Annotated in this window: 107 protein-coding genes, 4 tRNA genes, 2 other RNA genes and 1 pseudogene (2 of these 114 only partly in view); 43 read left to right on the forward strand and 71 right to left on the reverse strand. The window is 56.6% G+C overall.

Going from position 1 to position 112768, the window contains the following annotated elements; translation table 11 throughout:
- Positions 1-727, reverse strand: partial view of an LTA synthase family protein gene (locus FEZ62_RS15985; RefSeq protein WP_172928864.1) — the start only. Its footprint begins 1355 nt before the window's first position; only the first 727 of its 2082 coding nucleotides appear in the window; the start codon lies at positions 725-727; its stop codon lies beyond the left edge, outside the window.
- Between the two features lie 228 nt (positions 728-955).
- Entirely contained in the window at positions 956-1816 is an 861-nt protein-coding gene (speE, locus tag FEZ62_RS15990; RefSeq protein ID WP_069898640.1) for a polyamine aminopropyltransferase, read from the reverse strand.
- Between the two features lie 280 nt (positions 1817-2096).
- Between speE and FEZ62_RS15995 the strand changes: the two genes are divergently transcribed.
- Together FEZ62_RS15995 and FEZ62_RS16000 are read left to right on the forward strand one after the other, a co-directional pair.
- Positions 2097-2984 carry a DNA-3-methyladenine glycosylase gene (locus FEZ62_RS15995; RefSeq protein ID WP_172928866.1) on the forward strand — a complete coding sequence of 296 codons (888 nt, stop codon included), beginning with the start codon at positions 2097-2099 and terminating at the stop codon, positions 2982-2984.
- A gap of 3 nt (positions 2985-2987) precedes the next feature.
- Positions 2988-3485, forward strand: a complete 498-nt coding sequence (locus FEZ62_RS16000; RefSeq protein WP_150549424.1) for a methylated-DNA--[protein]-cysteine S-methyltransferase — start codon at positions 2988-2990, stop codon at positions 3483-3485.
- On the opposite strand, the gene FEZ62_RS16005 is transcribed toward FEZ62_RS16000, so the two are convergent.
- The 6 genes from FEZ62_RS16005 to aroC all read right to left on the reverse strand — a co-directional run bounded on the left by FEZ62_RS16005 (position 3482) and on the right by aroC (position 8731).
- Positions 3482-4411: an MBL fold metallo-hydrolase gene (locus FEZ62_RS16005; RefSeq protein ID WP_172928871.1), complete on the reverse strand. Its 930-nt coding sequence runs from the start codon at positions 4409-4411 to the stop codon at positions 3482-3484. The genes FEZ62_RS16000 and FEZ62_RS16005 overlap by 4 nt on opposite strands.
- Before the next feature lie 82 nt (positions 4412-4493).
- The gene (gene mtnC / locus FEZ62_RS16010) at positions 4494-5168 is read right to left on the reverse strand and encodes an acireductone synthase (protein ID WP_172928873.1); all 675 of its coding nucleotides are present in this window, start codon (positions 5166-5168) and stop codon (positions 4494-4496) included.
- 35 nt (positions 5169-5203) lie between these two features.
- The gene (locus tag FEZ62_RS16015; protein ID WP_172928875.1) at positions 5204-5749 is read right to left on the reverse strand and encodes an acireductone dioxygenase; all 546 of its coding nucleotides are present in this window, start codon (positions 5747-5749) and stop codon (positions 5204-5206) included.
- A 40-nt stretch (positions 5750-5789) separates the two neighbouring features.
- The gene (locus FEZ62_RS16020; protein ID WP_172928877.1) at positions 5790-6410 is read right to left on the reverse strand and encodes a methylthioribulose 1-phosphate dehydratase; all 621 of its coding nucleotides are present in this window, start codon (positions 6408-6410) and stop codon (positions 5790-5792) included.
- On the reverse strand, positions 6407-7558 hold the full coding sequence (locus FEZ62_RS16025; protein WP_172928879.1) for an MFS transporter: 1152 nt from the start codon (positions 7556-7558) through the stop codon (positions 6407-6409). The genes FEZ62_RS16020 and FEZ62_RS16025 overlap by 4 nt, the downstream gene beginning before the upstream one ends.
- Before the next feature lie 81 nt (positions 7559-7639).
- Complete coding sequence (gene aroC / locus FEZ62_RS16030; protein WP_069898658.1) at positions 7640-8731, reverse strand: chorismate synthase; 1092 nt, start codon at positions 8729-8731, stop codon at positions 7640-7642.
- 264 nt (positions 8732-8995) lie between these two features.
- Between aroC and FEZ62_RS16035 the strand changes: the two genes are divergently transcribed.
- Together FEZ62_RS16035 and FEZ62_RS16040 are read left to right on the forward strand one after the other, a co-directional pair.
- Positions 8996-9949 carry an alpha/beta fold hydrolase gene (locus FEZ62_RS16035; RefSeq protein WP_172928881.1) on the forward strand — a complete coding sequence of 318 codons (954 nt, stop codon included), beginning with the start codon at positions 8996-8998 and terminating at the stop codon, positions 9947-9949.
- A 72-nt stretch (positions 9950-10021) separates the two neighbouring features.
- Entirely contained in the window at positions 10022-10807 is a 786-nt protein-coding gene (locus tag FEZ62_RS16040) for a hypothetical protein (protein WP_172928883.1), read from the forward strand.
- Positions 10808-10817: 10 nt separating this feature from the next.
- Here FEZ62_RS16040 and prmB read toward each other — a convergent pair whose 3' ends face one another.
- Positions 10818-11738: a 50S ribosomal protein L3 N(5)-glutamine methyltransferase gene (gene prmB / locus FEZ62_RS16045; protein WP_172928885.1), complete on the reverse strand. Its 921-nt coding sequence runs from the start codon at positions 11736-11738 to the stop codon at positions 10818-10820.
- A gap of 232 nt (positions 11739-11970) precedes the next feature.
- Here prmB and nhaD point away from each other — a divergent pair, with 232 nt between their 5' ends.
- The 5 genes from nhaD to folE all read left to right on the forward strand — a co-directional run bounded on the left by nhaD (position 11971) and on the right by folE (position 15828).
- Positions 11971-13260 (forward strand): sodium:proton antiporter NhaD, encoded by a 1290-nt coding sequence (gene nhaD / locus FEZ62_RS16050; RefSeq protein WP_172928892.1) that lies wholly within the window; start codon positions 11971-11973, stop codon positions 13258-13260.
- A 267-nt stretch (positions 13261-13527) separates the two neighbouring features.
- Positions 13528-14124 (forward strand): cysteine hydrolase family protein, encoded by a 597-nt coding sequence (locus tag FEZ62_RS16055; protein ID WP_090509146.1) that lies wholly within the window; start codon positions 13528-13530, stop codon positions 14122-14124.
- Between the two features lie 87 nt (positions 14125-14211).
- Positions 14212-14532 (forward strand): hypothetical protein, encoded by a 321-nt coding sequence (locus tag FEZ62_RS16060; RefSeq protein WP_069898667.1) that lies wholly within the window; start codon positions 14212-14214, stop codon positions 14530-14532.
- A gap of 62 nt (positions 14533-14594) precedes the next feature.
- Complete coding sequence (locus FEZ62_RS16065; RefSeq protein ID WP_069898669.1) at positions 14595-15152, forward strand: Smr/MutS family protein; 558 nt, start codon at positions 14595-14597, stop codon at positions 15150-15152.
- 127 nt (positions 15153-15279) lie between these two features.
- The gene (folE, locus tag FEZ62_RS16070) at positions 15280-15828 is read left to right on the forward strand and encodes a GTP cyclohydrolase I FolE (RefSeq protein ID WP_069898673.1); all 549 of its coding nucleotides are present in this window, start codon (positions 15280-15282) and stop codon (positions 15826-15828) included.
- A 105-nt stretch (positions 15829-15933) separates the two neighbouring features.
- Here the strand turns inward: folE and FEZ62_RS16075 are convergent, their stop codons facing one another.
- The 3 genes from FEZ62_RS16075 to FEZ62_RS16085 all read right to left on the reverse strand — a co-directional run bounded on the left by FEZ62_RS16075 (position 15934) and on the right by FEZ62_RS16085 (position 22315).
- Positions 15934-16635 (reverse strand): VacJ family lipoprotein, encoded by a 702-nt coding sequence (locus tag FEZ62_RS16075; protein ID WP_172928894.1) that lies wholly within the window; start codon positions 16633-16635, stop codon positions 15934-15936.
- Between the two features lie 248 nt (positions 16636-16883).
- Entirely contained in the window at positions 16884-19607 is a 2724-nt protein-coding gene (locus FEZ62_RS16080; protein WP_172928896.1) for a LuxR C-terminal-related transcriptional regulator, read from the reverse strand.
- Entirely contained in the window at positions 19607-22315 is a 2709-nt protein-coding gene (locus tag FEZ62_RS16085) for a LuxR C-terminal-related transcriptional regulator (RefSeq protein WP_242454977.1), read from the reverse strand. The genes FEZ62_RS16080 and FEZ62_RS16085 overlap by 1 nt, the downstream gene beginning before the upstream one ends.
- Positions 22316-22472: 157 nt before the next feature.
- Here FEZ62_RS16085 and pabB point away from each other — a divergent pair, with 157 nt between their 5' ends.
- Complete coding sequence (gene pabB / locus FEZ62_RS16090; protein ID WP_172928898.1) at positions 22473-23822, forward strand: aminodeoxychorismate synthase component I; 1350 nt, start codon at positions 22473-22475, stop codon at positions 23820-23822.
- A gap of 34 nt (positions 23823-23856) precedes the next feature.
- Here the strand turns inward: pabB and FEZ62_RS16095 are convergent, their stop codons facing one another.
- Genes FEZ62_RS16095 through FEZ62_RS16105 form a run of 3 tightly spaced genes read right to left on the reverse strand, consistent with a single transcriptional unit; the run spans position 23857 to position 26915 of the window.
- Positions 23857-24843, reverse strand: coding sequence for an alpha-L-glutamate ligase-like protein (locus tag FEZ62_RS16095; RefSeq protein WP_172928900.1), 987 nt, complete (start codon positions 24841-24843; stop codon positions 23857-23859).
- Positions 24844-24846: 3 nt separating this feature from the next.
- Positions 24847-26373 (reverse strand): inactive transglutaminase family protein, encoded by a 1527-nt coding sequence (locus FEZ62_RS16100; RefSeq protein WP_069899680.1) that lies wholly within the window; start codon positions 26371-26373, stop codon positions 24847-24849.
- Between the two features lie 5 nt (positions 26374-26378).
- Positions 26379-26915, reverse strand: a complete 537-nt coding sequence (locus tag FEZ62_RS16105) for an ATP-dependent zinc protease (RefSeq protein ID WP_172928903.1) — start codon at positions 26913-26915, stop codon at positions 26379-26381.
- Between the two features lie 295 nt (positions 26916-27210).
- On the opposite strand from FEZ62_RS16105, the gene FEZ62_RS16110 reads away from it, so the two are divergent.
- The 5 genes from FEZ62_RS16110 to prpF all read left to right on the forward strand — a co-directional run bounded on the left by FEZ62_RS16110 (position 27211) and on the right by prpF (position 33987).
- The gene (locus FEZ62_RS16110; protein WP_069898678.1) at positions 27211-27933 is read left to right on the forward strand and encodes a GntR family transcriptional regulator; all 723 of its coding nucleotides are present in this window, start codon (positions 27211-27213) and stop codon (positions 27931-27933) included.
- Positions 27930-28817: a methylisocitrate lyase gene (prpB, locus tag FEZ62_RS16115; RefSeq protein WP_069898679.1), complete on the forward strand. Its 888-nt coding sequence runs from the start codon at positions 27930-27932 to the stop codon at positions 28815-28817. Before FEZ62_RS16110 ends, prpB begins: the two co-directional genes overlap by 4 nt.
- A 56-nt stretch (positions 28818-28873) precedes the next feature.
- Positions 28874-30001 carry a 2-methylcitrate synthase gene (gene prpC / locus FEZ62_RS16120; protein ID WP_069898680.1) on the forward strand — a complete coding sequence of 376 codons (1128 nt, stop codon included), beginning with the start codon at positions 28874-28876 and terminating at the stop codon, positions 29999-30001.
- A gap of 74 nt (positions 30002-30075) precedes the next feature.
- A complete protein-coding gene (gene acnD, locus FEZ62_RS16125) occupies positions 30076-32670 on the forward strand; it encodes a Fe/S-dependent 2-methylisocitrate dehydratase AcnD (RefSeq protein ID WP_172928905.1) in 2595 nt (864 codons plus the stop codon).
- A 123-nt stretch (positions 32671-32793) separates the two neighbouring features.
- Positions 32794-33987 (forward strand): 2-methylaconitate cis-trans isomerase PrpF, encoded by a 1194-nt coding sequence (gene prpF, locus FEZ62_RS16130; RefSeq protein ID WP_172928908.1) that lies wholly within the window; start codon positions 32794-32796, stop codon positions 33985-33987.
- Positions 33988-34131: 144 nt separating this feature from the next.
- Here prpF and cysB read toward each other — a convergent pair whose 3' ends face one another.
- The 5 genes from cysB to FEZ62_RS16155 all read right to left on the reverse strand — a co-directional run bounded on the left by cysB (position 34132) and on the right by FEZ62_RS16155 (position 38063).
- Entirely contained in the window at positions 34132-35106 is a 975-nt protein-coding gene (cysB, locus tag FEZ62_RS16135; protein WP_069898685.1) for an HTH-type transcriptional regulator CysB, read from the reverse strand.
- 114 nt (positions 35107-35220) lie between these two features.
- Complete coding sequence (locus FEZ62_RS16140; protein WP_090508497.1) at positions 35221-35721, reverse strand: universal stress protein; 501 nt, start codon at positions 35719-35721, stop codon at positions 35221-35223.
- Positions 35722-35858: 137 nt separating this feature from the next.
- Complete coding sequence (locus tag FEZ62_RS16145; RefSeq protein WP_069898689.1) at positions 35859-36764, reverse strand: 5'-nucleotidase; 906 nt, start codon at positions 36762-36764, stop codon at positions 35859-35861.
- A 10-nt stretch (positions 36765-36774) separates the two neighbouring features.
- Positions 36775-37728: a putative 2-dehydropantoate 2-reductase gene (locus tag FEZ62_RS16150; RefSeq protein WP_172928910.1), complete on the reverse strand. Its 954-nt coding sequence runs from the start codon at positions 37726-37728 to the stop codon at positions 36775-36777.
- Entirely contained in the window at positions 37728-38063 is a 336-nt protein-coding gene (locus FEZ62_RS16155; protein ID WP_170860521.1) for a thioredoxin family protein, read from the reverse strand. Before FEZ62_RS16155 ends, FEZ62_RS16150 begins: the two co-directional genes overlap by 1 nt.
- 49 nt (positions 38064-38112) lie before the next feature.
- Between FEZ62_RS16155 and FEZ62_RS16160 the strand changes: the two genes are divergently transcribed.
- Together FEZ62_RS16160 and FEZ62_RS16165 are read left to right on the forward strand one after the other, a co-directional pair.
- A complete protein-coding gene (locus FEZ62_RS16160; protein ID WP_069898695.1) occupies positions 38113-38538 on the forward strand; it encodes a PilZ domain-containing protein in 426 nt (141 codons plus the stop codon).
- A 289-nt stretch (positions 38539-38827) separates the two neighbouring features.
- Positions 38828-39904: a 3-deoxy-7-phosphoheptulonate synthase gene (locus FEZ62_RS16165; RefSeq protein WP_069898697.1), complete on the forward strand. Its 1077-nt coding sequence runs from the start codon at positions 38828-38830 to the stop codon at positions 39902-39904.
- A gap of 57 nt (positions 39905-39961) precedes the next feature.
- On the opposite strand, the gene FEZ62_RS16170 is transcribed toward FEZ62_RS16165, so the two are convergent.
- Together FEZ62_RS16170 and FEZ62_RS16175 are read right to left on the reverse strand one after the other, a co-directional pair.
- Positions 39962-40243 carry a GNAT family N-acetyltransferase gene (locus tag FEZ62_RS16170; RefSeq protein ID WP_069898699.1) on the reverse strand — a complete coding sequence of 94 codons (282 nt, stop codon included), beginning with the start codon at positions 40241-40243 and terminating at the stop codon, positions 39962-39964.
- A 320-nt stretch (positions 40244-40563) separates the two neighbouring features.
- Positions 40564-41940, reverse strand: coding sequence for a GntP family permease (locus FEZ62_RS16175; protein ID WP_172928912.1), 1377 nt, complete (start codon positions 41938-41940; stop codon positions 40564-40566).
- A gap of 295 nt (positions 41941-42235) precedes the next feature.
- On the opposite strand from FEZ62_RS16175, the gene oprI reads away from it, so the two are divergent.
- Entirely contained in the window at positions 42236-42487 is a 252-nt protein-coding gene (gene oprI, locus FEZ62_RS16180) for an outer membrane lipoprotei OprI (protein WP_069898703.1), read from the forward strand.
- Positions 42488-42642: 155 nt separating this feature from the next.
- Here oprI and FEZ62_RS16185 read toward each other — a convergent pair whose 3' ends face one another.
- From FEZ62_RS16185 to FEZ62_RS16195, 3 genes are all read right to left on the reverse strand, one after another.
- The gene (locus FEZ62_RS16185; RefSeq protein WP_069898705.1) at positions 42643-43602 is read right to left on the reverse strand and encodes a L,D-transpeptidase family protein; all 960 of its coding nucleotides are present in this window, start codon (positions 43600-43602) and stop codon (positions 42643-42645) included.
- Between the two features lie 75 nt (positions 43603-43677).
- On the reverse strand, positions 43678-43959 hold the full coding sequence (locus tag FEZ62_RS16190) for a hypothetical protein (protein ID WP_172928914.1): 282 nt from the start codon (positions 43957-43959) through the stop codon (positions 43678-43680).
- Between the two features lie 166 nt (positions 43960-44125).
- Positions 44126-44731: an arylesterase gene (locus tag FEZ62_RS16195; protein WP_172928916.1), complete on the reverse strand. Its 606-nt coding sequence runs from the start codon at positions 44729-44731 to the stop codon at positions 44126-44128.
- Positions 44732-44741: 10 nt separating this feature from the next.
- Here FEZ62_RS16195 and FEZ62_RS16200 point away from each other — a divergent pair, with 10 nt between their 5' ends.
- From FEZ62_RS16200 to greB, 3 genes are read left to right on the forward strand one after another with little or no spacing between them, the layout of a single operon-like run.
- Positions 44742-45425 carry an ABC transporter ATP-binding protein gene (locus tag FEZ62_RS16200; RefSeq protein ID WP_069898711.1) on the forward strand — a complete coding sequence of 228 codons (684 nt, stop codon included), beginning with the start codon at positions 44742-44744 and terminating at the stop codon, positions 45423-45425.
- Positions 45425-47926, forward strand: coding sequence for an ABC transporter permease (locus tag FEZ62_RS16205; RefSeq protein WP_172928917.1), 2502 nt, complete (start codon positions 45425-45427; stop codon positions 47924-47926). Before FEZ62_RS16200 ends, FEZ62_RS16205 begins: the two co-directional genes overlap by 1 nt.
- Positions 47927-47965: 39 nt before the next feature.
- Complete coding sequence (greB, locus tag FEZ62_RS16210) at positions 47966-48463, forward strand: transcription elongation factor GreB (protein ID WP_090508505.1); 498 nt, start codon at positions 47966-47968, stop codon at positions 48461-48463.
- A gap of 9 nt (positions 48464-48472) precedes the next feature.
- Here greB and FEZ62_RS16215 read toward each other — a convergent pair whose 3' ends face one another.
- The 3 genes from FEZ62_RS16215 to FEZ62_RS16225 all read right to left on the reverse strand — a co-directional run bounded on the left by FEZ62_RS16215 (position 48473) and on the right by FEZ62_RS16225 (position 51025).
- Complete coding sequence (locus tag FEZ62_RS16215; RefSeq protein ID WP_172928920.1) at positions 48473-48781, reverse strand: class I SAM-dependent methyltransferase; 309 nt, start codon at positions 48779-48781, stop codon at positions 48473-48475.
- Between the two features lie 299 nt (positions 48782-49080).
- Positions 49081-49515: a DoxX family protein gene (locus FEZ62_RS16220; RefSeq protein WP_172928921.1), complete on the reverse strand. Its 435-nt coding sequence runs from the start codon at positions 49513-49515 to the stop codon at positions 49081-49083.
- Between the two features lie 97 nt (positions 49516-49612).
- Complete coding sequence (locus tag FEZ62_RS16225; RefSeq protein WP_172928923.1) at positions 49613-51025, reverse strand: transglycosylase SLT domain-containing protein; 1413 nt, start codon at positions 51023-51025, stop codon at positions 49613-49615.
- A 216-nt stretch (positions 51026-51241) separates the two neighbouring features.
- On the opposite strand from FEZ62_RS16225, the gene FEZ62_RS16230 reads away from it, so the two are divergent.
- From FEZ62_RS16230 to FEZ62_RS16245, 4 genes are all read left to right on the forward strand, one after another.
- Positions 51242-52069, forward strand: a complete 828-nt coding sequence (locus tag FEZ62_RS16230; RefSeq protein WP_172928925.1) for a TatD family hydrolase — start codon at positions 51242-51244, stop codon at positions 52067-52069.
- A gap of 99 nt (positions 52070-52168) precedes the next feature.
- Entirely contained in the window at positions 52169-52402 is a 234-nt protein-coding gene (locus FEZ62_RS16235) for a hypothetical protein (protein WP_172928927.1), read from the forward strand.
- Between the two features lie 165 nt (positions 52403-52567).
- Positions 52568-53068, forward strand: a complete 501-nt coding sequence (locus FEZ62_RS16240; protein ID WP_172928929.1) for an oxidoreductase — start codon at positions 52568-52570, stop codon at positions 53066-53068.
- 18 nt (positions 53069-53086) lie between these two features.
- Entirely contained in the window at positions 53087-54676 is a 1590-nt protein-coding gene (locus tag FEZ62_RS16245) for a GGDEF domain-containing protein (protein ID WP_242454978.1), read from the forward strand.
- Here the strand turns inward: FEZ62_RS16245 and FEZ62_RS16250 are convergent.
- The 9 genes from FEZ62_RS16250 to selD all read right to left on the reverse strand — a co-directional run bounded on the left by FEZ62_RS16250 (position 54645) and on the right by selD (position 63532).
- Positions 54645-55442, reverse strand: coding sequence for a thioesterase family protein (locus tag FEZ62_RS16250; protein ID WP_150549450.1), 798 nt, complete (start codon positions 55440-55442; stop codon positions 54645-54647). The genes FEZ62_RS16245 and FEZ62_RS16250 overlap by 32 nt on opposite strands.
- Before the next feature lie 194 nt (positions 55443-55636).
- On the reverse strand, positions 55637-56398 hold the full coding sequence (locus tag FEZ62_RS16255) for a CHAD domain-containing protein (RefSeq protein ID WP_172928933.1): 762 nt from the start codon (positions 56396-56398) through the stop codon (positions 55637-55639).
- A gap of 57 nt (positions 56399-56455) precedes the next feature.
- Positions 56456-58456, reverse strand: a complete 2001-nt coding sequence (locus tag FEZ62_RS16260; protein WP_172928935.1) for a DUF3488 and transglutaminase-like domain-containing protein — start codon at positions 58454-58456, stop codon at positions 56456-56458.
- Positions 58453-59409: a DUF58 domain-containing protein gene (locus tag FEZ62_RS16265; RefSeq protein WP_172928937.1), complete on the reverse strand. Its 957-nt coding sequence runs from the start codon at positions 59407-59409 to the stop codon at positions 58453-58455. Before FEZ62_RS16265 ends, FEZ62_RS16260 begins: the two co-directional genes overlap by 4 nt.
- Positions 59406-60323, reverse strand: coding sequence for a MoxR family ATPase (locus tag FEZ62_RS16270; RefSeq protein ID WP_069898736.1), 918 nt, complete (start codon positions 60321-60323; stop codon positions 59406-59408). Before FEZ62_RS16270 ends, FEZ62_RS16265 begins: the two co-directional genes overlap by 4 nt.
- A 90-nt stretch (positions 60324-60413) precedes the next feature.
- A complete protein-coding gene (locus FEZ62_RS16275) occupies positions 60414-61022 on the reverse strand; it encodes a flavin reductase family protein (protein WP_172928939.1) in 609 nt (202 codons plus the stop codon).
- Positions 61023-61059: 37 nt separating this feature from the next.
- Positions 61060-61338 carry a hypothetical protein gene (locus FEZ62_RS16280; RefSeq protein ID WP_069898739.1) on the reverse strand — a complete coding sequence of 93 codons (279 nt, stop codon included), beginning with the start codon at positions 61336-61338 and terminating at the stop codon, positions 61060-61062.
- 59 nt (positions 61339-61397) lie between these two features.
- Positions 61398-62498: a tRNA 2-selenouridine(34) synthase MnmH gene (mnmH, locus tag FEZ62_RS16285; protein ID WP_172928942.1), complete on the reverse strand. Its 1101-nt coding sequence runs from the start codon at positions 62496-62498 to the stop codon at positions 61398-61400.
- The gene (gene selD, locus FEZ62_RS16290; RefSeq protein WP_172928944.1) at positions 62498-63532 is read right to left on the reverse strand and encodes a selenide, water dikinase SelD; all 1035 of its coding nucleotides are present in this window, start codon (positions 63530-63532) and stop codon (positions 62498-62500) included. The genes mnmH and selD overlap by 1 nt, the downstream gene beginning before the upstream one ends.
- Positions 63533-63844: 312 nt before the next feature.
- Here selD and FEZ62_RS16295 point away from each other — a divergent pair, with 312 nt between their 5' ends.
- Positions 63845-64870 carry a patatin-like phospholipase family protein gene (locus FEZ62_RS16295; RefSeq protein WP_069898742.1) on the forward strand — a complete coding sequence of 342 codons (1026 nt, stop codon included), beginning with the start codon at positions 63845-63847 and terminating at the stop codon, positions 64868-64870.
- Positions 64871-64922: 52 nt separating this feature from the next.
- Here FEZ62_RS16295 and FEZ62_RS16300 read toward each other — a convergent pair whose 3' ends face one another.
- From FEZ62_RS16300 to FEZ62_RS16345, 10 genes are all read right to left on the reverse strand, one after another.
- On the reverse strand, positions 64923-66065 hold the full coding sequence (locus FEZ62_RS16300) for an AI-2E family transporter (protein WP_172928946.1): 1143 nt from the start codon (positions 66063-66065) through the stop codon (positions 64923-64925).
- 141 nt (positions 66066-66206) lie between these two features.
- Positions 66207-67034, reverse strand: coding sequence for a DUF4892 domain-containing protein (locus FEZ62_RS16305; RefSeq protein WP_172928948.1), 828 nt, complete (start codon positions 67032-67034; stop codon positions 66207-66209).
- Positions 67034-67684, reverse strand: coding sequence for a glutathione S-transferase N-terminal domain-containing protein (locus FEZ62_RS16310; RefSeq protein WP_172928950.1), 651 nt, complete (start codon positions 67682-67684; stop codon positions 67034-67036). The genes FEZ62_RS16305 and FEZ62_RS16310 overlap by 1 nt, the downstream gene beginning before the upstream one ends.
- A 51-nt stretch (positions 67685-67735) precedes the next feature.
- On the reverse strand, positions 67736-68599 hold the full coding sequence (locus FEZ62_RS16315) for an alpha/beta fold hydrolase (RefSeq protein WP_172928952.1): 864 nt from the start codon (positions 68597-68599) through the stop codon (positions 67736-67738).
- A complete protein-coding gene (locus FEZ62_RS16320; protein ID WP_172928954.1) occupies positions 68596-69417 on the reverse strand; it encodes an alpha/beta hydrolase in 822 nt (273 codons plus the stop codon). The genes FEZ62_RS16315 and FEZ62_RS16320 overlap by 4 nt, the downstream gene beginning before the upstream one ends.
- 130 nt (positions 69418-69547) lie before the next feature.
- On the reverse strand, positions 69548-69991 hold the full coding sequence (locus FEZ62_RS16325) for a hotdog fold thioesterase (RefSeq protein WP_172928956.1): 444 nt from the start codon (positions 69989-69991) through the stop codon (positions 69548-69550).
- 39 nt (positions 69992-70030) lie between these two features.
- Positions 70031-71695, reverse strand: a complete 1665-nt coding sequence (locus tag FEZ62_RS16330) for an AMP-binding protein (protein WP_172928959.1) — start codon at positions 71693-71695, stop codon at positions 70031-70033.
- Positions 71696-71812: 117 nt separating this feature from the next.
- Complete coding sequence (sixA, locus tag FEZ62_RS16335) at positions 71813-72274, reverse strand: phosphohistidine phosphatase SixA (RefSeq protein ID WP_172928960.1); 462 nt, start codon at positions 72272-72274, stop codon at positions 71813-71815.
- Positions 72275-72284: 10 nt separating this feature from the next.
- Positions 72285-72632, reverse strand: coding sequence for a DUF4389 domain-containing protein (locus FEZ62_RS16340; protein ID WP_172928962.1), 348 nt, complete (start codon positions 72630-72632; stop codon positions 72285-72287).
- A gap of 12 nt (positions 72633-72644) precedes the next feature.
- A complete protein-coding gene (locus tag FEZ62_RS16345; protein WP_069898752.1) occupies positions 72645-73667 on the reverse strand; it encodes an NAD(P)H-dependent glycerol-3-phosphate dehydrogenase in 1023 nt (340 codons plus the stop codon).
- 319 nt (positions 73668-73986) lie between these two features.
- Here FEZ62_RS16345 and FEZ62_RS16350 point away from each other — a divergent pair, with 319 nt between their 5' ends.
- The 3 genes from FEZ62_RS16350 to fabB all read left to right on the forward strand — a co-directional run bounded on the left by FEZ62_RS16350 (position 73987) and on the right by fabB (position 77849).
- Positions 73987-75900: a response regulator gene (locus FEZ62_RS16350; RefSeq protein ID WP_172928965.1), complete on the forward strand. Its 1914-nt coding sequence runs from the start codon at positions 73987-73989 to the stop codon at positions 75898-75900.
- Positions 75901-76101: 201 nt separating this feature from the next.
- Complete coding sequence (fabA, locus tag FEZ62_RS16355) at positions 76102-76617, forward strand: 3-hydroxyacyl-[acyl-carrier-protein] dehydratase FabA (RefSeq protein ID WP_069898754.1); 516 nt, start codon at positions 76102-76104, stop codon at positions 76615-76617.
- 11 nt (positions 76618-76628) lie between these two features.
- Positions 76629-77849, forward strand: coding sequence for a beta-ketoacyl-ACP synthase I (gene fabB / locus FEZ62_RS16360; RefSeq protein WP_172928967.1), 1221 nt, complete (start codon positions 76629-76631; stop codon positions 77847-77849).
- Between the two features lie 82 nt (positions 77850-77931).
- On the opposite strand, the gene FEZ62_RS16365 is transcribed toward fabB, so the two are convergent.
- Both FEZ62_RS16365 and FEZ62_RS16370 read right to left on the reverse strand, forming a co-directional pair.
- Positions 77932-78402: a DUF3859 domain-containing protein gene (locus tag FEZ62_RS16365; RefSeq protein WP_150549465.1), complete on the reverse strand. Its 471-nt coding sequence runs from the start codon at positions 78400-78402 to the stop codon at positions 77932-77934.
- 67 nt (positions 78403-78469) lie between these two features.
- On the reverse strand, positions 78470-79486 hold the full coding sequence (locus FEZ62_RS16370; RefSeq protein WP_172929077.1) for an amidohydrolase family protein: 1017 nt from the start codon (positions 79484-79486) through the stop codon (positions 78470-78472).
- Positions 79487-79651: 165 nt separating this feature from the next.
- On the opposite strand from FEZ62_RS16370, the gene FEZ62_RS16375 reads away from it, so the two are divergent.
- Entirely contained in the window at positions 79652-80512 is an 861-nt protein-coding gene (locus FEZ62_RS16375; protein ID WP_172928969.1) for a pirin family protein, read from the forward strand.
- 2 nt (positions 80513-80514) lie between these two features.
- Here the strand turns inward: FEZ62_RS16375 and FEZ62_RS16380 are convergent, their stop codons facing one another.
- The 5 genes from FEZ62_RS16380 to FEZ62_RS16400 form a co-directional block, all read right to left on the reverse strand.
- Positions 80515-81300: a dienelactone hydrolase family protein gene (locus FEZ62_RS16380; RefSeq protein ID WP_172928971.1), complete on the reverse strand. Its 786-nt coding sequence runs from the start codon at positions 81298-81300 to the stop codon at positions 80515-80517.
- Between the two features lie 162 nt (positions 81301-81462).
- A tRNA-Gly gene (locus FEZ62_RS16385) sits at positions 81463-81538 on the reverse strand.
- Positions 81539-81576: 38 nt separating this feature from the next.
- Positions 81577-81652, reverse strand: a tRNA-Glu gene (locus FEZ62_RS16390).
- A 74-nt stretch (positions 81653-81726) separates the two neighbouring features.
- A tRNA-Gly gene (locus FEZ62_RS16395) sits at positions 81727-81802 on the reverse strand.
- 28 nt (positions 81803-81830) lie between these two features.
- A tRNA-Glu gene (locus FEZ62_RS16400) sits at positions 81831-81906 on the reverse strand.
- Between the two features lie 226 nt (positions 81907-82132).
- On the opposite strand from FEZ62_RS16400, the gene FEZ62_RS16405 reads away from it, so the two are divergent.
- Positions 82133-82903, forward strand: a complete 771-nt coding sequence (locus tag FEZ62_RS16405) for a hypothetical protein (RefSeq protein ID WP_172928974.1) — start codon at positions 82133-82135, stop codon at positions 82901-82903.
- 104 nt (positions 82904-83007) lie between these two features.
- Here the strand turns inward: FEZ62_RS16405 and FEZ62_RS16410 are convergent, their stop codons facing one another.
- Both FEZ62_RS16410 and FEZ62_RS16415 read right to left on the reverse strand, forming a co-directional pair.
- Entirely contained in the window at positions 83008-83490 is a 483-nt protein-coding gene (locus tag FEZ62_RS16410) for a GAF domain-containing protein (protein WP_069898766.1), read from the reverse strand.
- Positions 83487-84377, reverse strand: a complete 891-nt coding sequence (locus FEZ62_RS16415) for a DUF815 domain-containing protein (RefSeq protein WP_172928976.1) — start codon at positions 84375-84377, stop codon at positions 83487-83489. Before FEZ62_RS16415 ends, FEZ62_RS16410 begins: the two co-directional genes overlap by 4 nt.
- A 117-nt stretch (positions 84378-84494) precedes the next feature.
- Between FEZ62_RS16415 and FEZ62_RS16420 the strand changes: the two genes are divergently transcribed.
- Positions 84495-86822 (forward strand): response regulator, encoded by a 2328-nt coding sequence (locus FEZ62_RS16420; RefSeq protein WP_172928978.1) that lies wholly within the window; start codon positions 84495-84497, stop codon positions 86820-86822.
- On the opposite strand, the gene FEZ62_RS16425 is transcribed toward FEZ62_RS16420, so the two are convergent.
- Positions 86796-87263 (reverse strand): MarR family transcriptional regulator, encoded by a 468-nt coding sequence (locus FEZ62_RS16425; RefSeq protein WP_172928980.1) that lies wholly within the window; start codon positions 87261-87263, stop codon positions 86796-86798. The genes FEZ62_RS16420 and FEZ62_RS16425 overlap by 27 nt on opposite strands.
- Positions 87260-87745, reverse strand: a complete 486-nt coding sequence (locus tag FEZ62_RS16430; protein WP_172928982.1) for a glutathione peroxidase — start codon at positions 87743-87745, stop codon at positions 87260-87262. Before FEZ62_RS16430 ends, FEZ62_RS16425 begins: the two co-directional genes overlap by 4 nt.
- A gap of 247 nt (positions 87746-87992) precedes the next feature.
- Here FEZ62_RS16430 and FEZ62_RS16435 point away from each other — a divergent pair, with 247 nt between their 5' ends.
- From FEZ62_RS16435 to FEZ62_RS16450, 4 genes are all read left to right on the forward strand, one after another.
- The gene (locus FEZ62_RS16435) at positions 87993-89204 is read left to right on the forward strand and encodes a pyridoxal phosphate-dependent aminotransferase (RefSeq protein ID WP_069898774.1); all 1212 of its coding nucleotides are present in this window, start codon (positions 87993-87995) and stop codon (positions 89202-89204) included.
- Positions 89205-89272: 68 nt separating this feature from the next.
- Positions 89273-89725, forward strand: a complete 453-nt coding sequence (locus FEZ62_RS16440) for a hypothetical protein (RefSeq protein ID WP_172928984.1) — start codon at positions 89273-89275, stop codon at positions 89723-89725.
- A gap of 88 nt (positions 89726-89813) precedes the next feature.
- Entirely contained in the window at positions 89814-90686 is an 873-nt protein-coding gene (gene htpX, locus FEZ62_RS16445; protein WP_069898778.1) for a protease HtpX, read from the forward strand.
- 191 nt (positions 90687-90877) lie between these two features.
- Positions 90878-91264, forward strand: a complete 387-nt coding sequence (locus tag FEZ62_RS16450; RefSeq protein ID WP_172928986.1) for a transcriptional regulator — start codon at positions 90878-90880, stop codon at positions 91262-91264.
- A 188-nt stretch (positions 91265-91452) separates the two neighbouring features.
- Here FEZ62_RS16450 and FEZ62_RS16455 read toward each other — a convergent pair whose 3' ends face one another.
- Positions 91453-92121 carry a thiopurine S-methyltransferase gene (locus FEZ62_RS16455; RefSeq protein ID WP_172928988.1) on the reverse strand — a complete coding sequence of 223 codons (669 nt, stop codon included), beginning with the start codon at positions 92119-92121 and terminating at the stop codon, positions 91453-91455.
- A gap of 169 nt (positions 92122-92290) precedes the next feature.
- Between FEZ62_RS16455 and FEZ62_RS16460 the strand changes: the two genes are divergently transcribed.
- A complete protein-coding gene (locus FEZ62_RS16460; protein ID WP_172928990.1) occupies positions 92291-93058 on the forward strand; it encodes a class III extradiol ring-cleavage dioxygenase in 768 nt (255 codons plus the stop codon).
- A 136-nt stretch (positions 93059-93194) separates the two neighbouring features.
- On the opposite strand, the gene ffs (FEZ62_RS16465) is transcribed toward FEZ62_RS16460, so the two are convergent.
- An RNA gene (ffs, locus tag FEZ62_RS16465) (signal recognition particle sRNA small type) lies at positions 93195-93291 on the reverse strand.
- A 141-nt stretch (positions 93292-93432) separates the two neighbouring features.
- Here ffs (FEZ62_RS16465) and FEZ62_RS20940 point away from each other — a divergent pair.
- From FEZ62_RS20940 to FEZ62_RS16480, 4 genes are all read left to right on the forward strand, one after another.
- On the forward strand, positions 93433-94080 hold the full coding sequence (locus tag FEZ62_RS20940) for a hypothetical protein (protein WP_345940452.1): 648 nt from the start codon (positions 93433-93435) through the stop codon (positions 94078-94080).
- Positions 94081-94104: 24 nt separating this feature from the next.
- A complete protein-coding gene (locus FEZ62_RS20945; RefSeq protein ID WP_345940453.1) occupies positions 94105-94746 on the forward strand; it encodes a site-specific integrase in 642 nt (213 codons plus the stop codon).
- A 440-nt stretch (positions 94747-95186) separates the two neighbouring features.
- The gene (locus FEZ62_RS16475; RefSeq protein WP_172928993.1) at positions 95187-96752 is read left to right on the forward strand and encodes a hypothetical protein; all 1566 of its coding nucleotides are present in this window, start codon (positions 95187-95189) and stop codon (positions 96750-96752) included.
- Between the two features lie 740 nt (positions 96753-97492).
- Positions 97493-97645: a helix-turn-helix transcriptional regulator gene (locus tag FEZ62_RS16480; RefSeq protein ID WP_172929078.1), complete on the forward strand. Its 153-nt coding sequence runs from the start codon at positions 97493-97495 to the stop codon at positions 97643-97645.
- A 57-nt stretch (positions 97646-97702) separates the two neighbouring features.
- Here the strand turns inward: FEZ62_RS16480 and FEZ62_RS16485 are convergent, their stop codons facing one another.
- From FEZ62_RS16485 to FEZ62_RS16495, 3 genes are all read right to left on the reverse strand, one after another.
- Positions 97703-98038, reverse strand: coding sequence for a hypothetical protein (locus tag FEZ62_RS16485; protein ID WP_172928995.1), 336 nt, complete (start codon positions 98036-98038; stop codon positions 97703-97705).
- 245 nt (positions 98039-98283) lie between these two features.
- Positions 98284-98700, reverse strand: coding sequence for a hypothetical protein (locus tag FEZ62_RS16490; RefSeq protein ID WP_172928998.1), 417 nt, complete (start codon positions 98698-98700; stop codon positions 98284-98286).
- Between the two features lies 1 nt (position 98701).
- The gene (locus FEZ62_RS16495) at positions 98702-99262 is read right to left on the reverse strand and encodes a Panacea domain-containing protein (RefSeq protein ID WP_242454980.1); all 561 of its coding nucleotides are present in this window, start codon (positions 99260-99262) and stop codon (positions 98702-98704) included.
- Between the two features lie 263 nt (positions 99263-99525).
- Here FEZ62_RS16495 and FEZ62_RS16500 point away from each other — a divergent pair, with 263 nt between their 5' ends.
- A complete protein-coding gene (locus FEZ62_RS16500; protein ID WP_172929000.1) occupies positions 99526-100089 on the forward strand; it encodes a recombinase family protein in 564 nt (187 codons plus the stop codon).
- A gap of 240 nt (positions 100090-100329) precedes the next feature.
- Here the strand turns inward: FEZ62_RS16500 and drt4 are convergent, their stop codons facing one another.
- The 3 genes from drt4 to ffs (FEZ62_RS16515) form a co-directional block, all read right to left on the reverse strand.
- Positions 100330-102006, reverse strand: a complete 1677-nt coding sequence (gene drt4 / locus FEZ62_RS16505) for an antiviral reverse transcriptase Drt4 (protein WP_345940455.1) — start codon at positions 102004-102006, stop codon at positions 100330-100332.
- A gap of 1 nt (position 102007) precedes the next feature.
- Positions 102008-102841, reverse strand: a complete 834-nt coding sequence (locus FEZ62_RS16510) for a hypothetical protein (RefSeq protein WP_172929004.1) — start codon at positions 102839-102841, stop codon at positions 102008-102010.
- Positions 102842-103741: 900 nt separating this feature from the next.
- Positions 103742-103838: signal recognition particle sRNA small type (gene ffs / locus FEZ62_RS16515), an RNA gene on the reverse strand.
- A gap of 332 nt (positions 103839-104170) precedes the next feature.
- On the opposite strand from ffs (FEZ62_RS16515), the gene FEZ62_RS16520 reads away from it, so the two are divergent.
- Positions 104171-104449, forward strand: a complete 279-nt coding sequence (locus FEZ62_RS16520) for an HU family DNA-binding protein (RefSeq protein ID WP_069898783.1) — start codon at positions 104171-104173, stop codon at positions 104447-104449.
- A 108-nt stretch (positions 104450-104557) separates the two neighbouring features.
- Here the strand turns inward: FEZ62_RS16520 and ligA are convergent, their stop codons facing one another.
- The 5 genes and pseudogenes from ligA to murB all read right to left on the reverse strand — a co-directional run.
- Positions 104558-106921, reverse strand: coding sequence for an NAD-dependent DNA ligase LigA (gene ligA / locus FEZ62_RS16525; protein ID WP_172929006.1), 2364 nt, complete (start codon positions 106919-106921; stop codon positions 104558-104560).
- A 107-nt stretch (positions 106922-107028) separates the two neighbouring features.
- Positions 107029-107853, reverse strand: coding sequence for a cell division protein ZipA (zipA, locus tag FEZ62_RS16530; RefSeq protein WP_090508538.1), 825 nt, complete (start codon positions 107851-107853; stop codon positions 107029-107031).
- A gap of 327 nt (positions 107854-108180) precedes the next feature.
- On the reverse strand, positions 108181-111684 hold the full coding sequence (gene smc / locus FEZ62_RS16535) for a chromosome segregation protein SMC (RefSeq protein ID WP_172929008.1): 3504 nt from the start codon (positions 111682-111684) through the stop codon (positions 108181-108183).
- 53 nt (positions 111685-111737) lie between these two features.
- A pseudogene (locus FEZ62_RS16540) lies at positions 111738-111842 on the reverse strand (GntR family transcriptional regulator); the annotation flags it as partial.
- 275 nt (positions 111843-112117) lie between these two features.
- Positions 112118-112768 carry the 3' portion of a UDP-N-acetylmuramate dehydrogenase gene (gene murB / locus FEZ62_RS16545; RefSeq protein ID WP_172929010.1) on the reverse strand. 369 nt of this gene lie beyond the right edge of the window, so 651 of the gene's 1020 nt are visible here — the last part of the coding sequence; the start codon falls outside the window, past its right edge; the stop codon is at positions 112118-112120.

Below are 112768 nucleotides of genomic sequence, written 5' to 3' on the forward strand. Positions count from 1 at the left end.
GCGTGCCGTTAAGGCCCAGCTGATTGGCGAACATTGAATCAGTGGTATAAGCATCACCCCAGCGCAGCGGCGGGCCCTGGCGCAAATGGCCGCGTGCGGCAATCACCGCAATCAGCAAACAAACAATGAACACCGAGGTGCGCCAGTACCAAGCCGGGCCATTGTTCGGGCTCGATTGCAGCACGGCCTTGGGCCGGCTGAGCAGATCCAGGCCTTTGAACATTTTCGCCAGCAGCCAGGTCGCAATGGCCCAGCAGATCAGATAACGACCCACCGGATAGCCATTCCACAGCATGCTCAGAACGGTATGAACATCTTCCTCGAAGTACTGAAATACCAGGCTGTTGAGACGCTGGTGGAACTCGCGGTAGAAGTCCAGCTCGGTGATCCCGAGAAACAGGGTGATGCTCGCAAACGCAGTCAGCCAGGCCCGATGGAAGCCCCGTGCGGCCATGGCCCGAACACTCAGCAGCGACAGCAGCAAAGGCACCAGCGCATAAACCACCAGCCGCAGGTCGAAACGGAAACCGTTGTAAAACGCCTCGACAAAGGTCGAGACCGTGTCGTTGCCGATCAGCTCGCGGTTATAGACCAACAGTGCAACACGTAATAACGCATACATCACCAGCAGCGCGACAGCACTTAACAGGGTGAACGTAAGATGACTCTTGATCGTGGGTGTGAAGCGCTTCGAAGGCGTTTTCTTATGGTCTTGCACACTGGCCATTGACTGATAATCCGTTAGTAAGGGCAATAGGGTGTCGGTCACTCAACCTGAACGCGTCAACAACGCCCCTTTCAGGGATGCTGTGGCATCTGGGTGAGCGGCGAAGCAATCGGAAATCTTAAAGCAACAAAACTCAACAAAGTGTGAAATCTGACATCAGACAACGACTTTTGAGAAGCCCGAATACAACTCAAGGGCCGTGTGGCCCTTGAGTTGTATTACATCGAATCAGTCGTTGCTCGGCTTGTTGACAGCCTGCAGAACATACTGCGGCAGCGCAAAAGCGCCACTGTGAATCGCTGGATTGTAATAGCGCGTTACAATTCCACTCCCTGCAAAGCGCGCGCACAGGGTTTCCTGCGAAAGCTTGCGGTACTCGGCATCGGTACTGCCCCAGGCAAATGTCATGCTGCCACCGATGTAAGTCGGCACTGCTGCCATATAGAAATGCCAGTCGGCAAACAGGCCATGCATACGCGATGCAGTGGTTTGCACCTCGCTCAACTGCATGAACGGCGTACCGTTTTGGGTCACCAGAATACCGCCATCATTCAGGCAGCGACGGCAGGCCTGATAGAAGTTCTCGGAGAACAACACTTCGCCCGGGCCAATCGGATCGGTCGAATCGGAGATGATCACGTCGAACTTCTCGGTGGTATTGGCCACGAAACGCATGCCGTCATCAATCACCAGATTCAGGCGTGGGTCCTCATACGCGCCACTTGAATGGTTCGGCAGGAACTCCTTGCACATATCGACCACAGTGCCATCGATCTCGACCATGGTGATGTGCTCAACCGTTGCGTGCTTGCACACTTCGCGCAGCATGCCGCCGTCACCGCCACCGATGATCAACACGCGCTTGGCTGAGCCATGAGCCAGAATCGGCACGTGGGTGAGCATTTCGTGATAGATGAACTCATCCGCTTCGGTGGTCTGGATTACGCCATCAAGCGCCATTACCCGGCCCATGCGTGCGTTCTCGAAAATCACCAGATGCTGGTGCTCGGTACGCACTTCGTGCAGCAACTTATCCATACGAAAGCGTTGACCGTAACCTTCGTAAAGCGTCTCTTGGTAATCGCTCATGACAGTGCTCCTATTAGCAATGAGTTGAACGCGGAATTCCCGCCTGTCCTGTAACCTCGATGCGCCCGCTTGTGGCAGACGCCTTAAAAATTTTGATGGCCATGAGGCTAACAAATTCAACCACGGCCAATCGATAAGGCTGCGCATTCTACGTGGCAGCGGGTTACAGGTCGAACCTTCTCAACAGCACGCCAGCACTCAATGGCAGCTAAATGCACAATGAATGTTTGAAAGTCATTTCAGCCCTGACAATTGCGCCGCGTGCGGGTAATGTCAGCGCATGGAAAACGATCAATTCACCGAGCTGGTTCTGCCCTATCAGGCGCCGTGGCAATGGCAGCAATTCCACAGCCATTTTGCCTTGCGCGCGCTCAAAGGCGTCGAATCCCTGCAAGCCAACCGCTACAGCCGCAGCTTCCATATCGACGGTACTGACGGCTGGTTATCAGTGGCGCCATCCGCAGAAGCACCTGCACTGATTCTTCGGGTGAGTCCGGCGGCCGAGGCCTGTATACCGGCGCTGACACAGCGCGTTCGCAAGATGTTCGACCTTGATGCAAACCCTGCGCTGATCAACCAGCACTTGAGTGCCGACATCACGCTATCGCCGCTATTGGCGCGCAATCCCGGATTGCGCCTGCCCACCGCATTTGATCCGTTCGAGCAGGCCGTGCGCGCCATAGTCGGTCAGCAGGTTACGGTGAAAGCGGCGGTGACCGTTACCGGTCGTCTGGTCGAGCGTTTGGGCAGGCCGTTATCCGGGCCATCAATGCCAGGCGTCGAGCGCTTGTTTCCAACGGCCGCAGCAATTGCTGCAGCAGACTTGCAGGGCATCGGCATGCCGGGCAAGCGCGTTGAAACCTTGCAGAACTTTGCCCGCGAGATTGCCAGTGGCAACCTGCAATTGAGCATGCAACTGGGCTATCAGGCGCTGGTCGAACGCCTTTGCGCCCTCCCCGGTATTGGCCCGTGGACTGCGGAATACATAGCGTTGCGCGCGTTTGGCGAACCGGATGCATTTCCGGACAGTGATCTCGGCCTGCTCAAGGCGCCGGTGTGGGGTAATGATGGCATCAAGGCCAAACAGCTCAAATTGTTGGCAGAGGCCTGGCGGCCGTGGCGTGCTTATGCCGCAGCGCATCTTTGGGAAAATTACTCAGGAGCATAAGTGGTGTTCTATCGATATCACAGCAGCCCAATCGGCCAACTGCTTATCGCGGGCGACGCAAGCGGGCTGCAACAACTGCTGATGGAAATTGACAGCAAACCGTGGAAAATTGGCGAGAACTGGCAGCCTGCTGGCAAGCAACTCGACGCCGTGTGCCGGCAACTCGACGAGTACTTTGCCGGTCGCCGCAAACGGTTCGAGTTGACGCTGGCGCCGCGCGGCACCGAGTTCCAGCGCACGGTGTGGCAAGCCCTGCAAGGTATCGGTTACGGCCAGACCAGCAGTTACGCCGAGCTGGCCACCGCTATTGGCAGGCCAAAAGCAGTGCGTGCTGTGGGCACTGCCAATGGCGCCAATCCGATTGCGCTGATTATTCCCTGCCATCGGGTGATCGGCCGCGATGGCAGCCTGACCGGTTATGCCGGCGGCCTGCAACGCAAAGCCCTGCTACTGCGCCTCGAAGGTGCGCAATTCCCCGAGCAGTCGCGGCTCTCGCTTTAAAGCTCGACGCACTGCATGTCGCTGGCAAATTCGACCGGGCCTTTATAGAACGCATTAATCGCCGCCAGCGTTTGCGCCTGCTGATCTACCGTGCGGCTCATGAAATGCGAGAGCAGCACCTGTTTGACCTGCGCATCACGGCTTATTTCGCCAATCCGGCTCGGCAACATGTGCAGGCGCACCACGACGCCCTGTGCGCCCTCGGGAATGGCGTTGTGTGCAACCAGCAGATCGCTGCCTTGGGCGAGGCGGATCAGGTTGTCACTGTGGCCGCCGTTATCACCGGAAAACGTCAGCGACTTGCCATCGATCTCGACACGATAAGCCAGCGATGGCACCGGCCCGTGCTCGGCATCAATCGCGGTTATTTTCACCTTACTGGTGTCCAGCGTTTGTATTTGCGGGCTTGGCGTCAGGTTATGCGCCTTGATCTGGTAACTGGCATTGCCGTTCACAAATCCCTGCAAGTAAGGGTAAACGCCCTGCTCACCAACAAAGCGTTGCACGAAGGTTTCGGTATCCGGGAAGAATTTGCTCGCTGTAGGCCCGTAAACCTGCAAGTCGGTCTGCCGCTCAGTGAAGAACAGCGCCTTGATCAGCGGTGCAAAATCGGCGCTGTGATCACTGTGCAAGTGGGTCAGCAGCACAATAGGCACCTGGCTGATATCAACGCCGGCCAGGCCCATATTGTTTGCCGCCCCGTTACCGAGGTCGACCAGCACCTGCGCCACACCGTCTGCCCACACCACGTAAGCGCTGGAGGCGCGCTTGTCGTTCAACTCCGGCCCACCGGAACCCAGAACCTGCAGATAAACCCCGGTTTTCGGGCAGGTGGCAGTGGCCGACTTGGCTTGGCCGAGTTCGGCCTGAGCGCTTGCCGAACTGGCAATGCAAAACCCCAGCAGCGCGATTGTCCGTTTCAACATGAGTTATCTCCTTATGACTCAGCCAGCGAACGCCGGCACGGTCTCAGAGATAACAGCTTGCTGGCGTGAGGCAAAGGACCAATCAGAGATTGATCAACGCAAAACTGGCCACGCACTCATGCCCTGCAAGCTCACCGCCTTCGCGTACCAGGCCGATAGTCTGCATACCGGCTTGCTGGGCTGCGTCGAGTTCTTCGACGACATCCGACAAAAACACGATCGCCTCCGCAGGCAATCCTATCGCTTCGGCAATGCGCTGATAGGAGCCCGCTTCTCGCTTGGGACCGGAGATGGTATCAAAGTAGCCACTGAACAGCGGGCTCAAATCGCCGGCTTCGGAGCAGCCAAAAATGAGTTTCTGCGCCTGAATCGAGCCGGACGAATAAACGTACAGAGCATAGCCCTGCTGCTTCCAGCGCTTCAGCGCCTCCACGGCATCAGGATAGACATGGCCCTTGAGTTGGCCATTGGCGTAGCCCTGCTGCCAGATCATGCCCTGCAATGCCTTGAGCGGCGTTGCCTTGCGGTCATCGGCGATCCACTGCAGGAGTATCTCGATAACCCGTATTGTGTCGGCCTCAGGCTCAGTGCTGTCTTCACGTACTGCATCGAGTAACTGCGCCACCTGGGGCTCGTGCGCATGCTCAAGCACAAACGCCGGCAAATGTTCGACCGCGTAGGGAAACAGCACATCGAAGACAAAACTGACGGCGCTGGTAGTGCCCTCGATATCGGTAAGAATGGCTTTAACAGGCATGATCAGAGCTCTCGAATAGGCAGCGGGCGCTTGAGTTAGTCATCAATACGCGGGAAACGGCTGGCAATGTCTTCGCCGGTAAACTCGGCAACCCAGCCCTCGGGATTATTGAACAGACGAATCGCCACAAAGTGCGGGCGCTCGCCCATATCGAACCAGTGGCGCGTACCGGCAGGCACTGAGATCAGGTCATTCTTCTCGCACAGTACGGCGTAGACGTGATCATCGATATGCAGGGTGAACAAGCCACGACCCGCCACAAAAAAACGCACTTCGTCTTCTGCATGACGGTGCTCATCCAAAAACTTGGCACGCAGCTCAGCCTTCTGCGGGTGATCTTCGCTCAGGCTCACCACATCAACGGTGACGTAGCCTCGCTCGCTCATCAGTTGGTCGATCTGGCTTTGGTAGGCGCTGATCACCTCTTCGGAGCTGGCGCCCGGCTTGATCGGCGCACTGGCCTGCCAGCGTTCGAAACGCACGCCCACTTCGGCCAGCGTGCTGCTGATGTCTTCGGCGTGGGTCAGAACCTTGTGTGGCAACTCGGGTGATGACTCATGAAATACGCTCAGGATGCTCATGGCGATTCCTCAGAAAATAACTAAAAAACGGCTAACGAAGTCAGATCTTGTGCAGCGCGCGCATTTTGAGTTCGCACTCGAAGAGGAACTCAAAGGCTTCAATCTGGCGCAAGGCATCGCTCATCTGCGCGCCCCAGGTATACAGCCCATGACCACGGATCAGATAACCGACGCAGTCCGGGTGCTCATCCAGCCAGACCTGCACCTTGCTGGCGAGGCGCGCGATGTCCTGATCATTGTCGAAGATTGGCACTTCAACCTGACATTCATGGGTAGTGATACCGCTAAAGGCTTTCTGCAACTCGTAATCGGCGAATACCAGCGAATCACTCAGGGTCAGACGCGAGAGTACCGTCGCATTCACCGAATGAGTATGCAACACGGCGCCAATCGCCTCACTCCAACTGTACAGCTGCGTGTGCAACAGCGTTTCGGCAGAGGGCTTTTTACCGGGCTCAAGGCTGTTGCCAAGCAGGTCGGTGGCCAGCACATCGTCAACGCCCAACTGGCCCTTGTGCTTGCCAGAAACGGTTAGCAACGCCGAGTCGGTGCTCAGGCGCGCCGAGTAATTACTGCTGGTGGCAGGGGACCAACCGCGTGCGTAAAGGAACTGCCCCGCTTCGATGATCTGCTGCGCAAGTGTTTCGCGAGTCTGGCTCATGGCCGCTCCTCTTTAAGGCAAGTAGCGATGACTGCCGCGCCGGCGAGAACCGCGACGCTGGCAAGCGTGAATGTCCAGGACGAGCCCAAAGTACTCCAACTGTAACCCGAATACAGGGCACCCAGTGCACCACCCACTCCGGCTAATGCAGCGTAAAGGGCCTGGCCCTGCCCTTGCTGGCGGTCACCGAAGCTACGTTGCACGAAATGAATCGAGGCGGCATGGAAGCTGCCAAAGGTGGCCGCGTGCATCAGCTGAGCAATGATCAAAACCACCACGTGATCGGCAAAATTGCCCAGCAAGATCCAACGCACGGCGGTTATCAGAAAACTGGCCAACAACACCCGGCGCAGTGAAAAACGGGCCAGCAACTTCGCCATGAACATGAACAGAACGATTTCGGCGAGCACGCCCAGCGCCCAGAAGCCACCGATTGCGCCACGCGCATAACCGAGCGCTTCGAGGTGCACGCTGAGAAAGGTGTAGTAAGGGCCATTGCTCAATTGCATCAGGCTCACACTGAAGTAGAAGCCCAATATTTGCGGACGTTTGAGTTGCTCGATGAACCGGCCCTGGCCCGCAAACTCGGGGCGATGACGAGGCTGCGCATCCGGCACCCCAAAGCTGCTGATGCAGATCGCCGCCATGATCAGCACGATTGCCAGCGGATAGGCCCCCAAACTCAGGTGCTCGAACAATTGCCCGAGGCCGACGACCGCGACGATAAAACCGATGCTGCCCCAGAGACGGATCTGGCTGTATTTGGCAGCCTGTTCGCGTAAATGCGCCAGGGTGATGACCTCGAACTGCGGCAACACTGCATGCCAGAAAAACGCATGCAGGGCCATCACCAGCGCCAGCCATGCATAACTTTTACTGATGAAGATTCCGGCAAAACTAATCAGTGTGCACACCGCGCCAAAGCGCACGATCGCCAGCCTGCGGCCGGTGTAATCGCCCAGCCAGCCCCACACGTTCGGGGCCACACAACGCATCAGCATGGCAATGGCGATCAGCTCGCCAATACGCGCAGGAGAGAATTCAAGGTAATCGAAGTACAGCGCCAGAAATGGCGCCGTGGCGCCCAGCAGGGCGAAATAGCAGAAGTAGAAACCTGAAAGCCGCCAATACGGCAATGCGCCGGGCATCGCTAACGGCTCAAAATTGGCTGATAACTTGGCGGGCCGCCAACAGGTCGGCCCGAACAAGTCCGGTTGAACCGCAGGTGATCACAACTGCCCGATTACCGGCGTGTTCACGCGCACATCCGCGTTCTGACCGCGATGGCGTAACAGATGATCCATCAGCACGATGGCCATCATCGCCTCGGCAATCGGGGTCGCGCGAATGCCGACGCAAGGGTCGTGTCGGCCCTTGGTGATCACATCTACCGGCTGGCCGTTGATATCAATCGACTGGCCCGGCGTGGTGATGCTCGAAGTAGGCTTGAGCGCCAGATGCGCAACAATCGGCTGGCCGGATGAAATACCGCCCAGAATGCCGCCGGCGTTGTTGCTGAGGAAACCTTGCGGCGTGAGCTCGTCGCGGTGCTCGGTGCCGCGCTGGGCAACACTGGCAAAACCGGCGCCAATCTCGACACCTTTAACCGCGTTGATGCTCATCAGCGCATGGGCCAATTCGGCATCGAGGCGATCGAAAATCGGCTCGCCCAAACCGGGCATAACTCCTTCGGCAACAACGGTGATCTTTGCGCCCACGGAATCCTGATCGCGGCGCAGTTGATCCATGTACGCCTCAAGCTCGGGCACTTTATCGGGATCGGCGCTGAAGAATGCGTTGTTATCGACGTGTTCCCAACTCTTGAATGGAATCTCGATGGGGCCAAGCTGGCTCATGTAGCCGCGAATGACGATGCCCTGAGTGGCCAGATACTTCTTGGCAATGGCACCGGCGGCCACGCGCATGGCGGTTTCCCGCGCCGAGCTGCGGCCACCGCCACGGTAATCGCGAATGCCGTATTTGTGGTGATAGGTGTAGTCGGCGTGGGCCGGACGGAAGGTGTCCTTGATCGCCGAGTAGTCCTTGGACTTCTGGTCAGTGTTGCGAATCAGCAAGCCGATCGAGCAACCCGTGGTACGGCCCTCGAACACGCCAGACAGAATCTCTACAACGTCATCTTCCTGACGCTGCGTCGTGTGACGGCTGGTGCCCGGCTTGCGCCGGTCCAAATCCCGCTGCATGTCTTCGAGTGAAAGCTCAAGCCCAGGCGGGCAACCGTCAACAATCGCCACCAACGCCGGGCCATGGCTTTCGCCCGCGGTGGTAACGGAGAACAACTTGCCGTAAGTATTGCCTGACATGTGCTAAACACTCCACGTGAATCAATTCAGGGGCCATTCCTGTAGTCTGCGCGGGCTATGAAGCCCCAGTTTGCACAGCCATGCGATAACAGCCAAAAATGCAGGCCGCGAGTATACCCGTGCAGCACGCGCAGTTCACCCTTGGCCACACAAGTGCCGCACAAGCTTCACGGGCGCATTCGCGCCCCGGAGTATTTGTTGCCTGCATAGAACCTTCCGCCACTGCGACTATCCAATCATCACCCGATGCCAATGTGCCTATATATGTTGCGAGTTCTCCTCTTGACCCTCACCCTGTTCGCCCCACTCGCCCAGGCGGCGCAAGCTGTATTGCAGCGCCCAGTGAACTTGCAGACCAGCCAGGGCACACTCTTTGGCACGCTCGAACTGCCCAAGACCGACGCGCAAATGCCCGTGGTGTTGCTTATTGCAGGTTCCGGCCCAACCGACCGTAACGGCAATAATCCGGGTGGCGGCCACAACGACACGCTGCGTCGGCTGGCCAAGCAATTGGCGCAGCGCGGTATCGCCACCTTGCGCTACGACAAGCGCGGCGTCGCTGCCAGCCGCCCCGCGACGCCCAATGAGCGTGATCTCAGCGTCGAGCAGTATGTGGCCGACGCGCAAGGTTGGCTGAAAATGCTGCGAGGCGACGCGCGCTTCAACAAGGTTTTTGTCGCAGGCCACAGTGAAGGCGCGTTGATCGCCAGCCTGAGCGCCGATAGGTTCAAGGTTGACGGTATTGTCTCAATTGCCGGCAGTTCAAGGCCGATTGATCAGGTCCTGCGCGAACAGCTCAGCTATCGCCTGCCACCTGCCCTGCTGGGCAAGAGCTCGACCATTCTCGACTCGCTGATTGCCGGTAAACCGACACTGGATGTGCCGCAAGAACTTGAGGTGTTGTTCAGGCCCACGGTACAGCCGTATCTGATCAGCCTGTTCCGTCAGGATCCGGCCGAGGCCTTCAGCCAGGCCAACGCACCGGCGCTGATTATTCAGGGTGATCATGACATTCAGGTCGATGTCGCCGACGCATTGCGCCTCAAGGAAGCACGCCCCGACGCGCAGTTGGTGGTCATCAAGGGCATGAACCATGTGCTGCGCATTGTCCCGCTGGACATGAAGGCGCAGCTGGCCTCTTACGACAATCCAAAACTGCCGCTGGCGCGTGAATTGATCGACGCGCTGAGCCAGTTCATTGAACACACTGAACAGTAGCCATTTAAGAATGTTTAACAGCGGCCGATAGCGTAAATGCCTCCACCGGTATAGCGCACAGGATCGCCTATCATGCTCGACAGCCCAGTTGAAGAACCGACCGCCCCAGAGGCGCCTGCCGTCGAGCAGCCACATCCCTGGGCCAACATTGCTCCCAGCCAGTTCCGCTTGCTGCGCCTGAGCGCGCTCAACGCGGACAGCCACACGGGCGCGCGACCGCTGAGATTTGTCCAATACGGCCGGGCCGAGCGCCATGGCAATGGCCAGAGCCTGCTGCGTTTGAGCGTACAGGTGCCGGAACTGGCGCAACGCAAAGCGCAGAACTGCCTGGAAGTGTGGATCGATCATCGCAACAAAGAAGTGCGCTTTGGCCCGGACAACGGTTTACGCATCGAGCCGCAAAACCGTGGTTTGGGCCGCTTTCTGCTGGCTCAGGGCATTGCCTGGGCGCAACAACATTGCGCTCATTACATGATTGAAGGTGGCGCACTCTCAGCCAAACAGTCGCCTACACCGGCGGCCCGGCAACTGCGCGCCCATATGCTGCAAATGCTCGGCTTCACCCTTGAGTACAGCGATGCGCAGCAACTCAAGGCTCAATACAGCGCCCCACGTGTGGGCAGCCTGAATAGCGACTGGAATGTCCAGAAAGTGCAAATCATCGAAGTCATCGAGGCCGCCCAGATGCTCGAACAAGCCGACCGCAGCCTGCTCGAGCAGGCTATAAAACTGCGCAAGGTTGAAGAGCGCATGGAGCAGTTCAAGCGTGAAGACTCAGGCCTGCGCTTCACTATCGCCTGCCTGGTGACTTTCAGTTTGTTTCAGGCAGGCTTATTGATCTGGATCGCCACCCATTGAAGCGCTGTCGTTAACCGCCAGCGCGCTCACGGAACAACGCCTGATGCTCGCGGCATTGCTCGGCCGCCAACAAGAACACGCCATGCCCGCCGTTGCTGAAGTCCAGCCAGGTAAAGTCCACCTCTGGGTATAGCGCCTGCACGTGGACCTGGCTATTGCCCACCTCAACCACCAGCGTGCCCTGCTCGGTCAGATGATCGGCCGCTTCGGCGAGCATTCTGCGCACCAAATCCAAGCCGTCATTGCCACAGGCAAGGCCAAGTTCCGGTTCGTGATGGTATTCGGCTGGCATATCGGCGAAATCTTCCGCATCCACATAAGGCGGGTTTGACACAATCAGGTCGAAACGCTGGCCCGGCAAGCCCTCGAAGCCATCGCCCTGAACGGTGAAAACGCGCTCCTCAATACCGTGGCGCTCGATGTTCTGATTGGCGACCTCCAAGGCGTCATAAGACAGGTCGGCAAGCACCACCTCGGCGTCCATGAACTCGTAGGCACAAGCGATACCAATACAGCCCGAGCCGGTGCACAGATCAAGAATGCGCATTGGCTCTTTGACCAGCCAAGGCCGGAAGCGTTTATCAATCAACTCGGCAATCGGTGAGCGCGGCACCAGCACCCGCTCATCCACCAGAAACGGCAGGCCGCAAAACCAGGCTTCGCCCAGCAGGTAGGCGGTAGGCACTCGTTCTTCGATGCGTTTTTTCAACAACGCCTGCAAATGCGCATGTTCGTCATCTTCAAGGCGGCAATCGAGGTAACTATCGGCAATTTCCCAAGGCAGATGCAATGCGCCGAGGACCAACTGGCGAGCCTCATCCCAGGCGTTGTCTGTGCCGTGACCAAAAAACAGTTCTTCACTCTGAAAGCGGCTGACAGCCCAGCGAATGTAGTCACGCAAAGTGCGCAAGCGGGTGGTTGCTGCAAACATATCGGCACTCTCAAGAACGGCGAAAAGAGCCACTAGTTTACAGAACATTAAATCTACCGGCAGGCCCCTGCACACCAAGGCGCAAACGGACTGCTCAGTCAGGGCGCTTATTTGCCCATTTAAGCCGCTAAAGCAGCGGTGCTGACCTGCCAATCCCCCAAGGGCACCGTTATAATTCGCAACGAATTTTTAACCCTTCCTACCCACTTAACGACTTGAGAAATCTCACAAAATGGTCATAGACCCTTTTTCGCTCACGGGCTTGCTCGTGCTGGCGATATTCCTTATTGGCATGACGCTAATCGTTTTTGAAGCACAGTTGGAGATGGATAAGTTCAAGCCCGCCATGTTCATGATGTCTGGCCTGATTGTCATCGGCGCTCATTACGCCCTCACCGACCCCAACGGCTTCCAGTATTTCCTCCACGCCCAAAGCGAAACCAAAGGCGAACTGTTCGGCCTGATCGCCTTCATGGCGTTCATGTGGATGGTGGTCGAACTGCTCAATGAACGTAACGTGTTCACCGCGCTTAACGGCTACCTGATGGGTAAAGGTTTGGGCGCCAGAGGCATGTTCTGGGCGACGGGGGCGCTGTCCGCCCTGCTTTCACCGTTCCTCAACAACATCACCACGGCGATGATTTTCGGTAAAACCGTAAAGAATATTTCGGTCAACCAGCGCTACACCCACATTGCCCTGTGCAACATCGTGATTGCCTCAAACTCAGGCGTCTGGTTCCTGGGAACCTCGACCAGCCTGATGGTGGTTCTTGCCGGAAAAATCAGCATTGCCGGGCTGCTCCTGCTGATCCCGTCTGCACTCATCGGCTGGCTGATCTTTGCCGCTGCCCTGCACTTTTTCTATCTGCGCAAACTCAGTGACGAGCAACTGATTCACATTGCCGACCAGTCGGAGACGGCGCTCAAGCCCGGCGGCGCGGGCTTGGCAGTGGTTGGCTTTTTCGCGGTTGTCGGCGCGGTTCTGTGCAACGTATTCCTGCGTGTAAGCATCGAATTCGCCATCGGTATTGGCCTGGGCATGGTCGCGATCTACGCGTGGTGGCTGATACGCCAGGGCATTGAAATGCCCTGGCAGGATCAACTGCAGAAGGTCGAGTGGAACGCCCTGCTGTTCTTCATCGGCATCATCACCGCTGTTTCATGCCTTAACCATGTTGGCTGGCTGTCGTATATCTCGCGCTTGTTCGAGATCATGCACCCCACCAGCGTCAACATGATTCTGGGCGTCGCCTCTGGCGTGATGGACAACGTACCGGTAGAAGCCGCTGCATTGATGTCCAACCCGCAACTGGGCCTCGACCAGTGGGCACTGAATGCACTGATGGTAGGCATTGGCGGCTCGCTTACCGTAGTGGGCTCTGCTGCCGGGGTTATGGCCATGTCGCTCGACAAGACTTACAGCTTCGGCGTGCACATGAAGTTTTTGCCGGTGATCCTGCTGAACTTCTTCGGCTCTCTGGGCATCTGGTATATACAGTTCCAGGTGTTCGGGCTGTACTGACCGCACTGCGCGGTTATGCGCTCAGGTTGAACACCTGTTCGCATAACCGCTGAAGGCATTTCGCTACTAACCCTACCCAGCGCGGCAATTATCCGTAAGAATACAGGGGATAGAGCGCGTCCCGGCTCAAAGACCCAACGAGCCCTGAATACCCGGCGCAATAAAAGTCGCTCGCTGAATTTAACCTGCCGAAACCTTTAAATGGTTCACAGTCGTTATATTCAAGCGGAGAATGATCACTGTCGTATGCGCAGCAAGGACCCTTCAATGTCATATCCACAAACGTTGCTTCAACTCACCGGGCGTAGTTTTGCTCCGGCCACGATGCGCAATGCCACATTGCTGATTATTGATGCCCAGGAAGAATACCGCAGCGGCGTTCTGCAACTGCCTAACGTAGAATCGGCCCTTAGCGAAATCGCCAATCTGCTGGCCGCGGCCCGCGCTGCCGGCATTCCTGTGGTCCACGTCAAACACCTGGGAATCCCAGGCGGCGTGCTCGATCCACGCGGCCCGCGTGGTGAACACATTCCTGAAGCAGCACCGATTGCCGGTGAAACCGTCGTCGAGAAGCGCCTGCCTAACGCGTTCTCGGGCACCGACCTGCACGAGCGTTTGCAAGCACTCGGCCGACTCGACCTGATTGTTTGCGGGTTCATGACCCATTCGAGCATCAGCACCACGGTGCGCGCCACCAAAGATTACGGCTACCGTTGCACCATCGTCGATGCAGCCTGCGCAACCCGCGACTTGCCGACACCAGACGGTAAAGTGATGAGCGCTGCTGACATCCACAATGCTGAAATTGTCACCCTTGCTGACAACTTTGCCGCGATCGTCCCCAACGCCAGCGCGCTGATCTGATCCGGCTTGCGGTTCACACTGAGCTATCAGTGTGAACCACTGTCGAGACTGCCGGTCTCACACTCGATAACCCAAGAGGAAATCGGGATGAAACTATCCAATGGTTTTGATGCACGCCGATTGCGTCCGCGTGAGCCGCGCAGTTGGCGCCTGCGCGCAGCCTTTGCCTTAGGCGCGTTACTGGCGGCATTCGGCATATTGCTGGCGATGGCCGGCGCAGCGACCCTACTCGGCCAGCCGGCCGCACTCGGCCCACTCAACGACTCAGTCGGCGCTTCGGTGACCATGCTGGTTATCGGCCTGATTCTGCTCTGGTCCGGTATCGGAGTATGGCGTATGTGTCGTCGGCGCCTGCGTCGTCCCAGCGACCTCAGCATGCCTTCGCACCTGATGAAAAAGCGCGATTAACGCGGCTCTGCAACAAACATCCGGCATCCTTCGGTACACTATCGGCCTTGGAGGAGGTCCCGATGCAAGACGACGATTTTTCCCTGTTCAAAGCCGAGCTGCGCGGCGTTAAACCCTTAACGCAAGATCGTGCCGATACCGGCAAATCGCGCCCGGATGTCAAACGCCTGGCCACTTTGCGCCAAGCGGCGGCAACGCGGGTTGAGTCGATCAAGGTCGACGGCCTTTCCGACCAGTTTGTTATTGATGTTGGCGCTGAAGATCCGCTGCACTGGGCGGCCAATGGTGTGCAGGAAGGCCAGATGCGCAAGCTCAAGCTGGGCCAGATTGCCTTCGACGGCAGCCTCGATCTGCACGGCATGAGTGTCGAGAAAGCCCGCGACACCCTGTGGGAGTTTCTGGCCGAGGCCAACAAGTTCGAAGTCCGCTGTGTGCGCGTCACCCACGGCAAGGCTGCACGCAAAGACGGTCGCAAACCCCTGATCAAGAGCCATGTAAACACCTGGCTGCGCCAGCATCCGCAGGTGCTTGGCTTCACCTCTTGCCTGCCCAAACACGGGGGCACTGGCGCAGTTTATGTGATGCTCAAACGCACCATGATGGACGGCCGCGACGAGTAATTGTGATCGCCATTGCCTGCGCGCATTCACCCCGAATGCGCGCACCGATTGATACAACACTTGCCAGTTTCGGGTCAGCGCCCTAACCTGCCCGTCTGTGCCTATCCGCTAATTCACAGGAAGCTCCATGTCCCTGGAACAAAACTACACCGAGATTCTTGGCCAATTGGGCGAAGATGCCTCTCGCGAAGGCTTGCTTGACACCCCCAAGCGCGCCGCAAAAGCCATGCAGTATCTCTGCCGTGGCTACCAGCAAACGCTCGAAGAAGTCACCAACGGCGCACTGTTCAGCTCAGACAACAGTGAAATGGTCCTAGTAAAGAACATTGAGCTGTACTCGCTCTGCGAGCATCACCTGCTGCCATTCATTGGCAAGGCTCACGTCGCCTATATTCCAAGCGGCAAGGTTCTGGGCCTGTCGAAAGTGGCGCGAATTGTCGATATGTTCGCACGCCGCCTGCAAATTCAGGAAAACCTCAGCCGCCAGATTGCCGATGCCGTTCAGCAAGTAACGGGCGCAATGGGCGTTGCAGTGGTGATTGAAGCGCAGCACATGTGCATGATGATGCGCGGCGTTGAGAAGCAGAACTCTTCGATGGTGACGTCGGTCATGCTTGGCGAGTTTCGCAGCAATGCTGCCACGCGCAGCGAGTTTCTCAGCTTGATCAACAACTGATCCGCTAAAGCCTGCCAAACAGGTTAGCGTCAGCCAATAAAAAACCCATGCATGCATGGGTTTTTTATTGGCTGTATTCAGCAAAACGGCAGATGGAGCAGACGCTTAAAAGTCGTCTTCGACATCGCCATCCTTCATCTTGAACTCACGGGTCTGCAGATACGCATTGCGCACGAACGTATAGCGATCACCACTGATCAGGCGTTCAGCAGAGAGCAGCTCGGCACGAACATCCACCAGGTTGACCGCAAAGGTCACGTTACGTGTTGGCACATGGTCGATAAACAGGCCGGTTGCCAGCAAGCCGTCTGGCAATTTGCCTAAGCTGTCGCGCACGGTGCTTGGCCCCAACAGCGGCAACACAACATACGGTCCGTTAGGCACGCCCCAGACACCCAGCGTCTGGCCGAAGTCTTCATCATTGGCCTGCAAGCCCATGGCGGTTGCCACGTCGAACACGCCGACAACACCCAGCGTGGTGTTTAGGATGAAGCGCGTCGTGTCTACGCCGGCGTCGCGCACCTTGCCCTGCAGCAAGTTGTTGGCGAAGTTGCGGGTATCACTGACGTTGTTGAAAAAGTTGTGCACGCCTGTGCGGATGAAACTCGGCGTGACAGCCTTATAGCCTTTGGCAATGGGCTTGAGGGTATATGCATCGATCGTGTCGTTGATGTCGAACATCACACGGTTATAGCCAATCCACGGATCATCCTCAGTGGCGTGAGCCAGAACAGGCAGCACCGAGATACTGCAGCAAGCAGCCCATTTCAAAAGGCGCTTGTATACCGGCGCTCCAGACTCGTGCATCACCATCACTCCTCAAATTACGGCTGGCCAGCAAAACCGCATAGCCCGTTGAGGGCTGCCTGTATTGCGCAGCCCTGCAAAAAATAGGCGCTCAGTATAATGCCTGGCGCCCCTAAAGTGGCAGCTTGACAGCATAGCGCAACAAACCCAAATAACGGCTGAGGGCGATTTTAGCTGTAGACCTCAAACACCCGCCGCCGTTACACAAGGTTGCAGCGTTTACTGCCAATTTGCGTGCAACGCTGGACTCACGCCTCGCTCAACAATCCCAGACTCTTGCCCTTCAACACGGCTTGAGTACGGCTGCGAACACTCAGCTTGGTAAACAGATTATGCAGGTGCCATTTGATTGTCGCCTCCGACAGGTGCACAGCCTGAGCAATATCCCGGTTCGAAAGCCCCGCCGCGACAAAACGCAGGATCTCCCGTTCACGGCGGCTGACGTCCTGATTATCTTCCGCGCTGTCAGGGTCGAGTTTTAGCACCTTGCATTGCTCGCGCCATTGCTCGGCAACTGTAAGCCAGCGTTCCTTGCGGGAAGGCTCTGCCGCCAACCAGGCACCCATCAACGGATAGAGCCAATTGGCGTCATCGAGGAACATCCGCCGATAGCCACACTGCCAGGCTTTTTCCAGGCTTTCGCCAAATAATTCAAAAGCTTTGTCAGTGTGGCCCTTACGCCAATGAGCTACCGCTAATAGCAAGGATATATGTAGCCGCCGCTCGCGCTGATGCTCAGCCAGATGCTTACCGAGACAGTTCTCCAACACGGCCTGAGCTTTATCCGCGCGGCGCTCGGCCAAGGCCAGACGGGCTTCGGTGAGCACACGAGCGGTTTGCGCCTCACTGAACCGACCGTCCGGTATCCCAGCCATGTGCCGTTGCAGTTGCAAGGACGTGCGCTCGGCCTCATTGGGGCGGCGTAGCCATAACAGGAACTGCACCCGACAACTCATGCCCAGGGCAAATACCCGCTCATAGCCTGGCGCATGCAGACCATCCAGCCAATCGTCCAGCACAGCCATGCCTTTATCCGTGTCACCGGCATAGAAATAGGCCCGCGCCATCACCAGCTTGCCCCGGCTTATCAGCTCAATCGGCGTTGCAACATCGCGCCAGGTGATCGCATCGGGCAGTTTGTCGATGATCTGCGCGTGCTCATTACGCTCATAAAGCAGATCGGCACTGACAAGCGTCAGCGGCTCCACCACGCGGCTGTCCATCCCGTAAACCTTCTTGACCCGGGCGCGGGTTTCGTCCGCAACCTGACTGCCATGCAGGAGATCGCCGGCCTCTTTACACACCAGCGCCTCGATCAGTGAGGTAACCACAAGCAAGTAGGTATTTGCGCTTTGGCTCAGATACTGGCGTGCGCGGGCAATCGACTTGACCCCTTCATCCACCTCGCCCAGCAAGGTGTAAGCTGCGGCCTGGATGCACAAGAGACTGGCACTGAATACCGGCTGATTCTCGGACACCAGTCGCAACCAATGACGCGCGACCTTCAGGCAGCTCTCCAGCTTGTCCTGATACAGCAGGATCAGGGCCTTGAGCACTTGTGCAGCAACCATCAATTCCGCCAGACCGTAATGCAAAGCACCACTCTGGCCATGTGGCAGACGCAGGCTTACATCTTCAATCAGCGCCTCTGCCTCGGCATACCGCTGCTCCAAGGCCAGCTGCCAGGCATAAAAAATCTGGAACACGGCGTGCTCAAGAATCACCTCACTGGGTAATTGCTTGAGCACTTTGAGCACGCTGTAAACCTCGTTGCTGGAGACCAGACTGCCACCGTGCAGCTCAAGCAGCTCGGCGCCACGGGCAAAGTCGCCAGCACGTAACAGGTACTTGATCGCCTTGGCGTAATGCCCCTTATCGAGACACCAACGTGCGGCGCTGCGCTGGAGTGTCGCCAGCTCGCCACTGCTGGGTATACCAGTGCGATTGAAGTCGGCGAACAGACCGTGGTAACGCAGCCACCCGCCCGCCCCTTCGAGCGGTTTGACGAACAATTGATTACGCCGGAGAAAGGCCAGCATCTGCGCTGAGTCATCGCGACCGGACAGCGCATCGCAAAGCTCAGCGTTGAACTCGTCGAGAACGGCGGTTTGTTGCAAGAAGCAGATCACCACATCTGGCAAGTCCGCCAGTACATCAGCTTGCAGATAATCTGCAATATTGCGTTCACTGCCGGTCAGTTGCTGCATGTACAGGGTGCGGTCAGCCACTGTACCGAGTGCCAGCGCCAGTAGTTGCAGTGCAGTAACCCAGCCTTCGCTACGCCCATGCAGCACCGCCAACTCTTCCCGACTCAGTTGCAGCTGCTTGATGTCCTGTAAATAATTGGCCGTCTGCGCCGCAGTGAATCGCAGATCCGCAGAACTCAACATGAAAGTCTGAGCCTGCAGCTCAGGTGCCAGCCCCTCAATTAGCGCACCACTGCGGGCGCTGCCAATAAGGTGTACATGCGCGGGCAACTGGCTGATCAGCCGCTGAGAAAGCACGTTCACGCCCGGCACGGCGATGCGGTGCATGTCGTCGATAAGCAGGTAAAGATCAGCCGGAAGCTTGCCAAGAGCGCGGGCAAACTCATCAATCGCCTGGTCTACCGCAGCCGCATCAACGCCCACCGGAATATGCAGGGAGTAATCAAACTGCGGGTAGCAGCTCTCGATAGCAGCACTCAGATAGTCGAGCACCCGCAGCGGATCAGTATCAGTTTCGTCACACGCCAGCCAGGCAACCTGTAAGTCGGCCGCCAGCAAGTGCGCACGGTACTGCTCAAGCAAAACGCTTTTGCCGTAGCCTGCCGGCGCGCACACTAAAGTTAATGGCCCCTGGCATGCAGCATCAAGGCGCTCGATCAGGGTTTCGCGTGGCACCAGCAGTTCGGGATTGATCGCAACGGGGGCAATTTTAGTGCGCAGCAGAGGCTGAGCCGGAGCAGTGGCATATTCAACAATTTTGTTCATTACAAGAGACTCAATTCGCGGGCACGTCGAATCGCCTGGGTGCGATTGCGAACCTTTAGTTTTTCGTAAATGTTGTGCAGGTGCCATTTGACAGTGCCTAACGCCAACTCAAGCTGTTCGCCGATCTCAGCGTTAGACATACCTTGTGCAGCCAGACACACCACCTCACGTTCACGCTCAGTCAGGCCTTCGTCCACCTCAAGCAGCGTTTGGCTTGCGCTGTAACCCGGCCAGATCGCCAACAATTGGCGGATAAAACCCTGCAGCGCCGGTTGGCGCTCAGCCGTTTCAAGCTGCTGCAGCATCAGCCGGACACTGTCGCCCTCCTCGATAAACAGCGTTCGGATGCCTTCGCGCTCGGCATCGATCAAGCACTGCACCAACAAGGTTTGTGAACGCTCCTGATACCCCAGACGTTGATAACTGAGCGCCGAAAGCAGGTCCAAACGCAGCCGGTGCAGTCCATGCCAGTCGGGAAGCAGCAATGCGCGCAGATGGGTGATTTCATGCAAGGCTTCGCTGGAATGCCCACGGGCTTGTTGCAAGCGCACGCGTGTCAGGCCTTGCATCCATTTCACCGGATTGAAGCGCATGTGCAGGTAAGGTGCCGCGAGGCTGTCCCAGTCGACGCTTTTGAGTCTCAACTCGGCCCGCTTGATGCGGTCGACTGCCGTCTCCTGGAGGATTTGCGCAACCTCATCGCCCACTGCCAGCGCATAGAAGCGCCAGGCTTTATGGCGGGCCGCCATGTTCTGCATCATCACCAGTGTGGCGTGTGCTTCCTTGGGATTTTCCTGCATGCGCTGCAAGCGCGACAAACACAACAGCCCTTGCGCGTAGACATCGATCGGGCTGATCAGATCGACAGTATCGAGCGCCCAGCGCAGACGACTTTCCAGCCCTTCGAACTCACCCTGAATGCACTTGATAACAGCCCCGGTAACGGTCGAAAGTACCAATGCCTGCGAGCGCTCGGCAAACCACGGCATGCTGTGCAGGCGCAGGTGGCTATACAGCAATGCCGCTTGCTTAATTTGCCCTTGCTCAAGACTCAACAGCAACTCGACATTGGCCAGCTGCATTTCGAGGTAGCGCCCGGACAAGAAATGATTACGCTGCTGCGCCAGCGCCAACAGCCGGTGCGCCGACTGCGGCGCGCCCATCATTACGTGTGCAATGGCGCCGACGATCAGCATTGTCACCTCGACAAATGCCGAGTGCTGACCCAGGTGCACCTCAACCCGCCGGGCCAGCAGCACACAGGTCACCAAATCATCTTTCTGCAGCGCAATCACCGCCTTGATCGCCAGTGCTGCCAAATGCCTGTCACTCAGGTCGGTGGTCACCTCCAGCTCACCCCAGCCTTGCAACAGGTCGTCGATATTGCGATTGGCCTCTTGCAGCCCCATTTGCGTGGCGCGTGTCCACACATCGACCAGCATCAGCACCGGATATTCGCTGGCAATCGAGTAAGGCACGTGCTGGCGCCAGTAGGTGATAAGACTGAGTTCGCCCTGGTTGATCATCTGCATGCCGGCCGCTTCGATGAGCTCAGCCAACAGCCGCGGATCATCGGCAAGGTGCGCATGGCGAATTGCCAAGGCCTGCATGTCATGAGCAGCAAACCAGTGACTGGCGCTGTAATTCAGTTGCTTGAAACGCGCAGGATCCTGCGCTTGCAGACGGTTACGCAGGAAGTCGGCAAACACATCGTGGAAACGGTACCAGTGCCGCTCATGGTCCAGCGGACGCAAAAACAGCTGGCGCGCTTCGAATGCTTGCAGCGTCGTCTGGCCGCCAGTGCCGCCGGTGAGATAATCGACCAACTCACCGCTCACTTGCTGCGCCACAGCCAAGGTCATCAGCAAGGTTTGTTCATCCGCCGGTAGTGTCGACAGAACCGAATGCAACAGGTATTCGGCGACAGTGTCAGGCTCTTCCGGGCGCTCGTAATTGCCGTCGTAGGCGTCTGCGCGATGCCCCAGCCACAAGCTGGCCAAGTGCACACCCAGCACCCAACCACCGGTATGCGTGTATAAGTTTTCCAGGACCTGGCCACTGAGTTCGTGACCGCGCTGCTTGAGATAATCCTGGGTCTCGAGTTTAGTGAGGCGCAATTCTTGCTCACCTATTTCGAGCAACAATCCCTTGGCCCGCAGGCGAGCCAGTTGCATCCGGGGTTGCGACCGGCAGCCAATCGCCAGGGTGAAATTTTGCGGCGAGAACTCAACCAGCCGGTTCAGCGCCTGTTGCAACTGCACATTGCTGATGCGATGCAAGTCATCCAGCACCAGCAACATGGGTAATACCGTTTCAGCCAACTCGACGAGCAGTGATTCCATGACAATGTCGACGGGAATATGCAGAGAGTTGCGCAGATAGTCCTGAGCATTGCTGCCAAAACCTGGAGAATGAGCGGATATAGTCGCGATCAGATGAGCAAAGAAACTTGCCGGGTCATTGTCTGCATCGACGATATTAAGCCAGGCAACAAGCGCTCCTTGCTCCATCCTGCTCGTCGCCAGCATTTGCATGGACACGGTTTTACCGAAGCCTGCAGGGGCCGAAAACTGAATGAGCTTGGCGTGGGGGTGGGCTTGAAGCGAATCGTCTACAGCCTGCCGACAGAAGTGGGCAGTAGCGGCTCTGGCAGATTCCTGCGCAGCCGCCGTCATACCCGGTACGGGTAATTCAATAACATCATCCATGATGTTTTCCTTATACACAGTGCTGGATTTGTAACAGTTACCTTCCTGGTTCTCAGCCATAGTAATCGGCTGTCCAACCCCGCGTAAACTTTGAACGAGACTAGGATCAATCGCTTGGGCGATCTACAATCGCCATCCACGCTCGTGAAAGTCCGAAATGAATATCTGCGAAATCCATCCGCTGCCGTATCAAGCCTCGCCGTGCGTTTACTTCGATGCCATCCATAAGGAATGCGGCGCGATATTGCTCGACTCGGGTCGACCGAATGCCGAGCGCGGGCGTTTCGACCTGCTCAGTGCGTGGCCGCTTGAAACCTTTGTACCTGCCCCCGACGAGTCGGCGGCAGATTACAACCAGAGACTGCGTGCGGGCCTTGCAAGGCTTCAAGCGTGCGACTATCCGACAGGCTTTGAGCTGCCATTCAGTGGCGGGCTGATGGGCTATTTCGGCTACGATTTCGGTCAGCGAATCGAACCTCAGCAGCCGAAAAGTTGTGACGATCTTGGGCTTCAGGATGCCCGCCTTGGCCTGTATGACTGGGCGCTGATTACCGACCATCAAGCACTTACCAGCCAACTGGTGTTTCATCCGAGCGTGGATGAACAGCAACGCAAAAAACTGATCGCACTATTTGAAAAAAAGCGCGAAAGCAGCCCGCAAAACTTCAAATTGGCCGGTGATTTTCGAGCCAATATCCGATCAACGGACTACAAACAGGCCTTCGAGCGGATCCAAAGTTACATTTCAGCGGGTGATTGCTACCAAGTAAATTATGCTCAGCGCTTTCAGGCCGAGTATGAGGGTGATCCGTGGGGCGCCTATCAGGCGTTGCGTGAGATATGCCCTACGCCGTTTTCCGGCTATCTGGGGCTGGGCGAAAACAACGCCATTCTCAGTTTATCGCCTGAGCGTTTCATGCACGTTAGCCGGGGCCATGTGGAAACCCGACCGATAAAGGGCACACGCCCGCGCGGGCACACGCCAGAACAAGACAAAGCGCAGGCAGATGAGCTACTCAATAGCCGTAAAGATCGCGCTGAAAACTTGATGATCGTTGATTTGCTGCGCAACGATCTGGGCCGCAGTTGCCGGATTGGCTCAGTGCGCGTGCCTGAACTGTTCGCGCTCGAAAGCTACCCCAATGTGCATCATCTGGTGAGCGCAGTAACCGGTGAATTAGCCGCAGACAAAGACGCGCTGGACCTGTTTGCCGGCAGCTTTCCCGGCGGATCGATCACCGGCGCACCCAAGATTCGCGCCATGCAGATCATCGACGAACTCGAACCTACCCGTCGCGCACTGTATTGCGGTTCATTGATGTATCTGGATATTCGCGGCGAAATGGACAGCTCGATTGCCATTCGCAGCCTGCTGGCTCGCGATAGCGTTATCAGTTGCTGGGGCGGTGGCGGGATTGTTGCTGACTCACAGTGGCAGGCGGAATATCAGGAGTCGATAACCAAGGTCAATGTGTTGCTGAGTACCCTACAGAATCTTGGCAAGTAGCTAAGCCGCTGGATTGCCCAGCGGCTTATTCAACTCAGACCTGCACAGGTGCCATGTACGCGAAGGCTTCCTGAGTGAAGCGTACCCGCTCCTCGACAGACTCCGTGATGCCGTCTTTTGCCAACTCAGCCAAACGCTCTTCGACCGCATGCGCGCGCAGGGTCAAACCACTGTTGTTGGCGATCTGGATATTCAAGCCGGGACGCGCATTGAGCTCCAGGATCAAGGGACCCTTCTCCTGATCGAGCACCATGTCGACACCGATATAACCCAGCCCACACAGCTCATAACAGCCTGCAGCCAAGGTCATGAAGCCTTTCCAGTTCGGCAACTGAACGCCGTCCACGGCATTGGTTGTATCGGGGTGTTTGGAGATCTTGTTGTTCAGCCAGGTCCCGCCCAGTGTCATGCCGGTCGCCAGATCAACGCCTACACCAATCGCACCTTGGTGCAGGTTGGCCTTGCCGCCTGACTGACGCGTCGGCAAGCGCAGCATTGCCATGACCGGATAGCCCATCAACACGATGATACGAATATCCGGCACGCCTTCGTAGCTGATGCTTTTGAAGATCTGATCGGGCACCACACGATACTCGATCAGCGCGCGGTCACGCAGGCCGCCCAACGAATAGAGACCGGTGAGAATGCTCGAAATCTGGTGCTGGATCTCTTCAAGACTGATGATCCGGCCCGAGACGGTACGGAAGCGGTCTTCAAAGCGATCAGCAACTACCAGAATCCCGTCACCGCCCGCACCTTGCGCGGGCTTGACTACGAAATCACTGCGCTCACCAATGATCTTTTCAAGGTTATCGATCTCTTTTTCAGTCGAGATGATCCCATACATTTCGGGCACGTTAATGCCCGACTCAATCGCCCGTTCCTTGGTGATGATCTTGTCATCCACCAAGGGGTACAGGTGACGCTTGTTGTATTTGAGCACGTAATCAGCATTACGTCGGTTGATGCCCATGATGCCCAGTTCTTCAAGAGCCTTCCAACGTTTCCAGAGGCCAAACATAGGTCACTCCTTGAGGAAGGCATTGAAGCGGAACAGCTCAGTCAGGCGATAGCCGCGATAGCGACCCATTGCCAACATGAAGCCCACCAGAATCAACAGGATTGCCGGGAAGGTGAACACGAAGTAAACCAGTTCAGGCACGGTCATCAACAGATGCGCAAGCGATGCGGCGATCAGTGTGCCCACACCCACTTTCAAGGCATGGCCAGCGCCACGCTCTTCCCATGTAATCGACAGACGCTCGATAGTCATGGTCAGAATCACCATCGGGAACAATGCTACCGAGAGGCCGCGATCCATACCCAGTTTGTGACTGAACAAGCTGATCACTGCGATCAGCACAACCACGAAGGTCAGCACCACCGACAGTCGAGGCAACATCTGTAGTTTCAAGTGCTCAAGGTAGGAACGCAGCGACAAGCCCAGCGCGGTAATGAAGGTAAACAGCACGATACCGAAACCCAACCCCGTCTCGCGGAACGCCAGTGCGATCAGAACCGGCGTAAAGGTGCCGAGGGTTTGCAGGCCGCCGAGGTTACGCAGGATCAGGATGAGCAGAACCCCGATCGGGATCATGACCATGATCTGGAAGTTGTGCTGAGTCTGCAAAGGCAGGCCGTACAGTGAATAGGACAGGAAGCCGGCATCGGTGCTTTCGTCGGTCAGTTTAGCCAGACGAATTGCATTCATTTCGCTGTTGTTCAGGCTAAATGTAACGTTGGCCTGCTTGCCGCCTTCAAGGTTCATCAGCGGGTCATTGCCCACCCACCAGACCAGTCGGTCCGACGGCAAACCTTGCTCACCACTCACCGGATTGAAATACAGCCACTTCTCGCCGTTAAAGCTGCGCAGCCAAAGCTCCGGGTCCTGCTGAATTTCAGCGGCCAGGCGAATGGTGTGTACCCGCTCCATCGGCACGTGCGCGATGGACAACAGCAACTCGACCGCCTTGGCCTTGTTTTCAGTCGAGGCATCGCCACCGAGCAACAACTTGGCGTTGTCGTCGGCTTCGTTGTTCACCCGCTTGATGGTTTCACTGATAAAGGTTTCAACATCAGCGGAATGCTGACGAATCGGTGCAAGCAATGCTTCTGCAGCGATTTTCTCGGCGCCTTCAACCGGCAGGCTGTCGCGGAAAATCGGGCCTTTGGCCTTGGCTTGCTCACCGCTGTAGCGCTTGGTCAGTACCAGGCGGTAATAAATGGTTTGCTTGCCACTTGCCCGACGTGCAGACCAGGTGGCTTTGCGATTGCCATCGGCGCGATTGATGCTCACGCCGTAGTTATTGGAAATGAAGCTCTCGTTGAGGCTTACATAATCCTGATTGAGAGGAGGCACAAACATCTGCAGTTTGACTGGCTCGCGAGGGCTGGCCTGAAACTCGACCTTGGCGTCAATGTTCCACAAGTCGTCAGTTTCATCCGAGGTAAGGGGAATACCCAAAATGAATATCTGATAGGCAGTAATCAAAATGCCCAAGCTCACAGTGAGCAAAATCAGAATTTTAAGGTGCAAGTTAAGAGAGCGCATGGGCATTACTCGCCGGGGGTTACGTCATTGGCACAGTCAGGCTTGCCTGCTGCATATTTAAGGCTTGGATCTACCATAGCACCGAAGCGTTTGAGTGCTTCCGAGCCGATAAGAAGCGGATATTGGAATGCACTTCGGTCGGTCAAGTTCACTTCAATTTTGCGAAGCGCTTCACCCATGCAGATATCCAGCTCGATTACAGGTCGGGCGGTGTAGGTTTTTTCTTCATTTGGATCATAGTCGCCGGAGCGGCGTTTGATCTTGCTGACACGGGCCAGAGGACGTTCGATAGGATTGCTGTGCGCATCATCTATGGCCAGATAAAAGCGCACCCATGTCTCGCCGTCACGCTTGAAGCGTTTGATATCACGTGCGCTGAGAGAGGCGGTCTTGGCCCCGGTATCGAGTTTGGCGGCAACCTCAATATTGAGATTCACCAAATGGGTGTATTCATTAAGGCCGTAGACAGACTTGTCCGCTGCAACTGCTACACAGGGAACAATAAATAGCCATAGAAACAGTAGGTTAGGCGTGAGTCTCATAAATCCCGTTAGTATTTTTCTCTATCAATGAGGCTAAAGACCCGCACGCATCTACCCGGCAGGCTGGTATATGCGCTGAAGTTTAGCAGGCATGCGTAAAAGCATGCTCAAACGGGGCGAAGTCTAACATGGCGCATTTGGCGGACAACAGATAGCGACCCAGTAAGTTTGTTGGGGTTGGGCTAGCAATCAGCGTCTACCAGTCAGAGGACTGTCGACAATCCTAATCACACGATTGACCATTACCGCTCAAAAAGGTATTTTTTGCCTAAATAAAACAGCCATTGTTGACAATATGCTCGATACCGTCGAAGTCCCTCTAAATCATGGCGAAGATTCTGAAACGCGCTCAGAGCAGGTTTTCCGGCGCATTCAGGCTGCAATCATCAAGGGCGAGATAGCCCCTGGCAGCAAAATTTCCGAACCTGAGCTGGCGCGCACCTATGGCATAAGCCGCGGTCCGCTGCGCGAAGCCATTCACCGGCTGGAAGGCCAACGCCTGCTGGTGCGCATCCCTCACGTCGGCGCGCGCGTGGTGTCTCTGAACCACAGCGAACTGATCGAGCTGTATGAAATACGCGAATCATTGGAAGGCATGGCCTGCCGGCTCGCTGCCGAACGCATGAGCCAGGCCGAAATTGATGAGCTTCGCCACGTACTCGACACCCATGAGCGTGATGAAGCGTTTCAGGCGGGCAATGGCTATTACCAGCAAGAAGGCGACTTCGATTTCCACTACCGGATCATTCAGGGCAGTGGCAACCGAACGCTGACGCAAATGCTCTGCTCCGACCTTTATCAACTGGTGCGCATGTACCGCATTCAGTTTTCCGCCACCCCCAATCGCCCGCGCCAGGCGTTTGCCGAACACCACCGAATTCTCGACGCCATTGCTGACCGTGACGGTGAGCTGGCGGAACTGCTGATGCGCCGTCACATCGGCGCATCGAAGCGCAACATTGAGCGTCATTATCTAGACGCAGAATCCAAGACAGCCAAAACCAGAGGTGAGTCATGAGTTTGAAAACCCCAGGCCAGCGTTTCCGCGATGCCGTAGCCGAAGAGCACCCGTTGCAGGTCATTGGCGCGATCAACGCCAACCACGCACTGCTGGCAAAACGTGCCGGTTTCAAAGCTATTTACCTTTCGGGCGGCGGCGTTGCTGCAGGCTCGCTGGGGCTTCCGGATCTGGGCATCACCGGGCTGGACGACGTGCTCACCGACGTGCGCCGCATTACCGATGTCTGCGACTTGCCGCTGCTGGTCGATGTCGACACTGGCTTTGGCTCGTCAGCGTTCAACGTTGCACGCACGGTCAAGTCGATGATCAAGTTTGGCGCGGCCGCCATTCACATCGAAGATCAGGTGGGCGCCAAGCGCTGCGGCCATCGTCCGAACAAGGAAATCGTCTCGCAGCAGGAAATGGTCGACCGGATCAAGGCCGCTGTAGACGCACGCACCGATGACAGTTTCGTGATCATGGCGCGCACCGACGCCCTGGCCGTTGAAGGCTTGGAGTCTGCGCTGGACCGCGCCGCCGCCTGTATTGAAGCCGGCGCCGATATGGTATTCCCGGAAGCCATTACAGAACTTGAGATGTACAAGCTGTTTGCGCAGAAGGTCAACGCCCCGATTCTGGCCAACATCACCGAGTTCGGCGCGACCCCGCTGTTCACCACCGACGAGCTGCGTTCTGCCGATGTATCCCTGGTGCTCTACCCGCTCTCAGCATTCCGCGCCATGAACAAGGCTGCCGAAAACGTCTACGAGGCCGTGCGTCGCGATGGCACCCAGAAGAATGTCATCGACACCATGCAAACGCGCATGGAGCTTTACGATCGCATCAACTACCACGCCTTCGAGCAAAGCCTGGATGCCCTGTTCGCTCAGAAAAAGAACTGAGCCGCGCATTCCAACATCGACCCGAACAACAATTTCAAGATGATGAGGATCTAACAATGGCTGAAGCAAAAGTACTCAGTGGCGCCGGCCTTCGTGGCCAGGTCGCCGGCCAGACCGAACTGTGCACCGTCGGCAAGACCGGCGCGGGCCTGACATACCGCGGCTATGATGTGCGCGACCTGGCAAGCAGCTGCATCTTTGAAGAAGTCGCCTACCTGCTGCTCTACGGCGAGCTGCCAAATCAGGCCGAGCTCAGCGCTTATCAGAGCAAGCTGAACAAACTGCGCGATCTGCCCCAGGCGCTCAAGGAAGTGCTTGAGCGCATTCCGGCGCAAGCTCACCCGATGGATGTCATGCGTACCGGCGCCTCGATGCTTGGCAATCTGGAGCCAGAGCACAGCTTCGACGAGCAACGCGACAAGGCTGATCGTCTGCTCGGCGCGTTCCCGGCGATCATGACGTACTGGTATCGCTTCAGCCATGATGGCGTGCGTATCGACTGCAACAGCGACCAGGCCACTATTGGCGGCCACTTCCTCCAGTTGCTGCACGGTAAAGCGCCGAGCGAATTGCACGTTAAGGTGATGAACGTTTCGCTGATTCTCTACGCTGAGCACGAATTTAACGCCTCGACCTTCACCGCACGCGTTTGCGCCTCAACCCTGTCGGACATTTTCTCCTGCGTTACGGCGGCCATCGGCTCCCTACGCGGCCCGCTACACGGCGGCGCCAACGAGGCGGCAATGGAGATGATCGAGAAGTTCGCATCGGCCGAGGCCGCCACTGCTGGCACGCTGGACATGCTCGCCCGCAAAGACAAGATCATGGGCTTTGGCCACGCGATCTACAAAGACTCAGACCCCCGTAACGAGGTCATCAAAGGCTGGTCCAAGCAGTTGGCCGATGAAGTGGGCGACACTGTGATGTTCCCGGTATCCGAAGCCATTGACGCGGTCATGTGGGAGCAAAAGAAACTGTTCCCCAACGCCGACTTCTATCACGCCTCGGCTTACCACTTCATGGGCATCCCGACCAAGCTGTTCACGCCGATCTTCGTTTGCTCGCGGGTGAGTGGCTGGACCGCACACGTATTCGAGCAGCGCGCCAACAACCGGATTATTCGCCCCAGCGCGGAATACACCGGTGTAGAGCAACGCGCAGTAACGCCGCTAGAGCAGCGCTAATTGCTAGCGGGGAGGTGGCGTTATAAGCCCCTCCCCGACCGGTCATTGTCGATTACCTGATTGAGCCCAACGCTATGAACACTGAATTTCGCAAGAATCTTCCCGGCAGCGTGCTGGATTACTTCGACGCCCGTGCGGCTGTTGATGCGATCCAGCCCGGTGCCTATGCAAAACTGCCGTACACCTCTCGCGTATTGGCTGAAAACCTGGTGCGTCGCTGTGACCCGAGCATGCTCAACGCGGCCCTGAGCCAGCTGATTGAGCGCAAGCGCGACCTCGACTTTCCCTGGTTCCCGGCGCGCGTGGTGTGCCACGACATTCTTGGCCAAACCGCATTGGTCGACCTGGCGGGCCTGCGCGATGCAATCGCAGAGAAAGGCGGTGATCCCGCGCAAGTTAACCCCGTTGTGCCTACTCAGCTGATTGTCGACCACTCACTGGCCGTCGAATTTGGCGGGTATGACAAAGACGCCTTCGCCAAAAACCGCAGCGTCGAAGACCGTCGCAACGAAGACCGCTTTCACTTTATCGAGTGGACCAAAAAGGCCTTCAAGAACGTCGACGTGATCCCGCCCGGCAACGGCATCATGCACCAGATCAACCTCGAGCGGATGTCGCCCGTGGTTCACGCACGTGAAGGTGTTGCCTTCCCGGACACGCTGGTCGGCACCGACAGCCACACCCCGCACGTCGATGCGCTGGGCGTGATTGCCATTGGTGTAGGCGGCCTGGAAGCCGAGAGCGTAATGCTCGGCCGCGCCTCCTACATGCGCCTGCCAGATATCATCGGCGTACGCCTGTCGGGCAAGCGCCAACCGGGCATCACCGCCACCGATATCGTGCTGGCGATTACCGAGTTCCTGCGCAGCCAGAAAGTTGTTTCCTCGTACCTTGAGTTCTTCGGTGAAGGCGCCGACGCTCTGACCCTCGGTGATCGGGCAACTATCTCGAACATGACCCCGGAATTCGGTGCGACAGCGGCGATGTTCTACATCGACCAACACACCATCGATTACCTGACGCTGACAGGCCGTGAGCCGGAGCAAGTCAAACTGGTCGAGAACTACGCCAAGGTCACAGGCCTGTGGGCGGACGACCTGAAAACCGCTAAGTACGAGCGCGTTCTCGACTTCGATCTGTCTTCGGTGGTGCGCAACATCGCCGGCCCAAGCAACCCGCACAAGCGCGTCGCCACCACAGACCTCGCCACAGCGGGCATCTCTGGCGTAGTTGAGAACGAAGCCGGGCTGATGCCGGATGGCGCGGTAATCATCGCGGCCATTACCAGCTGCACCAACACCAGCAACCCGCGCAACGTCATCGCCGCTGCCCTGCTCGCCCGCAACGCCAATGCGCGCGGTCTGACCCGCAAGCCATGGGTTAAAACCTCGCTGGCGCCCGGCTCGAAAGCAGTGCAGTTGTACCTTGAAGAAGCCAACCTGCTGACCGAACTGGAACAGCTCGGTTTCGGCATCGTCGGCTTTGCCTGCACCACCTGCAACGGCATGAGCGGCGCACTGGACCCGGTAATCCAAAAGGAAGTGATCGACCGCGACCTCTACGCCACCGCAGTGCTGTCGGGTAACCGCAACTTCGACGGGCGTATCCATCCGTACGCCAAACAGGCTTTCCTGGCTTCGCCGCCGCTGGTCGTTGCCTACGCGATTGCCGGCACCATTCGTTTCGACATCGAAAAAGACGTGCTCGGCATCGATCAGGCCGGTAACGCCGTTACCCTGAAAGACATCTGGCCATCGGATGAAGAGATTGATGAAGTGGTGAATGCCAGCGTCAAACCGGCCCAGTTCAACCAAGTCTACATCCCGATGTTCGCCATCGAAGCCGACAATGGCGAGAAGGTCGAGCCGCTGTACGACTGGCGCGCACAGAGCACTTACATCCGTCGTCCGCCTTACTGGGAAGGCGCTTTGGCTGGTGAGCGCACGCTTAAAGGCATGCGCCCACTCGCCGTGCTGCCAGACAACATCACCACCGATCACCTGTCGCCGTCGAATGCGATCCTGCTCAACAGCGCGGCCGGTGAATACCTGCACAAAATGGGTTTGCCGGAAGAAGACTTCAACTCCTACGCCACCCACCGCGGCGACCACCTGACCGCACAACGGGCGACCTTTGCCAACCCGAAACTGCTCAATGAAATGGTGGTTGAAAACGGTGTGGTCAAACAAGGTTCTCTGGCGCGCATTGAGCCGGAAGGCAAGGTCACGCGTATGTGGGAAGCGATTGAGACCTACATGGAGCGCAAGCAAACGCTGATCATCATCGCCGGTGCCGACTACGGCCAGGGCTCATCGCGTGACTGGGCGGCCAAAGGCGTGCGTCTGGCCGGTGTAGAAGCCATTGCCGCTGAGGGTTTTGAGCGTATCCACCGCACCAACCTGGTCGGCATGGGCGTGTTGCCGCTTGAATTCCTGCCGGGCACAACCCGCAAGACGCTGGAAATTGATGGCAGCGAAACCTACGACGTGATTGGACAGCGCACACCACGCGCCACTCTGACGCTAGTGATCAACCGCAAAAACGGTGACCGCGTTGAGGTGCCCGTGACTTGCCGCCTCGACACCGCTGAAGAGCTGTCGATTTATGAGGCCGGCGGTGTGCTGCAACGCTTCGCGCAGGACTTCCTAGAGTCCGCAAACGTCTCGTAAGCCTGTCGCGGTCACGGCGGAGCAATTCGCCGTGACCGCCCTCTTCTTTCAGTGACGGTTCGCGGCGCTATGTTCAGCGCGTAGCGGCCCTCACTTCACGCAGTTTCAGAGGACATAACCCACATGTCTCATGTAGCGCAAATCAAAGTCCCGGCCACTTACGTTCGGGGCGGTACCAGTAAAGGCGTGTTTTTCTGCCTGCAAGAGCTTCCGCCATCGGCCCAGGTCGCCGGTGCTGCGCGCGACGCTTTGCTGATGCGCGTTATCGGCAGCCCTGATCCGTACGGCAAACAAATTGACGGCATGGGCGGCGCCACTTCCAGCACCAGCAAAACCGTGATCATCAGCAAAAGCAGCCAGCCGGATCACGACATCGATTATCTGTTCGGCCAGGTATCCATCGACAAAGCCTTCGTCGACTGGAGCGGCAACTGCGGCAACCTCTCAGCCGCCGTTGGCCCGATCGCGATCAGCAAGGGCCTGGTCGATGCCAGCCGCATTCCACAGAACGGCATCCTCACGCTGCGCATCTGGCAGGCCAACATCGGCAAGTCGATCATCACTCACGTGCCGATTACCAACGGTGAAGTCCAGGAAACCGGCGACTTCGAACTCGACGGCGTGACCTTCCCTGCCGCCGAAGTGAAGCTTGAGTTCATCGACCCGGCTGCCGATGAGGATGACGGCGCAGGCAGTTCAATGTTTCCCACCGGCAATCTGGTAGATGACTTGGAAGTGCCGGGTATTGGCACGCTCAAGGCGACAATGATCAACGCCGGCATTCCGACCATCTTCGTCAACGCCGAAGCCATTGGTTACACCGGCACCGAGTTGCAGGAAGCGATTAACAGCGACCCGAAAGCGCTGGCCATGTTCGAATCGATCCGCGCTCACGGTGCGCTGCGCATGGGCCTGATCAGCCACATTGATGAAGCCGTCAAACGCCAGCACACGCCCAAGGTTGCATTCGTTGCACCGCCGGCCGCCTACACCACGTCCAGCGGCAAGTTGCTCAATGCGGGCGACTGCGAACTGCTGGTACGCGCCATGTCGATGGGCAAGTTGCATCACGCCATGATGGGCACGGCAGCGGTGGCTATCGGTACTGCAGCGGCTATTCCCGGCACGCTGGTGAATACCGCAGCCGGCGCCAAGGTGCGCAACGAGGTGCGCTTCGGGCATCCGTCCGGCACTTTGTGTGTAGGCGCAGAAGCCACGCAAGAGAACGGCGAATGGAAAGTCACCAAGGCCATCATGAGCCGCAGTGCACGGGTACTGATGGAAGGCTGGGTGCGGGTGCCCGGCGACTCGTTCTAGAAATGCGCCTGCGGGATGAGCGCGTTACCAGCACGCTGAGTTTTCTTGCACCGCGTTTTCTACGTGGGGCGCTCGCCGGGTTTTAACCCGCTGTAAACGACAAAGCCCTGATTTTACGATCAGGGCTTTGTTGCATCTCAGGTCTTAGTACGTCGGTAATTCGACGTCGGCAAACAGCTCTTCCAGCTCGGATTTATTGTGGCAAGCCACAGCCTTGGCGAGCATGTCACGGCTCAGATGCGGGGCGAATTTCTCGATAAAATCGCACATAAAGCCGCGCAGGAATGTGCCGCGACGGAAACCGATTTTGGTGACGCTCGACTCGAACAATTCGCTGGCATCGAGTACCACCAGATCCGGATCGTGCGCAGCATCCACCGCCATCTTGGCAAGAATGCCCACGCCCAAACCAAGGCGCACATAGGTTTTGATCACGTCGGCGTCGGCGGCGGTGAACACCACCTTGGGCGACAGGCCGCGATGGCTGAAAGCTTCGTCCAGTTTGGAACGGCCGGTAAAACCAAACACGTAGGTGACAATCGAGTACTCAGCCAGGGCTTCCAGAGTGAGTTTCGGCAGTTTGGTCAGCGGGTGGCCTTGCGGTACGACCACACAGCGGTTCCAGCGATAGCACGGCATCATCACCAGATCATTGAACAACTCAAGACCTTCGGTGGCGATGGCAAAGTCCACCGTGCCGTCGGCGGCCATTTCGGCAATTTGCATCGGCGTGCCCTGGTGCATGTGCAGGGCAACATCCGGGTATTGCTTGATAAAGCTGCTGATCACCGGCGGCAAGGCATAGCGCGCCTGTGTGTGGGTGGTGGCGATAGACAGCGAGCCTTTCTTCTCGTTGGAGAATTCCTGGGCGATCTGCTTGATGCTTTCAACCTTGCGCAGAATCTCACCAGCAGTGGTGATAATCCGCTCGCCTGCCGGCGTAACACGAGTCAGGTGTTTACCGCTGCGGGCAAACACCTCAACGCCTAGTTCGTCTTCGAGCAGGCGGATCTGTTTACTGATGCCGGGCTGAGAGGTGTACAGACTTTGCGCAGTGGCGGAAACGTTGAGATCATGGTGCGCAACCTCCCAGATATAGCGCAATTGCTGAAGCTTCATAACTATCCCTCAAAGCAGTTGAGCAGCCATTCAATTGGCGGCTGCCGCATATAACCATAAGAATGGTTCAATTGATCCAAACTGACCATAAATTTAATTTTTATCCGCTATCGCTCAAAGATCAGGGCGACCCCGGTGTTGCAGCATGGGCACCATATACACCGGAACTTCAGATAACTGCACCAACCTCAGGGCTGTGCGCCCCATCGGAATGTCCATATCCGTGCCGTGGCTGTGACTGCCTACGACCAGCAAGTCGACGTCGAGTTTCTGCGCCTCCTCAAGAATCATCAGCGGTGGGTCGCCCTGCACAACGCGCACGCCGGTAATCAAGTCGAGATCATCGGACATCTCGCCCAACTCGTCGCGAAAACCCTCTAACACGCGCGTCTCAATGCTCGCCATAACAGTGCTCAAGCCGCTTGTGCGCAACTCATGCATCCGCTCTTCATCAAGGTAGGTTTTCAACACCGACTCGGCAAACAAGCCGATTGGCTCGACCGCGTGCACAACATACAGCCTGGCGTTAAAACTGCGCGCCAACCCCAGTGCATGTTGCAACACATACGGGGCGTAGAGCCCTAGATCGGTGGCATATAAAATCGTTCGAACCATACGGCCTCCACTGCCAACGAACCCTTGCTCTTGAGCTTAGCAGCGCTACCAACAAGTCAACAAAAAGCCCAGCTTTTAGGACAAGTGGCTATAAGGCGATGGTAATAAAGGCCGCCAAACCTAGCCGTGGCGGCCGTTTAGAGGTGTGGCTCGTTGCTGATGCCATGCGGCACATGGCCAGTGGCGACTACTTTGCTGGCCTTCTCGCAATGCCCGGCCTGATCATCAAAAAACACATCGGCGGCAAAGGTTTCGAGAATTTTCGATTTCTCCAATCCGCCCAGGAAGAACGACTCGTCAAGACGGATATTCCAGTCGCGTAAGGTTCTGATAACGCGTTCGTGAGCCGGCGCAGAACGCGCGGTCACCAGCGCAGTGCGGATCGGGCAACTCTCCTCCGGGAATTCCTGCTGCAGCAGGTGCAGCGCCGCCAGAAACGGCTTGAACGGGCCGCCGGGTAGCAGTTCTCTGGCGGAGTTGCGTTCGTGGGTCTGGAATGCCTCCAGCCCGGCTTCCTGAAACACCCGCTCGGAGGCATCCGAGAACAGCACCGCATCGCCATCGAATGCAATCCGCAGCTCATTGCTGGCGGCCCGTCGCGGCCCACCGGACAAAATCGTCGCGGCGCCGAAACCGGCCCGCAAGGCACTGCGCACATCTTCAGCATGGGTGGACAAGAACAGGTGGCAACCAAACGCCGCCAAATACGGGTCCGGGCTGCGGCCGCCGACAAATGCAGCGCGGGAAATGCCCAGCCCATAATGCTGGATCGAGTTGAACGCCCGTAGGCCAGTGTCAGCGCTGTTGCGCGAGACCAGAATCACCTCGACCCGTGGCTGACCCAGCGCCTTGTTCAGCCCCAGCAGCTTTTCGACCAAAGGAAAGGCGTCGCCCGGCAGAAGAATTTCGTCTTCGTGGGCGATCTGGTATTGGCGGTACGCCTCAACGCCTTCGCTTTCGTAAACGCGATGGCTTTCATTGAGGTCAAATAATGCCCGCGAGGAAATTGCCAGCACCAGTTTGTCGCTCATTACCTTGGCCATTGCCACCTCGTTATCTATTGTTGCGCTGCTCGAGAAACCGCAAAGCCTGATACAGCGCTTCTACTTTGGGCATGCTCACGCCCGCCGCTTTGGCCGCCGCCAGAGGCACCTCATACAACGCTGGCAGCTCTGCCGGACGGCGATGGGCGAAGTCATGGTACATGCTAGGCAAATACTCGGGCATGCGCGCAGTCGCGCCCAACAATTTGCCGACAATGCCTTCTGGCAACTGATGGCCACAGGCAGCAGCGGTGTCGACCACTTCCTGCATCATGGCAGCGACCAGTGCGTGGCTGTCCGGGTTGGCCATCATGGCTTTGGTGTCGGCATTGAGCAGCACCGACAAGCCGTTGTAGGGCACGTTCCAGGCCAGCTTTTGCCAGCGCGCCTGCTCCAGATTGGCCATTGGCGCGCTGTCGATACCGGCAGTTTTGAACAACCCGACGCCCTGCTCAAGAATCGCCTGACGCTGCGCCGCGTCAGCAGGCCCGGAGTGGTAACCGAGATTGATTGCGCCTAACGCCTGATGCTCAACCACGCCCGGCGCCGATCGCGCCACGCAGATGTAGCAAAGCCCGCCCAACAGGTGCAGCGTATCCGGCAGCAGTGGACGCAGGGCCTCTTCGACGCCCAAGCCGTTTTGCAGCAATATCACCTTGCAATCCGGCCCGGCGAGCTGGCTGATAATTGGGGCCAGTTCCCCATTACTGGTGGTTTTAGCCCCCACCAACAGCCAGTCGCACGCCGGTATGTCCTCAACTGAGCGGTAAGCCTGCACAGGCGCCAGCGTCATCGGGCCATGTACCTGGCTATTGATTTGCAGGCCGTTCTGCTCGACGGCGGCATATTCACTGCGCAGTAAAAAGTGCACATCGAAGCCCGCTTTCGCCAGCATTACGCCATAAAAACCGCCAATTGCGCCGGTACCGACAATGCCAATACGCGGTTTTGTGTTGTTCGACATCAGGGAAGCTCCTCAGCCGGACGGCTTAATGCGCCGTCCACGGCGTTCGTTAATTCGTGAAGATTCAAACGCGCCTGCACGGCGCCGTAAAAGTCGCCATCGCGCACAACAAACAGCGCGGGCAAGTGAAATACCTCATAGCGCTGCACCAGCCCCGCGTTGTCAGCCGCATCGATCCACGCCAGCCGGTCAACAGGTAACGCCATGTGCGGTAAATGAGCGCGCGCATATCGGCAACTGGCACAACCTATGCTGGTAAATAGCACGAGGGAGATGCCTGGCAAAGCCAGCAATTGCTGATCGGCATCAAAATCTGTGAGTTCAAGCTCCGGCAAAATTGGACCCTTGATTTGCTTGCAGTCGATACATGTGGAGTGTTCCCGAATGCGGAGTTTTTTGCGCCATCCAAGCAGTATTCCTGTCGAGTTGCGCCTGTGCAGGCAACCCGCACCGCCTCGCCAGCGCCTGCACAATATAAGTCTTGGCGGGATCGCCTGTAACTCCCCGCGTGCATTTCGCCGTGGCGCGGCCGTTGAATTGCGCATTCGCCTGCTCGGTGACGATGTGTTCTGCGCGGGTGTTGTCGCGTGGTGCCAGCAACAAGGCGCTGAATATCTGGTCGGGGTCGCCTTTACAGATCAGGACACCCTGTTTCGCGCGCGCATGGTGGAGCAGGTCTGCCAGATTGAGCACTACCGCCTGCAGCGCGAACAGGAACTCGGCGTGCCGCTGTGCTGCGAAAGTATCGCCGCTGAGTGGGTTGCCGAACACGCAGCCCAGTTTGGGCAGCCCGGCCAGCAGCAATTGTGACGTTTTGCGGCACAGCATCCACCACCGAAACGCCTTATTCAACCGATGATAGCCGCGCAAAACGACTGCAGAATCAGGCCAAAGCGGCCAATTTTTTACGATCAAGCCTGTGCATCATCAAATTCCGCGCCATTAGCCGGATTAATCGCCCCTGAACCCATTGTCTCCCGCGCCTGTTACGCGCTAAGGTTCTGGTTCCCCGCTGTGCCCAAATTGCTGTGCTCCGCCACACGGGGAACGCTGGCGGCCGGCACCCGTGACCTGATGACTCTGACTGATGAGAAGCACGATGGCTGATTTACCAATTGATGACCTTAACGTTGCCTCCAACGAGACGCTCATCACCCCCGAACAACTCAAGCAGGAAATTCCCCTGACGGCAGCAGCGCTGAAAACCGTCTCTGAGGGCCGCGAAGTTGTTCGCAATATTCTGGATGGCAAAGATCACCGTCTGTTTGTGGTGGTGGGTCCCTGCTCTATTCACGATATCAAAGCGGCTCATGATTACGCCGAACGCCTCAAGGCGCTGGCAGCTGAAGTAAGCGATACGCTGTATCTGGTTATGCGCGTTTATTTTGAAAAGCCGCGCACCACCGTTGGCTGGAAAGGCCTGATCAACGACCCGTATCTGGATGACTCATTCAAGATTCAGGATGGCTTGCACATTGGCCGTACCCTGCTGCGCGATCTGGCAGAAATGGGCCTGCCAACCGCAACCGAAGCACTCGACCCGATCTCTCCGCAGTACTTGCAGGACCTGATCAGCTGGTCGGCAATCGGCGCACGCACCACCGAATCGCAAACTCACCGCGAGATGGCCTCGGGTCTGTCTTCGGCGGTCGGCTTCAAGAACGGCACCGACGGCGGCCTGACCGTGGCAATCAACGCCCTGCAGTCAGTCTCCAGCCCGCACCGCTTCCTCGGCATCAACCAACAAGGCGGCGTGTCTATCGTCACCACCAAAGGCAACGCCTATGGTCACGTGGTCCTGCGCGGTGGCAACGGCAAGCCTAACTACGACTCGGTCAGCGTTGCTGTTTGCGAGCAAGAGCTGACGAAAGCCGGCATTCGCCCGAATGTGATGGTTGACTGCAGCCACGCCAACTCCAACAAGGACCCGGCCCTGCAACCACTGGTCATGGACAACGTTGCCAACCAGATTGTTGAAGGCAATCAGTCGATTGTCGGCCTCATGGTGGAAAGCCACATTGGTTGGGGCAGCCAGTCGATCCCTAAAGATCTCGACCAGCTCAAGTACGGTGTTTCGATCACCGATGCCTGCATCGACTGGGACACAACGGCCAAGACGCTGCGTGACATGCGTACTAAGCTCAAAGACGTGCTGCCCAAGCGTGACCGCGCCTGAGTTTTCAGCACCTACAAAAACGCCGGGCATTGCCCGGCGTTTTTGTAGGTAAACCAATCAGCTTTCGGCATTGTCGCGCTGACGGCGCTCCATGTAGCGCTCTACATACGAGCACGACGGAATCACCGAGTAACCCATGCGATCAGCATACTGCAGCGCATGCTCAGTCAATGCAGCGGCAATACCGCGCCCGCGCAAAGAGTTGGGCACGAATGTGCGGTAGATATCCAGCGTTTGCTTACCCAAGTCCATATAGGCCAAATAAGCACGATCACCGTCCACTGTGGTCTCAAACTGGTGACCTGCCTGGTCATGGAGAATGGATAACGCCTCGCTCATTGTTACTCCTCTGGCGGACTGATACTGCATCCGCGTCGATCTAATTATTTGGGCGACGACTGCTCGGTAAGACGCAATGTTCTGCCAGGGTTTGCTCGGATCAACCGGCACGTGTGCGTCTGAACAGGCAATACAGATTGCCAAATACGCTAAGTCGGAAGCAGCGCATTTGCGCTGCCAACTCCGCTGATAAACACAGCGTTTGTGCATTTATCTGGCGGGGTAATTATTGGCAATATATTCGCGCTTTCTGGCGCTGCCGTCAAAAATCACCCCGAGCTTATCACCAGCCTCCCTAACAACCAAATAGAATCAATAACTTAGACAATGCTAAGAACGGCAATGCAACTCAGCACCGCCACCACCGGTATGCACACAGTCACCACAAACATATCCTTGTAAGCCTGTTTGTGGGTGAGCCCCATGATCATCAACATGGCGATCACGGCGCCGCAATGCGGCAGCGAGTCAAAGCCGCCCGAGGCAATATTGGCGATCCGGTGCAAAACCTCAGGCTCAATTCCCATGTCCAGGTATTTGGGCGCCAGCGTCTGCATGAAGATTTGCAACCCGCCCGACGATGAGCCGACGATGGCGGACACCACGCTCACCGACGTGAACACGGAGAGCAAGGCTGGCATGTCGACCTCAAGAATCCAGCTGGCGAACTGCGAAAAGCCAGCGGTATGGGTCACCACACCGCCAAAGCCGATAACCGCTGCGGTGTTTAGCAGCGGCATGATCGCATCGTCAGCGCCCTGCCCCAAAGTAGCCAGAGTATTGCGGCGCAGGCCTGGAAACAAACCGATAGCAACCAGCGTGGCGACAATCAAAGCAAGGCTCGGCCAGAGAATCGGTTGGCGTTGACTAAAGTTCAGTACCTGCGCGAAGGCACCGGACCCTGCCGGATCAATACCGGCCAGCAAGAACAGGCGCGGCAACACGATAATCCCCAATACCAGCGCAATCGGCACCAGCGCCAGCCCCCAATGTGGGCCACTGCCGGAGGTGTTGGCCAGCTGCTCCATGCGCTCATCCTGCGCATTGGCCTCAAAGCCTTCCCCGCGCGCTTTAGCCAGGCGCCACTCGCGCTGCACATAGGCCATGCCCAGAACAATCATCAGCGCACTGGCGAAAAGACCAATCCAGGCACCTGCAAACAGGTCGGTGCCCAATGCTGTCGCGGCAATGACGTTATGAATCGAAGGAGTGCCGGGCAAGGCCGTCATAGTGAACGTACCCGCCCCGAGCGCTGTAGCCGCACAAAACAGACGCTTCGGCAGGTCAGCTTCGCGCATCATGCTCACGCCCAGGGGATACATGGTGAAGATCACCACAAACACCACCACGCCACCGTAAGTCAGCAAGGCACACACCAGCATCGCCACCCAGAGCGTGCGCTCAACGCCAAGCTTACGCGTGATGATCATGGCAATGCTGTTAGCCGCCTGGCTTACGGCCATCACTTTGCCAAAGATGGCGCCACAAACGAATAGTAGAAAGAACTTACCGGCAAAGGTGAATGCACCCAGCGGCCCGAAGGGGAAAAACTCGAGCAGGGCCTGCGGCACGAGCAAGTTGTTGGTCAGCGCAACGACAATCGAGCAAAGTACAACCGCGATGAAAATATTGACCCCACGCAGGGCCATGAACATCAGTAAGACCAAGCCTGCAAGCAAGCCAAAATTCCCTAACATACTGCTCTCCAATTCAATCTTATTGTTATCTAGCGCGGACTCTTCCGAAGAAAAATCGAACAGCTGTTTTATATCAACAAAGCGCCCCTAACGCGACAGGCCAACGGCCTTTGATTACTTTTCACCCACTTTGTTCGGTAAAGATGAAATTTTCCCCGGAAGTGAAAAAAATAGTGCTCTGACTTGCGTCTTCTCCGTTTACTTACTACAAGTTATGGGTAGTATGTACGCGGCTATTTTCCCGCTACTGGGAATATGCTCTTATGGAAAAACTCGCTCTCTTAAGGGGAACACGATGAACAACGTTCTGAAATTCTCTGCTCTGGCTTTGGCCGCAGTATTGGCTACCGGTTGCAGCAGCATGTCCAAAGAAACTGAAGCACGTCTGACCGCAACTGAAGACGCCGCTGCTCGTGCACAAGCCCGTGCTGACGAAGCCTATCGCAAGGCTGACGAAGCTATGGCAGCTGCTCAGAAGGCTCAGCAAACTGCTGACGAAGCCAATGAGCGCGCTCTGCGTATGCTGGACAAAGCCAGCCGCAAGTAATAACCCCCGGGTTATTAAAGAAAGCCGACCCAGTTTATGGGTCGGCTTTTTTATTGCCTGGCGTTTAAGCGTAAAACAGCGGGCGGGGTTAATAGCCGTGTAATAAAAAACCCGCAGGCTGTTGAGCACTACGGGTTTTGTTTACGCCGCTTTACTTAATAAGCGCCGAGTTGCTCCGCTTGCGGGGCTACGCTCTGTTCAGCGATTTCGATGGGCAAGCCATCCTGCGCTGCAACCACTTCACGCACCACATCCCAATCCAGATGCAGGCCACTCAATTCATCGCTCTTCAGCAGGGCATTGATAACGGCCGTGTGCTTGTCAACGATCGAAGTATTACCGCTGTCATCCAGCGGCTCATGCGCCTCTAAGTAGATCTTGCCGTTACTGCGGCCGAACTTGTAGGGCTCATTAATGATGCGCACCGAAGTACCGACTTTGGTCATCGCCGCCAATTCCAGGACATTGTTATTGAACATGCGGAAACAGCCGTGGCTGACGCGCATACCAATACCAAACTTCTTATTGGAGCCATGAATCAGATAACCCGGTACAGACAAACGCATTTTGTACGGGCCCAATGGATTGTCCGGGCCTGGCGGCACGACCGTTGGCAGCGGATCGCCATCGGCAGCGTGTTCTTCGCGAATCGACTTGGGCGGATACCAGGCCGGATTGGCGATCTTGTCAGTAATACGCGCGTTGGCCACGGGTGAGCCCCAGCCTTCACGACCAATGCCCAGCGGGTAGGTATAAACCTTGTTCTGGCCCTTGGGGAAGTAGTACAGGCGGTACTCAGCCAGATTGATCACAATCCCTTCACGCGGGCCTGGCGGCAGAATGAAGCGCGTCGGCAGGATAACCTCTGAACCCTCACCCGGCAGCCAGGCATCGATGCCCGGGTTGGCCGCCAGCATTTCCGAATAACCGAGGTCGTTGGCGGTGCCGAGGTCAGCGAAGGTGTCTTCGTACTTTGCCTTGACCACCCGCACTTCGCCGATGATGTCGTCACCAGCTGGCGGCAGAGGAAACTCGAGGGCAAAGGCAGAACCAGCCGCCAGGCACAGCGAGGCAACTGAGAGGCAACGGGCGACGGCATGCATGCGCGACAACATCCGGAAATCCTTGATTAAAGAATGGTTGGGAGAAAGCATTTAAGTGTACACCTGCGCCGATACCGCTGGAGAATTTCAGACCTCTGGCCAGCCGAGTCGTTCACCCCTGCGCTGGGCCTCGAGCACCTCGCGACACGCGACACAGAGGCGTTTGTCACGCAGCGTCGGCTTGTCAACGGGCTTCCAAAGCGGTCGCGCCGGCAGAAAGCCGCCGCACAGAGTCCGGTCGGCCACGCTACCCAGCTCAATCTGGCGAGCTGCCAGGTGCACGCGCACTTCACGGCAGGCGAACAGGTCCAGCTGCTCGTCAGGCTCGATCAAATGGTAAGCGTGCAAAGACCAAGAATGGCGCGACATCAAGGGCTCCTGAATGGGCGCGCAACATTAGCCGAAAGACGGGTGACAGAAAAGCCCATTTTCAGTGTCTTTCACTGCCATCCAGCGTATTTTTTGCGCATTGATTGTGCAGCACCCGTATCAACGAGCCAGCGCCCACACAAATCCAGTGCACGCAAGCCTCGGCTCAGAGCAGTGGCTTAAGTTGCGGCCAGACATTTTCGAGCAGTATTGATTGCGCCTCGGCGGCCGGATGAATGCCATCCGCCTGCATCAGGCGCGGCACGCCGCCCACCCCTTCAAGCAAAAACGGCACCAGCGCCACCTGCTGTTCACGGGCCAAGTCGCTGAACACTTTGGCGAAAGCCGTGGTGTAGCGCTTGCCGTAATTAGGGGGCAACTGCATGCCCAGCAGCAGCACTTCGGCACCGGCCTGCTTCGACTGCTCAATCATCGAAGAAAGATTTTGTTGCATTTGCACAGGGGCTAAACCGCGCAGGCCGTCATTGCCGCCCAGCTCCACCACAACCACTTTAGGCTTATGCTCCTGAAGCAGCGTAGGCAGCCTCGAAGCCCCACCAGCCGTGGTGTCGCCACTGATTGAGGCGTTCACCACCTGCTCGGAAAACCCCTCGGCAGCCATCCGTTCCTGCAGCAAAGCAACCCAGCCCTGACGGGTATCCAGCCCGAAAGCGGCACTGATACTATCTCCAACCACCAGCACTGTACTGGCCGCGGCGGTTTGCCCCCAAAGCAACATGATCAGGGCGAAGCCGATTAACCTTTTCTGCATTGGATTCTCCATGAGCTCACACATTCTCAGCGCGCGAAACCTTAGCAAAGTGGTGCCCAGCGCTGAAGGCCAGTTAACCATACTTGACGATTTATCACTGCAACTTGCTGCGGGCGACAGCCTGGCAATTGTCGGCAGTTCCGGCTCGGGGAAATCCACCCTGCTCGGCCTGCTAGCCGGCCTTGATTTGCCCAGCAGTGGCTCGATTGATCTGGCCGGGCATGATCTCGCCAGCCTCGATGAAGACCAGCGCGCCCGCGTCCGGGCTGAACATGTAGGGTTTGTGTTTCAGTCATTCCAGTTGCTCGACAGCCTCAATGCGCTCGAAAACGTAATGCTGCCACTCGAACTTGAAGGCCGAGCCGATGCGCGCCAGCAAGCCGCCGAGCTGCTTGACCGGGTCGGCCTGGGCCAGCGCCTCAGTCATTACCCCCGCCAACTCTCCGGTGGTGAACAACAGCGCGTCGCAATTGCCCGTGCGTTTGCAGCGCAACCGGATGTGCTGTTCGCCGACGAACCCACAGGCAACCTCGACAGCCACACAGGCGCGCATATCAGCGACCTGTTGTTCGAGCTGAACAAGGAACGAGGCGCGACACTGGTGCTGGTCACCCACGACGAACATCTGGCGCAACGCTGCAACCGCCTGATTCGCCTCGAAGGGGGCCAGTTGGTTGGCCAACAGGCCTGCTGATGACTAACTTGCCGCTGCTGCGCCTGTTCAAACTTGCCTTACGCCAATTACTTCGCGAAGCGCGCGCCGGAGAAATCCGCGTGCTGTTCTTTGCCCTGCTGGTGGCAGTGGCCGCGAGTACCGCGATTGGCTACTTCAGTGCGCGCCTGAACAGCGGCATGCAATTGCGCGCCAGTGAATTCCTCGCCGCCGACTTACGCTTGAGTGCCAGCACGCAGGCCAGCCCTGAACAAATCGAGGCAGGTCTGGCGCTCGGTCTTAACCACGCCAGCAGCGTCGAATTTTCCAGCGTTATCGCCACCGATACCGGCATCCAGCTGGCCAGCGTCAAGGCAGTCAATGAAGCCTACCCATTAAGAGGCCGGCTAAAAAGTGCGGCGCAACCATACGCGCAAGAGCAAGTGTCTGCCGGGCCAAAGCCTGGCGAGGCATGGGCCGAGGCGCGCCTGTTTGCCGCGCTCAATCTCAAAGCAGGCGACAGCATCGATGTCGGCAACAAAACCCTGCGCCTGAGCCGTGTGCTGACCTACGAGCCAGATCGCGGCGGTGACTTTTACAGCCTGACGCCGCGCGTGCTGATCAATCTTGCCGACCTCGACGCTACCGGTGTGGTGCAGCCGGGCAGTCGGGTTAAATACTTTGAATTATGGAGCGGCGAGAGTGACGCTCTGGCGCAGTACAAGACGGCATTACAGCCGACACTGGCAGCCAACCAACGCATCCAGGGCGCCCGCGACAGTAATCGGCAGATCGGCGGTGCATTGGGGCGCGCTGAACGCTATTTGAACCTCAGCAGTCTGGCCGCAGTGCTGTTGTCCGGGGTTGCTGTCGCCCTATCCGCCACACGTTTTGCCGCGCGGCGCTTTGATGCCAGCGCCCTGCTGCGCTGTTTCGGCCTGTCGCGCCGGCAAGCGCTGACGCTCTACAGCATCCAACTGGGTTTGCTGGGACTCAGCGCCTGCCTGTGCGGCGCACTCGTCGGCTGGCTCGCCCAGTACGGTTTGTTCTTCCTGCTCGACGGCCTGCTGCCAGGTGAAATCCCCGCTGCGGGCGTTTGGCCTGCACTGGCGGGAATATCAACGGGTCTGGTCGCCCTTGCAGGCTTTGCCCTGCCGCCACTTGCCGCCTTGGGCCGCGTCCCTCCGCTGCGCGTATTACGGCGCGACATGCTGCCCGTGCCGGCAAGCTCCTGGCTGGTCTACGGCGCTGCGCTGTTGGCGCTTGGCCTGATCATGTGGCGCCTGAGCCTGGATTTACCCCTGACGCTGGCACTGCTTGGCGGTGGCCTGCTAACAGCATGTCTGCTGGGCGGATTGCTGCTTTTAGCCCTGCGCAGCTTGCGCCGGATCATGGCGCAGGCCTCCCTGCCGTGGCGCCTTGGCTTGGGCCAACTACTGCGCCACCCGCTCGCCGCTGCCGGGCAATCGCTGGCATTCGGCTTGATCATTCTGGCGATGGCACTGATTGCCTTGCTGCGTATTGAGTTGCTGAGCACCTGGCAAGACCAACTGCCAGCTGACGCGCCCAATCAGTTTGCACTGAATATCGTACCGGCCGAGAAAGAGGCGTTTGCCCAACAGTTGCAAGCCATATCACCGCACGCAGCCCCGCTCTATCCCGTTGTTCCAGGCCGTTTGACTGCGATCAATGGCCAAGCCGTACGCCAACTCGTGAGCAAGGACAGCCGTGGCGAGCAGGCGACCCAGCGTGATCTGAGCCTGACCTGGGCGGCGGATCTGCCGGGTGACAACCAGTTGGTTGCCGGCAGTTGGTGGGGCCAGGAGAAGCGCGAAATACCCGGCGTCTCGGTCGAAGAGAAGCTCGCCGAAAACCTTGAACTGAAGATTGGCGACACCCTAACGTTCAATGTCGGCGGGCTAAACCGTGAAGCGCGCGTAACCAGCTTGCGCAGCGTGGACTGGAACAACTTCCAGCCGAACTTCTACATGATTTTCGAGCCAGGCACGTTGCAGGACATGCCAGTGACCTACCTCACCAGCTTCTACCTGCCAGCGGGCAACGACAAGCAGCTGGTCGAATTGTCCCGTGCCTTCCCGGCGGTGACCTTGCTCGGGGTGGATGCATTGCTGAGCCAACTGCGCAGCATTCTGGCGCAAGTGACACTGGCCATCGAGTTTGTCCTCGCGTTTGTGTTGGCCGCGGGTTTTGCCGTGCTGTTCGCCGGTTTGCAAACCACCCTTGATGAACGCATTCGCCAAGGCGCGCTGCTGCGTGCTCTCGGCGCGGAACGAAAGATAGTGATCAATGCCCGCCGCGCGGAGTTCGCCATGCTGGGCGCCACCAGTGGTGTGCTGGCCGCACTTGGCTGTGAGTTGATCAGCTACCTGCTTTACCGCTACGCCTTCAACCTTGAGTGGTCGCCCCATCCCTGGCTGCTCATTCTGCCGGTGATCGGCGCATTGGCAGTCGGTGCGGCCGGCATTTGGGGCACCCGCAAAGCCCTCAACAGCAGCCCGCTCACAGTATTGCGTGAGGGCTGATACTATCGTCGCCATTTTCCACTGCGCAGTTTTTCCAGCATGAGCCGTTATCGCCCTCCCCGCACTGCAGGCACCGCCTTGATCACCCCGCAAGGCGAGGCCCGCCTGCGCGCCGAGCTGCACGAACTGTGGCATGTGCGTCGCCCGCAAATTACTCAGTCGGTCAGCGAAGCCGCAGCGCAGGGCGATCGCTCGGAGAATGCCGAGTACACCTACGGCAAGAAAATGCTGCGTGAAATCGACAGCCGCGTGCGCTTTCTGACCAAACGCCTCGAAAGCCTGAAAGTGGTCGACGCCAAGCCGAGCGATCCGGACAAAGTGTATTTTGGCGCCTGGGTGACACTTGAAGATGATGACGGCAACGAATCTCGCTACCGCATCGTCGGCCCTGATGAGCTGGACTTGAAACTCAACCTGATCAGCATCGACTCGCCTTTGGCCCGCGCCCTGATCGGCAAGTCACTCGACGCCGAGGTCTGCGTGCAGACCCCGACTGGCGAGAAGAACTGGTACATCATCGCCATTGAGTATCCCTGATCCGCGCAATCAGTTGCGGGTTATCAGGCCTTGCTTGGCGACTCGCACCAGTTGCTTCACCGCCTCTTGCAACTCGCTGGCGGCAGGCGCCTGCAGCACCGCCATATCGAAACTGTTGTTGGCGAATTTGGCCAGGCCCTGGGTATTTTCAGCGAAGTGAATCAGAAACGTCCGCGAACCGCCCCAGCGCGCTGGCCAGCCATCGAGATGGCGTAACAAGCCGGGCTGATTATTGCCTGCAAGGAGAATTTTCGGAGTGGGGAGTGACCGATCAGAGGTGACCGGGGTGCAACGTTCCAGCGTTTGGGGACAGTTCATGCTCGACTCTTCGCCTCAGAGATTCCGCTGGGCAGCGGTGGGAGGCGACACCGAACCAGCGCTTTAGCGGTATTTCGGAGTCTCGGCTGAGCGCTCCTCAGGGAGTCGATAAATCGATGGTCCCGGCGCCCCGCAAGTAGCTGTTTAAATCGGCGCTTGTGGCAATCCTAGTGAAAGCTGGCGCGAACTGTCAATCGTCAATCCAGCACAATCACCCAACAACCCGAAAAAGCAAGCATTAAAAAGCCCGCCCCGGCACGGACTCATGCTGGGGCGGGCTTTTGCCAGGCAGGTTGAGGTTAGTCAGCCAGTTGCTGATCGACAGACAACTTGCCGGCACCTTCGAGCAGAATCGCCAGGCTTGCGACCAGCAAGGTCAGGGCGAATTCGTAACCGTTGTTGCTCATGAACAAGCCATTGTCGATATGCACCGAGAAAATCGCCACCACCATTGTGAATGCCAGCGCTACAGCAGCCGGGCGCACCAGCAAGCCGATAACTAAAGCCAGGCCACCAAAGAACTCGGCGCTGCCGCTGAGCAAAGCCAGCAGGTAGCCAGGCGTCATGCCAAGGCTTTCCAGCCATCCCGCGACACCGGCCAGGCCTGGGCCATCAAACCAGCCAAAGAGTTTTTGAGCGCCGTGCGCGGCGAAGATCAAGCCCACAACAATACGCAAGATTGTCAGGCCATAACCGGCTTGGGTAGCGGTGATTTTGTGCAGTAGGTTGTTCATGTTTATTGCCCTGAGTGAGAGTTGATGGACGCTATACTAACCACAAAATTAGATAATCAAAGCGGATAAAATCGCTAATTAAAATCAAATTATTCGATTATTTACGCGAACTCACTTCACCCTTGTGCGGCTCTAGCAGGTACCGCTCACGGGAAAATGCCAAATAGTATTTGTTCACACTATTAACATAGCTCACCACGCCCATTCCCATCTGTTCCATCGCGATCCGCTCAACCTGAAAGAACCATTGATTGGGATTCAGACCGCGCCGCTTGGCCTCGGCACGCATGCTTTGTACACGTTGCGGGCCCAGGTTGTAGCCCGCCAGAACAAAGGCCATCCGCTCACGTTCGTTAAGTTGAGCGCTGCTGAAAAAGCCGCGGCGAATCTTCGCCAGATAGCGGGCACTGGCGCGCACATTGTTATCGAGCACCCCGATATTGCTCACGCCCACGCTGCGTGCCGCGATTGGCGTCACCTGCATCAACCCGGTCGCGCCGCCATAGCCTCGCGCAGCCGGATTTAGCGTTGATTCCTTGAACGCCAGCGCTGCCAGCGTCAGCCAGTCGAAGCCCTGCTCTTGCGCATGTTTTTGCAACACTGGGCGCACCGACTCCAAACGCTTGCGCTCGGTTCTGCCCAGCGGGTAATGCACTTTGTAGAGCCGCCGGTAGACGCGCTGGAATGCCGTATCCGGATCGACGGGGCTGCGGTAGGCACGAAAGAAACGGTCAATACTGGCACTCAGCAACGGCGCATCACGGCGCACAAACCAACGCATATCGCCATCTTTGGACAGCACCAGTTTGTACTCGATGCGCAGTTTGGGCATGACCTTGGCCCAGCGCTGGGCAATTGGCAATTCGACTGCCGTGACGTTGAAAATCCCGGCTTGGACCATCTCCAGCACATCTTCAACGGCCAGCGTCGGGTCCACCCATTCGATCACGATAGGCGCCATTTTTTTCATCAGAAGCGTGCTATTGAGCGCCTGAATCGCAGTGCCCGCTACGCTGCCTGCCGGCAAGGCAATGCTGCGCCCGGATAATTGCTCCAAGCGCGTATAACGGCGATCGCCAACCCGGCCGACCAGAACCACCAGGACGTTTTCGCGGATAGGCTTACTTGCCGTCACCTGCGCGCCCCCGCGCACATCCAGCAGTTCACCTGGCGCGACCAGATCACCCTCACCGCGCTGCAAAGCACCCAGTAACTGATCCTTGGCCTTGGGGATAATTTTCAGCTTCAGCTGCCTGCCGTTACGCGACTCACGATTGAGAAACTGCTCATAAGCCCGAAGGCGATGATACTCAACACCGATGCTCTCACCCTTGACCTCGCCAGAGCTGTTGCGGCTCTGGTTGATCAAAACGCGCAATTCACCGCTGGCGCGAATGTTTTCGAGATCGCGCGTCGCCACGGGCTTGCCAATTTCCAGAGGTCCAGCCACGCGCGCAGCCGCCACTAATGGCAGCAACAGCAGGCTCAAGACCAACAAAAATCGCGCCATCAAGGCTCCAGGACAGGGTTTGCTTGCATCATAAATGCGGGGATAAACCGCTTGCGCCCGCTTCAAGGGGCGCGGAGATTCTCACAGCCGGGCAAAGGACGCCAGACCAACCCGACAAACAACATCACCAAAACAATGCAACTTACTGTATTTATTCAATTTTTTTATTTTACAAAAGCTCTGCTATGCTGCGCATCCTGACCTACAGGTAGCACCATGCAACTCATCGACATCGGCGTCAATCTGACCCACCCAAGCCTTGCCGAGCAATTGGACAGCATAATCAGCCGCGCGTATGACAGTAATGTCATGCAAATGGTTCTGACCGGTACCGATCTCGCTGGAAGCGAACTGAGTCTAGAACTTTGTCGCGCACTCGACGCCAATGGCCAGCAACTTTTTTCCACGGCGGGAATTCATCCACACTCTGCCAGTGAATGGAACAGCGATTGCCGCCAGCAATTGCGCAATTTGCTCCGTGAACCCGAAGTGCGAGCCGTTGGCGAATGTGGACTGGATTTCAATCGCGACTTCTCGCCTCGCCCGCAACAAGAGAAAGTGCTCGAAGAGCATCTTGAACTGGCCGTCGAATTGAACATGCCGGTGTTCCTGCACGAACGCGATGCCGATCAGCGACTGCTCGAAATAGTGGCTAATTACCGCGATCATCTGCCAGCGGCCGTGGTGCATTGCTTTACCGGCGAAAAGCGGGCGCTGTTCAATTATCTCGACCTCGACTTGCACATTGGTATCACTGGCTGGATCTGCGATGAGCGCCGCGGTACGCACCTGCACTCGCTGGTGCCCAACATCCCCAAAGGACGCCTGATGCTGGAAACGGACTCGCCGTTCCTGCTGCCGCGCACCCTGCGCCCGAAACCCAAGAACGGTCGCAACCAACCGGCATTCCTCACTGAAGTGCTGCGTGAAGTCGCGCTGCACCGCAACGAGAGCCTCGAAGCACTGGCCGCGCACACCACTGCAACCGCAAGGCAATTCTTCTCGCTGCCGGCTATCCCAGCCGCGCAAAATATCGAGCACTGACCGGGCCGGCTGCGGCGGTCTATCTCGTCGATAGCCAGGTTCAATTCGCCCTGGCGCTGCCCTCACGCATAAGCTTTATCCAGCCACAGGAGAACGCTCATGCCCAGCACCGCCCAAGCCGTTATTGATACCCCAACCAGTTCGACCCAACAGCATGCGCAGCGTCTCTGCGCTGGCGCCTTGCTGCTCACGGCGAGCCTGATCCTGATTGATGGTTTGCTCAGCCTTCAGCCAACCAACGTCGCCTTGGCCCTGTTAGGTGGCGCCGCCGCGCTGGCTATCATACCGTGTAGCAACTTGAAACCGACTGGCCGCCAGCCCGCAAGCTGCTGATTTAGGGCGCTTTCACCCACGTTGTCACTTTTAGGCTATTTCGTTTCGTCTGATACGAATGGCAATCTGATCGTTAAATGCAATAGCATTCTTGTTTTTAGCGGCATCTGAACCTTAGTTAGTGGCTGATCGCCGCTTGTTCGCCGCAGTCAACGAGGACGACGTATGTCGCTACAGCGACATTTCTGGGCCATGATGGCCATTGTAATGCTGCCTGCGCTTGTACTCGCGGGCGGTGATGCCTATCCACTCGACAAGCCCGCGCTGGTTCTGCACCTGACCGATAACCAGACGGTCCAGCTCACCTTGCAGGATCTGGCCAAGCTACCCAAGCGCAGCCTGACGGTTCAAGACAGCCCCGACTCAGCGCCAGTTGTATGGACCGGGGTCGATGCCGACGCACTGTTCAACAGCCTCAATGTTCAGTTACCGCCCTTCAAGCGTCTGCGCCTGGAGGCACTCAACTTGTACTCGGCACTGCTGCCGCGCTCGGACATCGAGCAATTCCACCCCATCATTGCCTATTCCCGCGATGGCCAATCAGTGCCTGTCCACGAGTCCGGCCCGCTGTTCTGGATCTATCCCTTCGATGATTACCCCGAACTGCGCACGCAAATTTATTACAGCCGTGCGGTCTGGCAATTGAGTGACATATATTTTGAGTAGTTTCTGATGCCTGCATGGATGCTGAGCAGATCCCACAAGAACATTGCCTTGAGTGTGCTGGTACTAATAGTGGTAGCCATGCTCGGGCTGCTGACCGCCGCGTTGTTACTCGCAGGACAGCAAGCCAACCAACTCGCCGCGCCCAACCTGCACGGCGAGCTTTGGCGCTCGTATCAAACCACCCGCGAGATGGAGCGCACCCTTGAGGCGGCCCGGCAATTCCAACAGGGTGAAATCAGCGCCGATGATTTGGTGGTCCGTGTGCAGGTTCTGCGCAGCAGTACCCGCATGCTCCAGGACGGCAAAATGTTCAGTGCCCTGCCCTTGCCGCGTCCGCGCGCCGATGAGGCGCTGGCAAGAATTATCAGCCTCAGCTCCACCTGGAATAAACAGGCACACTTCGCGGATGAACAAGCCGCGCAGCGCCTGGCAATCCAGATAAACCGCGAGATGACCCCACTGATCAAACCCATGCACGAGGTGATGATCGCCAGCAATATATCCCTGGCCAACAAACTCGATCACGACCGCCAGCTGTTGTACAAAAGCTTCTGCTACATCGGCTGGACATTGATTAGTTTGCTGATTGGCTCGGCCTTGCTGGTGGCAAAACTGATTTACAACTATCGCGAAGCCCGACAACTGTCGAGCCGGCTGAGCGAGCTTAACCATACACTGGAAGACAGGGTCGCTATGCGCACCCTTGAGCTCAGCGAAGAACAACGTGTTCTGAACCAGATCCTTCAAGCCAGTCCAAGTGATGTGGCGTTTTTCAGTGCCACCGGCGACGAAATTTACTTCATGAGCGAAGGCTTGCGCCTGAACCCACAGGGCCCGCCAAACACCTTCGAGTATGCGCAGTTTTTTGCCGACCCCGCCGATGCTGAACGCTTTTACGCCAACTTGATTAATGCCAAGCACGTCGATGATCTGGAGGCGCTGCTCCGCGGCCCAAGCGCGCCATACTGCGCGGTAGTTTCAGGGCGGGTACTTGAGCATAAAGGCCGCCCTGCACACCTGATCTGGTGTTATGACATCAGCGTGCGCAAAAAAATGGAAGAGTCGTTATTGGCACTGGCCAATACCGATGCCCTGACAGGCCTCGACAATCGCCACTCTTTCTGGCGCAAAGCTGAAGAGTTGCTGCACTACTCAAAATTACTCGAGCAGCACTGCGTAGCGTTGATGCTCGACATCGACCATTTCAAGCAGATCAATGACAAATATGGGCATCAGGCCGGCGACCTCGCCCTGCAACTGGTTGCAACCACACTGCAGTTGGGTGTGCGTGAAGATGACATCCTCGGCCGTATTGGCGGCGAGGAGTTCGTGGTGCTGTTACCGCACACCTGCGCCGAACAGGCGCTGCCAATTGCCGAACGCTTACGCAGCAGTATCGAAGCTTTGCATTTGCAACTGGACAACGGTCAGCGCCACTCCATGACCCTGAGTATCGGGCTGGCAAGCATGACCCCAAATGAATCACTCGATCAGTTGCTCAACCGCGCAGACATGGCGCTTTATGAAGCCAAAGCCGCCGGGCGCAACCGCATTAGCATTTGCCCAGCGCCGACACTCAAGCAAACACAGCCACTGTCTGTCGACTGATAGCCATCAACTCGCCGCTGGGCGTCCACATCGCCGCAGCGACATGGCCATAACCGTCGCGGGCATATTCAATCTGCGCGCGGTACAAGCACCAGTCCAGCGTTGTTAACTCGGCAACCGGCTGCATGAATTCGATGGTCCAGGTCAGCGAGCTGCCGGGCGCAGGCGTGCTCAGGCGCGGCAGCAAGGCCGGCGGCCAGGCATCCACCAGCGCCAGAATGTGCGCCTCATCAATGCTGCAAACCTGATCCTCACCGCGCAACCGCACCCAGCCGCCCATTTCACGGTCTTCATTGCGCGTGTAAGGCATACCGCCAATCCCCCAGCGCATGGCCAGAAAACGGATAAATTCGGGGGTAACGCCTTCGATATAGGGCAACTCGGTGCAGGCCTCTGGCGCTGCGATTTGCGGAGCTGGCAACGCGCCGACGCTGATAATGGATTCGCGCGCGGCCCCAAAGCTGCCCTGAATCAGCGTCATCACTTGACCGTTCTGCACAGCACGGCCCATGACCTGAGAAACCGCTTTGCCTTCGCGCAGCACTTCAACTTCAAAACTCACCGGCACATCGGGCGCAACCGGACCGACAAAGGTAATCGCCAGCGAGCGAACCTGTCGCCCTTGCGCCACTTTATTGCGCATGGCCTGATACACGAGGGCAGCGACCAAACCACCAAAGCTGGCACGTCCCTGCGCCCAAAGCGAAGGAATAACAACCTCGTTAGTACCGCCGCGAACGGCTGTCAGCAATTGCGTGAAAGTCATAAAAGCCTCGTCCTGATCCATTGCGCGAGTCTATGAGACTTCAGGGCATTTGCGAAGGTATCTCGAAAAGGCTCAAATTCGCGGTATGCAGGACAAGCCACGTCGCTTAAGGCGTGCAGATTACCGGGCATGCCAAGGCTGACCGGATGCGCCGGACAAAAGGCTTAAAAGCCCTCTGTTTGTGCGCCAGTGATTCAGGCCATTTGCGCTTGTAACCGCACCACGACATCCGTGCATGCCTGCTCGCACCCTTGCAGGCTGGCAGACCAGACGCCGGCGCAAGCCTGCAGATCTGGCTCGGTTTCAGCGCGGTGCAACCACTGCAAGTGATCGTGCCAAGTGCCTAAGGAAGATTGCGCCCGCTTCAATGTTGCCTGCTGGCGGGCCGATAAACCGCAGAGTTGTGGATACGCCTGGGCGCCGTAACGAACACGTTTGACCAGCAAGCGCAGCTCATGCCAGTCCAGTGCTTCGCTGTGCAGCAGCGTACGCAGGCGCTGCTGGTCTTTGCGTAAACGCTTGTGAAGATGCGCGCGAAGCTGCTTGAGCTCGCCTTGCAGCTCGCTGGCCAACCAGTCTGCCGGCCAGGCCTCTAAAGCCTGCAATAACTCAAGCGTCTGCTGACTGCAAGCAACACCTGCGTAGCCCTGCACCACACGCTCAGCACGGGCACGAGCCGCCTGCTGGTCGCCCAAACGCCACAGCTCGGTCTCAAGCACTTCAAGATCTCGCAATGGGCCGGTAAGGGTGCCGAGCGCCGCCGCGCTTCTCTGCAGTGCCATGCAACTGGCGCGATTCCCCACCGGTTTGAGCAGGCTGCGCAGCTTACGCAGATAGATTCGCAGATCGTGCAAAGCCTCGGCATCGGTTCTTGCCCTGACACGTTCAACACAGGCGATAATTGCCACATGCAAACGAATCACCTGCTCCCGTAAATCCTTGGTCAACGCGCTCAAGTGTCACTCCCTCGCAACATTATGCTTGCATCAGACTAGCTCATTGCCAGCACGGGCTCATTGATGGCGATCAAGCCGGCTCAGGCGCAGTGGCAGCGCGCGGCGTAATTGACGTAACTGACTGCGCAACAGCTTGGGATCAATCGACTGACCCGCGTAATACTGCGCCTCGAATGAGCGATAGAACTGAATGATTTCTGGCGCCTGACGCGGCAAGGCAATTGCTGCACGCCGGGCAAAGTGCCCCGGCACTTCACCAGCTTTGCGATAAATCCCGTGGCGCCTCAGCAAGCGCTCGAACTGGCTGAACAAGCGCTGTTCAGGCGCGCCGTTGCGTATCCATGGTTTGAATAACCACAGAGCAATGAACGCTAAAAACAGTGCGCCACCGCCGACCAGACTGATGATCAGCTCACGCGCCTCTACACGCCCGAACCAGCGCTGTAACAGCTCAAGTTGCTGTGCGCCCTGATACCCAAGCACCCAACGCTGCCAGCTGTAATTGAGATTATCCCAGGCCAGACGGATTTGGTTGAGCCAGGCCAGCTTGCGAAAACGTAACGGCGAGAACGGCGAACCTTCCATGAAGCTCTCCTCCCCGGCCAGCGCTTGCTCAAGGCCGGACTCTATCCGTTCGGGCGCCACCTGAAACGTCGGATCGACACTCACCCAACCGCGATCTGGCTGCCAGTATTCAACCCAGGCGTGAGCGTCGAACTGGCGAACCTGCACGTAATTGCCATTGGGGTTGTACTCGCCGCCCTGATACCCCGCCACCACGCGGGACGGGATGCCGGCGGCGCGCAGGACAAAGGTCATGGCGCCCGCATAGTGGGCGCAGAACCCCCGGCGCGCGTCGAATAGAAAGTCATCGACACTGTCACGGCTCATCTGCGGCGGCCGCAAGGTGTAAACAAACGGTTGTTGATTGAAGTGCTTAAGCAGCGCATTGACCAACTGCTCATCCTGCGGATATTGCTGGCGCAACTCACGCGCCCACTGGCGGCTGCGCGGATCGACGTTGGCGGGCAATTGCAGGGCGCGGCGCAAGCCGGTGCTTGAGCCGTGCGGTTCGCGCAGGGCTTGCGGCCACGAGGTCACTTGATAGAGCAAACTGCGTTCGACCGGCTTGCTGCGCTGCAAGCGGAAATCACTCAATTGCCGGGTCTGCGGCAATGACGTCTCGCCCACATCCAATGCAAATAGCCAGGGCTGAGAGCTGGGCTGCATGACGATGCTGTAGCTCACTGGATCACCGACCTTCTGCCAGTCTGGCGAGGGCGAATAATTCAGTGTTGAGGATTGCGACCAGCGCCTGCCATCGAAACGGTCCAAGGTCAGCGCCCGCCAATACAACTCGGTTCGCGGCGGCACCTCGCCGTCAAAACTGGCCCTGAACGCCAACGCACCGGAGCGGCTCAAATCGGCAATATCGCCTGGCGTCATACTGTCGGACAGCCCGGTTACCGCATTCCCACCGGGCATGGGCAACGACCAGAGTGGACCGATGCGCGGAAAGAACACGAACAGCAACAGCATGATCGGCAGCGCCTGCAACATCAGTCCTGCGGCTAACTTTGCCGTGTCCCACGGACGGCTGGCGAGGCTGCTTTGCTGCAAACCGATCAGTCCGGCGAGTAGCGCGGTGACCGGCAGGACGCTGTACAGCGCTGCGGTGATGCTGTCATCAAACAGATAAGCAGTAACCACCACAAAGAAGCCCAGAAATATCAGCACCAGAGCATCACGGCGCGTGCGCATCTCGAGTAATTTGAGAATAAACGCACCCACCAACAGCACCACGCCGGCATCCAGGCCAATCAAGCTACCCCGACTGAGAAACACCCCGCAACCAGTGGCGATCATCAGTCCTAACTTGAGCAGCGTGCTCGGGTAATTGGCGCGCATGCGAAATATCTGCACGCGCCAAGCCGCACAAGCCAACCACAAGCCGATCACCCACAGCGGCAAGTGACTCAGGTGCGGTAGAATCACCAATACCTGCGCCACCAACAGCCACGTCAGGCTGATGCGCGGAATAACCTGAATCTGGCTCATTGGCTGAGCCCTGTCAGGGCCAATGCGCGCAAACAGGCCTGACAATGAACGTCACCGGTGTCTGCCGCAATTTGCTTATCATCAAGGCGCAGCGAAAACGGTTGCTGGCGCTCGGTATATTGCAGCACCCAATAACAAAGCACCGAAAGCCGATACTCTTGATCGCCCGACAGCGCGGCGATGTCCAGGCACGTTTGACTGCCGCCGAGGCTGGCGAAATCCTTTACCAGTAAACCCATGCCCCGCGAATAGGCCTTCCAGTGCAGGCGCTTGCGTGAATCGCCAGCCTGATAACTGCGCAATCCCTGAAAATCATCGGCGCCATCGGCCGACACGCGCAGCCCCTGCTCGTCTTCATCGCCAATGCTAGCCATCACGGGCGGTAAATCAGCGGCGATCGGTTGCGGGTAAACCAGCGCTTGTTGATCGAGATCGACCCAGCTCCAAGCTTTCAACAAGCCCAACGGAAAGCCACTTTCGACGCGCATTCTTGGCGCTTTCAACCAACCCCGTTGCGTGGTCAGCAGCGACAGTTCTGCCGGCGTACTCGCCTGTAGCGGCACATCCACAATCAATGGCGGCTCATCTGCGAACCCCAGACTAATCGCCTGATGCGCGTGGTTAAGACTTTCCAGCGTCACCTGATAACGCACATGCTCACCGACAAACACGGTGTTAACCCCCGCGGCGCGCAGCACCAGACCAGACAGATTACGGTAGGTGTGCAGGATTGCCACGATGAACACCGAGCCGAGCAGAAAGGTCAGCGCGTAGGCCAAGCTGTTTTGATAGTTGATGGCCGCCAGCAACATCAACGTCAGCGCCAGCAAGAACATCACACCAACTTTGCTCGGCACAATGAATATCCGCCGCTGAGTGAGCCGCACCCGGCTGGAAGCCGGCAAGCGCCGGGTCAGCCAGCGATTCCAGCGCGCCTGCACAGCGGCGATCAAAGAGGTGTGACCTCGCGCAGCAAGCCTTGCACCAGCGTGCTGCCGCCATGACCGGAAGGGTCTGCGCGCTCACGCAGCCGATGGCCCACTACCGAAGGCAGCACCGCTTGCACGTCTTCCGGGATCACATAATCGCGACCGGCCAGGTACGCCCATGCACGAGAGGCTGCGAGCAATGCCAGGCTGGCCCGTGGCGACAGTCCCCAGGCGAATTGCGGCTGCGTGCGCGTGGCCTCAACCAGGCGCAGTACGTATTCCACCAGCGCATCGCTGACCCGCACCTTGGGCACCTCGGCTTGAATCGCGGCCAATTCGCTGTGATCCAGAACGGCCGATATCTGCGGCAGCAACGCACGTCGTGAATCACCCAGCAACAACGCCTTTTCAGCGCCACGCGCCGGGTATCCGAGCGACAGACGCATCAGGAAGCGATCCAGCTGTGATTCGGGCAAGGCAAAAGTACCACCCTGACTGACCGGGTTCTGCGTCGCAATCACAAAGAAAGGATCGGGCAATGGCCGCGTGGCGCCCTCAATGGTGACCTGCCCCTCTTCCATGGCCTCAAGTAATGCACTCTGGCTCTTTGGTGTCGCCCGGTTGATTTCATCAGCCAACACCAACTCGGCAAAGATCGGCCCCGGATGAAAGGTGAACTGACCGGAGTCCTTGTCGAAAACCGAGGTGCCAAGGATATCGCCCGGCAATAGATCGGAGGTGAACTGCACGCGCTGAAAGCTCAGGCCAAGCACCTTGGCCAAAGCATGACTGAGGGTGGTTTTGCCCATGCCGGGCAAGTCTTCGATTAGCAGGTGGCCCCGCGCCAACAAGCAAGCCAGCGCCAGCCTTACCTGTGGTTCTTTACCCAGCAAGACCTGATTGACGGCCTCAAGGCAAGCTTCCAGTTTTCTGCGCATCGAACACTCCTTATGCAAGTGTCTCGATGCTACTGGCAGCCGCGTCCGGGGCAAAGGCCCGTGTAATGATTAATCACAAAACAGTGAACTTTAGCCGGGTCTGACCATTTCGAATGTTTCAAGGGTGCGGGTATAGGCAGCGCCGCCCAAACGGCCAACCAGGTCCATCTTGTGCGGGTCTACGCGGCCCTTGTCATTGAGTACGGCATCGCTGACATGCGCCAACAGTACCTGCGCGAAAATCATGTGGCAGTTCGGCTTGTCGCGCGGATACGGCTGGATTTCTGCAACCTTGCACTCGAATGCAATCACCGAGTCCGTCACCCGTGGCGGTGCGATCAGGCGGCTGGCAGTGCTGCCAATCTGGCACCGCTCGAACTCGCTGACGCCGTGCTCAAACCCGGCAGAGCTGGCATTCATTTGCTCGGCTTGAGCAAAGCTGACCAATTGAATGACCAGCTCACCCGTGGCCTGCACATTGCGCAAGGTGTCTTTGAGGCTGCCGTCACCGTGATGGTTGACGTTCACCATCAGCGTGGGTGGCTCATCACTGATCACCTGAAAGAAACTGAATGGAGCCAGATTGCTGACGCCTTCCCGGGAGATACTCGACACCCAGGCGATGGGCCTTGGGGTAACGGTCGAGGCCAGCCAGCGATAAGCATCGAGGGGCGCCAACTGGGTAAAATCCAACTCCATCCAGTTTTCCTCCGACGGATTAAACAATTGCCGGGGCTTAACGACCCGCGCGGGACTCATCAATGTAGAACTGGGCTTTTTTGGCCTTGCTGGTGCAGCCTTCATAGGCTTCAAATTGCTGCTGGGTTTTCGCGGCGGTCAGCAGCGAGAGTGCTTTGGAATAGCTGACGGTGCCAGCAAAACCTTCAGCCTTGGCCAAATCCAGATCATGCCATGCGGCATCCAGTTGGCTCCCGCACGAATTGCGATAATCAGTTTTACCTGCACAGCCAACCAGTGCGGCAGCCATCAGCGCTATGCAAAAAATCGATTTCATGTGTGCAACTCCGTTTAGCAATTGTGATGATTCATTGACCAGCAGTGTTTACCTGAGGTTCATTTAGCAGCGCGATGTTGCAGAAACTCGACAATTGCGGCTTGCTCGCCAACGAACTCGATACGCCCCGCTTTGTTCTCTCGCTGAAACACATACATCGGGTCGTAATACTCAACCAGCAAAGTTTCTATCCATTGCCGGTGAAGGCTTACATCGCCCTGCGTTTCCTGCTCCAGCAGCGCCTGCTGCATAATGGCGGCCAGACGTTGATAACGCTCACCGCCCAAACGCTTTTGAATGTTAGTCAAGCTTTGCATTAAACGCTCAGCAAAGGCTTTGAAGCCTTCTTCAGCGCCCTGCAGGTTAATGAACTCTGCACTCAAGTCGATGACATAATCTTGAAGAATGCGCGTTGTTCGACCTTCGACGCTGTCTTCGAGCCATACCAGCGGAAAGTGCTGCATGCCTTCGTACAATGGCAGCGGTAACGAGCACTTGCCGATGATGCGTCCTTCATCCTCAAGAACAAACTGCTCCATGCCAGCGTTGCGCTTTTTCAGAATGTCGATGGCCAGGGCATTCTCAAAATCAATCTGCATCGGCTGCCCGGTAGCGCGTTTGCCAAAACTTGAGCCCCGGTGATTAGCATGGCCTTCAAGGTCAAGGCTGTTGCCGAGCTGGGCGATCACTTCGGTCTTGCCGGTGCCGGTCATGCCGCCGACCAACACGAAATTACACTGCGTCACGGCCTGATCAGTCGTGTCGATGAGGAAATTGCGCATGGCCTTGTAGCCGCCCACAACGCGCGGATACTCGATACCGGCATCGCTTTTCAGCCATTCCTGAACCAGTTGCGAGCGCAGGCCACCGCGAAAACAGTAGAGGTAACCGTTAGGATTGGCAGTGGCAAACTCTGCCCAACGCTGCACCCGCTCCTCGCGCGTTTTACCTTGCACCAATTGATGGCCCAGCGTGATAGCGGCGTCCTGGCCGTGCTGTTTGTAGCAGGTGCCGACCTTCTGCCGCTCGATGTCGGTCATCAACGGCAAATTCACCACGTTGGGAAACGCGCCCTTGTTGAATTCCACGGGCGCGCGGGCGTCCATCATCGGGCTGTCGTTGAGGAATATCTGCCGGTAATCGCTGCAATTGTCGCGCATCAGATAACCTCGACAGCGTATGTCTGTCGCTCGCGCAGCTGGCCAATCGGCTGCAATTGCAGGTTCAGCCCTTGCGCACAGACGAGAAACTCAGCCTCACCTTCTGGCGTTACCGCAACCAGCAAACCGCCGCTGGTTTGCGGGTCGCACAGCAGCAGTTTGTGCAACTCAGGCAACGGCGCAATTTTTTCGCCGTAGCTGTCGAAGTTACGCAAGGTGCCGCCCGGAATGCAGCCCTGATCGAGGTAATACTCAACGCTTTCAATACGCGGTACACGGGCGTATTCGACCTCGGCCGTAAGACCGCTGCCCTCGGCGATTTCCAGCAGGTGACCGAGCAGGCCGAAGCCGGTGACGTCGGTCATGGCGGTGACGCCAGCCAATTTTCCGAAATGACTCCCGGCCTTGTTCAGGGTGCACATCCAGTCGCGTGCCAGGCCGATGTCGGCTTCGCGCAGCTTGGCCTTCTTCTCGGCCGTGGTCAGAATGCCGATGCCCAGAGGTTTGGTCAGGTACAGCTTGCAGCCCAATGTCGCGGTGTCGTTGCGCTTCATGTAGCGCTTCTCGACCAGGCCAGTTACCGCCAGGCCGAAGATCGGCTCGGGGGCGTCAATCGAATGGCCGCCTGCGAGGGTAATCCCGGCTTCGTCGCAGACCGCACGGCCGCCACGGATGACCTCACGGGCAACCTCAGGGGCCAGCACATTGACTGGCCAGCCGAGAATGGCAATCGCCATCAACGGATCACCGCCCATGGCGTAGATATCGCTGATCGCATTGGTGGCAGCAATACGCCCGAAGTCATAAGGATCATCGACAATCGGCATGAAAAAGTCGGTAGTCGAGACCACGCCACGCTCACCATCAATGCCGTAGACCGCCGCGTCATCGCGCGAGGCATTGCCCACCCACAAATTGGGGTCGAGGTTCTGCGCCCCGCTCCCGGCGAGGATGACATCGAGGACTTTGGGAGAAATCTTGCAACCACAACCGGCGCCGTGGCTGTATTGGGTCAAACGAATGGGCTCGCTCATAAATCCTCTGTTCTCGTCGACGGGCGGCGGCATTCTAGCAAATACGCGCACAACGCTCGCGATTCAAGCGCCTGTCTGGGCCAAATCTTTATGTTAACGGGGACGGCGTTTGCGTGCAGAACAAAGATCAGGTGATGCGTGGCGAGGCTAATCTGATAATGACGCGTATGATGACGCGTGGGCTTGGTTTTCTGGCCCATTATCTGCAGCAATATCGCGCATGCGTGCCGGTTTACCTCTGGCGCGGCGGGTTGCTGAACGACTATATTTTTGCGCCCGCGTCTCTGCGCGTTTGTTATTTAGGGGACGAAATTGACCAAGAAAAGAGTTGCACTGGTACTCGGCTCCGGCGGGGCTCGTGGCTATGCGCACATTGGCGTGATCGAGGAGTTGCAAGCACGCGGCTATGATATTTCCTGCGTAGCCGGCTGTTCGATGGGAGCTGTGGTAGGCGGCATTTTTGCGGCTGGCAAGCTCAAGGAATACAGCGAGTGGACCCAGAGCCTGGATTATCTCGATGTATTGCGCCTGATTGACGTGAGTTTCCGGCTGGGCGCCATCCGCGGAGAAAAGGTGTTCGGGCATATCCGCGAAATCGTCGGCGATATCAATATCGAAGACCTGGCCATTCCCTTCACGGCAGTGGCCACAGACCTGACCAACCAACAGGAAATCTGGTTTCAGGAAGGCTCACTGCATCAGGCCATGCGTGCATCGGCGGCAATCCCCAGCCTGTTCACGCCGGTGATTCAGGGCAAGCGCATGCTGGTCGATGGCGGCCTGCTGAATCCGCTGCCTATTGTGCCGGTGGTTTCCAGCCACTGCGATTTGATCATTGCGGTCAATCTCAACTCGACCAATCAGCAAAATTATCAGTTGCCAGTCATTGAGCGCCCAGACGCCTTCAAGGGCCGCTTTGATCAACTGATGCTGTCGCTGAGCACCAAACTGCCGCAGTTCCGGCGCAAAGGCGGTGCTGATGACGAACTGTTGCTGCTCGAAGATCAGAGTGAAGCCGATGCGGTTTACCGGTCACCCGGTAAAGTGCGTGCCGAGCCCGAGGAAGAAGGCGCGCCGGTTTCCGCCAGCGGCTCACGAGTCGCGGACATTTCCGGACCCGCCTCGTTGCTCGAATTGATCAACCAGAGCTTTGAAGTCATGCAGACCTCGCTTGCGCAGTACAAGATTGCGGGCTATCCGCCCGATATCCTGATCAACGTGCCCAAGCGTGCATGCCGGTTCTTCGAGTTCTACAAGGCACCGGAACTGATCATGCTCGGACGGCAGATTGCCAGCGACACGCTGGACCGTTACGAGAGCGGCAACTACCACGGCTAATGGTGGTTTGGCAGGCTGGGGTTCAGCCTGCCGGTTGGTCTGCTGGGTGGGTTTAGATTTGCTTTTCAGTGGGTGTCGGAGTGGTCAGGGCTGAATCGCCGGGCAGAATGACGCTTGGTACTGGGGGGCCGGCGACCGGACTACCGGGCACTGGTTTGCCGGCGACTGGTTTGCCAGCCACCCAGTCTGTAAGCAGGTTGTAGGCTACTGCTAGCAGGGTTGGGCCGAGGAACAGGCCCATGAAACCGAAGGCTAATATGCCGCCGAAAACCCCGAGCAGTACGACAACCAATGGCAGGTTGCCGCCGCGGCTGATCAGGTACGGTTTGAGAATGTTGTCGACGCCGCTGATGATCAGCACGCCCCATGCACCCAGAAAAATCGCCATGCCGACACTGCCCTGCCAGGCCAGCCATGCAACGGCTGGGCCCCAGATGAGTGGCGGAACCATGATCAGACTGAAGCCAAATGTCAGCACGCCGAGCAGCAACGCGCCCGGAATCCCGGCAATCAAGAAGCCGATATACGCCAGCACCGCTTGAGCTACGGCAGTACCGATGACGCCATTGACGACGCGTTGCACGGTGCCGGCAATCAAGTCCCGGTAATGTTCGGCGCGCTCGTCGATCAATCGCTCCAGCAGGCTTTCGGCAAATGCCGCGAGACGCGGGCCATCACGATAGAAGAAGAACAACAGAATCAAGCTCAGCCCGAGTTCGAGCACGTTACTGCCAATGCGCGCACTGCGGCCCAAAAGCCAGTTGCCGATCTGCCCCAGGTACGGTTGCAGCGTGGCAAACAACTGGGCGCCCTGCTCATCCACCGTATTCCAGGCGCGGATCATCCAGTCGCCAGCCAGTGGAATACTCGCCAGCCAGTCGGGCGCTGGTGGCAAGCCGGTAAGCTGCAGGCTTTTGACCAGCGTGACGGCTTCACGCACGTGATCTGCCAAATTGAATCCGAGAAAGCCCAGCGGCACGGCCACCAGCACAAACCAGCAAAATGTCAGGATGGCCGCTGCCAGCGCCTCGCGACCGCGCAACAGATGAGTCATGAAGCGCATGACCGGCCAGCTCGCAAACGCCAGAACTGCGGCCCAGAACAAAGCCCCCCAAAACGGCGCAAGCACCCACAAGCTGGCGCCCAGCAATCCAAGCAAAAGGATTTGCACCAGCAATCGATCATTATTGAGCATGCACCGCTCCAGCAGATTAACAACGCACAAGCCCCATGCGAATGCACAGGGCTTTTAGGGGTAAGTACGCAATAGTAGTGCTAACCGCCAGTGAAGCGACAGTCGCCTACTGGCAATTTGATGCAGATTGAGCCTGCGGGTTCAACGCAGTACGTTGAGCCGTAACCCTTGCACCTGATCATCATCCAGCTCAAGGCGCGCAGCACGAACCCGCGCCTCGACCAACGCCTCTCGCCATGATTCGGCCTGCGGGCCTGCCAAGGTCACGCGCATGGTGCTGTCGAGATTCAGCGCGCGGGCAACCACAGTCACCCAATCCTCGGTTGGCTGTTCATGTGCAGACAATTCCAGCGTGCCGGTCACACGCAGTTGGCGCATGAGTGTTGCCGGCGTTGGCAGCACTTCGGCCAGCGTCGCATTGGCCGTGAACAGTTCGGCGTGCAGATAGGCCCGGCGGTTGCCCCGGGTAATGCTGTACAGCGCAACCAGTTGGTTGTCGTGCGGCGCTGCCAGTTTCAGCAAGGCATACGCCTGCTGATCATCCGGACCGTATAAACCCGACTCGCCGAACACCGAGTTGGCCCACAGGCTGCTGGCGCCACAATCACGCCCCTGGCACCAATAGAGCAATTCGCTGCCTTGTTTCAGCACATCTTCGCGGGCCTTGTTGAACACCTCATCGGAGCTGTGTGTGGAGGGCAATTGGTAGGTCAGCGCAATTCGGGTGCCGGTGGCCTCAATCGAATTTTCATAACGCAGCCGCCCGCTGATGCGGCGAATGGAACCTTGCGGATAAATCCGCTCCTGCTCGGCCTCTTCGTCAAAATTAACAATCTTGCTGCCCGCAAAGCGCGGCAAAATCTCAAGATCACGACTGCCCGCGACATCATTCGCCGCGCCATTTGCGCTCACGCAGGCGGCTGCCAACAACGCGCCGCAGAGCAGTTTCAAACCAGTTGAGCGCACCATTAGCGGGCCATCGTCTGTTGAGTGGACTGCGCTTTATCCGCAGGTTTGGGCACCAGCAAACCGCGCTGCACCGCAGCACGCTGATCGACCGTTTTCAACCAGCGTTGCAGGTTATTCAGGCCCTCAACCGAGACGCCGGCCCAGTCGTACTGGCGCACCCAGGGAAATGTTGCAATGTCCGCAATGCTGTAGTCGCCGGCAATAAACTCGGATTCGCCCAGTTTGGTATTCAGCACTTCATACAGGCGGCGGGTTTCGTTTTGATAACGCTCGATGCCAACCTGAATTTTTTCCGGCAGATAGCGGTAAAACACATTGGCTTGACCTTGCATCGGACCGATCCCGCCCATCTGGAACATCAACCACTGAATCACCTGCGAGCGTCCCTTGGCGTCGGTCGGCATGAGTTGGCCGGTTTTCTCGGCGAGATAGAGCAACACCGCGCCAGACTCAAACACCACAAAATCATCATTCTCACGGTCGATGATCGCCGGGATTCGTCCGTTCGGATTGATCTTCAGAAACGCGGGCGACTTCTGCTCTTTTTGCTCGAAGCTAAGCGCATGGACTTCATAGGGCAGTTGCAGTTCTTCCAGTGCAATTGCCACTTTTTGACCGTTGGGTGTGGCGGCGGTGTAAAAATCGATCATGCGTTTCTCCATTGCATTCGCCCCCACCTTTCCCCAGTTGCCCTGACCAAGTCAAGATGGATGCAAGAATCCTTTGAAACAGTCTGCTACACGTTGCGCTCCGGCCTCGTCATCCACGTGCAGATGGTGCCCGCCCGACAACGTGGTGACAGTGAAATACGCAGCGTCCAACCACTCCAGCACAGTCTCATGACGGCTCAACGAGCCGCTTTCGGCAATGATCAGATGTGCCGGGCACTGCACCCGACTGATGAAGGCGCGCGCGTGCGCTTGTGTCAGCCGCATCACCGAGGGCAGCATCAAACGGCTGTCCGTACGCCAAGTATAGCCGCCAGGGACCGGCATCAGTCCGCGCTGGGCCAGCAACTCGGCAGCCTCACGACTGACGCCGATCATACCGGTCATGCGCGCCTCGACAGCCCGGTCAAACTCTCGGTAAACCGGCTTGCGCTTGTTGCCGACGGTCATAAGATCGCGCAATGCCTTGCCCATGCGCTCCGGCGCCTCATCGGCTTCACCGGTAAAAGGCACAAGACCATCAATCAAGGCGAGGCGCTCTATTCGCTCCGGCAATGCACCGGCCATTAACACCGATACGATTGCGCCCATCGAGTGACCCAGCAGGGAGAACCGCTGCCAGCCCATTTGGTCGGCAACGGCGAGCACGTCATAAACATAATCCCAGATGTCATAACTGGTTCCCGCAGGGCGATGATCAGAATGACCATGACCGGCGAAGTCGAGGGCGACGATACGCAAGCCGGTAAGCTTCGGCGCCAACCGGGCAAAGCTGGCGGCGTTATCCAACCAGCCATGCAGCGCAATCACCGGCAGGCCATCTTCAGGGCCGTAAATGTGCGCCGCGAGTTCGGTGTGCGGCAGGCTGATGCGTACCTCTTCTACAGTCGCGCTCATGCGCTCTCCTTATGCTGCGCAGTGTGCGCCCAACGGGTCAGCAGGTTCTTCAACAGAAGCGCGGTGGAATCCGGCTGCTCGAGCGGGAACATATGCCCGCCCGGGAGCGTGAAGGTTTCACCCACGGCCGCACGGCGAACCTTGCGGCTCATATGCGGCAATACCACCCGACTCTGCTCGCCCCGCACAATGGCCAGCGGCACCTGCAAATGTTGCGGTTGGCCTGGACTTGTATGCGGCACGTTGCGGTAAATGCTGATCTCGGTAGCCGGATCGAAACGCAGCCGCAAGCGCCCATCCACCTCGTGCAGGCCGTGCTCGATATAAGCATTCAGGCAGTCGGGATGAAACCCGCGAAACAAGCTTTTGCCGGCAAAGTAACGGTGCGCTTCCTGGCTGTCGCTGAACTCTTCACGCCTGCCCAGCGTGCGCCCGGCAGGGGTCAGATGATCAATAAAGCCAAAGCGTTTGGCTGCACGCAGCACCACCTGATCAAGGGTAGTCAGCACGGGCGAATCGAGCATCACCACGCCACGATAGAGCTGCGGCTGGAGCAAGGCGGCGTGGTAGTGCAGCAATCCGCCGAGGGAATGCCCCACGCCCCAGACAGGCTCGCCGCTTTGTTGAACTCGGTCTTGCAGGTGATGAATCAACTCCTCGACCAGGCTGTGCCAATTGGCGTTGACCGGAAAACGCGGATCATGGCCATGTTGCGCCAGGTAATTCACCTGATACTCAGGCGCCAGCGCGGCGAACAACGGGCTGTAAGTGGCCGACGGGAAACCATTGGCGTGGGCAAAGAAAATAGCCTGACTCATCAATCACTCAACCTTGTATTAACTGCGCAAATTGTCCGGCAGCTCCAAGGTGCTGACAACCACTGTAAACGCCAGTGATGATGCCAACTGCGCCATGGCAGAGCACCATGGCGCGCGCATCGTCAGCTAATCAAGATTTCGGCGGCTGGCTGCCCAATGGCACCACCGCAACGGTCAACCTTGAAATACAACTGGTCTTGCCATCGTCACCACTCAGGCGAATGTCCCATACATGCGTGGTACGGCCGATGTGCACGGGATGTGCAACTGCTGTAACGCGGCCACTGCGCAAGCCGCGCAGGTGGTTGGCATTCACCTCAAGGCCAACGCAGTAAAACTGCTTGGGGTCGATGCATTGGTAACTGGCGGTGGAGCCAAGTGTTTCCGCCAGCACCACCGACGCCCCGCCGTGCAGCAAGCCGTAGGGTTGATGAGTCCGTGAATCGACCGCCATGCTGGCCGTGAGGCTGTTCTCGGTGTAACCCTCGAAACGAATATCGAGCACCTCACCGATGGTATTTTTCAGGGTGTCATTCAGCTCTCTGATTTCCGGATTCCGTTGCCACACACTCATAATTGCTCCTTAGGGTTTCCATCCAATCCAGTCAGACTATCAAGCCCAGATGACCGGTTCCTGGCGTTCACTCCAGGCGGTGAAGTTGGCTTTGTAAGCATCCTCCACCACCGTGCGTTTTATTTTCAGGGTCGGCGTCAGGTAGCCATTTTCGATGCTCCAGACATCGCCCACCAGCACCAGGCTTTGCAAGCGCTCATGCTGGTCCAGCTTAGCGTTGACCTCCTCCAGCAGGCTTTTCAGGCTCTGCTCAAGTTCGACCCGTGCGCCATTGGCGGCCTCGTGCCGGCCCACGTCTGAAAGCACACATAAGGCCAAAGGCTTGGCCATGCTGTCACCGATGACGCAAACCTGCTCAATACGTGTATTAACCGCCAGGCGATTTTCAATCGGCGCGGGCGCGACATATTTACCCTTGCTGGTTTTGAATATCTCTTTGATCCGGCCGGTCAGGCGCAGATAGCCTTCGGCATCCTGCTCGCCTTTATCACCGGTGCGCAAAAAGCCATCAGCCGTCATCGCTTCGGCGGTCTTTGCCGGCTCTTTGTAATAGCCCTGCATATTGGCGCCACTGCGCACCAATACCTCGCCGTTGTCATCAATGCGCACTTCAACGCCAATGCTGTTCTGGCCAATCCAGCCTTGGCGGAACTTGCCGTTGCGACACACATGCGAATAACCGCAGTTCTCGGTCATGCCGTACACCTCAAGTACATCCAGGCCGAGGCGCTGATACCACTTGAGCAAGGCTTCTGGGACCGGCGCGGCGCCCGACAGGGCCAGGCGCACTGCATCGAGCCCCAGACCGCTGAGCACCTTGTTACCCACGCGTTTGCCGATTAGGGGCAGTTTGAGCATGAAGTCGAGCCGCTCAGCCGGCATTTTGCTGAATACGCCCATCTGGAACTTGGTCCAGATTCGCGGCACACCGAACAACAGCGTCGGTCTGGCGCGCTTGAGATCGTTGAGAAAGGTATCGAGGTTCTGGGCAAAGAAAACCGTCTGCCCGCCATAAAAAGAGGACATTTCGACGAACATCCGCTCGGCGATATGGCACAGCGGCAGATAGGACAGCACCCGGTCACTCTCATCGATAGTGAACATCTCAATTGAATGAACGGCGGCGAAAGCGAAATTACTGAAGTGGTGCATCACCCCTTTGGGCATGCCTGTGGTGCCGGAGGTGTAGATAATGCTCGCCAGCTGATCCGCGGCAGGCGTGGGCGAGTCGCTGATGGGGGCGCACTGCTGCAGGTCATGCCAGCTGTAGTTGAGGGGTTCGCTGGGGCACAACGGCAAGCCAATAGTCGGCACGTTTTCAGGTACACCTGGCGCCATGGCCGCCCAGTTGTCGAGCTTGCCGACAAACGCCAGCTCAACCTCGGCGTGTTGCAGAACCTGACGCACCGAGTCGGCCGTGAGGTTGGGATACAAGGGAACGGATACGTGTCCGGCCATCCAGATTGCCAGATCGGCGATAATCCAGTGCGCACAGTTTTTCGAGATAATCGCCACGCGGCTTCCGGCGGGGAGTTGCCTTTCGCGCAGCCAACCCGCGGCGCGTCTGGCCTGCTCACCGACGTTTTGCCAGGTCAGGTTTTCAACCGTGCCGTCGTCCTGCGGTTGAACCATGTAGAGTTTTTCCGGGTGAAGACGCTCACGCCGGTAGAACATCTCGAGCGGTAAACACGTTGCATCAGCCATCGAACCACCTCGCTTGTTATTGTTGTGAGGGCGAACCAAGCAATTGCTTGGTTGACTATTCCACGCACAAACACAACTCGCAAGGGCTAGTTACGATTGAATCTTCACCTATTTAGCTCAGTGATCCTGATGCACCAACGCCAGCCGATCAAAACCGCCCGCAGCAAGAAACTCACCTTCAAGCTCGGCAAGGCTGGCGGTCTGCATCGGCAGCGGCTGCTGGCGATGGCCATGGATCAACCAGCCCGCAAGCGTACCGACCAGTGGCTGATGCGTCACCAGCAATAAATCGCGGCTTTCAAAAGGCCCAAGCTGCGCCAGAACTTCACGGGGATCATCATCGGGCGTCAGCCACGGCACCGTCTGCAAATCGCCCGCGAAACCAATGGCCTCGCGGACGATCTCAGCCGTTTGCTGGGCGCGCACATAAGGGCTCACCAAAATATGCTGCAAGGGTCGGCCACGCAGTTGCTCCGCGGCCAACAAGACTTGCGCCCTGCCCCGAGCTGTTAGCGGACGCTGAGCATCGCTGGGCGCATAAGGCTGCGCCTCGCCGTGCCTTAATAGCCACAAACGCATAGCGGCGATCTCACAGTTTGGGTTCTTCGTCGCGTACTGGGTGTGGCGCCGGCGGTACGCTGTGCGCCGCTTCACCTTCAGCCGGCTGAGCCACTGGCCAATCGGCGAATGGCCACGGCTTCTCATTCGTATTGAAGGTGCCGAAACGGCCGATCTGCGCCAAATACTGGCTGGTGCTGTCCCCGATGCGCAGCAAGGTTGCATTCGGTGCGCCGTAGAACAGACGGTAAACCAGCTGCACCAGCACAACCGTGCCGAGCACAAACACGGCCAATTGCCAGATAATGGTGAAGATCACCATCCACAATATCCGCAACAAAATGGATTCGCGGTCGATCTCTTGGGCCTGATTGCTCATTGAGTGTCCCTCTTAAAAGCCGGTTGCTGGAATGAAGTCGACGTCGGTTTTCGGCTCGGCAAGCATCAAGGCGCCGATCACCTGCTTTAACGTTCGCCCTTCAAAAAGAATCGCATGCAAGCCAGTAACCAAAGGCATGTAGACCTCCAGTTCCTCGGCACGCTCCTTGAGCACCTTGATGGTGTTCACGCCCTCGGCCACTTCGCCAAGGCGATCCACGGCCTCTTCCAGGCTCAAGCCCTCGCCCAGCGCGAAACCAACTTGATAGTTACGACTTTTCGAAGACGAGCAGGTGACGATAAGGTCGCCAACCCCGGCAAGGCCGAGGAAGGTCATTGGATTGGCGCCCAGCTGCACGGCGAAACGCGTCATTTCCGCCAGTGCCCGGGTAATCAACATGCTTTTGGTGTTCTCGCCCATGCCCATCGCAGCGGCCATGCCGGCCATGATCGCGTAAACATTTTTCAGCGCGCCGCCGAGTTCGACCCCAAAACGATCACCGCTGGCATAAACGCGGAACGTAGGGCCGTGAAGGACGGCTTGCACTTGCAGGCACAGGGCCTCGTCTTCACTGGCGATCACCGAAGCGGTTAGCGCACCTTCTGCCACTTCACGGGCCAAATTAGGGCCGGATAGCACGCCAATGCGCGCATCTGGGGCAATATCTTCAAGGATCTGGCTCATCAGCTTGAAGCTCTTGGCTTCGATGCCCTTGGTGGTGCTCACCAGAATCTTACCCGCCAATTGCTCTGCAACGGGTTGCAGAGCCTGACGCAGCGCACTCGACGGCAGAGCCACGAAAATAACCTCGGCGCTTTGCACAGCGCGTTCAAGGTCGGTCAATGGCTCAATGCCGGGCAATATCTTGATGCCCTTGAGGTAACGCGGGTTTTCCCCATTTTGTTTTATAGCTTCAACCTGCTCAGGATCACGCATCCAGTGCAGTACAGGCTGACCGTTTTGGGCTAGCAGGTTGGCAATTGCGGTGCCGAAGCTGCCGCCGCCGAGTACGGCGATAGGTTGCTGCTCAGTCATAACAAGTCCGTAGTTAGCCATGTGCCATGGCGATCTAAACGCATTATACGGGCCATAAACCTCTCGGCCAGCACTTGCTCTAACCCAATGCCTTAGCCAACATAGAACGCCGGCTTGTCAGGGCTGCTGAAACAAGCGCCCCGCAGGCAGAAAACGCATAATAATCAGGATCACTTATGAGTACCGCTCGCACACTCAACTCAGGCAAACCGTGCCATGCGCGTTAACACGCCGGCAAGGTTGTCATGTATTGCCAGGGCGCAGCACCTGCGCGCAGTCGCCCGCAACGCCTCTAATCCCGCCGGTGTGCAGCTCAGCCATGACACTTAATCGTCACTGGAGCATACACACGCGCATCCAGCTGATCAGCATCGGCCCGGCGTTGCTGGTCACAATATTGCTGATCAGTTATTTCACTTATTCACGCCTTGGGGATTTGCGCGAAACATTGCGCAGCAACGGTCAGTTGATTGCCGATCACCTGGCCCCGGCCTCCGCACACGGCATGGAAGAAGACAACCTCGGCGCGCTCGACGCCTTGCTGGAAAGCGCCCTGAGTAATCCGTATGTGCGTTTTCTCGAGTTACGCGACGCCCGGAACAACGTGCTGCTTTATCGCGAAAAGGGCCAGGCGACTGAGCATGCGCCTGCCAACCTGATGGTATTTGAGGCGCCAGTCGAGCACAGCCCACTGGCATTGGGTAAGGCCACAGACACTCGCAACAGCCCCCACGTTCTGGGCAAGGTCACCGTCGGCGTGAGCGATGAGGTGCTGCGCCAACAACAGCACGATGCACTAATCAAAGCTGCACTGCTGGCGCTGATGGCATTGATTCTGGCCTTCATTGTGGCGCGTCATCTTGCCCGGCGCTTGTCCAGGCCAATCAGCTCGATGGTTAACGCCGTCACCGAAATATCCGCAGGCAATTACCAGGCGCATATCACCGAGCCAGACAACACCGAACTCGGCACTCTGGCGCGGCATATCAACAGCCTGGCCAAGAGCCTCGACCACACGGGCCGCGAACACCAGCAAGCCTTCGCCGAACTCCTGCAAACACGCGAAGAAGCCGAACAGGCCAACCGCGCCAAGTCGGATTTCCTGGCCATGATGAGCCACGAGTTGCGCACCCCAATGAATGGCGTGCTGGGCATGTTGCAGCTACTTGAAACCACCGACATGAACGACGAGCAGCAGGAATACAACGCGCTTGCCGTCGAGTCGACTGAGCACCTGCTTAAAGTCATCAACGATATTCTGGATTTCTCCCGCATCGAACGCCGTGCCATCGAGCTTGAGTATTTGTCGTTCAATCTTCAGCAACTGCTCAACAACTCGCTGCAGGCATTCCAGCACACCGCCAAACAGTTGGGGTTAGAGCTGATCATGGACGCACAACCGGGGCTGGAACTGATCGAGGTCAAGGCGGACCCAACGCGCATCCGCCAGATTGTCGTCAACCTGATCGGCAATGCCCTGAAGTTCACTCAACAGGGCAGCGTGACCTTGAAGACCCGGTGGCAACAGCTGGACGATCAGGTGCTGTGGTTCAGCTGTTCGGTCAGCGACACTGGCATTGGTATTGCACCCGAACAGCTTGAGCATATGTTCAGCCCTTTTCAGCAGGCGGACAGTTCGATATCAAGACGTTACGGGGGCACGGGATTGGGTTTGTCGATTGCTAAAACCCTCGCAGAATGCATGAGCGGCAGCCTGGTCGCCGTGAGCAAGCAGGGCCATGGTTCAACATTCACACTCGAATTACCGCTGCCATTCACACACCAGTCACAACAGCCGGTCAACTTATCGCAGAAACCATTGCCTAATAACCATCACCACGTGCTGCTGGTTGAAGACAACCCGGTCAATCAGACGGTGATCGAAGCCATGTTACGCAGCCTGGGCTATAAGGTTGATCTGGTCGAAGATGGCGCCCAAGCTGTAAGCATGCAAAAACATCAACGCTACGCAGCCATTTTGATGGATTGCCGCTTGCCAGTGATGGATGGCTACGAAGCGACGCGACGGATACGTCAGCTAAAACATTGCAAAAAGTTGCCCATAATCGCGCTCACCGCCAATGCGCTACAGGGCGACAGAGAGGCCTGTTTGAACGCGGGAATGAACGATTACCTTGCAAAACCGTTCAAAAGAGCAGACCTGCACAAAGTACTTGAACGCTGGCTGAATGCTCAAAATAGTGAGCACGGTCAGTCGGAGGAATCGACTTAAGACTTGTCTACTAGAGACAAACGGTCCGCATTTCAGGGAGAATAGGCACAGAACGGTGTACAACTGTACTCACAAGCGCTGTGACTTTCACTACAACGCAATAGTCTATGACTAAGCTACTGGCCCAAGCACATTATTCGCTGAATGCCAGTGAAGACCATACGCCCAACCTTGGCGCGTGGGGATTATTGAGGAGCTCGCATGACCAAACAAAACGCCTTCACCCGGGAAGACCTGTTGCGCTGCAGCCGCGGCGAACTGTTCGGCCCAGGTAATGCGCAACTACCTGCCCCAAACATGTTGATGATGGACCGTATCGTCCATATCAGTGAAACCGGTGGCAAGTACGGCAAGGGCGAGATCGTCGCTGAACTCGATATCACCCCTGATCTATGGTTCTTTGCGTGCCACTTCGAAGGTGATCCGGTTATGCCGGGCTGCCTCGGTCTTGACGCCATGTGGCAGCTGGTAGGTTTCTACCTGGGCTGGCAAGGCAATCCGGGCCGCGGGCGCGCTCTGGGTTCAGGTGAAGTTAAGTTCTTCGGCCAGGTATTGCCGACCGCGAAAAAACTCACCTACACCCTGCACATCAAACGCACTATCACCCGTTCGCTGATCCTGGCCATCGCCGATGGTACGGTCAGTGTTGATGGCCGTGAAATTTATAGTGCAGAAGGCCTGCGCGTCGGCCTGTTCACATCCACCGACAGCTTCTGAAGGATTTTTCCATGCGCCGTGTCGTGATTACCGGTCTGGGCATTGTTTCTTGCCTAGGCAATGACAAAGAAACCGTCTCAGCCAACCTCCGCGCTGGTAAGGCTGGTATCCGTTTTAACCCTGCCTATGCCGAAATGGGCCTGCGCAGTCATGTTTCCGGCTCCATCGACCTCAACCTTGAAGAAGTAATCGACCGCAAGATCTTACGCTTCATGGGCGATGCAGCTGCCTTTGCCTACCTCTCCATGGATGCGGCAATCAAAGATTCAGGCCTGAGCCCGGAAGACGTTTCAAACCCGCGTACCGGCTTGATCGCAGGCTCCGGTGGTGCTTCGACGCTGAATCAGATGGAAGCCATCGACACCCTGCGCGAGAAAGGCGTCAAGCGTGTCGGGCCTTACCGTGTAACCCGTACCATGGGCAGCACCGTATCGGCCTGCCTGGCCACGCCATTCAAGATCAAGGGCGTGAACTATTCGGTCTCTTCGGCTTGCGCAACCAGTGCTCACTGCATTGGTCAGGCCATGGAGCAGATCCAGCTCGGCAAACAAGATATTGTCTTTGCCGGCGGCGGTGAAGAAGAGCACTGGAGCCAGAGCTGCCTGTTTGATGCCATGGGCGCCCTCTCCACCCAATACAACGACACGCCAGAGAAAGCTTCGCGTGCCTACGACGCCAAGCGTGACGGCTTCGTTATCGCCGGTGGCGGCGGCATGGTTGTAGTCGAAGAGCTCGAACACGCACTGGCCCGTGGCGCCAAGATCTACGCCGAAGTGATTGGCTACGGCGCAACATCCGATGGCTACGACATGGTTGCGCCAAGCGGCGAAGGCGCCATTCGCTGCATGCAGCAAGCCCTCTCGACGGTTGACGCACCGATCGACTACCTCAACACCCACGGCACCTCCACGCCGGTTGGTGATGTGGCCGAAATGCGTGGCGTGCGTGAAGTCTTCAAGGACAAAGCGCCAGCCATCAGCTCGACCAAGAGCCTGTCGGGGCACTCTCTGGGCGCCGCAGGCGTGCAGGAAGCCATTTATTGCATGCTGATGATGGAAGGTAAGTTCATCGCCGGCTCAGCCAACATCGAAGAACTCGACCCGGAAGTGGCGGACCTGCCAATTGCCCTCGAGACGCGCGAAAACGTTGAGCTCAACACCGTGATGAGCAACAGCTTCGGCTTCGGTGGCACCAACGCTACGCTGGTTCTGCAACGCTGGACCGGCAAGTAAGTCGTGCAGCTGTAAGCACGGCTGATGTCGTACAAAAAGGGGCGCTTCAAGCGCCCCTTTTTAATGCCTGCGATTTATCCGATCAGCGCACGGTGAAGCGCTGTTCAAGCAACTTTCGATCGCCCTGAAACACCATGAACTGCCACTCGCCTGGCACGATTTCATAAGTTTCAGTGAACTCATACGCCATGACGTCATTCTTCACATCGGCCGCGACTTCCTGCTGCACCACGAACTTGTCATGGCGCTTGCCGTCCGGTGTGATCACGCCCGGCGTGAGATACAGCAGCGTCAACGGCTCTTCGCCCTTGCTCTTGCCACTCAACTGGTAGCGCACGCCAAACTTGCTGCCCAGCTTCGCCGGCACAACCTCTGTGCGTTCCATCGGCCGACCGGCCTGACCGAGAATTCGCTCTCCAGACTTGAACTCTTTGTAGTCGCTCGGAAAAACGCCGTACTCGACCGGGCCCTCGACCCGGACCTCAGCGTGCGTAGCAGTTGCAAAGGTCAGGCAGGCCACACTCAACAGTGCCGGCAATCGGGAGTAAAACATGATGCGCTCCTTGTTTTAGATCCCGCGAGCCTATGACAACCTCATGACAAGCCGATGACAACTGCTGTTAGCGGCCCTCCTGCCCCGCGACCTCCGCCTGTACCTTGCGCGGCAATACGGCGAGGAAATTATCGCGGGCAACCTGCTGGGCAACCACCTCGGGAAGCGCATCAAGAAACGGATCGAACTCCGACATGATTTTGCCCACATTGTCGAAACGCCCCACCACATCTGATCCCAGCATGAAGCGCGCCGGGTAACTGCTCACCAACTGCACCCACTCAGGGTCCGGATTGCCGTCAGCGTCGAGCAAATAAGGGTGCAAAACCGTCCACGAAAGGTCGATATAAAGATTCGGGTATTGTTCAAGCATCCGCGTAATCGTGGGCAGAAGGAAATCCAGCTTCTTCTGATGGCGATGAATTTCTTTACTGGTGCCCGCGTGTGCCCAAATGAATCGCACGTTCGGATGATTGCGCAGCGCGGTCTCGACCTCCTCCAGATACAGCGGATTATCTTCGCGCTTTGAGGTGATGTTCGAGTGCAGCATCACCGGCAAATCATATTCGGCAGCCAGATGATAAATACGCGCCAGCGCCTCGTTATCGGCGCGCGGCGTTTCCCCGTCGATCAATGAGGTCAGGTCATCGTGGCGGGTGAAAATCTCACCAATGCCCTGCCAGAGCCCCGGGTCCAGCTCCAGCATTTGCCGCACCAGCGCATCGGCATTCTTGTCGTTCGGATTGATCCCCGACAAGAACGGATGAAAACGCTCACGCTGCTCGGCCGGAAGACGCTTGTAGGCGCTGGCAATGAACGTATCCGTGGCGCTGAACCAATAAGCACCCGCGTCATCCCCGGCGTAATAGCGTGGACGCTTGGGCTCATCCTCGTGCCACTTCTTGGCCACCGGGATACCGGACAACATCACATGATCAATTCTGCCTTCAGCCATCTTGCTGAACAGCTCATCCATTCCAGCCGTTTCCTGAAAGAAATCGACGTAATGCAGATGCGCATCACTGTAGTGATATTCACGCGCCTGCGCGCCCGCAGAGAGCGCCGCAACCAACAACAAACCCATTCGAGATAACTGCAAATGCCTACACTCCATGTGATGTACGCAAAATAGACTCAATGATGCACGCCAAGTTCAGCAGCCTGCTTTCACGTGCCAAACGCACCGATCAACCAGGTATTTGCTACTGTGCGCTAACCGCCCAAACAACCGCAGCCGAGACCACAGAACATGAGCGCACCGCTGTCGATCCAGCCACGCAAAGACACCGTCGAAGGGCACCCGATTTTGCGCCCACTGCCCAGCGCCAAGTGCCGCAGCATCGGCCCTTTCGTATTCTTCGATCACATGCTTGAACATGACTATGCGCCCGGCAGCGGTATGAGTATCGACCAACATCCGCATATCGGCCTGTCGACCCTGACGTATCTGTTCGAGGGCAACTTGCAGCACAAAGACAGCCTGGGCTCCGATCAAATTGTCAGCCCCCGCGATGTAAGCTGGATGACCGCAGGCAAAGCGGTCGCCCACGTCGAGCGCACCCCTGAGTCGCTCAAGCAAAGCGGCGGGAAATTGCATGGTCTGCAGGTCTGGCTGGCCCTGCCCGCCAGTGAAGAACTGTGCGATCCCAGCTACACCCACTACCCGGCGGCCAGCCTGCCGGTAAGCGAAGGGCTTGGGGTTCGCATTTGCCTGATTGCCGGTACTGGCTTTTGCCTGGAGTCGCCCGTCAATGTGCGCTCAGCCACGCTTTACGCCGATATTCAAATGCAGGCTGGCTCTACACTGGCGATTCCTGACGAGCACCCAGAGCGGGCGATCTACTTATTGTCAGGCGAAGCATTGCTGGACGACACGCCCATCGCGGCGCAGCAACTTGTGGTGCTGCCCGCCGGGCAATTAATGACGGTCACGGCGTGCAGCGAATGCCACTGGGTGATCATTGGCGGAACACCTATTGGGCCGCGGCGGATCAATTGGAATTTTGTTGCCAGCGATGCGGCGCTTATCGATCAGGCGCGTGCACGCTGGGCAAACGAAGATTGGCCCAGCGTGCCAGGCGAGACCCGGCGTATTGCCCTGCCGCGCTGACCTCAGGGTGCGACAAACACCTCATCAAGCAGATTGTGCATGGCCTTGAATGAACGGGCCGCGACCAACGGATGATATTGGTTGCGCCCCGGCACATTGGCGTCCGGATTGGTAAATGAATGCACGGCGCCGCCGTAACTGACCAGTTGCCAGTCAGCCTTGGCCGACTTCATTTCGGCGACAAAGCCATCGACCTGAGCCTGCGGCACAGACGGATCATCGGCGCCATGCAACACCAACACCGGCGCCTTGATGTTCTTGGCATCATCTGGATTAGGCGTATCCAGATTACCGTGAAATGACACAAACGCTTTTAAATCAGCCCCGGAGCGGGCCAGTTCGAGCACTGTTCCGCCGCCAAAACAAAAACCGATCGCGCCCAGCCTGCTGGCATCCAAGGCCACGCCCGCACCCTCAGCCTTGAGTACTTCGACGGCCGACTGCGCGCGTTTGCGCATCATTGCCCGGTCGGCACGCACCGCACCTGCGGCCTTGCCCGCCTCTTCCGGGTTGGTTGGACGGATAGACTTGCCATACATGTCTGCGACGAACACCACATACTTGTCACCCGCAACCAGAACGGCCTTTTTCGCAGCATTCTCGGTTACGCCCAGCCAGTTAGGCACCATCAGCAAGCCGGGGCGCGGCGTTTTGATGCTCTGATCATAAACCAGCAAGCCTTCATACTCGGCGCCGTCAATTTCATAACCCACTGTTTTAGCCACCATTTCGGCATTGGCGAGGCTGCTGATCCCCAACAGTGCATAGGGAAGAATCGACTTGATCATGACAAAGGCTCCACTGGCAAATGATCATCCAACAGTAGACGCACTCAGGCGCAATACCAAGTGTTCGCGACGGGCACAGAATATTCAGGGGAAAGCCGCAATCGGCATGCCTAAATCGCAGGCACAAAAAAGCCGCTCTATTGAGCGGCTTTTTTGTTTATTTGGAGCGGGAAACGAGACTCGAACTCGCGACCCCGACCTTGGCAAGGTCGTGCTCTACCAACTGAGCTATTCCCGCAATTTACAGCACGCTAAACAACAGCGCTTACAACAAAATGGCGTCCCCTAGGGGACTCGAACCCCTGTTACCGCCGTGAAAGGGCGGTGTCCTAGGCCACTAGACGAAGGGGACCTTGAACTTTTATTCGTTCGATCAAGTTACCTTAATCAAACACGACGATGCTTTTCAAGCATCACCGCAAAATTTGGAGCGGGAAACGAGACTCGAACTCGCGACCCCGACCTTGGCAAGGTCGTGCTCTACCAACTGAGCTATTCCCGCAATACAACTTGGTATGCCACTTTTAAAATGGCGTCCCCTAGGGGACTCGAACCCCTGTTACCGCCGTGAAAGGGCGGTGTCCTAGGCCACTAGACGAAGGGGACATTGCCCGGATATCACTACATGCCATCCGACTTCACCAGGCTTCGTCTTTCAACATTGCGCTAAGAAGTGGCGCGCATTCTATGGAGCCAGAAGCAACTCGTCAACACTTCTGTAAAAATTTTTTAAAATCAAAGACTTCACCCGCTAATTCAGCCCCACACTACCCACTTATAAAGCCTAGGCACTACACTCGGGCAAAATCTAAGCACTGCACGGAGCTGATAGATGTCGCCCCTGGTCATTACCATTCTTGTTGTATCGGGCATTGGCCTGCTCATTGCCATTGCCTACTGTAACCACTGGGTGGAGCGCAAAAAGCTCGAAACCTCACGGCGCACCTCGGAGTTGAATGACCGCATCCAGCGCTGCAGCGGTCTGTCCGACGCCCTGCCCGGCCAGCTAATGTCGGCCGACCTCAAGCTGCTGCTCAGCCGCCTGCAATTGCACTTCGTCAATCAGCTTCTGCTGCTCGACAAAAAAAACCAGGGTGCAATCAGCCGCAAGCAAGCACTCACCCAGCAATTGTCTCTGGGCCAGGACATTGTTCTGAATAACCCGCTGCAGGCAATCAACTCTGAGCCGCGCGGCAATGAAGTGCGCCAGCAACTGGAAAACCTGCACACGTTGATCCTGCGCAGCGCCAAAGATGACGCCCTGAGCGTGCAGGAAGCCAAACACTGGCAAGGCGAAGTGCAACACCTGCTGGCGCAAATGCATATAGAGCTGTTCAGCAGCATCGGTCGCCTGGCCTTGCAGAACGGCCAGCCTGGCAGAGCGCGACGGGCATTTGAGCAAGGCGTGCAAATGCTGCATAAGCAACCTTCACCGGAGCGCTACCAGCGCGCGATTGAGAAGCTGCAAGCGCAACTCGATCAGGCCAACAGCCAACTGGTCGAAACCTCGCCAGCGCCGCTTGCCGAAGACAGCGAACTGAATGCCGGCCTCAAAGGGCTTGAAACCGAAGAGGACTGGAAGAAGAAGTCGATCTACGACTAGCCGCAATGAGCTTGGGAGCAAGCTAACGGGCTGCTGGATGAAACAGCAGGCTCAAATAATCTAAAAAGCCCGGTGATCCGGGCTTTTTGCTGCGTGTAAGCGCTTCAGATATCCGTGGCCTGCACAAACACCTCGACCATCTGCTCGATACCGCGCTGATCTGCCTCGGAAAAGCGCCCCACATTCGGGCTATCGAGATCAAGCACGCCGATCAGCCGGCCGTCCTTGATTACCGGCACCACCAACTCACTGTTGGACGCACTGTCGCAAGCGATGTGGCCAGCAAAGGCATGCACATCTTCCACCCGCTGCGTGAGCCGGGTAGCCGCCGCAGCGCCGCAGACGCCCCGGCCGAACGGGATGCGCACGCACGCCACCTTGCCCTGGAACGGGCCGAGCACCAGCTCCTCACCGCGCGCCAGATAAAAGCCAGCCCAGTTGAGGTCGGCTACTTCCTGAAACAGAAAGGCGGAGAACTGCGCCGCATTGGCAATAAAGTCACGCTCACCCGCGAGCAACGCCTGCAACTGCGCCACCTGCAAGGCATACCCGGCCAACTCATCACTCGCCTGTGGTAACTCGATCACTTATTGGCTCCCAAAAGCTGTAAACCCACCCACTGGCGGGCAAATTGATAGGCACAACGGCCATTGCGATTACCCCGCCCACCGGCCCAGCGTACCGCTGTCACCTCAAGCGCCTCGTCCCACTGCCATTGCAGGCCAGACTTCGCTGCCAGTACCTCGATCCAATGGCGAACCACTTGCAGGTAGTGCGGCTGGGTGAACGGATAAAACGACAACCAAAGGCCGAAACGATCGGACAACGCCACGGTATCCTCTACCGCTTCGGTTGGATGCACCTCACCATCAACCAACTGATAGTCGGCGTTGTCACTCATTTTCTCTGGAACCAGATGCCGGCGGTTGGAGGTCGCGTAGAGCAGCACGTTATCGGGTGCGCGCTCGAGTGAGCCATCCAGCACCGTTTTGAGTATCCGAAAATCACCTTCGCCGGCACTGAATGACAAATCATCACAGAACAGCACAAAACGCTGCGGCAACTTGCTGAGCAGTTCGACCACGCGCGGCAGATCAGCCAGATGATCACGTTCGATCTCTATCAGGCGTAAACCTTGCGCGGCGTGCTCGCTCAGCAGCGCACGCACCAGCGATGACTTGCCGGTGCCGCGGGAGCCCCAGAGCAACGCATGGTTGGCCGGCATCCCTTTTAAGAACTGGCGGGTATTGCCGGCCAGTTGATCGCGCTGCTTGTCTACCCCAATAAGATCAGCCAGGCCCAAATCGAGGCTGACTTCCAGAGGCTGCAAATAACCACTACGCCCTTCGCGATGCCAACGCGCTGCCACCGTTTGCTGCCAGTCAATTTCGATAGGCGGCGCCGGAAGCAAAGGCTCAAGGCGGGCCAATACCGACTCGGCACGGCGTAAAAAATCACTCAACTGAGAGTCCACAACTTGCTCCTCTGTTAGCCAACTGCAACCACCACCGCACCCTCAGGCCGGGCGAATACGCTATCCTAGCGCCATTAATTGATTGAACGAATGGATCGAAACGGGACCCACACTCGCATGGATATCGCGCTTACCCAACGCCTGTCATTCAAACAGGCTGGCCTTGCGGTTTTGGTTGCCTTCATCCTGGGAACGACATTAAGTCTGTTTCAGGTTGCCATTGATTATGCCAGCGAAGATGCTTCAATAAATCAGCAGATCAACTCGCTGATGGAAATCAGCCGAAATCCGGCTTCAAGAATCGCCTATAACATCGACTCCGAACTGGCTCAGGAACTGGTGCTCGGCCTATTGGCATCGCCCGCGGTGGTGCATGCGCAAATAGTTGATAACAACAATCAAGTACTGGGCGAGGCCAGGCGCGCGCCCAGTGAAAGCCCTTATCGGCCCATCAGCGACTTTCTGTTCGATGCGCAACGGACATTCGAGGTTCACCTCAGCGTTAGCCACGCACCGCACCAAAACCTCGGCGTGATGCGCCTCGACATCGACACTTACGCCTACGGCAGCCACTTTTTACGGCGCTCGCTGCTGACATTTCTCAGCGGGTTTGCGCGCAGTTTGTTGCTTTCGCTGTTCTTGCTGGTGTTGTTCTACTTCACGCTCACCAAGCCGCTGATCCGCGTTATTCGCGCGATCAACAACCGCCGCCCCAACAGCTCTCTGGCCTACCAACTGGAATACCCGGCCGGCCATGAGCGTGATGAAATCGGCTTGCTGGTGAATGCAACCAACCGGCAATTCGCCGCCATTGCCCGGGAAACCCAGCAGCGTCAGGACGCTGAAAGTCGCCTGACCAACTACCTCAATGAGCTGGAGAATATCGTCTCCGCGCGCACCCTCGAATTGAAAGCCAGCAACGACCGCCTGCTCGACACCAACCGCGAACTGGAACTCGCGCAGGAAGCCACGCTGCGCATGTCACAGGCGCGTTCGGCGTTTATGGCCAACATGAGTCACGAGATCCGCACGCCCCTCAACGGCCTGCTCGGCATGCTGGCTTTGTCGCTCGATGGCCCACTCACCAACCAGCAGCGCCAGCAACTGACCATTGCCAATCGCTCGGGCAAGGTGCTGGTCGACCTGCTCAACAGCGTGCTTGATTTGTCCAAGTTCGAAGCCGGACAAATGGAACTCGAAGCCATCCCGTTCGACATGGCGACGATGATCGAAGACACCGCCAGCCTGCTTTCGCAAAGCGCCGCGGTGAATGTCGAGTTGACGTGCCTGATTGATCCGAGTGTGCCGGCCCAGGTGATTGGCGACCCGACCCGCGTGCGCCAGATCATCAGCAATTTGCTCTCCAACGCACTCAAATTCACCCGGTTCGGCCGGGTTGATGTGCGCCTCAAGCGAATCGGCGGTGGCGTGCAATTAACTGTGCGCGACACCGGAATCGGTATCGCTGAAGACGCTCAGGCGCGAATCTTCCAGCCGTTCATGCAGGCCGGCGCGGACATTACCCGTCAGTTTGGTGGCACCGGCCTCGGTCTGGCGCTGACGCATCACCTGTGCAAAGCCATGAAAGGCCAGCTCAGTCTGGTTTCAAAACCGGGCTTCGGCTCGACCTTCTGCGCCGAACTGCCGCTGCTCGGCCATTTACCGCCCGAGCAGCCCGCGCCACTCAAGGGCAAGGTGCTTGCTTTGACGTCGAAGCACTCCGGCCTGAGCGATTTGCTCAGCAGTCAACTGCCAGCCTGGGGGCTTGAATACACGCGCCTGGACACCGACGCCAGCCTGCTTGGATTAAACCCGGACCTGATTATCAGCGACTGTCCCGAATGCCTGTATGGCATGCGCCCAAATACCCGGACGCCGATTTTGCTGGTGACAGCCTACGGCAACTTCTTGGGCAATGATCAGATTGCCGCCTTGTTACCGCTCGAACAATTGGCGCGGCCACTTTCACGCAAAGCGCTCTATGCGGGCGTGCAGCGCACGTGCAGCCAAACGCCAACCCGCGAAGAGTTGAGCACGCACAGGCCAAATGTCGCCTCAGGCCCAAATCCTCAGGTACTGTTGGTGGAAGATAATCTGGTCAATCAGTTAGTCGCCAAGGGCATGCTCAGCAAGTACGGCTGCGATGTGATTGTGGCAGCCGATGGCGCGCAGGCGTTGCAGCAACTGCAAAAGCATCCAGTTGATCTGGTGCTGATGGATTGCAACATGCCGGTGATGGACGGCTACGAAGCCACCCGTTTGATCAGGCGCAATGGCATGCATCCGGGTTTGCCAATTATCGCCCTCACGGCCAACGCCATGCCTGACGAGCGCGAGCGTTGTCAGGCCGCCGGCATGGACGACTATCTGGCCAAACCGATCCACCGTGAAGCGCTGGAGCAATTGCTCAATCGCTGGCTACGACGTGACGAAACGCTGGAGTAATTGCGCCAGATTCTGGCGCAGCGCAACCATCTCATCTTCCTCTGCACCGTGCAGGCACAACAACTCGTTGCGCAGCGGCAGCACTTGTTCACGCAGCTGGCTGCCCGCTTCGGTGAGCTGTATGTGCACTTCACGTTCATCACGAACCGAACGCTGACGCGATACAAAACCGAGCTGTTCGAGGCGCTTGAGCAACGGTGTTAACGTGCCGGAGTCGAGTAACAAGCGCTCGCCCAGCGCCTTCACCGTCGGCTGTTCAGGCGCCTGAACCTGCCACTCCCACAGCACCAGCATGGCCAGATACTGCGCATAGGTCAGATTCAGCTGGTCGAGCATCGGCTTGTAGGCACGAATGACAGCCCGCGAAGCCGCATAAAGCTTGAAGCACAACTGGTTATCCAGCAGCAGCGATGCGTCATCTAAATGGGCCTGGGTATTCATTTCAGCAGCGCTTCGATTTCACCTGTCAGGTCTTCAGGCTTGGTCGCAGGGGCAAAACGCTTAACCTGCTGGCCATCGGCGCTGATCAGGAACTTGGTGAAATTCCACTTGATGCCCTGGCTGCCGAGCAGACCCGGTGCGCGTTTTTTCAGCTCAGTGAACAGCGGATGGGCATCGCTGCCATTCACATCAATCTTCTTGAACAGCGGAAAACTCACACCATAGTTGAGCTCGCAAAACGACGAGATTGCGCCTTCATCGCCCGGTTCCTGCTTACCGAACTGGTTGCAGGGGAAGCCGAGAATCACCAAGCCTTGATCCTTGTACGCCTCCCAGAGCTTTTCCAGCCCTTTGTACTGAGGGGTGAAACCGCACTTGCTGGCAGTGTTAACAACCAGCAACGCCTTACCGGAAAAGTCGGCCAAGGTTTTTTGCTCGCCCTTGATGGTCGTACAAGGGATGCTCAGCAGATTGTTGCTCATGGTGGTTTCCGCGCAATGAATGAGTGAAGCCATAAAATAGCGCTCGATTAAATTGCGTGCAATTTATATTACCTATCATCACCAGCGGATTTACCCCGATATAGCCCGCGATGAGAAAATTCGACGCAGTCCCTTTGCCACAAACCAGACGCGACGTATTATTCGCAGCACTTTATTAGCGCAGTCCTCGCTCAGCTCAAGTCTGCAGCATCCACTGCCCCGCCTCTTCACTTCAGGATCGGTTCACATGCAGTTCAGCAAATCGAACAAGCTTGCCAACGTCTGTTATGACATTCGCGGTCCCGTCCTCAAGCACGCCAAGCGTCTGGAAGAAGAAGGCCAGCGTATTCTCAAGCTGAACATCGGCAACCCGGCCCCCTTCGGTTTCGAAGCGCCGGAAGAAATTTTGCAGGACGTGATCCGCAACCTGCCGACAGCGCAGGGTTACAGCGATTCGAAAGGCTTGTTCAGCGCCCGTAAAGCGGTCATGCAGTACTACCAGCAGAAAAACGTCGAAGGCATCGGCATCGAGGACATCTACCTCGGCAACGGCGTTTCCGAACTGATCGTGATGGCCATGCAGGCGCTCCTCAACAATGGCGATGAAGTCCTGATCCCGGCGCCCGACTATCCGCTCTGGACAGCCTCGGTGGCGCTTTCGGGCGGCAAGCCCGTGCATTATCTGTGCGACGAGCAAGCTGGCTGGTTCCCGGACATCGCCGACATGCGCGCCAAGATCACGCCGAACACCAAGGCATTGGTGCTGATCAACCCGAACAACCCGACGGGCGCGGTGTACTCCAAAGAAGTGCTCGCGGACATCGTCGAGTTGGCGCGCCAGCACAATCTGGTGATCTTCTCGGACGAAATCTACGACAAGATTCTCTACGATCAGGCCCAGCACATCTGCACCGCTTCGCTGGCGCCCGACGTGCTTTGCCTGACCTTCAACGGCCTGTCGAAGTCTTACCGCATTGCCGGTTTCCGCTCTGGCTGGGTGGCCATCAGCGGCCCGAAACACCGCGCGCAAAGCTACATCGAAGGCATCGATATTCTGGCCAACATGCGCCTTTGTGCCAACGTGCCGAGCCAGCACGCGATCCAGACCGCACTGGGCGGCTATCAGAGCATCAATGATCTGGTGCTGCCGAACGGCCGGCTGCTGGAACAACGCAACCGCACCTGGGAATTGCTCAACGATATTCCCGGCGTCAGCTGCGTAAAACCGATGGGCGCGCTGTACGCATTCCCGAAAATTGATCCGAAAGTCTGCCCGATCCATAACGATGAAAAATTCGTGCTCGATCTGCTGCTCTCCGAAAAACTGCTGGTGGTTCAGGGCACCGCGTTCAACTGGCCGTGGCCGGATCATTTCCGCGTCGTCACCCTGCCCCGTGTCGATGAGCTGGAAATGGCAATCGGCCGGATCGGCAACTTCCTGAAAAGCTATAAGCAGTAATCCTCAAGCCCGGTGGCAGACTCTGCGACCGGGCTTTTTTGTAAGTGATGACGTCTCAAGTTGGGCCCATGGATTTACACATCGACGATTTCTACAAAGACGCCGCCGCCACCTTGCTGATGCTGTATCAGGCCTTTCCGCGCAAGATTGCGGTGTATGTCGAAGACCTGATCGGCCGCGAAGAACCTGATGAATACGGCTTGCCGAGCAAGCGCCATCTGGGCTGCCTGAGCACCATGCTGTGGCTGGCGGATGAAGGCTTTATCCGCTACGAAAACACCATCAGCTACGACGCTATGGATCAAGCCGTGCTCACCGAGCGGGGCTTTTTGAATCTCACCCGCAGCGTGCCACACGTGGTCAGTAATGAGCCGGCACTGCCGCCCAGCGTGCGCCGTACCCAGGCGACACTGGCCTATCAGCTTCGTGACGCGGTGAGTCAACAACACAGTGAACGTATTGTCCGACTCAGCCGTCTACTCTTCGCCAATGCCGCGCCCGTCGAGCACGACACAGTTTGAAATAGTCGCCGAGTTGAAGTGTTCGATGCGCCCCCTTATATAGCCCTGTATTCAGTAGCCTTTTCCCGTTGAGGAGTTGTTTCAAACCATGAAACGCATTTTCCTGTTCCTAGCCACCAACATGGCGGTGTTGTTAGTCGCCAGCGTCACGCTGAAGCTGCTGGGCGTTGATCGTTACACCGGACAGAACTACGGCAGCCTGCTCGCGTTCTGTGCCGTCTTCGGCTTTGCAGGTTCGCTGGTTTCGCTGTTCATCTCCAAGTGGATGGCGAAGATGAGCACAGGCACGCAGATCATCACTCAACCGCGCACACGCCATGAGCAATGGCTGTTGCAGACCGTTGAAGAGCTGTCGCGCGATGCCGGTATCAAAATGCCGGAAGTGGGTATTTTCCCCGCTTACGAGTCGAACGCATTCGCCACCGGCTGGAACAAGAACGACGCATTGGTCGCCGTAAGTCAGGGCCTGCTGGAGCGCTTCTCGCCCGATGAAGTGAAAGCCGTTCTGGCCCACGAAATCGGCCACGTTGCCAATGGCGACATGGTCACGCTGGCGCTGATTCAGGGCGTGGTGAACACCTTCGTGATGTTCTTTGCGCGGATCTTCGGTAACTTTGTCGACAAAGCCATTCTGAAAAACGAAGGCGGCCCGGGTATTGGCTACTTTGTTGCGACCATCTTCGCGGAACTGGTACTCGGCATTCTGGCCAGCATCATCGTCATGTGGTTCTCGCGTAAGCGTGAATTCAAGGCTGATGAAGCCGGTGCCCGCCTCGCCAGCACCGACTCCATGATCGCAGCCCTGCAGCGCCTGCGCTCTGAGCAGAACGTGCCTGTCGAGATGCCAAGCACTCTGGCCGCGTTCGGCATCAACGGCGGCCTGAAGAACGGCCTCGCCGGTCTGCTGATGAGCCACCCGCCGCTGGAAGTGCGCATCGAAGCCCTGCGCCAGCGTCGCTAAAACGCACCGCAGCAACCGAAAAAGGCGACCACACAGGTCGCCTTTTTTATTGCCCGATAGCCAGCCCTGCCCGATGCGTGTTCAGCAGACGTTGAACCCGCGCCAGAAAACCCGGTCAATTTTAATAACTGCAGCCGTGTGGCTACAGCCTCCTTTGTAAGCCGAAAACGGCCCTGAACAGGAGCAAAACCATGACCGGATACAATTGGGATCTGATTGAAAACTTACTCCGCCATGCCCAGAGCAGTGGCGGCGAGTCGTTCAAGCCCCGCGAATACGCTGAACAACTGGCACATCAGAAAAGCACGATCAGCACCGCCAAGCCCAATCTGGATGACCTGAAAAAACTCGCCTGCGATTACGAAGCCTTACTGCTGAAAGCGGACTTCATTGCACCACGGCCCGAAGAGCGCGGCGGTAACGGCGAAAACTTCGTGCTTACCGATCGCGGCCAACGCCTGCTAAACATGCTTGGCAATCAGCAAGCCCGCGAACAACTCGACGCCAAAGGCAAGGCCGCGCTGGTACCTGAAGTGTTCGACTCCCTGCCCGCAACAGCCCCAATGGCAAGTCGTTGATGAGTCGCCCGCTCGTATTTCAGCCTTAATGACGGAGCAATCGTATTGGCGGGAAAGCCGGGCTTTCTCCGTGTGCTCTAAGCGTGACTGGTCGCCATGTGGCGGCCCGGGCGCTGACTCGATCTCGCGCCACCCCACGCAGGACCAAATGACCAGTCGCGGGGTGATTCGTCATACCATCAGTAACGTCAGTCTTTCAGCAGCCGGTAAACCCGCTCATCAAGCGCCGTCAGGCCGCGCTCAGCAAAGCGCCAGTTCAACCCCATGACATCGGCCACCTCTAGCGTCTCAAGCTGCCAGCCTGCGCTATACAAAGCCTTAACTTCTTCAGGATTCACCGCGAACGGCGGGCCGTCCATCTGCGCCTGATCATATTCAAGCGTCACCAACAGTCCCTGGGCGGCTGCCGGCAAAATACTCAGCAAGTGAGCGGCATAACGCTGGCGCATTTCGGGGGGTAACGCGATCAACGCGGCGCGGTCGTAAAACCCAACGCAAGCGCTAACCTGCTCAGCCGTCAGGGCAAAGAAGTCCCCGCAATAAATCTCTACCGGGCCGGCGCTGTAAACCGTGAAGGCACCTTCTTGGCGAATGCCCGGCGTCAGTTGTTGCTCGGCAAAGAACGCCTGCGCCGCTGTCTCGGCCAACTCTACGCCGAGAACCTTATGCCCCCGTGCAGCCAACCAGGCCATGTCCAGGCTCTTGCCGCACAGTGGCACCAGAATTTGCGAGCCGTCTGCTCCGGCGTCGGTAAATTGCAGGGTTTGCCAAAAGCGCTGCAAATAGTCGTTAACCTGCTTGGCGTGAAAACCGATTTCGTTGCGCGCCCAGCGCTGTTGCCAGAATTCAGCTTGCATAATCACTCCTCGGTAGTTGGCTGCATGGTGCCGCAAATTGGACTCATGCGCCAAGCCACCGAATACCTGCCGGTCAAGCATCCAGTTTTCTGATCGATTTAGTCAAATAAACCCATTTGAGTTGCCGACTTTATCGATAGAAAATCGCGCCTATCACTGAGGAGCACGTATGCAACCGAGCCTGTACATTTCTCACGGATCGCCCATGCTCGCCCTCGATCCGGGCGCTAGCGGCGTTGCATTGCGCCGACTCGCCGATGCGCTGCCGCGGCCAGACGCGATTGTGCTGATGTCGGCGCATTGGGCCAGCCACGACCTGCGCGTCAGCAGCGCCGCACATCCCGAAACCTGGCACGACTTCTCGGGCTTTCCGCCCGTCCTGCATCAAGTTCAATACCCGGCGCCAGGCAGCCCTGAACTTGCCGGCAAAATCCTGCAAATGCTCAATACCAGCGGCCTGCCTGCACAAGCAGATGAACAACGACCATTCGACCATGGCACTTGGGTGCCGTTGTCACTGATGTATCCGCAGGCCGATATCCCGGTTGTGCAAATTTCACTGCCGGTCAAACAGGGCCCTGAATTTCAGCAACGTATCGGCAAGGCGCTGCGGCCGTTGCGCGAACAAAACATCCTGCTGATCGGCTCAGGCAGCATCACCCATAACCTGTATGAACTCGACAGATATGCAGAACCCGAAGTGAGCGCACCCTGGGCGCAAGCATTTCGCGACTGGATAGTGGCAGCATTGGCCGCCGGCGATGAAGCGGCGCAGCTCAACTACCGCCAACTCGCCCCGCACGCCACACGCAATCACCCGACCGATGAGCACTTGCTGCCGCTGTACTTCGCACGGGGTGCGGGCGATACCTTCACCGTTGAACACAGCGGTTTTACTCTGGGATCACTGGCAATGGATATTTACAGCTTTGCCTGAATACGCGCACGCCAATACATCGACGTTAACAGTCGATTATTCAAGTCGCGGGATACCAAGGGGATTCAATAAGGAGTTATTGCGTTGGGCTTCCCAGTTGCTGGGAGCCGATTACAGCTGGCGTTATTGGAGGCGTCCCTACCAGCCACACCTCGGCACACAATGTCACCGCTGCGGCTGCTCCCTTCCAGGCCTGACCGGGTTCACGGCTGATCGTTGCGAGGGGACGTAAAGCCTTCTAAATCCGGGCTTACAGGGTGAAACTGGAATTGTCTTCTTTACGTTAACCAACACCAAAGCGGGTGCTGGAACTGACAAAAAATGTGGGGGTGGCCAGATTTGACCACTCTGCTGTACCACTTCGGTGTACCACTTTGGCCTACATAACTCGTCGCAAAGCCGTCTACTACCTGAATTTGCGGCTTCCCAAACACTTTGATCCACACCGGTCCACTCTGCGCTTGAGTTTAGGTGTAAAAGATCGCAAAACCGCCCTATTCCTGGCCGGTTCAATCGCCTACCGCATTCACACCTTTATAAGCAGCCACCCGCTGACCGAATCAGTCCAATTACGCGCCCTGTGTGCGTCATGGCTGACCGAAACCGACCCTACCGCCACCACCCGTACGACTGTTTCCGATCATCCCATAGAAGGCCCTGGAAGCCCGCCCAGAACCACCAAGACCCTGGGTGCCTTATCGAAGCTTTATCTGGCAGAAGGTCGTCGTGGTGGAGTCTGGAGAACGGTCAGTCAGCTGGAAGTTGAACGGGCTTTGCGCGATTTCTTTGAATTGATGGGTGACATGCCCATCACGGCATTCGGTATTTCAGAAGCAAGGACGTTCAAAGAACGACTGACCCGGTGCCCACAGTATTTTGGTTTACGACCGGAGTTCAACGGCATGACTCTGCGGCAAGTTGTCGATTCGGCACAACAGTACAAAGCTATCTCGCCAGTCACCGTAAACAACCGGCTGCGCAAGCTTTCAGCCTTCTTAACTTGGTGCCAAAACAACGGGTAAATCAAAACTAACCCCTTGTCTGGCATGAAGGTGAAAGCTGGCATTGCCAAAGATGCCCGGTTGTCTTTTGACCGTGCTGATTTGGGCAAGGTGTTGAATCTCACGGCCTTGAAACGAGAAGCACAGAAACATGCTTGGCGATACTGGCTTCCCCTGCTTGGACGTGCCACTGGTGCAAGGCTTGAAGAGCTATGCCAACTGTTCACTGATGACATCATCACTTTGCAAGGGACACCTTGCATCCGCATAGACGACACCCATAAAGAACAGAAACTCAAAAATGAAAGCAGTCGTCGAGTACTACCGATTCACCCCGAGCTGATCCAGTTGGGCTTTCTGAGCTACGTCGAAAACGTCAGGTTGTCCGAGGCTCACCGACTCTTTCCAGACCTAGAAGCGAGACGTGACCAACTCGGGCATGCGCCAAGCAAGTGGTTTGGTCGCTATAGATATAAACACGGTGTATGTGACCCCCGAAAAACCTTCCATAGCTTCAGGCATACATTCATCGATGACTTACGCGATGCAGGGGTACAAGACTCGCTGTTGAAGCGCTTGGTGGGCCATGTAGACGGTTCGATGACGTTTGGCGTGTATGGAAGCCGAATACCACTGGAAGCAATGCTGAATGCCATCACAGGGTTGGACCTCCATATCACCCAGTAAGCCCCCATACCAGTTGCGCTCCTACAGACATTTTGCGCAAAGCGCCGGCTTTTAAGGCATGTAGCCCACCAAAGACTATAAAACTGCCGGATTACTACCCAACAGTTAAAGAAAAGGGGCAATTGCGTGAGTCTATCCAACCCAAGCAAATCGCCCCAATGATTTAACTAAATTAAAAAACAAATAATAAACACCACACCACAACACCAACAAAAACACCGCCATAGCGATTTAATCAAATATTTATTTGATACAAACAAAAACACCTCTACATGCAAATTATTTAACACTCTTATCGAGAAGAATTTTTCATCCTGGTTTGTTTAGAATCAGCGTGCCGCATGGTAACTTTAGTTCATCAAACACGGCCCAACATCTGAAAGCGATAAACAACCATCTCTATCAGCGGGTCAAACTCAACCTTAAAAAGGTAAATCTTGATGACTAAAATCATCCATAAAGCTATCGCAGCGCCGGGCGCTGGTAAAACTCAAACTCTGATCAACACGCTTCCCGAATACATCAAACGTGGTGAAAAGATCATTCTTGCACTTCCCACCTTGAAGCTTAGCGATGACATCGTACAACGCATGCACCAAGCCGGATTGATGCCAAAGATCGTTAATAGCGAGCAATGCGCAAAAGAATCCGTAACCAAAGCACTCGGCAAGCTTCTGTGGAGTGGTTGTGAGAATTTGATCATCTCCACTCACGAAGGCATTCAACTTGCCGATCCGAAGCTCCTGCGTGGTTACATCCTTGTGATTGACGAAGTTCCAGAAGTCCTTGAGCTCAACCACTACACCCTCAGCGAGCCAGAAGCACAACGCATTATCGACAACACGACGAGTCACGGCCGCCATCTGAAGATCAAAAATGGACAGATTACTGCAATCAAGAATCGCGTTTATACCTATAAAGCCGCACTGACGAATCAGAAACTTGGATCAACCCTTTCACCTCTGGAAAGCAAGGTTTACACCACCATCCTAAATGGCAACCTTGCATATATGAACAAAGTAAAACCGCAGGACGGAAGTGAAAGCAAATACAACATCCACACCGTGGTAGAGAAAAATCTTTTCGAGCATATCGAGAACGCCAAAGAAACCCACATTCTTGCGGCCAACATCGATGGCGGTTTGTTTGATCTATTTGCCAAAAAACGCGGATACGAATACAAAAAATCCCAACTCACACCTTGCGAGTTTAATTACACCTGTAACATTCATATTTATCCTCTGATTAAAGGCCGCTGGTCGAAAACCAAAGCGCTCGAAGATAGCGCCGGAAATAGTCACCAGAGCCATATTGGACTTTACAACCACCAAAATATTGATAAGGCATTGGCCGCTGCGATGTGGGATTGCCCATTGAAGAAGCCGCTGATTTTCCTGAACAGCTGGCATAACTTCGACCTTAACCACGATTATCCTAAATCAGATGCCAAAGTCTGCCAAATTGACAGCCGTGGACTGAATAATTACATGGATAGCACCGCAGCCATCCTGCTGTTCGGAGGGTTGCCAAGCCCGCATGACAGGGAAAGCCTCAAAAGGATCGGAGAGCAACACGGTATCGACCTCAAGTCATTGATTGATGCCTGGCTCGTCAAGAACAAGCTAGAAGCTAGCCTTCAAGCAGCAACACGGACGGCAATCCGAAACCCGGAAAATACGACACCAGTATCTCTGTATGTCCAGGATTCTGAAGTCGCAGCGTATTTGAAAAATACCTATATGCGGAATGCTGTAATCGATGATCGCTTGGCACTGACCCCAGCTGAAAAAGAAGACGGCAGGTCTAATCTAACCGCACATCAAAAAGCAGAAATCAAAGACTTCATTCAAAAGATCGCTCGCATGCGGGTTAAACGCTCAGCCGTTAACAAACACATCATGGTGACATGGGGGGCTTCCGAAACCACAGCACGTCGTTGGACAAAGGATTTTTTCTGTAAACCGCATACTTGGTCAACAGAAAATCTTGAAAAGTTCCTTGTATAACTTGGCATAGCCCCGCTTCATGCGGGGCGTCAAACGGCATCACAAAATCGGTCATACCCCTAAGAGATATCCTTAGCGATATGGTTGTTTTTGATACTTCATGGTCTTTAGGTTATTAACAGTCCATAAAGAACCATGAAGATCACAGCATGCCGCAGGCATGGTGTTGCGCAGCACACATGAACTGTATAGGTTATTCACCAACTAGAACCGTCACGGCTCTGCCTTCGGCATCGCTCGTAAAAACCAACACACCAAACCGTAATGGTCTTTCTAGACACGTCAGTAGTGTTAGGGCTAACTATGGGTTGTGCTCGCCCGTACCGGGCTTACACAAGCAGCGCTCGCTTGCTCGCACTGCAACCTATGGGGATTCATTCGTAAATGATCAAAACCCAATCTGTATCCACTACAACGAATAGTTGTAATCCGACTGGAACATCAAGTCCCCAGCAGTATTAGTCGCCTTCGGCGAAACTCCGGATGCCGTCTTAGCGGAAGATTCTGGAAATTTCGGTATGCCGTTCTATTAAAAACCCGCTAATACGCGGGTTTTTATTTTAGTAGGGTTTTATTACCACTCCCGGGAAAGCTAGGCAGTCTCTCAACTGCCCCGGAAGTGTATGACTGCAAGACAAGAAAAATTCCTGACCGATGTTATACAAGGCCACGAATTCCATACTCGTCAGGGCACCGTCTGGTTTCCAAGTACCATCCCTCTGTAGAACCCATGGACCGGCCTGACTCAGGAAGCCTTTGCGGATCACTGCGGCTTTACACGTACCTATATGTCGCGAATCGAAACCGGCGCGGCCAACCCAAATCTCGACGCGATCAAGGTTTTGGCTGACGCTCTCTGCGTATCCCTTTCCGACTTATTCGCTGATCTATAGAAAAGCCTGCATCTGCGGGCTTTTTTGGCTTTATGCCTATCTAAATTGATCGTCGGATTACAACGGATCACCGACCAACACGGCTCGGCCTTTGTCAGCTTCGCAGCCGGTCGGCGGAGTCCAGTTTAGGGCTGCCGTCTTTTCTGTCAAAGAAATGGCCAGTCGCCGTTCCAGGCATAACCCAATCGCACGTTCGGCAACGACTTCAATGCTAGCGTCATCCCATCGAATAACCCGGTAGCTGAATACCTGAGCTTCGATGTCTTCGCCGGTGGTGTGGTGCAGGATCGTCGCGACAGCCTCGTTGCATGTGTTGCGGTCACGACTACAACGGATTTCGACGGCATTGGTGCCAGGGCTCTGATAACCATCAACCGTCTTCCACCACCCCATATGGTCAGCTCGCCTTGATCTTGCTTGAAGATCAGCGGTGGAATAGTTGTGTTTTCGAGAGAGGATGGCTTGGTTAGCCAAAGAACTGAATATGTAGCAGCCAAGGCTGATGCCAAAATGATCAGCAGATAATTAAAATATCGCATGCAGAATCCTTTCTGGAAGCGGCCATCCTGGCCGGAAATTGGAAAACAATGCGGGATGTTACTGTCAGTCCGCGTCAGGTATTGAGATAGCGCCAACGTCTATTTTGGTGCCAGGCTTCCGTCAATCATTGCCTCTTGATGAGAACTGATGTCGTCGCAACCTTTTGCACAAAACTGCACGGTACGTGTGAGCGGGTCGCCTAGATGGCCAAACTGGTAAACATCACCTGAAACAACACCAGTGTTCAGTTTGGAAATTTCCAGCTCGTAGAAGTCACCCAGGCATATCCAAGTTGAAAGCGGTAAGCAGCAGGATTTAGCAGGGAGAAAGAAAGCTGGAAATCTATTGGCACTCTGGCAGCCAAAGTCATTACGAAAATTATGACCTTTTGAAGTGGTTTTTGCAGCGAGGACAACTCCACTATCGATGTTACCTAATACAACCAAATACTTATTTTTGGTTGTGCCATCGGCAAACATAAAATCCTTATGGAAAAATATCGTCCCAGGTTTCACTCTACTTCCTTAGTGCACCAATCATTTCAGCCCGATCATTGATCAGCGTCAACAACGCTTCCTCTTCTTGTTTCCGCACAGCCATCGCATAGGGAATATGTTCCTGTCTGCGCCCCTGAACTTCGTAGACTTGGTGCCAGGGGAGATTCTCCAGATGGGTTTGCTCTACCATCTGCTCCGCATCGGCATCCTTAAACTGAACGGCCAGCTCCTGCAAAATGCGTAATTCGCGCTTGGAGAAATGTGCTGGGTCAAATTTACTCAACGTATTAACGGTGAGCATATTCCCCTTCTGGGTAGCAACAAGCTTAAATAAGCAGTTGCCCTCCCAGTCCGTGCTCGGACGCTCTAACTCTTCAAATAGTTTTGTAGGCACCGGCCCCATCGGCCACGCGAAATACTTTAGGCCCGTGACTGGGCGACCCGTGTCACGAAAATGAGTAAAGTCTAGAAAATACAAAAGCTTAAACAGCTTTGTCTTTCCCAGCTTCTTTGTATTTTGCGCAAAAAACTTCACTGCTTCGATCAGTTTTTCACGTTCGTGTTGAATTAGCATGCTCATAGAATAGCCTACTGTAATCTCCCGATTCCATTTCTTTAGACCAAGAACAGCGACAAATATTTGGCTCCGTTGACAGCGGCGTCAGTTTTATCGCGCCCACTAGGTTGCCGAGTCGCATCTGTCTGCCAATGCTTCCATGTTCAAAAACGTCCGTTTTTGACCCCACACCAAAACGTCCCCCAGAAGGTGCCATAAAATAGGGATTGCAGTTTTGGCACCATCAATCATAATGACACTACGTTTTTGCCACCAAGGCCATCGCCATGTCCCGTACCTTTGCTTATTGCCGCGTAAGTACCGCTGGCCAAACCACCGAGAACCAAATTCAGGAAATCAAAGCAGCTGGGTTCGATCTGCAACCGCAACGGGCAATTGAAGAAACGATCAGCGGCAGTATCAGCACCAGCCAACGCGCTGGTTTTAACAAGTTGCTAGAACGTATGGAATCCGGTGACGTGTTGGTTGTGACCAAGCTAGACAGACTTGGCCGAAACGCCATTGATGTTCAATCCACGGTTGAACTGCTGGAAGGCAAAGGAATCCGGGTTCATTGTTTGGCGTTGGGTGGTGTCGATCTGACCAGCGCAGCCGGCAAGATGACCATGGGCGTATTGGCCGCTGTCGCTCAATTTGAGCGCGATCTGTTGATCGAACGTACACAGGCAGGGTTACAACGGACAAAAGTAGCAGGGACGAAACTAGGCCGTCCAATGGCTGCATCTATAGAAGATGTGCAGAAACTAAAGGTCGAAGGATTATCGCAATCTGTTGTTGCAGCACAGCTCAATGTGAGCCTGTCCACCGTGAAACGGCTTTGGACAAAATAACCTGCTGTAACCTTCTACAAGGCCCCTGATGGGGCTTTTTCACTTCCAGCTAGCCCTCCCCCGACTGAACGCCAGTCATTTGAAACAATGCACCGTAGGGCTTTAATGATGGACGGAGGGGGAGGATTATCAAATCGATGATACCTAAATGCCCAACTAGTTGCGAGGGACCCGGCGTTAAGTATTGTTATTTCCATCAACGTCTAAGGCTTATCGAAAATAATTCGCGCACCACGTATTTCATGCGTGCGCAACTGCCCTCTCCTTTCGAGCCGACTCAACGAAGACATCAAATTCCTCGAACACCATTTCCTTCTCTGCAAATGGGTTACTCAGATAATCACAATATTGTTCAGCCAAGGTTGCTCTTGCATCACCTTTGAGAAAATCAACATCATAATCACGCAATAATGAGAACACATCATCTTTATATGGATTATCAATCTTACCGACCAAATAATACTGATAAAGCAGAAGCCAATATTGATCAATCACGTATTCACTTGCCCCTAAAATATCATCAACAAAATTTTTAAGAAGCTCGTTATCCGGCTGCAACTTTAATAGACAAACCAATGCAACACAATCAGCTGAATCAATAATACCCTGCACCGCATCTGGCGAGACGCTCAAACCATACTCAATAAGATAATATAACGACCAAACCATTCCATCCGAACGCCGACTTTTCGCATTCACCACAATCAAATCATTAAAATATCTTTCATACTCTGAAACATCCACATCCGTGCCACGAACAACCAATCCGAGATAAGGTATAAGAACAGGATAGTGCCAAGCAAGATTAAACACATACAGAAAAACGGACTTCACAGCAGAACTATCCAAGCTATGCACAACAGTTGCAATAGCGTATTTAAGAACACTTCCGTCTGGTGTTTCCTTATTGAGACGCACGGCAAAATCTAAATACGTGATCACTTCAAAAGTCAGAAGTTTACGACGACTAAAGCTATCAGAAACTATTGTACTTGGTGTAACTGCACCCAATTGAGAAACCCAACCATCAGATAATGGTTCCGGAAGTTTCGTGATTTTTGTTTTTTGCAAATTTAATCCAAGTTTATACTTTGCAAGCTCCACACCTAGTATACGGATAAAATCCTGAGCTTCTTCATGCGTAGAGCAAAATGCAATATAGTCATCAATATATCGCCTAAAGCAATACCCAGAATCGACAAGCATTTTATCCACCCGCCCAAGTATCAGCTCAACAACAATACTAGATACGCCTGGACCTATTGGAATTCCCTGTGTTTCATTTCGTCTTGCACTACGCTGAAAATAATCAAGTTCATCCGACCAATGCCGCTCCCGATCATTACCTTTCCCACCTTTTAGCTTAGCCTTGGACTCATCAAAACCCACGACGGCCCACGGAATAGAGTGCGTATATATACTGCCAAAACAATTTGAAATATCCGCATCAACCCGAAATGCTTTACCAAAGCTATCCTCTAACGCCCGAATTGTTTTAGTATCGGGGTCTTCATAATTCATTATCATTATTCGCCCATCAGTGTGCTGCTCCGGACGAATCATACTAAGCTCATTACCTTTGATATATTTTATATCTTCCCAATTATCACTAACAACCTTAGCTAAGTGAGCAGCAGCAACTGGATGCATCAACCCAAGGGTTCTTGGAATATTATTGTGCCGGGTAACTGAGTATGAAACATAATCAAAACCAAGCTTACGTTTCTTGAGCGCGCCTGACACAATTATCTTCTCGGCAATTTCAGGAGTAAATGTTACCGTTGAGAAGATCGGTGGCATTTCCCCAACAACATTCTTTTGATTAGGAAAATAGTTAAACCGAGTAAGAGCCTCATACAAGTGACGACCTTCATTAAACGATATCACACCCACCCCCAAGCCGAAAAAAGAGAACACATCAATCAATAAGAGCTTTTAACTTATACTTCCTAAAAGCTATATACTTGGTAAATCCAAATTTAATATATAACTTCCCATTTTTAGCCTTAAATGGGACACCGACGACAATGAAGTCAGCGCCTTGAAGGTCCTCAACATCTTTCAGACGAAAATCTTCCATAAGATCGTCCTCTAGGTCTTCATCGTCGATTAGAATACTTGGCTCAGTTTTGTAATCACCGCAATTCAGCCATAGCCCGCCATTGCTTCTGTTTACGTTGTTAATTCGCCCCCAGAAAATTCTAGCTTCGCCAAGAGGTGCGTTTGCAATATCCCTCTGTGCAACTAAATGCTCACCAAGCACACCTTGAAGAACGATACGCCCGCCATCCGCAACCATCTTCACAGTTGCGTCATCTTCAGGGTAATCAGGGTTACGCCATAAACTAGTGAGTATCTGCCGCAGCGATTTGTTTTCGGGGTAATCACCAACACTAGAATACGTTCTGGTCGTTCCCCAACGAGATTCTTTACCGGGCTTCGGTGCTGGCGCAGTTACGTCAATCGACTGCTTACGCTGCTTGTCGAGATCAATATGGATGGTGGCTGGATCGCCTGAAGAAGGTTCGCCGTCATCATCGGCAATTAGTGTGACCTTGTTGCCACACTCATCAGCATGGTGTGCCGCAAAACACGCAACACGGTCGTATTTCTCGGTAGAAAATCCTTTGACGAACCATGACTTTTCTTCGCAGTCATCGCATGCAATGTTGCCCCGATATTTTTCGGGGTCTTGCTGGTACAGGGTGACAGTGCAATCCGTACCATCCGGTACGTAGGTAACCGTTTCCATCCAGCCATCCTCGCCAAATGAACGCCAAAGCGTTACAGCCATTCCAGTAACAGGATGGTTCTAGCCACAGGCCCGCATCCCTTCTGAAGTCAGACTACCAGCAGAAATTTAGCGGCGATATGCCAGTACGCAATTTAACCGTTTGGTCAGCTGTGGTGCGGCTCAGGTATGGACTGGCCTAGGATAAATTCTCCACCCCTCGGATAAGGCCAAGGAGAAAGCGCCTACACGGGCCGTAGCAAAACGATTGAAGATGGGACAATACGATCCTATATCGCTGCGGGAAACAGCTACAGGAACACGGGAAAGGCCATTTTTGCGAGCATATCGACTGTGTAACGGGCGATGAAATCGGGCACCCCCACCCTACCGGGGGCCAACAATCCGATGGTACCTAAATCGGCAACTAGTGGAATGAGTGCTCGCCCGGTTAGCTTTGAATTCTAGGTAGTATTGAGCCCGTCAAAAACGAGCCAGGTTGCAATGCAACGCATTACCAGAAAACCGGCACCTTTCAGCGCACCACACCCATGCCATCCAGACCTACGACGTCATCCAAGTTGGATAGCCCACGACTTGACCAATAGGTAAGCGAACAAAAGTCTGAATCACGCAAAGATTGGACGTTAATACTCCCATTAGCATGGACTGACGCACATTGATGGGTGACATTGGATGTCGACATTCAAGGGAATGGAGGTCTGCTTACTGCGGGGCAGTGCCGAACCGTGATCGATTCGTTCTACCTGGGGTAGTCGAACATAGGCTTGGCGAGAAATGCTAAGAGAATTAGGATACCCAGCTACGGCGCACCACTTCGGTGTACCAAAACCCTGGACCACTCTGCATTTTTTGACTGATAAATCCCTGCGAAATCAAGGACTTATAGACTGGAGGCAGCCCTACCAGCCACACCCCGGCACACAATGTTCCCGCTGTGGCTGCTTCCTTCCGGATCTGACCAGGTTCACGGGTAATCGTTGCGGAGGGACCGGTAGGGCCACCATAACGCGCCCGCCTTGCAGCGAGCGCCGCCATTGTACCGGCTTGAGCTAAAGTTACAACCTTCTCAATCACTTAGCCTGCAAATCAGGCGCAAGCGCTGAGGATATTGATCACAATCAAAGCGCAAAGCGGCGTGTGCACTAAGCTTGCTGTGACATTTTGCCCGCTTAATCTTCCCAGCCTTCGGGGAATTTCCTGCAAGCGTGCGAGTCACATAAGCGTCTTGCACGCCTGGCACACGCCACAAGCAGTGCCATTGGCGGCAAAACGCAGTAACCTGCAACAGCGCTAGATGCGCAGCCCATCTCTACAAGGAGCAACAGCATGGCCATGACTAAAGATCAGTTGATCAGCGACATTGCAGAAGCCATCGACACCCCGAAGGCGACTGTTCGCGCGGCACTTGAACAGCTCAGCGAAATCGTCAGCGATGCCCTCGAAAACGGCGATGAAATCACCCTGCCAGGTATCGGCAAGCTCAAGGTCACCGAGCGCCCTGCACGCACCGGCCGCAACCCGCAAACGGGCAAGGCGATCGAAATTGCAGCGAAGAAAGTTGTTAAGTATGTACCCGCCAAGGCTCTGACTGACGCGATCAACTGATCCGCCAAAGGCTGACTGCCCGCCTTTAGGCGCAAGCAGCAAGCGGGTTATCACATCTGGATAACCCGCAGCCACCCACCGGCTCGCACGCCCTGTGCAGAGCCTGCTTTAAACCTCGATACCGTAACCTGCCAGGCGCTGAATAAACTGCGCCTCGTCCAGCACGGCCACGCCCAACTCAGTTGCCTTCGCCAGCTTGGAGCCAGCCCCGGGCCCTGCTACCACGCAGGTGGTTTTGGCAGACACTGAACCGGCCACCTTGGCGCCCAGCCCTTCGAGCTTTTCCTTGGCCACATCGCGGCTCATGATTTCCAGGCTGCCGGTCAGCACCCAGGTTTGCCCGGCTAAAGGTAAACCCTCGACCTGCTTCTTCTCACTTTGCCAGTGCATGCCGAAATCACGCAGTTGCGCCTCAATCGCCAGTGCCCGCTCAGCATTCGCCGGATCATCGAAGAAATCACGCAGCGAGCGGGCTGCCTTTTCGTTTAGGCGTTCGACTTGGCGCAAATCCAGCCAGTCAGCCTGGATAATCCCCTCAAGTGACTGGAATCGAGCAGCCAGCCTTTCAGCGCCGGTTGCCGCGATGGAGGCAATATTGAGCTTGTCGATAAAGCCGGCGAGCGTGGTGCAGGCAGCAAACTCAGGATGCAACTCGCCCTCTTCCTGCAATTGCAGGCCGCGCTCGAGCAAATCGGCAATTACCTGACGGTTATGCGGATCGATAAAGAAGCTGTGTATTTCGTGCGCCACTTCCAGACCGACATCTGGCAGATAAGTCAGCACTTCCGGCAACGCCCGCTGGATGCGCTCAAGCGAGCCCAGCGCGCGCGCCAGCAGCTTGGCGGTCTCTTCGCCTACATCAGGAATACCCAGCGCATAGATAAAGCGTGCGAGCGTCGGCTTGCGGCTGTCGGCAATTGCTGCGAGCAGGTTCTTGCTCGACAGCTCGGCAAACCCCTCAAGCTGCACCACCTGATCGAATGTCAATGTGTAGAGATCAGCGGGCGAGCGCACCAGCCCTTCATCGACCAATTGCTCGACGCTCTTCTCGCCCAGCCCTTCAATATCCATGGCACGGCGCGAGACGAAATGAATAATCGCCTGCTTGAGCTGGGCCGCGCAGGCCAGACGGCCGACGCAGCGATAGATCGAACCTTCGACAAACGATTCCTTGCCCTTGCTGCGCTTGACCAGTTGGGTGCGCTCGACATGCGAGCCGCACACCGGACAATTCTCGGGGATGCTCACCGCACGCGCATCGGCGGGGCGACGCTCAGTCACCACCTGAACCACTTGCGGGATTACATCGCCGGCGCGGCGGATGATCACAGTATCGCCGATCATCAATCCCAGACGCGCCACTTCATCCATATTGTGCAGCGTGGCGTTGGACACCGTAACGCCGGCCACTTTCACCGGCTTGAGGCGCGCCACCGGGGTGACTGCTCCCGTGCGGCCAACCTGAAACTCAACATCCAAAAGCTCGGTCAGCTCTTCCATTGCCGGGAACTTATGGGCAATCGCCCAACGTGGTTCACGCGCCCGGAATCCCAGCTCGCGCTGACTGGCCAGGCTGTTGACCTTGAACACCACGCCGTCTATCTCATACGCCAACGACTCGCGTCGCTCGCCGATATCCCGGTAATACGCCAGGCACTGATCGATGCCCTTGGCCAGTTTCAGCTCGCGGCTGATCGGCATGCCCCAGTCTTTGAGCGTCTGCAAAATGCCGATATGGGTTTGTGGCAGCTCGCCCTCAACCTGCCCAATGCCGTAACAGCAGAATTCCAGCGGACGCGCGGCGGTGATCTTGGAGTCGAGCTGGCGCAAGCTGCCAGCCGCCGCATTGCGAGGGTTGGCAAATGTCTTGCCGCCCAGCGCGAGTTGGCGCTCGTTAAGCGCCTCAAAACCGGCCTTGGACATGAACACTTCGCCGCGCACTTCAAGAACCGCAGGCCAGCCCTCGCCCTGCAGCTTTAACGGCACATTCCGGATGGTGCGCACATTGACGCTGATGTCTTCACCCGTGCTGCCGTCGCCACGCGTAGCGCCGCGCACCAGCAGGCCGTCGCGGTACAACAAACTCACCGCCAAACCGTCGAGCTTGGGCTCGCAGCTGTATTCAACCTCCGCGCCGCCACCGAACAAATCGCCGGCGGGCAAATCCAGCCCTTCACGCACTCGCCTGTCGAAGCTGAGCATGTCCGCTTCTTCAAAGGCGTTGCCGAGGCTGAGCATTGGCACTTCGTGTTTGACTTCGTCAAAGGCTGTCAGCGCCAGGCTGCCGACTCGCTGTGTGGGCGAGTCCGGCGTAATCAGGTGCGGGTTATCGGTTTCAAGTTGCTTCAACTCTTTGAACAGACGGTCGTACTCTGCATCCGGAATGCTCGGCTCATCAAGTACGTGGTAGCGGTAATTGTGCTGATCAAGTTCGGCACGAAGTTCAAGAATGCGCTGGGCAACTTCACTCATAACAATGTCTCGGAAACGAAAAGAGCAGCCGCAGCTGCTCTTTTTCTGGTCATTAACTGTTTGCTTGCAGCGGCGCTAAAAGCAAACCTTAACTCTGGATGCTGTGCTTACTTTAGCTTGCCTGTCATCTGACGGCGCTCGAACTCGACAATCCGCTGACGATAATGCTCGATGGTTTGCGCGGTCATGACACTGCGCTGATCGTCTTTCAACTCGCCGTTCAGCTCGTGCGCCAGTTTGCGCGCGGCCGCCACCATCACATCAAAAGCCTGCTTGGGGTGACGCGGGCCTGGCAAGCCGAGGAAGAAACTCACGGCGCGGGTGCTGAAACCCTCGATATCGTCGAGATCAAAAGTACCCGGCTTCAATGCATTGGCCATGGAGAACAGCACTTCGCCATTGCCTGCCATGCTTTCGTGGCGGTGGAAAATGTCCATCTCGCCAAAGCGCAGGCCACTTTCAAGAATATTCTGCAGCAGCGCCGGGCCTTTGAAGCCATCACTGTCACGCGCGATTACGTTGATAACCAGCACTTCGTCGACCGGTGCCTGCTCCTTTTCGGGCTTGGCAGGCTCGGCGATTTTTCCAGCCTTTTCAGGTTTGCTCGAAACCGGCTCATCGAGGTCGAGATTAAGGTTCAGGTCACCCTGTTGCGGCTCTTTGGAAGGACGGCGGCCAGAGTCGCGCGCACTCATCGACGGCAAATCGGTCTCGTCGAACGAAGGCTCTTTGTGCTCGGCAGGGCTAAGCACGCGTGGCGGGCTCAGCAAATCCGGGTCGCTGTCATCATCCGGGAGATTGGCAGCACTGCGATCAAGTTTGAACTTCAACTTGCCCTTGCCGCCGCGCATGCGCCGCCAGCCGTCGAACAAGATACCAGCGATCACAATGATGCCGATGACTATCAGCCACTCGCGCAGACCGAATTCCATGAAATACCCTGACCCCTAAAAAAATTAAAAATAAAAATGAAGCCGAAAAACCCAGGCTTCCGACACTCTATTTGTACTGCCAAATGCACTTAAGGCTCTAAATTCTGGCGGGTGACTTCTACCTGTAACAAAAGTGGGCAATAAGCTATCACGACGAACGGTAACTTTACACTGCCCCAAGCGTAAAACAGTCACTGACACGCCTGTTCTGCGAAGAACTTGAGTAACAATCAATAAAGCACAGTCTACAAGTTGTAATTGTGCATTTCGAGATTGTTTTCTCAGCTCCGCGCACACAACCCAGGCAACCCTCAGAAAACCGCCCTGTCAGGCATCAACCATCGCCAGCGCTTCCTCGACATCTACCGCAACCAGACGCGAACATCCCGGCTCGTGCATGGTTACACCCATCAACTGATCCGCCATTTCCATGGCGATCTTGTTATGCGTGATGTAGATGAACTGCACTTTCTCGGACATCTCCTTGACCAGCCGCGCATAACGGCCGACGTTGACGTCGTCCAGTGGTGCATCCACTTCATCGAGCATACAAAATGGCGCGGGATTTAACTGAAAGATAGCAAATACCAACGCCAGAGCCGTCAGTGCTTTCTCACCGCCGGACAACAAATGGATGGTGCTGTTCTTCTTGCCGGGCGGGCGCGCCATGATCGTTACACCAGTATCGAGTAAATCTTCGCCCGTGAGTTCCAAATAAGCGCTGCCGCCGCCGAAAACTTTCGGGAAAAGTGCCTGCAAACCGCCGTTGATTTGATCGAACGTCTCCTTGAATCGATTACGTGTTTCCTTGTCGATCTTGCGGATTACGTTCTCCAGCGTTTGCAATGCCTCTTCAAGGTCGGCGTTCTGCGCATCGAGATAACGCTTGCGCTCGGACTGCTGCTGATACTCGTCAATCGCCGCCAGGTTGATTGCACCGAGGCGCTGAATTTTTCCGCCAAGGCGCTCAAGTTCCTCTTCCCAAGCGCCCTCGCTGGCATCCGCAGGCAAGGTGCCGAGCACGGTATGCAGGTCATAGCTGTCCTCGCCGAGCTGATCCTGCAACGCTTTGCGCCGCACATTGAGTGACTGCCACTCCATGCGCTGTTGTTCGAGCTGGCCGCGCAACAGCTGCGACTGCTGCTCGGCCTGAGTTCTGCGCTTTTCAGCGTCGCGCAATTGGCGGTCGGCATCTTCCATCGCCAGCCGCGCATGCTTGAGTTCATCCTCGACGCCCATGCGCCGGTCTAGCAGCTCCTCAAGTTTGAGGCGCAACTCTTCAAGCGGCGCTGCGCCCTCCTCCAAATTCAAACTCAGCTGCTCGCGGCGCTCGTGCAGGCGCTCGGATTGCAGCTTGAGGCGATCCAGCGCTTGGCGCGTCGAGTCATGCTGTGCGCGCAACGAGCCCATGCGCACCGCCAAGTGATGCGCATGGTCTTTATGCTGGCGCGCATCCTGGCGCACCCGATCGAGGCGCTCGCGTAATTGGTCACGCAACGCCTGCAAGGTTTCCCGCTGCTCATTGTCGAGCGCCATCGCATCCAGCGACTCTTGCAGCAATAAACGGCTCTCGCCCAACTGCTCATGCTCAAGTTCACGTTGAGCGCTGAGTTCGGCAATTTCATGGTCGAGTCGCTGGCGGCGCAACGTCAGTTGTTCGGCCTTGGCCTGGCTCGCCGAAAGCTGAGCCTTGAGTTCACTCAACTGGCGGGCCTGATCCTGAATCTGCCGGCGCAAGGACTCGCGCTGCTGCTCAAGCTGAGTTTGCTGTTCACGCAAATGCTCGAGACGCTCATCAAGCACCTGCAACGAGGTTTCGCGCTCTGCACACTCAAGGCCTAATTGTTCGATCTCCTGGCCGCGTGCCAACAGCCCGCTTTCGGCCTCGCTGGCACGACGAATCCGCAAGAAATGCCGCCCCAGCCAATAGCCATCACGGCTGATCACGCTTTCGTCATCGGCCAGTGTGGAACGGGCAGCCAAGGCATCATCAAGGGTTTCAACCGTGCGCACGCGCGCCAGCCACGGCGCCAGATCAATCGACGCCTCGACCTTGTCGAGCAAGCTGCCGGCCACTCGCGTGGCGCCTTTGCTGGGCGTAATCAGGCGCAGGTCGCCCTGACTGAAGCTGGCAAAGTCATAACTGCTCAAGCCAGCTGCATGGCCGTCATCCAGCAGCACGGCTTGCAGGTCAGCGCCAAGCACGGTTTCTACGGCCAACTCCCAACCAGCGTCTACGCGCAAGCCTTCGGCCATGCGCGGCAAATTGGCCAACTGTTGGGCCTGCAACCATTGTGCGGTACCCTGCCCCGGATCCAGCGCGGCCTGCTGCAACGCCTCAAGCGATGCCAGGCGACCATTGAGGCGCTGCAACTCACCCTGCGCTTGTTGCTGGGCCTGACCGGCCTGTTGCAATTCGTCACGCAGCTGTTGCAGACGCTCAGCCACTTCGGCCTCGCTCACTTGCAGGGTTTCTTCCTGCAGCAAACCGGCAGCCACTTGCTCGCCCAATTCGAGAATTGCGGCATCCTGCGGATCTGCGCTCAGTTGCTCCAGTTCATCAGCCAGACGCCGCTGACGCTCAGCCAGGCGCTCAAGCCCTTGCTCCAATTGCTGAATGCGCGACTGCTGCACCTCGGCCTGACGACGCGGCTCGGCGGATGACTGATTGAAGCCATCCCACTTTTCCTGCCAGCCCTGCATGGCCGTCTCAGCGTCTTCAAGCGCCGCGGCACTCTCTTCGGCGGCCGCCGCCGACAACTCCTGTTCAGGCGCCAGCTGGCCAAGCTCCTCGTCGAGCGTGGCCAACAGCGTGCTGTCGTGCCCAAGATGCGACTCGGTCTCCTGACGCGAACGCTCGGCTTCCATCAGGTCATCCTGCAACTGGCGAAGACGTTGCTGGCCGTGCTGAATACTCTGTTCGACGCGGGCGATATCACCGCCCACCGAATAGAAGCGCCCCTGCACCAGATTGAAACGCTCGGAAAGCTCGTGATGACCGTCGCGCAGGCGCTCAATGCTCGCATCGGCGTTGCGCTGTTCGGCTACCAGCGCCTCAAAACTGATTTCCTGATTGCCGATAACCGCTTCGCGCTGACCCACCTGTTCATTCAGGGTTTGCCAACGCAGGGCTGTCAGCTGCGCCTTGAGCTGGCGTTCTTCGGCTTTGTACTCCTGATACTTCTCGGCGGCCTGGGCCTGACGATGCAGGCGTTCAAGCTGGCGCTCCAGCTCTTCGCGCAGGTCGGTCAGGCGCGCAAGGTTTTCGTAGGTGCGGCGAATACGGTTTTCGGTTTCGCGGCGGCGCTCCTTGTACTTGGAGATGCCCGCCGCTTCCTCGATGAAGTTGCGCAGGTCTTCGGGCTTGGCCTCGATCAACTTGGAGATCATGCCCTGCTCGATAATCGAGTAGCTGCGCGGGCCCAGACCAGTACCCAGGAAAATATCGGTAATATCGCGCCGGCGGCACTTGGTGCCGTTGAGGAAGTAGGTGTTCTGACTGTCCCGCGTGACCCGGCGGCGAATCGAGATTTCGTTGTAACCGGCGTATTCGCCCACCAGCGTGCTGTCGGAGTTGTCGAACACCAGTTCAATCGACGCCTGCGTCACGGGCTTGCGGGTATTCGAGCCATTGAAGATAACGTCAGTCATCGACTCGCCGCGAAGGTTCTTCGCCGAACTCTCGCCCATCACCCAGCGTACTGCGTCGATAATGTTCGATTTACCGCAACCGTTCGGCCCCACGACGGCAGCCATGTTGCTCGGAAATGTCACGGTTGTCGGGTCGACGAAGGACTTGAACCCGGCCAGCTTTATACACTTCAGGCGCATGCGCAGTTCGCCTCACACGCAGCCAGCGCTGGCATCGGGTAAAAAGCAATTGCCTGAGTTCGCTCAAACGGCTTGAGCGCGCCACGGATGATCCGGCCACCATGGTCATGGTATTGGGCAATCTGCTCGGCGAGGCTGTCCGATGCCTTGAACGTCATGTTGATCCTTAGGTTCTGTTGACCTATTTGGGCTAAAGGCCCGCCATGCTTGGCGCGGGCGCAGTGTAACACAGCAAAAACAGCCTCAAAGCCACTGGCTCTGCAACGCCAACAGCCTTATTCAAACTTGCCAATCGCGGCACAATAACACTGTCGCCCGGCAACCCGGCAAGATGCTTGAATCGGCGAACAACGTGCTCCCGGCGTAACCCGACACACCGCGCCATTGCACCTGCAGCCCGCCTACACAAAAGCGCTAAGCGGGCCGCATATTGCTACAGAACGTTGGGTTCCATCTCCAGCTCAACCCCAAAACGCTCGGCAATATCGTGCTGAATCCGTTGCGCCAGCGCCAGCAGCTGCTTGCCGCTGGCATTGCCGTAGTTGACCAACACCAGCGCCTGCAACTTGTGCACGCCCGCGTCACCCTCTCGAAAGCCTTTCCAGCCTGCACGTTCGATTAGCCAGCCAGCGGCCAGTTTGACCTGCCCATCCGCCTGCGGATACGCCACAACATCGCTGTGCAACTGGCTGATCCGTTCAGCGAGCGCAGCGCTGACCAGCGGATTCTTGAAGAAACTACCGGCATTCCCCAGTTTCGCCGGGTCGGGTAGTTTTTCACTGCGAATCGCGCAAATCGCCTGACTTACATCGGTCGCAGTCGGATCAGTGATGCCCTGTGCCTGCAAGCGCTGCTGCACCGGCCCATACCCCAAATGCAGCACATTGCGCCGGCTCAGCGCAAAGCGCACCCGCAGAATCACCCAGCGCCCGGGCTGCTGCTTGAATACACTGTCGCGGTAAGCGAACGCGCAGTCTTCTGCGCTGAACTCACGCAATTCACCGCTTTCGCGGTCCAGCGCGGTCAAACCGGCGAATACATCTTTGATTTCGACGCCATAGGCACCGATATTTTGCATCGGTGC

This window comes from Pseudomonas sp. MS19 (assembly GCF_013277615.1).
In the GTDB taxonomy this organism is placed as follows: Bacteria; Pseudomonadota; Gammaproteobacteria; order Pseudomonadales; family Pseudomonadaceae; genus Aquipseudomonas; species Aquipseudomonas marincola.

What these genes read in the sequence shown, in the direction of transcription:
- speE (WP_069898640.1), bottom strand. Translation starts at nt 1,816, where the DNA reads ATGAGCGATTACCAAGAGACGCTTTACGAAGGTTACGGTCAACGCTTT.
- FEZ62_RS15995 (WP_172928866.1), top strand. Translation starts at nt 2,097, where the DNA reads ATGGAAAACGATCAATTCACCGAGCTGGTTCTGCCCTATCAGGCGCCG.
- FEZ62_RS16005 (WP_172928871.1), bottom strand. Translation starts at nt 4,411, where the DNA reads ATGTTGAAACGGACAATCGCGCTGCTGGGGTTTTGCATTGCCAGTTCG.
- mtnC (WP_172928873.1), bottom strand. Translation starts at nt 5,168, where the DNA reads ATGCCTGTTAAAGCCATTCTTACCGATATCGAGGGCACTACCAGCGCC.
- FEZ62_RS16015 (WP_172928875.1), bottom strand. Translation starts at nt 5,749, where the DNA reads ATGAGCATCCTGAGCGTATTTCATGAGTCATCACCCGAGTTGCCACAC.
- FEZ62_RS16020 (WP_172928877.1), bottom strand. Translation starts at nt 6,410, where the DNA reads ATGAGCCAGACTCGCGAAACACTTGCGCAGCAGATCATCGAAGCGGGG.
- FEZ62_RS16025 (WP_172928879.1), bottom strand. Translation starts at nt 7,558, where the DNA reads ATGCCCGGCGCATTGCCGTATTGGCGGCTTTCAGGTTTCTACTTCTGC.
- aroC (WP_069898658.1), bottom strand. Translation starts at nt 8,731, where the DNA reads ATGTCAGGCAATACTTACGGCAAGTTGTTCTCCGTTACCACCGCGGGC.
- FEZ62_RS16035 (WP_172928881.1), top strand. Translation starts at nt 8,996, where the DNA reads ATGTTGCGAGTTCTCCTCTTGACCCTCACCCTGTTCGCCCCACTCGCC.
- FEZ62_RS16040 (WP_172928883.1), top strand. Translation starts at nt 10,022, where the DNA reads ATGCTCGACAGCCCAGTTGAAGAACCGACCGCCCCAGAGGCGCCTGCC.
- prmB (WP_172928885.1), bottom strand. Translation starts at nt 11,738, where the DNA reads ATGTTTGCAGCAACCACCCGCTTGCGCACTTTGCGTGACTACATTCGC.
- nhaD (WP_172928892.1), top strand. Translation starts at nt 11,971, where the DNA reads ATGGTCATAGACCCTTTTTCGCTCACGGGCTTGCTCGTGCTGGCGATA.
- FEZ62_RS16055 (WP_090509146.1), top strand. Translation starts at nt 13,528, where the DNA reads ATGTCATATCCACAAACGTTGCTTCAACTCACCGGGCGTAGTTTTGCT.
- FEZ62_RS16060 (WP_069898667.1), top strand. Translation starts at nt 14,212, where the DNA reads ATGAAACTATCCAATGGTTTTGATGCACGCCGATTGCGTCCGCGTGAG.
- FEZ62_RS16065 (WP_069898669.1), top strand. Translation starts at nt 14,595, where the DNA reads ATGCAAGACGACGATTTTTCCCTGTTCAAAGCCGAGCTGCGCGGCGTT.
- folE (WP_069898673.1), top strand. Translation starts at nt 15,280, where the DNA reads ATGTCCCTGGAACAAAACTACACCGAGATTCTTGGCCAATTGGGCGAA.
- FEZ62_RS16075 (WP_172928894.1), bottom strand. Translation starts at nt 16,635, where the DNA reads ATGCACGAGTCTGGAGCGCCGGTATACAAGCGCCTTTTGAAATGGGCT.
- FEZ62_RS16080 (WP_172928896.1), bottom strand. Translation starts at nt 19,607, where the DNA reads ATGAACAAAATTGTTGAATATGCCACTGCTCCGGCTCAGCCTCTGCTG.
- FEZ62_RS16085 (WP_242454977.1), bottom strand. Translation starts at nt 22,315, where the DNA reads ATGGATGATGTTATTGAATTACCCGTACCGGGTATGACGGCGGCTGCG.
- pabB (WP_172928898.1), top strand. Translation starts at nt 22,473, where the DNA reads ATGAATATCTGCGAAATCCATCCGCTGCCGTATCAAGCCTCGCCGTGC.
- FEZ62_RS16095 (WP_172928900.1), bottom strand. Translation starts at nt 24,843, where the DNA reads ATGTTTGGCCTCTGGAAACGTTGGAAGGCTCTTGAAGAACTGGGCATC.
- FEZ62_RS16100 (WP_069899680.1), bottom strand. Translation starts at nt 26,373, where the DNA reads ATGCGCTCTCTTAACTTGCACCTTAAAATTCTGATTTTGCTCACTGTG.
- FEZ62_RS16105 (WP_172928903.1), bottom strand. Translation starts at nt 26,915, where the DNA reads ATGAGACTCACGCCTAACCTACTGTTTCTATGGCTATTTATTGTTCCC.
- FEZ62_RS16110 (WP_069898678.1), top strand. Translation starts at nt 27,211, where the DNA reads ATGCTCGATACCGTCGAAGTCCCTCTAAATCATGGCGAAGATTCTGAA.
- prpB (WP_069898679.1), top strand. Translation starts at nt 27,930, where the DNA reads ATGAGTTTGAAAACCCCAGGCCAGCGTTTCCGCGATGCCGTAGCCGAA.
- prpC (WP_069898680.1), top strand. Translation starts at nt 28,874, where the DNA reads ATGGCTGAAGCAAAAGTACTCAGTGGCGCCGGCCTTCGTGGCCAGGTC.
- acnD (WP_172928905.1), top strand. Translation starts at nt 30,076, where the DNA reads ATGAACACTGAATTTCGCAAGAATCTTCCCGGCAGCGTGCTGGATTAC.
- prpF (WP_172928908.1), top strand. Translation starts at nt 32,794, where the DNA reads ATGTCTCATGTAGCGCAAATCAAAGTCCCGGCCACTTACGTTCGGGGC.
- cysB (WP_069898685.1), bottom strand. Translation starts at nt 35,106, where the DNA reads ATGAAGCTTCAGCAATTGCGCTATATCTGGGAGGTTGCGCACCATGAT.
- FEZ62_RS16140 (WP_090508497.1), bottom strand. Translation starts at nt 35,721, where the DNA reads ATGGTTCGAACGATTTTATATGCCACCGATCTAGGGCTCTACGCCCCG.
- FEZ62_RS16145 (WP_069898689.1), bottom strand. Translation starts at nt 36,764, where the DNA reads ATGGCCAAGGTAATGAGCGACAAACTGGTGCTGGCAATTTCCTCGCGG.
- FEZ62_RS16150 (WP_172928910.1), bottom strand. Translation starts at nt 37,728, where the DNA reads ATGTCGAACAACACAAAACCGCGTATTGGCATTGTCGGTACCGGCGCA.
- FEZ62_RS16160 (WP_069898695.1), top strand. Translation starts at nt 38,113, where the DNA reads ATGCGGAGTTTTTTGCGCCATCCAAGCAGTATTCCTGTCGAGTTGCGC.
- FEZ62_RS16165 (WP_069898697.1), top strand. Translation starts at nt 38,828, where the DNA reads ATGGCTGATTTACCAATTGATGACCTTAACGTTGCCTCCAACGAGACG.
- FEZ62_RS16170 (WP_069898699.1), bottom strand. Translation starts at nt 40,243, where the DNA reads ATGAGCGAGGCGTTATCCATTCTCCATGACCAGGCAGGTCACCAGTTT.
- FEZ62_RS16175 (WP_172928912.1), bottom strand. Translation starts at nt 41,940, where the DNA reads ATGTTAGGGAATTTTGGCTTGCTTGCAGGCTTGGTCTTACTGATGTTC.
- oprI (WP_069898703.1), top strand. Translation starts at nt 42,236, where the DNA reads ATGAACAACGTTCTGAAATTCTCTGCTCTGGCTTTGGCCGCAGTATTG.
- FEZ62_RS16185 (WP_069898705.1), bottom strand. Translation starts at nt 43,602, where the DNA reads ATGTTGTCGCGCATGCATGCCGTCGCCCGTTGCCTCTCAGTTGCCTCG.
- FEZ62_RS16190 (WP_172928914.1), bottom strand. Translation starts at nt 43,959, where the DNA reads ATGTCGCGCCATTCTTGGTCTTTGCACGCTTACCATTTGATCGAGCCT.
- FEZ62_RS16195 (WP_172928916.1), bottom strand. Translation starts at nt 44,731, where the DNA reads ATGCAGAAAAGGTTAATCGGCTTCGCCCTGATCATGTTGCTTTGGGGG.
- FEZ62_RS16200 (WP_069898711.1), top strand. Translation starts at nt 44,742, where the DNA reads ATGAGCTCACACATTCTCAGCGCGCGAAACCTTAGCAAAGTGGTGCCC.
- FEZ62_RS16205 (WP_172928917.1), top strand. Translation starts at nt 45,425, where the DNA reads ATGACTAACTTGCCGCTGCTGCGCCTGTTCAAACTTGCCTTACGCCAA.
- greB (WP_090508505.1), top strand. Translation starts at nt 47,966, where the DNA reads ATGAGCCGTTATCGCCCTCCCCGCACTGCAGGCACCGCCTTGATCACC.
- FEZ62_RS16215 (WP_172928920.1), bottom strand. Translation starts at nt 48,781, where the DNA reads ATGAACTGTCCCCAAACGCTGGAACGTTGCACCCCGGTCACCTCTGAT.
- FEZ62_RS16220 (WP_172928921.1), bottom strand. Translation starts at nt 49,515, where the DNA reads ATGAACAACCTACTGCACAAAATCACCGCTACCCAAGCCGGTTATGGC.
- FEZ62_RS16225 (WP_172928923.1), bottom strand. Translation starts at nt 51,025, where the DNA reads ATGGCGCGATTTTTGTTGGTCTTGAGCCTGCTGTTGCTGCCATTAGTG.
- FEZ62_RS16230 (WP_172928925.1), top strand. Translation starts at nt 51,242, where the DNA reads ATGCAACTCATCGACATCGGCGTCAATCTGACCCACCCAAGCCTTGCC.
- FEZ62_RS16235 (WP_172928927.1), top strand. Translation starts at nt 52,169, where the DNA reads ATGCCCAGCACCGCCCAAGCCGTTATTGATACCCCAACCAGTTCGACC.
- FEZ62_RS16240 (WP_172928929.1), top strand. Translation starts at nt 52,568, where the DNA reads ATGTCGCTACAGCGACATTTCTGGGCCATGATGGCCATTGTAATGCTG.
- FEZ62_RS16245 (WP_242454978.1), top strand. Translation starts at nt 53,087, where the DNA reads ATGCTGAGCAGATCCCACAAGAACATTGCCTTGAGTGTGCTGGTACTA.
- FEZ62_RS16250 (WP_150549450.1), bottom strand. Translation starts at nt 55,442, where the DNA reads ATGACTTTCACGCAATTGCTGACAGCCGTTCGCGGCGGTACTAACGAG.
- FEZ62_RS16260 (WP_172928935.1), bottom strand. Translation starts at nt 58,456, where the DNA reads ATGAGCCAGATTCAGGTTATTCCGCGCATCAGCCTGACGTGGCTGTTG.
- FEZ62_RS16270 (WP_069898736.1), bottom strand. Translation starts at nt 60,323, where the DNA reads ATGCGCAGAAAACTGGAAGCTTGCCTTGAGGCCGTCAATCAGGTCTTG.
- FEZ62_RS16275 (WP_172928939.1), bottom strand. Translation starts at nt 61,022, where the DNA reads ATGGAGTTGGATTTTACCCAGTTGGCGCCCCTCGATGCTTATCGCTGG.
- FEZ62_RS16280 (WP_069898739.1), bottom strand. Translation starts at nt 61,338, where the DNA reads ATGAAATCGATTTTTTGCATAGCGCTGATGGCTGCCGCACTGGTTGGC.
- mnmH (WP_172928942.1), bottom strand. Translation starts at nt 62,498, where the DNA reads ATGCGCGACAATTGCAGCGATTACCGGCAGATATTCCTCAACGACAGC.
- selD (WP_172928944.1), bottom strand. Translation starts at nt 63,532, where the DNA reads ATGAGCGAGCCCATTCGTTTGACCCAATACAGCCACGGCGCCGGTTGT.
- FEZ62_RS16300 (WP_172928946.1), bottom strand. Translation starts at nt 66,065, where the DNA reads ATGCTCAATAATGATCGATTGCTGGTGCAAATCCTTTTGCTTGGATTG.
- FEZ62_RS16305 (WP_172928948.1), bottom strand. Translation starts at nt 67,034, where the DNA reads ATGGTGCGCTCAACTGGTTTGAAACTGCTCTGCGGCGCGTTGTTGGCA.
- FEZ62_RS16310 (WP_172928950.1), bottom strand. Translation starts at nt 67,684, where the DNA reads ATGATCGATTTTTACACCGCCGCCACACCCAACGGTCAAAAAGTGGCA.
- FEZ62_RS16315 (WP_172928952.1), bottom strand. Translation starts at nt 68,599, where the DNA reads ATGAGCGCGACTGTAGAAGAGGTACGCATCAGCCTGCCGCACACCGAA.
- FEZ62_RS16320 (WP_172928954.1), bottom strand. Translation starts at nt 69,417, where the DNA reads ATGAGTCAGGCTATTTTCTTTGCCCACGCCAATGGTTTCCCGTCGGCC.
- FEZ62_RS16325 (WP_172928956.1), bottom strand. Translation starts at nt 69,991, where the DNA reads ATGAGTGTGTGGCAACGGAATCCGGAAATCAGAGAGCTGAATGACACC.
- FEZ62_RS16330 (WP_172928959.1), bottom strand. Translation starts at nt 71,695, where the DNA reads ATGGCTGATGCAACGTGTTTACCGCTCGAGATGTTCTACCGGCGTGAG.
- sixA (WP_172928960.1), bottom strand. Translation starts at nt 72,274, where the DNA reads ATGCGTTTGTGGCTATTAAGGCACGGCGAGGCGCAGCCTTATGCGCCC.
- FEZ62_RS16340 (WP_172928962.1), bottom strand. Translation starts at nt 72,632, where the DNA reads ATGAGCAATCAGGCCCAAGAGATCGACCGCGAATCCATTTTGTTGCGG.
- FEZ62_RS16345 (WP_069898752.1), bottom strand. Translation starts at nt 73,667, where the DNA reads ATGACTGAGCAGCAACCTATCGCCGTACTCGGCGGCGGCAGCTTCGGC.
- FEZ62_RS16350 (WP_172928965.1), top strand. Translation starts at nt 73,987, where the DNA reads ATGACACTTAATCGTCACTGGAGCATACACACGCGCATCCAGCTGATC.
- fabA (WP_069898754.1), top strand. Translation starts at nt 76,102, where the DNA reads ATGACCAAACAAAACGCCTTCACCCGGGAAGACCTGTTGCGCTGCAGC.
- fabB (WP_172928967.1), top strand. Translation starts at nt 76,629, where the DNA reads ATGCGCCGTGTCGTGATTACCGGTCTGGGCATTGTTTCTTGCCTAGGC.
- FEZ62_RS16365 (WP_150549465.1), bottom strand. Translation starts at nt 78,402, where the DNA reads ATGTTTTACTCCCGATTGCCGGCACTGTTGAGTGTGGCCTGCCTGACC.
- FEZ62_RS16370 (WP_172929077.1), bottom strand. Translation starts at nt 79,486, where the DNA reads ATGGGTTTGTTGTTGGTTGCGGCGCTCTCTGCGGGCGCGCAGGCGCGT.
- FEZ62_RS16375 (WP_172928969.1), top strand. Translation starts at nt 79,652, where the DNA reads ATGAGCGCACCGCTGTCGATCCAGCCACGCAAAGACACCGTCGAAGGG.
- FEZ62_RS16380 (WP_172928971.1), bottom strand. Translation starts at nt 81,300, where the DNA reads ATGATCAAGTCGATTCTTCCCTATGCACTGTTGGGGATCAGCAGCCTC.
- FEZ62_RS16405 (WP_172928974.1), top strand. Translation starts at nt 82,133, where the DNA reads ATGTCGCCCCTGGTCATTACCATTCTTGTTGTATCGGGCATTGGCCTG.
- FEZ62_RS16420 (WP_172928978.1), top strand. Translation starts at nt 84,495, where the DNA reads ATGGATATCGCGCTTACCCAACGCCTGTCATTCAAACAGGCTGGCCTT.
- FEZ62_RS16425 (WP_172928980.1), bottom strand. Translation starts at nt 87,263, where the DNA reads ATGAATACCCAGGCCCATTTAGATGACGCATCGCTGCTGCTGGATAAC.
- FEZ62_RS16430 (WP_172928982.1), bottom strand. Translation starts at nt 87,745, where the DNA reads ATGAGCAACAATCTGCTGAGCATCCCTTGTACGACCATCAAGGGCGAG.
- FEZ62_RS16435 (WP_069898774.1), top strand. Translation starts at nt 87,993, where the DNA reads ATGCAGTTCAGCAAATCGAACAAGCTTGCCAACGTCTGTTATGACATT.
- FEZ62_RS16440 (WP_172928984.1), top strand. Translation starts at nt 89,273, where the DNA reads ATGGATTTACACATCGACGATTTCTACAAAGACGCCGCCGCCACCTTG.
- htpX (WP_069898778.1), top strand. Translation starts at nt 89,814, where the DNA reads ATGAAACGCATTTTCCTGTTCCTAGCCACCAACATGGCGGTGTTGTTA.
- FEZ62_RS16450 (WP_172928986.1), top strand. Translation starts at nt 90,878, where the DNA reads ATGACCGGATACAATTGGGATCTGATTGAAAACTTACTCCGCCATGCC.
- FEZ62_RS16455 (WP_172928988.1), bottom strand. Translation starts at nt 92,121, where the DNA reads ATGCAAGCTGAATTCTGGCAACAGCGCTGGGCGCGCAACGAAATCGGT.
- FEZ62_RS16460 (WP_172928990.1), top strand. Translation starts at nt 92,291, where the DNA reads ATGCAACCGAGCCTGTACATTTCTCACGGATCGCCCATGCTCGCCCTC.
- FEZ62_RS20945 (WP_345940453.1), top strand. Translation starts at nt 94,105, where the DNA reads ATGAAGGTGAAAGCTGGCATTGCCAAAGATGCCCGGTTGTCTTTTGAC.
- FEZ62_RS16475 (WP_172928993.1), top strand. Translation starts at nt 95,187, where the DNA reads ATGACTAAAATCATCCATAAAGCTATCGCAGCGCCGGGCGCTGGTAAA.
- FEZ62_RS16485 (WP_172928995.1), bottom strand. Translation starts at nt 98,038, where the DNA reads ATGGGGTGGTGGAAGACGGTTGATGGTTATCAGAGCCCTGGCACCAAT.
- FEZ62_RS16495 (WP_242454980.1), bottom strand. Translation starts at nt 99,262, where the DNA reads ATGAGCATGCTAATTCAACACGAACGTGAAAAACTGATCGAAGCAGTG.
- FEZ62_RS16500 (WP_172929000.1), top strand. Translation starts at nt 99,526, where the DNA reads ATGTCCCGTACCTTTGCTTATTGCCGCGTAAGTACCGCTGGCCAAACC.
- FEZ62_RS16510 (WP_172929004.1), bottom strand. Translation starts at nt 102,841, where the DNA reads ATGGAAACGGTTACCTACGTACCGGATGGTACGGATTGCACTGTCACC.
- FEZ62_RS16520 (WP_069898783.1), top strand. Translation starts at nt 104,171, where the DNA reads ATGGCCATGACTAAAGATCAGTTGATCAGCGACATTGCAGAAGCCATC.
- ligA (WP_172929006.1), bottom strand. Translation starts at nt 106,921, where the DNA reads ATGAGTGAAGTTGCCCAGCGCATTCTTGAACTTCGTGCCGAACTTGAT.
- zipA (WP_090508538.1), bottom strand. Translation starts at nt 107,853, where the DNA reads ATGGAATTCGGTCTGCGCGAGTGGCTGATAGTCATCGGCATCATTGTG.
- smc (WP_172929008.1), bottom strand. Translation starts at nt 111,684, where the DNA reads ATGCGCCTGAAGTGTATAAAGCTGGCCGGGTTCAAGTCCTTCGTCGAC.